The organism is Amycolatopsis umgeniensis (assembly GCF_014205155.1).
Lineage (GTDB): Bacteria > Actinomycetota > Actinomycetes > Mycobacteriales > Pseudonocardiaceae > Amycolatopsis > Amycolatopsis umgeniensis.
Genome location: NZ_JACHMX010000001.1, coordinates 8,017,769 through 8,128,189, shown reverse-complemented (window position 1 = coordinate 8,128,189; position 110,421 = coordinate 8,017,769). Strand labels below are relative to the sequence as shown.

The following is a 110,421-nucleotide window of genomic DNA, read 5'->3' as shown; positions in this document are numbered from 1 at the left end:
GATGACAATGGGACCGGAGCCCTGGCACTGACCGGAACGGCGGGAGCCGGCAAGTCGGTGGTACTCGACTGGATCCACACCTCTTCACAAGGCGACTCACTACCGGCAGTTGCGCCAGCGCCCGCAGTTGCGCCCATCAACTGTATCGACCTGCTGTTGGACGTACGCGGAATGACCGTCGACGTCGTCATCCACAAACTGGCCTCGCACCTGAACACTGGAACACAGTGGGATGACGTACGCGGGCTCCTCGACGCGCTGGAGGCCCGCTCAGCCAAGCTGAACATCTGCTTCGACTCCATCGACGCGAGCGCGGACGAGGCCGCACTCTACGCGGAACTTCTGATGCCGTTGTCGGCGCTCAGCAACATTCGGTTGGTGCTGGCGAGCAGCACCACACCGCCTGGCTTCAACGGGCCGCACGTGGACCTCGACAGTCCTGATTTCTTCGACACTGTCGACATCGCACTTTTCGTAGAGCACGTCCTCCGCAATCGGGAGAACACCCGGTGGTGCAGCGCAGATCCGCAGTGGGTGAACGACATCGCGGTCGCCGCGGCGTCCGCAGCAGGCCACTCTTGGCTGCGCGCCTATCTTTTCGCCGTGTCCATGAGTTCCGAAGACTTCACGACAGCTCACGTCAGGGCGGAACAGACAACAGCCGAGCTCTTCGTGGAGCAGTTGCACAGCCTCGATGACGACCACGAGTGGGGAAGTCTCGGTGTGCCTCAGCGCGGCCTGCGACGATGCTCAGCGCCAAGGGGAATCCACCGCAGCAGGACAGGAGCTCGTCGACAGCGCCGGGTTCGGCGTTCAGCCTGCCAGCACCCAGTCGCGTGGCGAGCATCTCCCGCGCCTCGGAGTCGGAAAAGACGTCCACGGGGATCGGGCGGGCACCGTGGGCGGTGACGAGGCCCGCCAGCCTGTCACGGCTGGTGATCACCACCGTGCAGCCGGGACTGGCGGGCAGCAGCGGGATCACTTGTTTGGTGTCGCGGGCGTTATCCAGCACGATCAACAGCCTCTTGTCCGCCAGGATGCTCCGGTACAACGCGGACTGCGCCTCCAGTTCGGCGGGCACCCTCGCGGGGTCGACGCCGAACGTGTCCAGAAAGCCTTGCACCACGACGCTCGGCGACAGGGGCTGCCCCTCCGGCGCGAACCCTCGAAGGTCGACGAAGAGCTGACCGTCCGGGAAGAGGTCGAGATGCTGGTACGCCCAGTGCAGGGCGAGCCAGGTCTTGCCGACCCCACCGGTGCCGAAGATCGCGGAGATCACGATCGTCCTGGCTTCTTCCGCCGCGTCTTCCAGTACCGAGGTGAGGACGGCCAGCTCGTCCGCGCGGCCGGTGAACGACCGCGGCGCCGCGGGCAACTGCCGCACTTCCGGCTCGGCGCGGCCGCGCGAAGACGCGAGATACGTGAGGTCGGCCGGATACTGATGGTCCGGCAGCCAGATCCAGCCGATCGCCGACGTGTCCTTCACCTGGACACGGGCCGGCCGGAACGTGGCAGGATCGATCTCTTCGCTGTTGCGCACCACTTCGTCGAAGAACCACTTCGACACGATCACCGCGAGCACGCCCTCGGATCGGGCGAGCGCGGTTCTCAGCGAGGCCGCCTCGAGCAAGCGGAACGTGAAATTGACCGATTTCGCAGTCGCACCATGATCGTCATAGACTATTTCTCCGGCGTGCAACGCCATACGCAACCTGATCCGTTGTTCGGCCGGATGCGCGGCGTTGTGCAGCGTCAGTCTCGCCGCCAGCGCATTCGGAAGCAGCTCGATGAATGGCGCCTTCGGAATATGCGCCGGTGCGAGCACGAAAACCCCGTCGCCCCGGTCTTCGTGATGACAGTCCGACCACGGCGCACCCGCCACCTCGAAACCCTGGGACAAGGCGCTGTACAAGGCTTCGCGGACAACGAGTTGATGCGGCGTCGTCCTGCGCGAATCCGTGAACGCCTCGACATCCACTATGACAATCGTCCGATGTACCGCCTGCTGCCGGCGCTCCATCTGTACCTGTCCCCTCACGGCCACTATGCCGATTCCTGGGTCGAAGGTACCACCGTGGGCGCGAAGAGAACGCGCGGGAATTCCGAAACGCAATTCAAGTCAATGGGGAACTGTCGTCATCGGACCACCGAGATGGCGAAAGGCGTGAAACCGGCGGCCCGGATGACATGCGGGACGAACAGGATCGCGGCCTCGGCGGCTCGCGCGGTTTCGATTCCGCCGAGGTCGGTGATCCATTCCGGACGCCAGCCGAGGTCGGCGAGAAGCTGATGGACGGCTTGTTTGGCCTGTGGGTCCTGGCCGGAAAGGAAAGCGGTGGGCGGCTGGGTCAGCGAGGCGGGCGCGGTCATCACCGGATACAGCATCGTGTTGAGACTCTTGACGACGCTGGTGTCGGGAAGCGCGTCTTGAAGGTGCTCCGCGAGACTCGAACCGGGGTAGAGCAAGCCGGCGGGCAGCCCGTCCGGTCCGTCGGCGGTGGCGTTGGAGACATCGACGAGGATCTTGCCCCGCAGTTGCTCCCGCAGGGCGGCCAGCCGCTCGACCGAACCCGCGCCCGGCGTGGCGTTGATGACGATCCGCGCCTGGCGGGCGGCTTCGGCCGCGGCGCCCGGCGAACTGTCCGCCGCGCACACCTCGTGTCCCGCCTTGGTGAGAGCGACGGCGAGATTGCCGCCGACGCGACCTTTTCCGAGTACGGCGATCGTGGTCATGGCTCTTTCTCTCCGGTTCCTTGTCGGGTGTGGACGTTCAGCGGGAGAGCGCGGCGACGGCTTCGGCGTGCACACCGGGCGCGGCGGCCAGGAAACTCCCGCTCGCCGGAGTCCAGGGGCGGCCTTCGACGTCGGAGATCCGGCCGCCGGCCTCGGTCACGAGCAGCGTCCCGGGCAGCAGGTCGGCACGGGCGCCTTCGAACTGCCAGAACGCGTCGACGCGGCCGGCGGCCACGTTCAGCAGGTGCAGCGTCGCGGGCACGGAAGTACGCACCACGAGCGCTTCGCGCAGCATCGCGGTGATCGAGGAGCCGACGCGCCTCACGACGGCTTCGTCCTCGTCCGGTCTGGCCTGGCTGGTGGCCACGAGGCTCAAGCCCAGGTTCGCGGTGTCGGACACCCGAAGAGGCCCGCCGTCGAGCCAGGCTCCGCAACCCGCGAGCGCGGTGTAGGTCTCGCCGGTCAAGGGCAGGTGGACCGCGGTGAGCACCGGCTGGTTCTCGCGCACGAGAGTGGCGGTGACGGCCCATTCCGGCAGGCCGTGCAGGTGGTTGATGTTGCCTTCGGCCGGATCGACGACCCACCACTCGCCGGGAGGCAAGGCCCCGCCGTCGAGTTCCTCTTCCACCCAGCGGGCGTCCGGGCGCAGGCTCGCGAGGCGGGGACGCAGGACTTCGAGGGCGGCGTCGTCGTTGGCGGCGAGCGCGTCCATCAGCTCGTCGCGGGTCCGGTAGCGGACCACTTCCCCGAAACGCTCGAGCAGGACCGCGCCTGGCGCGCGGGTGGCCATCGCCGTCTGGGCGAGGAGATCTGTTTCGGACATGGCGGTTTCCCATCTGGACCAAGGATTTCGGGGCTGTTCAGCCCTCACTCACGAAGTTAGATGCGCATCCAATTAACAGCAAGTGCATGTAAAGCACGGATAAGATGACTCTCATGCACTTGGATCTGAATCTGCTGTCGGCGCTCGACGCCCTGCTCGAAGAAGGCAGCGTGGCCGCGGCCGCCGAGCGCCTGCACGTCACCGCGCCCGCGATGAGCCGGAGCCTCGGCCGGATCCGGCGCACGACCGGGGATCAGATCCTGGTGCGCACCGGGCGCACGATGACTCCGACGCCCTACGCGATCGCGGTCCGGCAGCAGGTGCACGGGCTCCTCCAGGAGGTCCGCGGCGTACTGGCGCCGTGCCGTGAACTCGACCTCACGACGCTGGAACGCACTTTCACCCTCCGCTGGCACGATTCCCTGGTCGCCCTCGCGGGCCCCACCCTGCTCAGGGCGGTACGCGAGCAGGCGCCGGGGGTGCGACTGCGCTTCATCGCGGAATCGAGCATAGACACCCCCGGGCTGCGCCGCGGCGAGGTCGACCTCGAGGCGAACGCCAGCCGCCCGGCCACGCCGGACATCCGCGCGGAGAAGGTGACGGAGGCCCGCCACGTCGTCGTCGCGCGGCCGGGACACCCACTCACCCACGGCGAAACCGTCACCGCGGCGCGGTACGCGGCGGCCGAGCACATCACCGTCTCGCGGCGCGGAAGGCTCGAGAACACGCTCGACGAGGCTCTCGCCCAGCTCGGACTCACCCGGCACGTCGTGGCGTCCGCGCCCACCGAGGCTGCTGCGTTCACTTTCGTGCGTGACGGGGACTTTCTCGCCACGGTGCCCGCATCCGCCGCCCGCTCGGCGGCCGCGGACCTCGGTCTGACCGTGTTCCCGCTCCCCCTCGAACTGCCGCCGGCCGCGGTGTTCCTGTCCTGGCACCAGCGCTACGACACCGACCGCGCGCACCTCTGGCTGCGCGATCTCGCCCGGACCGCGTTGGCCGACGCCGGCTGACGGCACGCCGGCCCCCTGTGTTTCCCATACGTCTCGTGACCGGACCTGTCACGCGGGCCCCTCAGGTCAACTCCGCGCCTCGTGTTCCCGCCAGGCGACCTGGACGAGGTCGCGCAAGGTCTCCAACCGAAACCGTCGATCGGGTTCGATCCCAGCGGATGTTTCCGTCATGCCGACACCACCGACGGAATCACGACGATCCCCAGTCCGCACAGGACACGACCTCGAATCCCCGGCTGGGGAACACCGCGTCGACGAAGAAGTCGTGGATCGCCGTGTCGCCGTCGGCGCATCCATCGCGCAGCACGGTCACGTGGTAGCCGCGGTCCGCCGCGTCGTAGCCCGTCGCGGCCACCATCGCGCTGGTCGCGACTCCGGCGATCACGACGGTGTCGACGCCCCGGGCACGAAGCACGAGATCGAGATCCGTCCCGGCGAACGCGCTGGCCCGGCGTTTCACCACGACGACGTCCTCGTCAGCGACCGGCAGAGCGATCTCGGTTCCGGCAGAGCCCTCATGGAAGGTGTCTCCGGCTTCGTGGAACGACTCGAACAGCGCGTTGCCCGGCGGCAAGTCGGCGCCGTTGCCCCGGAGCGCGAAGTGGACGAACACGACGAGCGCACCGGCCGCGCGGGCGCGGGGCAGCAGGTCCGTGAGCGGCGGCAGTACCTGCTTGGCGAACGGGTAGTTGCCCGTGATGCCTCGCTGGAGGTCCCCGATGATCAGCGCGGTGGTCATGACGGGAAGCTACCCGAACGTCCGTATACAACCGGCCTCGCGGATAGCTAGCCTCCGCGAGTGAGGATCAAGAGTGTGCTGCTCGCCGTGCTGGTGACCTTCGGCATCGTGGTTCCCGCACCGGCCAGTGCCGAAGCGGATCCGTCGGCCTGGGCCGCGCCGCTGAGCACCCGCGGCCGCTACATCGTCGACGCGACGGGCGATCGCTTCAAGCTGAAGGCCGCCAACTGGCACGGCGCGAGCGGTACGTGGACCGGATCCGGCGACGTGAACGATCCTGCCACCCATCACGCCGGTGAGATCGCCTACCAGACTCCGCTCGGGCTGGACAGGGCATCGATCGACGCCGTCATCGACGGGCTGGCCGGGCTGGGCCTGAACAGCGTCCGGCTCCCCTTCTCCAACGCGATGATCCATGACACCGCCCCTGTGCCCGATCTTCCGGCGAATCCGGATCTGCGCGGGCTGACGCCGTTGCAGGTCTACGACCGTGTCGTCGCCCGGCTGACCGCGCGCGGGTTCGCGGTGATCCTCAACAATCACACCACGACCTCGCGCTGGTGCTGCGGTCTCGACGGCAACGAGCGCTGGAACACCGCGCAGTCCGAGCAGCAATGGCAGGACGACTGGCTGTTCATGGCCCGCCGCTACGCCGCGAACAAGCGCGTGGTCGGCGCCGATCTGTACAACGAGGTCCGCCGCAACGTCTTCGACGATCCCAATTGGGGCTGGGGCAACGGCACGGACTGGCAGCGCGCGAGCCAGCAGGCGGCCGATCGCATCCTGACCGAAGCCAATCCCGATCTGCTGCTCATCGTCGAGGGGATCAACTGGACCGGTCTGCCCGTGGACGGCCTCCCCCACGGGCGGCCCACACTCGAACCGGCGCGCACGCTGTCGCATACGCTCGTCGATTCCGGAAAACTGGTCTACGCCGCGCACTTCTACGGCTACACCGGTCCGAACCACTCGGGAGCGACCGGCACCGGTGAGACCCATGATCCGCGCTACCGGGACCTTTCGCCCCAGGAACTACGCGATGTCCTTCACCGGCAAGCCTTCTTCGTCTCGGCGGAGACCGGCAAGCACTACACCGCGCCGCTCTGGATCAGCGAATTCGGCGAGGGCAAGCACACCACCGATCCGGCGAGCCGCGCCTGGTTCGAGAACTTCGTCGGCTATCTCGCCGAGACCGACACCGACTTCGCCTACTGGCCCGCGGTCGGCTTCCACGACGGCGGCGGGGGCAATGGATGGTCGTTGCTCTCGTGGGACGCCGCCGGTCGCCGAGTCGACGTGCTCGACGGCACGGACTGGCGTGGTCCCGCTTGGCGGCGCCTGGTGGATTCGCCGTCCCGATCCGGCCCGATCCCGGCGGCCGAACGCTGGTCGATGCTCACTCTCGATCACGCCGACTTCCAGGCCTCCCGTTCGGTCCGCGCGATGGCGGACTGGAATCCGGGCGCGCGCAAGGGTTCCTGCCCGGACGGTCAGCGGCTCACCGGCCTTTCCCATACCGGCAACCGAGGTCTGTGCACCGGTTCGCTCGCCGTTCCGGCCGGGTACGCCGTGGTCCGCGGGGAGACCTATGTGGACACTGACTGGGCCTCCGGCTACACCAAGGTGCAATGCCCACCGGAGCACGCGGCTGTCGGCTACAGCGTCACCGGCTCGGCGTTCTCGGCGCTGCTGTGCGGCCGCTCCGGCACCCCGCTGGGCCGCACCGGCCGGACGGTCTGGTTCGACCGCGGCGACAACCGGCCGTCCGGAAATCCCGGCGGTGACTTCGCGTCGGGTCATTACAAGGGCCAATGCGCGCCAGGCGAATACGTCGCGGGCGTCGCGTACACCGGCCGGGTCGGCTCGAACCGCACCCCTGACGCGCTGCTTTGCCGCGCCTGAGCCCTCAGGCGACGAAGACGCAGAACGGATGCCCGGCAGGATCGGCGTAGACGCGCAAGGGTTCTTCCGGGTCGTCGCTGCGGTCGAGCAGGAGCCGCCCGCCGAATTCGAGGACGCGGACGTGCTGCGCGTCGAGTTCCTCGATCGAGTGGACGGTCAGATCCAGGTGCAACTGCTGGGGTATCGGCTCGGAGTCCGGCCAGCTCGTCTCGGGCAGCCGATCGACCTGCTGGAAGGCCAGTTGTGTCCCACCGTCGGGGTTCCTCAGCACGAGCCAGTCCTTGCCGTCCTCGTCCTCGTCGCCGGGACGGTAGTTCCACACCAGAAGACGCCGGTAGAACTCCGCCAGCACACGGACATCGGTGCCGTCCAGCACCACCTGACGAAATCTCGGCCCTCGCTCAACCATGCCGATCACCTCCGGATCGCACGGTAGCGCGGTGCGCGAGAACGTCGAGGACCTGGCCGCACCAGCGGAGGTTCTCCTGTTCGAACGCGATGCCGCGAGCGAGTGTCAGATACGGGCCGACACGGGGTGAGGTGGCGAGGAACTCCGCCTCGACGGCCTCCCCGAGAAGCCGGTCACGGAGGCGTTCGAACCGTTTGAGTTTGGTTTCGGCGGTGGCCATCCTGTCCGCGACGGCCCGCCGGATCGCCTCGTCGTCGCCCGCCTCGGCCGCCTGGACCTGCACCAGCAGTTCGTCGCGGATCGCGGTCGGCTTCGGTGCCCGCGTGGTGAAATCGGCGAGTTCGGCCGCGCCGGCGTCGGTCAAGGAGAACAGCCGCTTGTTCGGCCGTCTCTCCTGCTCGACGACCCGAGCCGTGACCAGGCCCCGCGTCTCCATCTTGTCCAGCTCCCGGTAGAGCTGCTGGGGTGTCGCGGTCCAGAAGTTGGCGACCGACGCGTTGAAGCTCTTCGCCAGGTCGTAGCCCGAGGACTCGCCTTCCAAGAGCATCGCGAGGATCGCGTTCCGCAGCGCCATGACGCGATGATAGTCACCAGTGGATTAGTCGCAAAGTTGATTAGACACTTTGATGGACACCCGCGCGATGATCATCTACGCTCGGCGGCATCTACTCAACAAGTTGACTATGAGGAGATCGCATGCCCACGTTCCGCCAGGCCGTCGAAGCGAAGGACGCCGCCGCGATCAAGGCGATGCTCGCCGACAACGTGGTCTTCACCAGCCCGGTGGCGTTCAAGCCCTACCAGGGCAAGGCGATCACCGCGGCGATCCTGCGCGGGGTCCTGCGCGTGTTCGAGGACTTCCGCTACGTCCGCGAGATCCAGGACGGCGCTCACCACGTATACGAGTTCGAGGCGACGGTCGACGGGCTTCAGATCAACGGGTGCGACCTCCTGACCTTCGACGCCGACGGCAAGATCGCCGACTTCAAGGTGATGGTCCGGCCGCTGCGGGCGGCCGAGGCGCTCGCGGGGCGCATGGGTGCCCAGTTCGAAGCCATCAAGGCGGACGCGCTCGGCTGAGCGCGCCTACTTTTCCCGCCGTCGCACCAGCTCGGCGATCCAGACGGGCGCGAACGGCGACGTGCAGTTCGGCGGCGTCGGGTAGTCCTTGAGCACTTCCAGGCGCTCGCCGATGCCGATCGCCCGAGCGCGGTGCTCAGCGTGTTCGATCCCGATCTGCGCCAGGCAGTGGTTCATCGCCCACTGCAGGCGGTCCGGCGCGTCCCGCATCTCCGCTTCGATGACGTCGAGCAGTCGAGTGAGGTCGAGGCCCTCGGGTTTCTTCGCCACGCGTTCGGTGGTCAGCGCCCAGCCGGCACTGGCGACCACGGGATCGGGATCGGCGGACCAGGCGAGGCGCAACTCCTCGGCGTGCGGGTTCTTCTTGACCACGTAGTTCACGAGCCAGTCGTGCACCTTCGGGGTACGCGCCTCGCGCACCATGCGGTCCAGATCCTCGCGTTCGAACGCCTTCGGGCGGCAGACCAAGAGCGCGAGCAGTTTCGCCGCGGTGTCGTCCGTTTCCCAGAGCTCGTTCGCGAGCTCGTGCTGCGTCTTCAGCCGCTTCGCGAGCGCGCGCAGCTTGCCGAGATTCACGCCGTGGTCGTCACCGTGCTTCTCGTTCACCTCGCGTGCCCGCGGATCCTCGAGCGCGGCCAGTTCGGCCATCACGTCGGCCGTCATCGTCCCTGTCACGCCTGCCTCCTGTCCCACGCCCATGGGATACAGCCTAAAGAACCGGGTCTCGCTCATCCGGCAAGCCGGGCCGCGAGGCTGCTACGGTTACCTCGTCGCGGTTCAGACACCAGCCGCCGGGTCCCTTCTCTGGGTCCGGCATGTCCTCTGGGCTCCAGCCGGTCCCCCGTACCGGCAAGGAGTCAACTTGACCGACTACCGCGCACCCGCCTCCGATCCACCCCGGAGATTCGTATCCCCACTCGACATCTCGGTCACCGCGTCCGGTGCCGACACGGTGGTCACCGTATCCGGCGAAATCGACCTCGCGGTCTCCGACAGGTTGCGGCGGGCACTGGAGGAAGAGCTCCGGTTCACACCCGCGGCGTTGGTCGCGGACCTCTCCGCGGTCACCTTCTGTGATTCCTCCGGGTTCACGGCCCTCGTCCAGATTCGCGCCAAGGCCGAAGAGGCGGGCATCCCGTTCATCCTGGTCACCCAGGAGCGGGCGCTGCTGCGTCCGATGTCACTCCTCGGGCTCGACGCTGTCTTCAACGTGCACCCGACACTCGATTCGGCACGGGACGCGCTCACCCGCTGACCAGCTGTCATGATGAGTGGTTGTGACGGGTGACAAAGATCCAGGGTTCCGCATCGGCGGACGTCCGCTGGCGGAACGGCTGACCGAAGTCCTGCCGTCGCTCGCGAGGACGGTGCTCTCCGAGATCGTCTCCCGGATCCCGGAATACGGCTTGCTGCCCGCCGAGGAACTCAGCGGTGACATCACGCAGGTGATCGAACAGAACCTGCGGTCGTTCATCGACACCCTGCGCACCGGGGCCACGCCGACACGGGAAGAACTCGACTTCCTTCGCGAATCGGCCGCCCGGCGCGCGGAAGAGGGTATCCCGATCGACATCGTCCTCACCGCCTATCACATCGGTATCCAGGTGGTCTGGGCGTCGCTGACACCGGACGCGCTCCCGGAGGAGGTCAGCGACGTCCTGGCCGTCAACGCGCTGACCCTGCGCTACCTCGAAGTGGTCACTCCCGCAGTCGGCGCGGGGTACCTCGACGAGCGCCAGACGATGTTCGACGACGAGCGTTCGGCCCGGCACACGGTGCTGTCCGCCCTGCTCGACGGCGAACCCGCGGACGTCGCGGCGGGACAGGCGGGCCTGCGCCTGCCACCGTGCTACATCGTCCTCGCCGCGACGGTCGGGGCGCATCCCGACGAGGAGGCCAACGGCGTCGACCCGATGGTCGCCGGACGCCGGAAGCTTCGGCGACTACGGGTCGAACTGGAGCGGCAGATCCGGGGCACGGTCCTGACCTCGCTCACCCCCGAGGGCGGCATCGCCTTGCTGCCACACGAAACCCCTGCAGAAGAACTGTCCACACGCGACTGGGCACGACTGGAGCGGATCCTCACCGACGTCGCCCGCACGGCGGGCGCGGAAGTCATCGCCGGCGCCGCCGCGGCCGAACCGGCCGGGGTCCCCGCCGCGGCGAAGCTCGCACAGGACGTGCTCGCGGTCGCGACCGGATCCGGGCGACCGCCCCGGCTCTACCGGCTCGACGACGTGTTGCTCGAATACCAGCTTTCGCGCCCCGGCCCGGCCCTCGACAGGCTGGCCACCCGGCTGGAACCGTTGGGCGGCAACGAGGAACTCCTGCAGACGCTGGAGACCTTCCTCCGCCGTGGAGGGCGGCGACAGACCGCTGCGGCACTCCACGTACATCCCAACACCGTCGACTACCGGCTGCGCCGGATCGCCGATCTGACCGGACTGGATCCCACCCGGCTCGAACATATCGCTTTGCTGAACGCTGCTCTCTCGGCCCGCTCCGCCACCGGCAAGAACTAGAAGTGACGTGTCGGTCCGGGGCTCGTGAGTGGTAGCGACGGGCGCGTGTTGCGAAAGCCACTTTCGCAACACTGAAGGTTGCGAAAGTGGCTTTCGCAACACGCGCCCGTCGTGACCTATGCCGGGTCGGGTGGAGCATGAGTGGTGAGTCGTGCTGGACGCCGGCATGGGCGAGCCACGGTCGTGACCTGCACGCCCTTGATCAACGAAGCGCTCCGCGACGATGAAGGAATCTGGACACTCAACGTCCAAATTCCTTCACCGTCGACTTCGAGCAGGCCCGGCATAAATAGGCAAATACAGATCCGCCCTACCGCGACTCACCACTCGCCCCCACACCCGCCCGCACCTCACCGCCACCCGATGTCGCGAAAGCCACTTTCGGGACATCAGATGTCCCGAAAGTGGCTTTCGCGACACCCGAACCGACACACGAGCGAGCAACCCGACCCGCTTGCCTCACCCCTCAAAGAGACCCGTCCTTACCGCTCACGAGCCCGCCGCCCGTGCGATCGCGGCGCCGAACACCGCCATCCCCCGCGCGTTCGGATGCAGCGGGGCCGCGGCGTGCGCCGGGATCAGGCCTTCGAGGTAGCGGTCGCGCGGGGCGGCGCAGATGTCGTGCCCGACGGTGAGCGAGGCGAAGTCGACGAAGGTCGCGCCGCGGGCCTCGGCCTGCTTCCGGGCGGTGGAGCTGATCAGGTCCATGACGCTCTGCAGATAATTCGCGTCCCGCGCCCAGACCGGCTGCACGGGGTAGCAGCCGTTGTGCCGGATGTAGGTGCCGTAGCCGGTGACGAGGATTTTCGCGCGCGGTGCGCGGGCGTGGATCTCGTCGAGCGCGGCGCCGAATTTCGGGGCCCACGCACGGATCGAGTCGCCGAGTGGGTCCTTGCCGCCCGCGGTGAGCCGGTCCGCGCACGAGATCCCGGCCGGTTCGGGCAGGAGGTTGAGGCAGCTGAGCGCCTGTTGGAACAGTCCGGAGTCGTTGGCGCCCATGGTGATCGACACCAGCCCTGTCGACGGCTTGAGCGCGTCGAGTTGCGGCGCGAGGATGCCGAACCGCAGGTTCGTCAAGTCGGCAGTCACCGCTCCGGAACAGGAAACGTCGGTCAACTTCGCCCCGAGCGTCTTCGCGGCGAGAGCCGGGTAGTCGTGATCCGAACGGAGGCACAGCAGGTTGGGATCCTGATTCGGGACGAGCGGTCCGGCCGCGGCCGAGTCGCCGAGGGCGACATACTCCAGTTCGGCCGCCTGCGCCGGTACTGTCACCGCGACCCCCACCGCCAGCGCCAGCGATACCGCCTTGAACCACTTGCCCAGCCTCATGCCGCCTCCAACGTCGCTGTTGTTACCGCGCGGTAATGTGTCAACACATCTTGCGCGCGGTGAGGCGGCGCGGAGGTGGGGAATTCCCCAGACTTGCCGAGACGTCGTTGTGACGCGTCACCAAAGACGCCTACAGGGCGTGAAGGCCCTCGCCGTCGTAGAGGTCGAGCATCCGGCGGGCGCACCGCGATTCACCGGGGAAGACGTAGAGCGCGGTCCCGGTCTCGTCCGCGAGCAGCTGAGCCCGCTGCAGGACACGGATCCCCGTCACGCCGAAGAAATCGACCTCGGACAGGTTGACGATCAATTTCGCGCCGTGGCCGTGAAGCCGCTCGCTGAGCATCTCCCACAGCCGCGGTGCGGTGCCGAGGTCGATGTCCCCGTGTACCTCGACGATGGCCGTCTCCCGGACAGGCCTGCTGACCTGCAGGCGCAGCCGTCCCCTCGGCCGCTCGCGGGCACTCTTCACGCAAGGGGTGCGGGGCGCCGACAATGAGGTCATGGGCATGAAGTACCCAGATCGCGCACCGGGCGAAACGACGCGCGCTTGAGGATCGGCACGAACGGGTATCCACCGCTCGCCGGAGGTGAGGACCGATGTCGCACGCACAACAGGGAAACGGGCCCGTGGTAGCCGGGTTCGACGGCTCGCCGGAGGCCCGTCGAGCCGTCCGCTGGGCGGTCGTCGAGGCGAAGACCCGCGGACGCGGGCTGGTGCTCGCGTATTGCACCAGGGACCGGTTGCCCCCGCCGGGTTCCGACCCCGTCGCGGCCCCGATCGCCGAAGTCGTCCCGGAGCCCGCCGTGGAACCTGCGCGACGCCAGCTGGAATCCATGGCCGAAGCGCTCCAGCGCACCGATCCGGACCTCGAAGTCCGCACCGTCGAGCGCGGGGGAACCCCGGACGAGGTGCTCTTGTCGGTCGCCGACGAGACGGACGCGGCGATGATCGTGCTCGGCGAATCCCACACCGGGGTGTTCACCCGCGCCGTGGCGGGCTCGACCGAAGCCGAAGTCACCCAGCACGCCGGCCGTCCGGTGGTCGTCGTCCGCGGTGAGGAGTCTCCGCTGGACGGACCGGTGATCCTCGGCGCCGACGGTACGGATCAGAGCGCGCAGGCGGCCGGGTTCGCGTTCGACTTCGCGGCGAGGCACGGCCGGGCGGTGCACGCTGTCCACGCGGCGCGGCTTTCGATCTGGGGGCCGACGAGCGAACCCCTGCTCGGCGGCCCGGTGATGGACCCGGTACAGCCGATCCCCCAGGAGATCGCGGACCAGCTCGTCGAACAGCAGCTGCGGCCTTGGCGGGAACGCTATCCGGACGTGCCCGTGGAGATCGTGCACGGCGTCGGGCCGACGGCGCAGGCACTGACGGTGCAGTCCAGCGACGCGGCGTTGCTGGTGCTCGGGCGAAGCGACCACGGCTCGCTTCGTCGACTCTTGCTGGGCTCGGTCAGCGACGACGCGCTCCACCACGCCCACTGCCCGGTGGCGGTGGTGCGCTCGTAGCGCGTCAGGCGGAACCGTCCAGCGGAGCCGTCAATCCGCCGAGAAGCCGTTGCGACGCGCGGAGTTCTTGCGCCATAAGCAATCCGGCGGCCCGCGCGCGGGCGAGTACCGAGCCGACCTCCGCCACGGTGTCCCACGCCTCGGCCGCGGGCCCGGTGCTGGGGAGATTTCCGTCCAGGAGGCTTTCCTCGAGCTGCTCCTGGAGTCCCGGCAGGATGTGGGCGAGGTCGTCGGACAGTCTTCGCAGCGCGCCGAGAGTCCGGTTGAGGTCGGCAGTGGAGTCGAGTTCGTCGTCCTGCACCCGGCGGTACAGATGGTGCACGACGGAAGAGGCCTGCGCGGCCAGCAGATACGGCGGTTCCGCCGATACGGGGTCCATACCGGGTGGATACCCTGAACCGGTATCGGGAAAACAGGTTTGCCGTCGGCCGGCGGTGGTTATCCCGCTTTCGTGACCGACGCCCTCACTTTCGGCATCGAAGAAGAGTTCTTCGTCGTAGACCGCGAAGGACACCTCTCCCAGAGCGGGAACGTCGTAGTCGACTCCGCCGAAGAAGCCCAAGGAGAACTGCAGCACGAACTCACCCGCTCCCAGGTGGAATCCGCGACCGGTATCTGCCGGACGCGCGACGAGGCGCTGGAGCAGCTGAAAGCCCTCCGGGCCGAACTCGCCGAAGCGGCGGCTCAGCGCGGCGCCCGCCTCCTCCCCTGCGGAAGCCCTCCGATGGCCGAAGCCGAACTGCCGTCGATCACCCCGAACCCCCGCTACGAGCGGATGGCCAGGCACTTCGGTGCCACCACACGCACCACGCTGACCTGTGGCTGCCACGTCCACGTCGCGATCCCGGACCGGGAAACGGGTGTCCGGTTGATCAGGCGGATCCGGCCCTGGCTGCCCGCCTTGCTCACGCTCACCGCGAACTCCGCGATCTCGGACGGCATCGACACCGGTTACAGCAGTTGGCGCTACCAGCAATGGACCAGATGGCCCTCGGCGGGCCCGCCGCCCGAGTTCACCTCGCTGGACCACTACGAGGGCATCGTGGACGCCTGGCTGCGCGCGGGCGCGATCCTCGACCGCGCGATGGTCTATTGGGACGTAAGGCTTTCCGAGGGCCAGCCGACGGTCGAGTTCCGGTTCTCCGACGTGGCGTCGACACCGGACGAGGCTGTCCTGCTCGGCGTCCTGATCCGGGGACTGGTCACCACAGTCCTCGACGAGGGTGAGCCTGCCTCACACCTGTCCAACGAGGTACTGCGCGCGCACCTTTGGCGTGCGGCCCGGGAAGGACTTTCCGGTCAGTGCCCGCATCCGGTCACGGGAGACCTCGCCCCGGCGCCCAAGGTCGTCGACGACGTCGTGACCTTCGCCGCGTCCGCGCTGGAATCGACCGGCGATCTGGACTTCGTGCGAGACGGTTGTGCGCGGCTGTTCGAAGGCGGGAACGGCGCGGACCGGCAACGGACGCGATTCGCGGACCGGAAGAGTGCCGAGGACGTCGTGGATCTGTTCGTCGTCTGACCCGGTTGGGTTGCGGTGACCGGCGCGCCGGCGTCCCTGCTCCGCCGGGGCTGCCCGCGCCGGTCCACCTCGCGGCCGGTGGTCGCACAACCACGCTGCACCGGCCGCTGCCCTCCGGTTACCCACTCATCCGGCGCTAAACCTGGTCGCGGGGAATCGTCCGGTGCCAGTTCCGGGAGAACGTCCTTCGCTCGCCTTCGTAGCCGTCGAGCTGTGCGTCGATCACGAATTCCGTGGGCGTGCAGGAGACCCGAGTGCGGGTTTCGGACCTGGCTTCCCAGTCCCCACGGGCGAAGGTCATCGACCACGCCGTTTCCGCCACCGGGGAACAGAAGTCGTCGGCCACCCACGAGTACCGCTCGAACACGTTCCTGGTGACGTCGAGATCGAGGTCGTCGAACCGGACCTTGCCCTCGTTCTTCACGATCTCGAGCGCGGACCGGTAGTCGATCAGGTCACGGGAGACGGTCCAGCGCTGTTCACCGGGTTCGACCTGGGTCGCGGGCACCGGTTCCGCGCCTTCGGGTTCACCGAACGGCCGCGCCGGGACCTCGTCCGCCTCCGCGATCGGGCGCACCGGGAGCGTGAGCGTGCTCTGTCCGGTGTGGACGGTCACCATCGCCGGTTCCGGCGGCGGCCAGGCCAGCGGCCAGTACGACGACGAGATCGACAGCCGGATCCGGTGCCCGGCGGGGAAAGCCTGCGCGACGGCGTTCAGTTCGACGCGCACCCGGTACGGCTTGCCCGGTTCCAGCGGCTGGGGATCGTCGTGCCCGTCCCGGTGGGTCAGGTTCAGCAGGCCGTAGGTCACCCGCGTGGCCCGGCCGTCCGGGGCGACGTCGGACAGCCGGACGGCGACCTGCGCCACCGGCTTGTCCGCGGAGACGTCCAGTTCCACCACGGGCGAACCGAGGATCTCGCACGGTTCGGTGAGCGCGTCGGTGTCGAAGACGAGCGAGCCGCCGTCCTCCTCACGCTGGTCGTAGGGCAGGTCGGGCGGAGCGCTGTAGGAGGCCCACTTGCCGGCGAACTGACCGACCGAAAGCGGCGACTCGACCGACAGTTCCTCCACCGGGACATCCTCGCCGGGGCGGGCGATCCGGTGCCGGGCGAGACGATGCTCGGACGGGTGCACATGCGGCGAGGGCCAGGACGGCTCCCCCACCCAGCGGCCGGGACGATCCTCATAGGACGTCGACGGCGGCACGCTGTCCTGCATCCACGTCTGGAGCATCGGCCCGTCCATGACGCCGTTCTCGACGTCCTTCAGCCAATGGTCCCACCAGCGGACCAGCTCCTGCAGGTACCCGATGGCCGGGCCGGGCTGTCCCAGATGCGGGTACTTGTGCGACCACGGTCCGATCAGCCCGCGCCGCGGCACGTCGAGATGGGCCAGCAGCCGGGAGACGGCGTTGGAGTAACCGTCCGCCCAGCCGCTGGACGCGAGCACGGGCACCTGGACGTCGGTGTAGTTCTCGCAGACCGACGCGTGCCGCCAGTAGTCGTCGCGGCGCTGGTGTGCCAGCCATTCACCGGCCCAGAGGCTGCAGTTCTCCAGCCGCTCGTGCCACAGTTCGCGCCACCGCTCACCCGCCAGCGCCGGATCGGGCGGCAACGTGGCGTAGGCGAACATCGTGGAGGCCTCGGCGACGTTGTCCGAAAGCAGGCAGCCGCCCATGTAGTGCATGTCGTCGGCGTACCGGTCGTCGGTGAACGACGAGATCGCGATCGCGGTCAGGCTCGGCGGTTTCCGCGCGGCCACCTGCAGTGCGGCGAACCCGCCCCAGGAGATGCCCATCATCCCGGTCCTGCCCGAACACCACGGCTGCCCGGCGATCCACTCCAGGACGTCTTCGGCGTCGAGTTGCTCCCGTTCGAGGTACTCGTCGGCGAGCACGCCCTCCGACTCCCCCGAGCCGCGGATGTCCACGCGCACGCAGGCGTAGCCGTGTCCCGCGAGATACGGATGGTGCACGGAATCCCGCACCGAAGTCAGATCACGATGCCGGTACGGGATGTACTCCAGGATCGCCGGGACCGGTTCACCGTCCGAGGCGACCGGCCGCCAGATCCGGGCCGACAGCCGGACGCCGTCGGAGACCGGGATCCAGACGTGGTCCTCCTCGGTGATCTCGTACGGTAGCGAGGCCACCGTCCGCATGGGCTATCCCTCCTCGAAGTCGAACCGCAGCGCTTCGATGCACCGGCGGTACTTGCTTTCCATCTCCCGCTGAGTCTGCGCCGCGACGAAGACGTGCGCGAGTTCGTAGCTGTAGCTGTCCTGCGCGGGCAGGTCCGAGAGCCGGACGCCCTTTTCCGGCACCACTTCGATCTTCACGCCGGGGATCTCCGCCTCCAGGTCGGCGATCTCGCCCCTGGTGGGCACCCGGGTGACCAGCCCGTCACGGAAGCGGCGGTGATACCACTTGCCCGCGATCCGGTAGCCGCCCCGGTTCCGCCGTGCGCCGGGATCCCGGCCGAGGCCCAGCTCGACCATGATCTGATGGTTCGCCACCCCGTCGACGTACTCGAACAGTTCGGCGTGGGACTGCGAGTGCCGCGGATTGATCTCCAGCAGGCAGGCCTGCCCGGATTCGGGGTGGCAGAAGAACTCGATGCTGAACGTGGCGTTGTCGAAACCGATCTGCTCCATCACCCGGACGGAGATCTCCTTCATCCGTTCGACGGCGTCTTCGGGCAGCTGCGACGGGTACTGATGCCTCAGGAAGCAAGCGGAATCGGTGTAGTTGACCGAATCGAGGGCGCCGTACACCGTTACTTGTCCTTTGTAGACATATCCTTCGATCGCGGCCTGCACCCCACTGAGCGCTCCTTCCGCGAGACACGCCGCTCCCCCTGCCTCGGCCACTTCGGCGGGAAGCTCGACCTTCCCGAGGACGCGGTCGAAGGGCATCCCGACCCTGTCGACACCCGCCCGGATCTCGGCGACGGCCTTGTCGAACTCGCTCTCGTCGGCGGCATGGAAGGCCAACTCCGAGGAGAACGACTTCACTGGTTTGAGCCACATGGGGTAGCCGACACCATCGGGCGGGCGAGGCTCGTCCTGGTCCAGATCGACGATGCCGAACGACGGGACCTCGTCGATCACCTTCGCCTGTTCGAGCCTGCTCCAGTACTTGTGCTCGCACTTGAGCACCGCCTCGAGCGAAACGCCGGGGAGGCCGTACTTCTCGCACAGCATCGCCACCATTGTCGAAGACGGGAAATCCCAATAGCTGACTATTGCGTCGATCGGCCCAGTGAAGGCGTCCAAATGCGACACCGCCTTCTCCATGAGCCCGACGATCGGGATCTCGCCGTGCTGGAGTTCTTCGGGCGACAGCAAGGAATGGAAGCGGTACCGCTCGGCACCGGGCATCCGTCTCAGTACGTCCTCGTTGGCGTCGTCGAGACCGATGACGAAAATGTTCTTTTCCTCGGGGGACCTGGAGGATGTGGTCATAGGCGAGTGCTACCCGTTCGAGTGATTCAGAAAACCCGGACCGCGCTGGTTTGCCCGTGTTGTCCCGCGGGAATCCGGGCCGCATGACGGAGTTGCCCGGAACGCGTTCACTGTGGCTCGACACGGCTCCCGCTCCCGATCGCACCGGTACGCCGCTGCCGCCGGAGGTCGACGTCGCCGTACTGGGTGCCGGCATCGCCGGTCTCACCACGGCCTATCGCCTGGCGCGGGCGGGACGTTCGGTGCTCGTGCTGGAAGCGGATCGCCTCGCGGCAGGGGTTTCCGGGCACACGACGGCGAAGATCAGCGCCCAGCACGGGCTGAAGTACGCCATGCTGGCCAAGACCAAGGGCACCGAAGCCGCCGCGACCTACGCGTACACGCAGGCGGCCGCGCTGAGCTGGATCGCGGCGGCCGCGGCCGAACTCGGTATCGACTGCGGCTTCACCCGGGCCGACAGCTTCGTCTACACGACCAGGCCCGAGACCGTGGAAAGCCTTGAACGCGAGGCGGAAGCCGCCGCCGAAGCCGGGCTCCCCGCTGGCTACGTCACCTCCGTCGACCTGGATGTCCCCGCGCTCGGCGCGGTGAAGTTCGCTTCGCAGGCGCATTTCCACCCGCGACGCTGGCTGCTCGGCCTGGCCGACGCGATCGAACGGGCAGGCGGCACGATCGTCGAAGGGGTCCGCGCGGAAGGTGTCGACGAACTCGGTGGCACCAAGGTGCGCACCAGTTCCGGCGACGTCCGGGCAGGCGAGGTCGTGGTGGCGACCCACTATCCCGTGTTCGACCGGGGCCTGTTCTTCGCCCGGCTCGACCCGGTCCGCGACCTGGTGGTCGCCGGGCCCGTCGAAGGGAACCGCCCGCCGGAGGGGATGTATCTCGACGCCGACACCCACCATTCCGTGCGGAGCTACCTCAACGACGGCGTCCCGTACGCGGTCGCGGGCGGCGAGCACTACCGCGTCGGCGACTCCGTCGACGTCGAGAGCCGCTACGAACGGCTGGCGAGCTGGGCGGGCGCGCACGTCGCCGTGCACCGCGTCACCCACCGGTGGTCCGCCCATGACCTGTCCACTTTGGACTCGGTGCCGTACGTCGGGCGCTACCATCCGGCGAGCCGTCACCTGTGGGTCGCCACCGGCTTCGGGCAGTGGGGTATGACGGGTGGCACCGCGGCGGGCCTGCTGCTCGCGGATCTGCTGACCGGACGCGACAACCCGTCGGCGAGCCTGTACGACCCGAACCGCTTCGACCTCCGTTCCGCGATCTCGACCGTCGAGAACAACGCCACGGTGGCGAAATTCCTCGTGGGTGACCATCTCAGCGCGTTGCGCAAACCCGCGTCGCTCGACGAACTCGCGCCCGGTGAGGCCAAGGTGACCCGGGACGGCGGCGAACTCGTCGCCGCCTACCGCGATCCGGGCGGCGAACTGCGAGCCGTCGGCGCCCATTGCACCCACCTCGGCTGCCTGGTGTCGTTCAACAACGCGGAGAAGACCTGGGACTGTCCTTGCCACGGTTCGCGGTTCGGCCTGGACGGGTCGGTGATCCAAGGCCCGGCCGTCCGCGCGCTGCCGAAGAAGCGGGGGCGATGATGACCGGCATCAGCATCGAAGAGGAGTTCCTGCTGGTCGACCCGAGAACCGGGGCGAGCTGCCCGCGTGCCGAGGCAGTGCTCGCCCGGCACCGGATCTGCTGTCCGCTGCCGGAAGGCGCGGCGGTACACCGGGAACCCCGGCCGACGCAGATCGAGGCGGTCACCGGTGTCTGCGAAACGGCCGACGAGCTGTATGGGCATCTGACCGCGGGACGGCGAACGCTGGCCGAAGCTGCGGCCGGCGAGGACTGCGCCGTCATCGCTTCCGGCACTCCCCTGCGTCCTTCGCCCGATCGCGACCACGACGCCGAAGACCGGTTCGGCAAGGTCGAGGCGGACGAGGCCTGCGGCTGTCACGTGCATGTCGGTGTGCCTGATCGGGAGACCGCGGTCGCCGTCGTGAACCATCTGGCGGAATGGCTGCCCACGCTGCTGGCGTTGTCGGGGAACTCGCCGTTCGACGGTGGTCTCGACACCGGGTACGAGAGCTGGCGGACGGTGCGGCAGAGCCGTTTTCCCGGCGCGGGCATCGCCCCGTACTTCGCGGACGCCGCCGGATTCGAGGAACAGGTCGGGAAACTGGTGGACTGCGGGATCCTGGTGGACGAGCACCGGACGTTCTGGCTCGCCAGGCCCTCGTCGCGGTGGCCCGGGGTCGAGGTCCGCGCCGCCGACACCGCCTCCACCGTCGACGAAGCCGTCCTGCAGGGATTGCTGACCCGCGGGCTGGTGCGCACCGCCCTCACCGACCTCGACCGCGGTGTGGAGGCCACCCCGCTGGATCCGCAGATGGCCTCCGCCGCGGTGTGGTCGGCCGCCCGGCACGGCCTTTCCGGTCCGGCCGTCGACCCGGTGGCGGGGAAGCCGGTCCCGGTGGGCGACCGGGTCGCCGCGCTGCTCGCGCACACCGGGCAGGCGCTCGAGGACACCGGCGACCTGGCACTGGTCCGGACGCTGCTCGGCATCCTGGAACGGGAGGGCACCGGTGCCGGCAGGCAACGCCGGGCCGCCGCCGACGGGGAGATCGCGGTGTTGCGCATGCTGACCGAAGAGACGGTTCCGCACGCGTAGAGCGGGTACTCCGTGGCCATGACGAAGATCGACCGCGACGTGGCCGCGAGGTTGCCCGAGATCCGGGGCCCGCTTTCGGCCGCCGTGGTGGACACCCTGGCGGGCGGCCGCCGGGACGAGTTCGACCGCGAGGCGGCGGCGGAGGCCGATCCCTTCGGCGAGGATCTGCAGCTGGCGCTGCACGTCTGCTACGAACTCCACTACCAGGGCTTCGACGGCGTCGATCCCGGTTGGGAGTGGGATCCGCATCTGCTCGGCTTCCGGTCCGGCCTGGAAAACGCGTTCCTCGACGGTATCCGCGCCGCCGTGCCCGGCGGGGACGACGTCGGCGCGCTGCTCGACGCGATGCTGGTCGAGCCCGTCGACGGTGAGGGTGTCTCCCATTTCCTGCGGGACAAGGGCGAGTGGTGGCACGTCGAGGAGTACTTCGCGCATCGGTCGATCTACCACCTCAAAGAGGCGGATCCCCACGCGTGGGTGATCCCGCGGCTGCGTGGCCGGGCCAAGGCGGCGCTGGTCGCCGTCGAGTTCGACGAATTCGGCGGCGGACGGGCCGATCAGGCTCATTCCCGCCTGTTCGCCGATCTGCTGGCGGCCGCGGGTCTCTCCGACGGTTACCTCGCCTACCTCGACCACGTCCCGGCCTGCACGCTCGCGACGGTCAACATGATGTCGCTGTTCGGGTTGCACCGGCGCCTGCGCGGGGCGCTCGTCGGGCATTTCGCCAGTACCGAGATCAGCACCGGGCCGGCCGCGCGGCGGATGGACGAGGCGTTGGGGCGGCTCGGCGCGGCCGGGGAATGCCGCTACTTCTACACCGAGCACATCGAGGCCGACGCGGTGCACGAGCAGGTGCTGCGGCATGACGTCGTCGGGGATCTGCTGGCGCGGGAGCCGGAACTGGCGGCGGACATCGCACTGGGCATCCAGGCCACCGACCTGCTGGAGAACCGGTTGACCGAGCATCTGTTGGGCGCGTGGTCGACCGGTGAGAGCTCACTCCTGAGGCCGTTGCACCCCTTGCCGTGAACGGCGGCGGTGACTGGTGTCGCAGAAGGGAAAGCTCTTGCTGCGACGGCAGGCGCACAACGCGACGAGGAACCGGTCGGACGTCACCGTCTCGCCGTCGGGCGTGGCGATCTCGACCGGCCCCTCCACCAGGATCGGGCCGCCGGATTCGATCCGGACCCGTTTCCTAGGCACGGTTCACCGACGAGTGCGGACTACGGATCACGGTCATGATCCCCGGCTACCCCGGTCGTGCGGCGCCAAACGTCCACAATGGCCCGCGGACGCGGTGTTTCGCGATGCCACCACGGGGTATCCGACGGCTGGCAGAACGGAGTGGGCCGATGAAGATCGCGATGGTCTCCGGACGGGCCAGTCCGCTCGCCGTCTTCGATGATGGACCGATCGAGCGACGGCACGTCCACGTCGCCGAACTGTCCGCCGCGCTGACCCGCGAGGGTCACGACGTCACCGTGTACACCCGCCGCGAGAGCCGCCGGACCCCGGCGACGGTCGGGTCACCGGACGGGTACCGCGTTGTCCACGTGCCCGCCGGTCCCGCCAGGAAACTCCGGGAGGACGAACTCCTGCCGCTGCTGGGGGACTTCACCCGGGTCCTGCGCTCCCGATGGGCCAAGGACCGGCCGGACGTGGTCCACGCGCACTTCTGGTCGTCCGGTCTCGTTTCGCTTCTCGCCGCCAAGGATCTCGGCCTCCCGGTGACGCAGACCTTTCACACCCTCGGGGACGGGCACCACGAGGACCGGATCCGGGTCGAGCGCATGATCGCCAAACAGGCGAGCCGGGTGCTGGCGGCCTCGTCGGACGAGGTCCTCTCGCTGGTCCGGCTGGGGATGCCCCGCCCGCGGGCGTCGGTCGTCTCCGGCGGCGTCGACCCCGCGAAGTTCACCGTGGACGGCGAAACCGCGCGCCGTACCGCGCGGTACCGCATCGTGAGCGTCGGCGGCCCGGGAGCCGACGTCGTGATCACCGCACTGGCGTCGTTGCCGGAGACCGAGCTCGTCCTCGCCGGAAATCTCACGACGGCGGACACCCGACGGCTGCGTGAGCTCGCCGAACGCGCCGGGGTGATCGACCGGATCCGGACGGTGGGCTGGGTCCCCCGGCAGGATCTGCCCGCCCTCCTGCGGTCCGCCGACGTCGTGGTCTGCACGCCCCCGTCCGATCCCTCGGTTCTCGTACCGCTCGAAGCGATGGCTTGCGGGGTGAGCGTGGTGGCGGCTTCGGTCGGCGTGCTGGCCGATACCGTGATCGACGGCGTTACCGGACTGCTGGTGTCACCGGGCAATTCCAAGGAACTCGCCGGAGCACTGAGGCGACTGCTCGCGGACGCGTCGGCGCGGGAGGCCTTCGGGGTGGCCGGGCACGATCGGGTGCGGGCGCGATACTCGTGGGACCGCGTGGCGGCGGACTGCGCGCGAGCCTACGCGCTGGCGTCGCGGGACATGCCGTCTCACGTGTGAGCCCACTTCACCGGATCGGACCGGCTTTGAACGCCTTCACCATGTCCCGGATCAATCCGTTGTCCGTCGGCAACGCCCGCAGCGCGGCCACCGCCCGCCCCTGCACCGACGAACACCAGCGCCACCACGAATCGAGGTTCTCCGTTTGCCCCGCCTCCTCGGCCGGGACGAGCGCAGGCCAGCCGAGCGCGTCGGCCTGCGCCGTCAGCGTGCCGCCGCCGACGACGGGATCCACCGCCAGTACGGGGACACCCGCCCGCAGGCCCATCACCAGCCCGTCCAGCCGGGTCGTGACCACCACATCCATATGCGAAAGGATCGAGGCGAACTGATCCGGTGTCGCGCACCGCGCCCAGTCCGAAGGCGCCAGGCCAGGGTCGAGGGGTACTCGCGCGCAGTCGATCCCGGCGAGCCACCGCGTCACGGAGGACCGGACAGCGGTGTCTTCCGGCGCGAGGATCAGGCCCGCCACCAGCACCTCGTCGGTCGGGGCGTCGATCGAGAGGTCCGGGGTGGCGATCCCCTGATGGTCGCGGGCCAGCACCTGGTCGAACCCGGTGACCGCTTCCTCACCCGGATCGGCCACCGAAACCCCCACCGCGATCCGGTGGCAGTGCGCGAACCGCCGGTGCACCTCGCGCACCTGCCTGCCTTTCACGGGGCCGGAGACGAACACGACATGGCTGTACCTCGCCGGGTCCACCGTGTCGTAATCCGCTTCCCAAGCCAGATCGTGCGGCACCTCCGCCAACGACAGCGCGGCGTCGACCCGCCGCATGCCGAGTACGTCAACCGGAGTCGCCTCGCCGTGGCGCAAGCTCGCCCACCCGATCACCAAAGCACGCATGTATATGGCGTACCCGGCTTCGCCCGATTCACACGGGTTTCCCCGAATCGCCGCCCGGGTAGCCCGTCGGCATGGACAGGAGGACACGATGACCCAGCCGTTGAAGGCCCTCGCACTGGTGTGTTCGCTCAAACCGTCGCCCGCCGCTTCGAGCAGCGCCCTGATCGCCCAGCAGGTGCTCGACAAGATGGCGGAACGCGGTGTCACCGGCGAACTGGTGCGCGTCGTGGACCATGACGTCAAGCCAGGGGTGGAAGCCGACATGGGCGACGGCGACGCGTGGCCCGAAATCCGCCGCAAGATCACCGCGGCCGACATCCTCCTGATCTCGACACCGACCTGGGTCGGCCACATGTCCAGTGTCGCCCAGCGTGTCCTGGAGCGGCTCGACGCCGAACTGTCCGAAACGGACGACGAGGGCAGGCCCGCGATGTTCGCCAAGGTCGGGGTCACCGCCGTCGTCGGCAACGAGGACGGCGCGCACAAGATCACCGCGGATCTGTTCCAGGCCCTCAACGACACCGGGTTCACGGTGCCCGCCCAAGGCGGGACCTACTGGAACGGCGAGGCCATGAAGGGCGGCGACTACAACGACCTCGACGAGACGCCGGAAGCGGTCGAATCGACCAACTCGACACTGGCTCGCAACGCCGTCCACCTGGCGAAGCTGCTGCGGGAGCACCAGTACCCCGCGCCATGATCGACCTTGAGGTGTGAGCGGCCGGACGGCCGGGTATTCGCCGTCCGTGATCGTCAAGGCGCTGGCTTTCGGTGGACAGTGCGAGGCGGTGTTCAGCGTGTATCTGCGCCAGCGCGCTGGGATTCGGGCTGCGCTTCCTGCTCAGCCTCGCCGGGCAGGCGCTTTCCGGTCTCGCCGATTACAACGACGGGCGGATCGGCCACGCCGCTGAACCCGTCGGCCTGTCGGGCAGAAGCGAGAGCTGCTTCACCGAAATGGGCCCGTGCGGGCGGCTAGCGAACCGGGATCTTTTCGATGTCGCTCGGACTGGTGATGCCGGGGGTCTTCCTGCTGTCTTGGCTGGCTCAGTCCGTGGCCGAGATGAGCGCCTACAACGCCGAGCAGCTCACGGATTTCGGCGATCCCGCGTCAGCGCGGCTCCCCGGAATCCAAACCGGTCGGCGCACCGCATCAAGCCACCGACGAATCCGGGTGATTGAACCGCGGACGGCGGGTACCCGCAAGGTGTCGAACTGACGACCACGGACAGGAGTGTCCATGACCACCACCACGAAGCACGACCTCATCTCGGTGATCACCGAGGATCACCGCGCTTTCGAGCGGATCTTCAAGGAGCTCGAGTCCGGCAAGGGCGGCGACCAGCACCGCAAGGATCTCGCGGACCACGTGATCGCCGAACTCGTCCGGCATTCGGTCGCGGAGGAGCAGCACATGTACCCCGCCGCCCGGAAGCACATTCCCGACGGCGACGACGTCGTCGGCCACGAGCTCGAGGAGCACGCCGAAGCCGAGCGGGTGATGAACGACCTCATCGGTCTGGAACCGAAGGACAAGCGATTCGACGAATTGGTCGGCAAGCTGATCGAGGACGTCCGGCACCACATCGAAGAGGAAGAGAGCGACCTGCTGCCGAAGCTGCAGGCCGCCTGCACGCCGGAGGACCTGCGGGAGCTGGGCGAGAAGGTGTTGCGGGCCAAGGAGATCGCGCCGACCAGACCGCATCCCGCCGCCCCCGACCGCCCGCCGGCGAACCGGTTGCTGGCGCCGGGGACGGCGTTCATCGACAAGATCCGGGACGCGCTGGAGAACCGCCAGACCTGACGCTCGTCCGTGAAGGCCTCCTTCCCTACTTTGAGAGTAGGGAAGGAGGCCTTCACGGACCGTCGGGGTTGTCCCGTACCGAGGATTCGGGGAACTCCCCCGTGAGCGCGAAATCCACCCGCCGGGCGACCGAGACGACCTGGTCGGCGAAGCGCTCGTAGAACCGTGCCAGCAGCGCCACCGAAATCGCGGGCGCGACGCCGTCGGTCCACTCAGGACCGGTCACCAGGGTCATCAGCTCCTCGTACAGCGCGTCGACGCGCTGATCGGTCCTGGCCAGCGAGTGGAACACCTCGGCCGTCGGTTCCCCGATGCCCGTGCCGAGGTCCTCCGCCATCGAACAGACCAGTCCGGCCATCTCACGGAAGCGTCCGGTCAAGGCCTCGGGCACGGCGAATTCCGGCTTCCGCGCGGCCTGGTCGGCGATGTGCTGGGCGAGGTCGCCCATCCGCTCCAACCGGTCGGCGCAGTACACCGCCGCGAGCACGGTCCGCAGATCCCCCGCGACCGGCGCCTGCAGGGCGAGCAGCTTCTGCGCGGTCTCCTCGCATTCGGTCCGTGCCGCGTTCAACTTCGTCTCCACCCCGGCCAGCTCGATGACGGCGGCACCGTTCCGGTCGAGAAAGACCGAGTTGGCCAGTCGAAGCTCCTCGCACGCCATGCCGCACATCCTCGACAGGAGGTCGCCGAGGACGCTCAGCTCGCCTTGGAATCGTTCTCTCATGTCAGTGCCTTCGCGGGTTCGAGGACGTAGGTCGCGTACGCGGAGCGGATCACCGGCTGGGCGACGTTGCGTACCGGCACCCCGCCTGGGCTGACTCCTTGCTCGCTGCCGTAGTGGGCGTGCCCGTGCACCGCGAGAGCCACCTGGGCGTCGTCGATCGGCTCGCACAACAGGTACGACCCGAGGAACGGGTGGATCTCCGGGGGTTCACCGTGCAGTGTCCCGGGGATCGGCGCGTAGTGCGTCAGCGCGACGGTCACGTCGGGTTCCTCGTGTTCGAGCCATTCCAGCGCGGTGCGCAGCCGCTTGGCCGCCGCCATGGTGTGCTCGACGAAGTCCTTCATCTCGCGTTCGCCGAACCGGCTCGCGCATTTGCCCGCGAAACCGCCGCCGAACCCCTTCACCCCGGCGACGCCGAGCGTCCCGCCGTCCAGTTCCACCGTGGTGGCCGAACCTTCCAGGACGGTGATCCCGCTTTCCTCCAGGAGTCCGCTGACCGCTTCGGCCTGGTCGGAGTGGTAGTCGTGGTTGCCGAGCACCGACACCACGGGGACATCGAGACCGGCGAACTCGTCGGCGACCACCCTGGCCTCCTCGAGGGTGCCGTGCCGGGTGAGGTCCCCCGCGAGCAGCAGCACGTCGGCGTGTTCGGCGATGCCGTCGAATACCGGCCGCAGCAGGCCCCGGTTGTCCTCTCCGAGGTGGACGTCCCCGACAGCGGCGACCCGGATCACCGGATCTCCTCGGCGCGCGACGGCTCGCGCACGTCGGCCAGCCGGACGTCGTTGTGCACCAGTTCGGCCGCGATGTGTTCGCAGATGACCGTCTCGAGGTCGGCCTTGCGGTTGGCGCAGGCGACCTCGCCGCTGAGCCGGACTTGGTCGCCGCGCACGGTGACGTGCACGCCGAGTTCGGCGGTCCTCGGGTCTTCCGCGAGTGCCTTGGTCAACCGGGCGACCAGGTACTGGGGTGCTTCCGCGGGCATGGGGAGCTCCTTCCCGTCGATGATGGACAGTGCCGCGAGCAGGTTCAGGAATGACCACGCGTAGGGCGAATCCGAGGTCTCCTCGGCCACGCGATGCCAGTCGACCTGCTCGCGGAGGTCACGGGCGATCCGCAGCAGTGGCCCGAAATCGCAGCGATGCGGACTGAGTACGAGAACCTTGTCGACGAGCAGATCCGTCCCGTTGAGCACGGGCGCGGCGGTCGCCCCGATCCGCATCAGCGAGGCGCGGTCGAGCATGTCGTCGGTGACCGGGCGGTGGTTGGGCCGGAAGATCAGGTCGACGAGACAGTCACCGTCGTAGACCTTCGTGAGCCAGTCCTCCGGTGGGTGCTCCCGTCTCAGTCCCGCGGCCTCCAACGCCTCCGCCGCTTCGGGGATGTCCTCCTCCTTGAGGAAGAGATCGACGTCGTGGTCGGACGGCGGACCGCCTCGCGCGTACACGGCGAGACCGCCCGCGACGGCGAACCGCACCGATGTACCGTCCAAAGTGGTCACGACCCTGGTCAGCGTGTGCAGCAATGCTTTCTCGTTCACGGTCGCTCCCCTACCCGGTCGCCAGTTCGTGGACCCGGCCGACGTCCGATCTCAGCGGTTCGGCCGGGAGTCCTTCGTTCTCTCTCAGTCCTTTGAGGAATGCTTCGATCGCGTCCTCCGACGAGTACCGCGGCGTCCAGCCCAGTTCTTCCCTGGCCCGGGTGCAGTCCATCACCGGCAGATGCAGGACGGCGTCGAAAAGCCCTGGTGTGGCCGGGATCAGCGACGGCCGCACCAGCTTGCCCGGTACGAACGGCCCGTCGAAAAGGCGTCGCTGCTCCGACGCCGCGGCTCGCTGGAAGAGGAAACCCGGACGCAACCGGACCACCCTCAGCCGGGGATGACTTCGGTCGAACGCGTCGAGAACCCTTTCCACATAAGCCTTTTCTCGGGTGTACGCGGATTTGGGCGAACCGTGGGTCGGCCAGTCCTCGGTGATCGGATGGTCGTCGTCCCTCGGCGAGTAGGCCCCGATCGACGACGCGTACACCAGCGCCGGCACCCGCATGGCCTGCGCGGTTTCGAACACCCGGATCGAGCCGACCACGTTGGAACGCCAGGTGACCTCGGGCCGATGGGTGGGCTGGAAGAGCCACGCGAGGTGGATCACCACGTCGGCACCGTCGAACACGGCCCGGAGGTCGTCACGGGCGACGTCCGCGGTGACGAACTCGGTCTTCGGGCTCCCCCACTGGCTGGGACGCCTCGCCACGCCGACGATCGATCCCACCTCGGGGTCCGAACCCAGCGCGCGCACGACGGCCGTCCCGACGTTGCCGGTGGCGCCGGTGACCACGATCCGCTTTCCGCTTCCGGTCATGGGTACGGTTACCCACCGTCGCCCCGGCCTAATCGGCGCCGAGCCGCTGGACGAGACGGCGGGCGGGCAACGCCATCGCCCCGAGCCCGATCGACGTCGTGACCTCGTCCGTGGGGGTGACGAGCAGGTGGTCGATCTCTTCGACCAGCTTGCGGCATCGATCGAGCTTGTCCGGATCACCCGAACGGGCCACTTCGGCGAGCGCCTCGAGCAGGTCACCGACCACTCCACGCGCGTACTCGCCAGGATGCCGGAACGGCTGCTCACTCCGGGCGGCCTCGCTCACCGCGTCGATCAACTGGGCGAGCGGCGGCCACAGGGAGACGAGGTTCGCCAGCGGCTCTTCCCGGGTCTCACGCCGTCCGCGGAGGTTGAGGTACCGGCTCTCCTGGGTCCAGCCGATCGCCTCCTCCGCCTCCGCGACCAGACTGCGCACGTCACGCATCCGTTCGTGCAGGAGATCGGCCGCCTCACCGCCGCGGACCAGCGCCGCGGTCTTCTCGAGCACGTCCGCGATCGCCGAGGCCAGCCGGGACGTCGCCGTCCGCAGGCGTTCCCCGTGCAACGGCGGCAGGATCACCGCGTTCAGCACGGCCCCGATCGCCGCGCCCAACGCGGTTTCGAGCAGCCTGTCGGCGAGCAGGACGGGTTCGGTCGCGTTGCCGTAGGAGATCAGCAGCATGCCGGTGATCCCGACCCACACCCCTGACTCGCCGAACCCGCGCCACGAGCCGATCAGCAACCCGGTGAAGACGACCAGTCCGAGCGCCACCGTCACCGACGGGATGAACTGGCCGGCGGCCGCCGCGAGCAGTACCCCCACGGAGACGGCGCCGACCTGCTGCGCCCAGCCACGCAAGGAGCGGTAGACAGTGGCTTGCACCAGGAAGACGGCCGCGTACGGCGCCAGAAAGGGTTGCGGTAACTCGAGGACCGAGGTCGCGACGATCCACGCGATCACCGCCGCGGCCGCGGCCTTGGTGGTCTGGACGAGACTCCGCCGCGCCATCGCGCCTCCTCGAAGCTCTCGCATCGGGCCGCTCAACCGGGCGTCGTCTCTCCGCCGAGCGCCGCGATGACCTCGCCGCTGTAGTACGACGAGAGCCGATTGGAGGCCAAGAAGACGTACGAGGGCGCGAGGTCGTCCGGGTGGGCGGCCCGCTCGAACGGGACCTGGAGGCCGAACTTCTCGACCTTCTCCGGCGGGAACGTCGAGGGGATCAACGGTGTCCACACCGGACCCGGCGCGACACAGTTGATCCGGACGCCGCGATCGGCGAGTGCCTGGGCCATCGCGTACGTCCAAGCGTGGACGGCGCCCTTGGTCGCGGAGTAGTCGATGAGGGACTTGTTGCCGCGAAGACCGTTCACCGAACCGGTGTTGATGATCGCCGCGCCCTTCTTCAGGTGCGGCAGCGCCGCGTCGGTCACCCGGAAGAAGCTGTGGATGTTCACGTCGAAGGTGTGCGTCCACTGCTCGTCGGTGAGCTCCTCGGGGGAGTCGACGGGCCACTGCGTGGCGACGTTGTTGACCAGGATGTCCAGGCCGCCGAGTTCGTTCACGGTCCGATCGACGATCTCACGGCACTGAGCGGCCTCCGCCAGGTCACCCGGCAGAAGGAGACACTCGCGGCCCTCGGCCCGGACACGCTCTTCGGTGTACTTCGCGTCCTCGTGCTCGTTGAGGTAGGCGATCGCGACGTCGGCGCCCTCCTTGGCGAAAGCGATGGCGACCGCCCTGCCGATCCCGGAGTCCCCGCCGGTGATGAGCGCGCGCTTGCCGCGCAGCAGGTCGCGGCCCTCGTAATCCTCCATGGAGTCCCTGGGCGGCGGGTCCATCTTCGACGTCACGCCCGGCGGTTCCTGCTGCTGCGGCGGTCGTAACTTGTCGGCCATCGGGGCTCCTCCGGTACGGGTGCTTTCCGGCGGGTTACCCGACTGCGAGCCGTCCTGAACGTGGCCAGATCTCGTGAGTGCGTCGCGAAAGCCACTTTCGGGACGTCTGATGTCCCGAAAGTGGCTTTCGCGACACCCGAAGCCGACACGCGGGCAACGTCCCGCTGGAGAAGCCACGTTGCCCGCGACGGTGAAGGATTCAGGACATTCAACGTCCCAATTCCTTCATCGTCGACTTCGACGCCCGACCGGCCAGCACGACGGCGAGTTCTCCCCGCTCAGCCGCCACAGAGGGTGTCGCGACCGGTCCGAGACTGGAGTGCCCCCGCGGCGAGGCTCAGTGCACCCGCCGGTCCTCCTCCGTGCCCCGGTACCGGATCGTCCACAGGCTCCGGCGCAGGTAGGTGCGCTGCAGCCACCGGTCACGCCCGTTGTGCCGGGCGAAGAACTGCGACCGCGCGTGCAGTCCCTTCCGGTTGTTGATCAGCAGCGCCGTCCCCGGCTCCAGCTTCACCTGGTGCGCGACCTCGCGGCAGACCCGCTGCAGTTCCTCCAGCGCCTGTTCCGCCTCGACGGTCTCCCCCACCACCCCGTTGGCCGAGACAGCCACCTCCGGCGATTCCGACGGTCCGGAGATGATCGGCACGAGATCGGACAGCACGTCGGACCCCTTGGCGACGTCACGCACGTAACTGCCGGGCGCGTTGAGCCGGAACAGCGGGCGGCGCAGGACGGCGAGCACCTCCGGGTCCAGTGCGGCCGAGATGTCCCGGCCGTCGGCGTAGTAGGTGACAGCCTCCTTGTTCCCGTCCTGCCGCACGCAGTTCAACACCAGGAAGTCCGGATTGGACACGTCGTAGCGGCCCACCTCGTCGTGCACGATGTCGTTGTGGAAGTTCAGGAACACGTGCGAGCTCTGGTTGGTCTGGCTGCGCGCGCCCGCCGAAACGGGGACGACGTCGTGCACGAGCCGTCCGCTCTTCTCGGTGGTGAACCCGACGGGCTCGCCGAGCAGCTGGCTCAGTCCCAAAAGGACGGTCTCGGCGACGAACGTCTTCTTGTCCTTGCTGGGTTCCCCGTCGACAGGTGTCTCCGGGAGTTCCGGGTCCACCGGCAGGTTGCGCACGAGCGCGACTCCGGCGGTGTCGACGTGCCTGCCGAAGTCCAGGATCGTCTGCAACTGGTCGATGGGCAGCTTCGAGAAGGCCACCCGGAGCATCGCCAGCGAACGGTCGATGTCGTCGACGGGGTTCGGGAAGGACCGCAACTCGCTCCCGATGGTGTCCCGGACCTCGTCGGCGAGGACGACCTCGGCGAAAGTGCTGACTAGGGTTTCCTGCTTGCTGGTCATGGTGTCCTATCTACTTTCCGCCGCCGCTGGACCGGCGGTCTTGTCCCAGTCCTTTGCGGACTTCTTCCCGAACCTGGCGATCAGGGTGAGTGCGGGGGCGGTGGCGATCGTCGAGACCAGCGTCATGATCACGAGCATCGCGAACACCGTCGGGCTGATCACCTTCATCTGGAGACCGACGTTGAGCACCACCAGTTCGGTCAGGCCCCGGCAGTTCATCAACGCCCCGAGTGACAACGACTCGCGCCAGCCGACACCGGTCAGCCGGGCCGCCGTGGTGCTGCCGACCCACTTCCCGAACACCGCCACCGCCGTGATCAGCAGGGTCCACAGCCACATCGAGCCGGAGCCGAGCAGGCTGAACTCGGTGTGCAGTCCGGTGTAGGCGAAGAAAAGCGGCAGCAGCAGCGCCAAGGTCACGCTGCCGAGCTTCCCGGCGGCGCGGGCGACCACCGGATCCTTCCTCGGCGCGATGACGCCGAACAGGAAGGCACCGAAGAGCGCGTGGATGCCGATCTCGTTGGTGGCCAGCGCCGAAAGCATGATCCCGCCGAGCAGGATCGCGAGGACGGCGGGCTCCGGCACCCGGGCGAGCAGCTTGATCAGCAACGGCCGGACGACATAGAGCATCACCACCACGAAGAGCAAGGTGAGCCCGACGGTCAGGAACACCTCCGACGGCGTCCCGCCCTGGCTGACGGCGACCACGACGGCCAGCAGGCACCACGCGGCGACGTCGTCGACAGCGGCGCAGGTGAGGGCGAGCGCGCCCAGCGGGGTCTTCGAGATCCCGCGGTCGGTCAGGATCCGCGCCAGCACCGGGAACGCCGTCACACTCATGGAGACCGCGATGAACAGCCCGAACGCGAGGAAACTGACGTCACCGCCGAAGATCGGGTACAGGCCGAGGGCGAGCACGATGCCGGAGACCATCGGCAACGCGATGCTGACCTGGCTGACCGTCACCGCGGTGAACCCGCGCTTCCGCACCGCGTCGACGTCGATCTCGGAGCCGACCAGGTACATGAAGAAGATCAAGCCCAGCTGCGACAGGATGTTGATCGCCGAGACCACCCCGCTGGGGAACAGCCAGCCGAAGGCGCCGGGCCAGATGATCCCGAACAGCGACGGCCCCAGCAGGATCCCCGCGACGATCTCGCCGATCACCGCGGGCTGCCCGAGCCGCCGGGCCAGCGCTCCCGCCAGGTAGCAGGCGCCGAGGATCACCGGCAGCGCGACCAGCAGGCGCGCGTAGGTGTCGGGGCCGCCGCTCGCCGCCTTGGCCGCCGTGCCCGAGACCGGTTCGTAGGCCGAACCCAGTCCGAGCACCACGACGACGACCACCGCCGGTACCGCGATCAGCACCGCCCCGACCAGGATCCGGCGCAGCGTGGTGCGCCCGCCCCGGTCCCGTACCGCTGACTCCATCAAGAACTCCTCACCTGGCACGCAGTTCCAGCGTGCAGCATTTGACGCTGCCACCCGCCTTGAGCAATTCGGACAGGTCGGCGCCGATCGGCTCGAAGCCGTGTTCCCGCAACTGCGCCGTCAGCCCGGTGGCCGCCTGCGGCAGCACGACGTGCTTGCCGTCGGAAACGGCGTTGAGGCCGAAGACGGCGGCGTCGCGTTGCGAGGCCAGGATCGCGTCGGGATACATCTCCTTGAGCACCAGGCGGCTGTCCTCGGAGAACGCCTCCGGGTAGTACATCACCGTGTCGTCGTCGAGGACTGCGAGCGCGGTGTCGAGGTGGTAGTACCGCGGGTCGATCAGGGTCAGCCCGATCACCGGACGGCCGAAGAACTCGCGGGACTCGTTGTGCGCCTCGGGATTCGTGCGGAACCCGGTCCCGGCGAGGATCTTCTGCCCGGCGACGAGGTAGTCGCCCTCCCCCTCGTTGACCCACTGCGCCTGCCGCACGTAGCGGTACCCGTTGGCACGGAACCACTCCAGATACGCGTCGGACTCGCCGGCGCGCTGCATGTGATGGAACCGGGCGACGAGGACCTGACCGTCGACGACGGTGGCGCCGTTGGCCGCGAACACCATGTCCGGCAGGCCTGCCACCGGTTCGAGCAGATCGACGCGGTGCCCCAGATCGGTGTACAGATCGTGCAACCACTCCCACTGGGCGACGGCCAGTTCGGTGTACGTGGGCTTCTTCGGATCCATCCAGGGGTTGATCGAGTACTCGACGTCGAAGTACGTCGGTCTGACCATCAGATAGTGCCGTCGAGTGGCTGTCCGTGACACGTTGTCCTCCACGCGGTTTTGGGCGTCATCCACCGCCGGGCCCTGGGTGAGGGTCCGGAGATGTCGAGCGGAATTCGGTGCTACTTCTGGGTTTCGCTGAGCTTGACCTCGATCTTCCCGGCCAGGTCGTTCGCGTTCCGCATGGCTTCGTCGAAGGAAGAGCCGAGCGCGCCGATACCGCCGAAGATGTTGTTCCCGAGCGGCGGACGCTTGATCAGATCGCCCGGCTTCGCGAAGATCTTGAGGTAGTACAGGGCCGCCGACTCGTTCACCGCGGGCGGGACGTCGATCGACCCGATGACCCCGCCGGGGCAGATCAGGCACATCGCGGCGGTGTGCACACCGGTCGGGCTGAAGTGGCGGACGTCCGGCCGCACACCGCGGGAGACGTCCATGAGTCCCTTGATCGGGTCGTAGCCCGCCGAGAGTCGGGCCATGTGGTCGAGCCCGCCGCCACCGGGGCGGACGGCGATCTCCAGCAGGAACGGCTTTCCCTGGTGGAACCGTACTTCCGCGTGCAGCGCGCCGCGGGTGAGCCCTTGGGCACGCACCCCGGCGGTCACCACGGCGTGCACCTCGGCCACCTGATCCGGGGTGAGCGACGTGGGAGCGTGGTGCACGTCGTCGTCGAAGGTCTCGCCTTCCGACGTGACCCTGTCCACAATGGAACCGAGGTACACCTCGTCGTCCCAGGCGAGCGCCTCGATGAGATGTTCATGACCGTCCAGAAAGGACTCGACGAGCAGGCCGTGCGGGCCGAGATCCAGCCCCTCGGCCTCCATGTTGTACCAGGTCATCTTGTCGATGCCCTCGCGAGCCTGCGCGTAGCGCTCCCGCATCTTCTCTTCGTCGTCGACACGGAAAACGAAGTTGCTGGCCGCGCCGAGCGTCGGCTTCAGGATCACCGGATACCCGAAGTCTTCGGCAGCTCGCAAAGCCGCGTCGAGGTCTTCGACGAAGCGGAAGTCCGGATGCGCGGCACCGCCCTTTTCGTGCGCCTGCCGCATGATCAGCTTGTTCCGGCTCGTCCTCGCCGCGTCGACGCCGATACCGGGGAGCCCGAGCGCCTCGGCCACCGCGGCGACCAGGACCACACCGGACTCCGAGAAAGTGAGCACACCTTCGAAGGACTCCTCCGCGTGCCAGGCCTTCGCGTGCCGGATCAGGTCGTCGATGTGGTTGCTGCCGGCGATCCGGTAGCGCTCCGACGGCCAGAGATCGTCGGTCCCGATCCCGTTGAGCACGTACAGCACCCCGCCGAAGTCCTCGATCTGCTGGTACCGGGGCAGGTAGTAGTAGGAGTTCTGGCTGGCTTCCAGCGCGAGCAGTTTCACGACACACCTCGTAGGGCAGGACGGGTTGGGTGGACGCCGGACGCGCGCACGAGCGGCCGGTCGAGCGGTTCGAGTCCGGTCGGGGCCGGGGCCGCGCCGGTCAGGCGCGCGGCCAGGGACCGGGCGATCAGCGGGGCGAACTTGAAGGACGAGCCGCCGCACGCCGCGTAGGACAGGACGCGGTCGCCGAGAACGGCGAGCATCGGGCCGAGGGTCGAACGCCGGGCCAGATAGTGGCAGTCCCGGGTGTCGATCAGCCAGTCACGGCGGAAGCCCGGGATCAGCGCGGCGAACGTGTCGATCAGATGCTCACGCCACCACGAGGGCGAGACGGCGCCGCCGACCTCGTCGACGACACGGCAGGCACTCGCGGCGCTGAGCTTCAAGGGCGTCCCGGCGACCGGCGGTACCAGCCACGCGCCACCGGCGGTGCCGAGCGAGGTGATCGCCGGTGTCGCCGCCCACGCGGCGGCGTCGGCGGGCGGGACGTCGCAGTAGAGCATCGTCTGCCGGTGCAGCACTAGTTCCCTCGACAGCTCGGGTGCCAGCAGGTCCTGCGACCACGGCCCCGCCGCCAGCAGGACCGCGTCACCGCGGAGGATCTCGCCGTCGGCCAGCCGGACCTCGGCGCGATCGGCGTCGACCCCGACGACCTTGCGATGCGGATGGAGTTCCGCGTGCGCGTGCCAGCGCAGCCAGCCGGCGCAGGCCGCCAGTACCCGGTCCGCGAGCAGGATCCCCGCGTGCGACTCGAAGATCGCCCCCGTGCCCGGGACGAAACCGGCGTGCGGGAATTCGGCGGCGAGTTCGGCCGCGCCGAGCACTTCGGCTTTGGATCCGGCCGCGGTCAACAGCTCCCGCGCGACCGTCGCCTCGTCCGCCGCGATCGCGGTGAGCGCTCCGGTCTGTTCGTAGAACGCCGTGGACAGGAGGTGCTCGAGGTCGATCCAGGCGTGATGCGCGCCGACGGCGGCCGCCGTGGTGGCGAGGTCACCGGGATGCAGCGCGCGCACCACACGGTGGCGATCGAACGAAGTGGCACCGGAGAACGGGATGTCGGCCTGGTCGGCGATGACCACTTCGTGCCCGGCCGAAACGCATTCCACGGCGGTCAGCAGCGCGATGACACCGCCGCCCGCGAGCACGACTCGCATGGCCTTCCCCCTTCGGACGGGAATTCGGATGGGCACCACGAGGTGCCCGGATGCCACGACTGGGTGCGTGGCATCCGGGTCTTGCCCCCGTTGGGCAAGAAATCAGGAGCTGCGCGGGGTCACGAACGTGTCGTTGATGACGTAGCCGTCGAGGCCGTACGTCTCCCCGTACTCGATGAGATCACTGGTGCGGTTGAGGAAACCGCGCCCGTTGTTGTTCAGCGAGGTGTTGCACAGCACGCTGAACCCGGTCTGCTCACGGAACGCCTCGAGCAGATCGGTGATACCGGCGTTGCGTTCCCGCGTCACCGTCTGGGTGCGCGCGGTCCCGTCGACATGCGTGATGGCCTTCAACTCGTCGGAGGTGACGTGGTTGAAGTACAGCATGTACGGGTCCTGCACCGAGCCGACGAACCACTTGGGGGCGTCCGACTCCAATGCGATCGGGGCGATCGGCCGGTATTCTTCGCGGCGCTTGATCTTGTTGAGCCGCACGGTGGTGTCCACGGTGAACGGCGCGGCGAGGATGGACCGGTTGCCCAGCGCGCGCGGGCCCATCTCGTACCGGCCGCGTGCCCAGCCGATGATGTTGCCGTCCTTGATGTACTTCGCGACCTCACTCGCCACGAGCGGCCGCGTTTCGTACTTGACCGGATCCGGGATGACGTCTTCGACGAAGTTCTCGCCCGCGTAGACGTCCCAATCAATGGTCGCCTGTCCGGTGTAGAACCACTGCGCGTCGATGGCCGTGCCCAGCGCCGAACCGCTGTCGTTGGGGCACGGCGGCACGAACACCGAGGAGAACAGTCCGCTCTCCCGCCACAAGCGGTTCCAGTCGCAGTTCAGGCCACATCCCCCGGAGATCAGCAGCGGCAGGCCTTCGGTCAGGTTCTTCTCGGCGTAGTCGTGGAACCGGTTGAAGATCGCCTGCGAATGTTTGGCCGCCGCGTTGCGGTACTCCTGCGACCACACGCCGGCGTTGTACAGATGGGACCAGGACATCTCCTCTTTGGACAGACCGAGGATGATACCGTCGCGGTCCAGGATGAAGTCGATGGTCTTCTGCTCGTCCGGGGTGAGCGGGCCGGGCTCGGCGAAGCCGGTCAGCGCCATCTGCTTACCGGCGTCGTTGAACCGGAATTTCCCCTTGCCGAGCGGGAAACCCGGGTCCGCCAGCGCGAAGAGATACGCGTACTTCGCGCCCGGGTCGGCCAGAACGTGTTTCAGGTGGGTGGCTTCACCGCGCTCGTCGATCCGGTAGAAGTCGCCGATGTTCCCTTCCCACACCAGGGAGTAGTACGCCTGGCCGGGCGCCGCGGGGGCCATCCCGAGGGAGGTGTAGATATGCGAGCGCTCGTGGGTGGAGGAGAAGTAGCGCACGTCCTTGCCGAAGAACCTGCCGGCCTCGTCGGAGATCGCGCCCTCGCCGACACCGAAGTATCCGGTGCGGGACGGGGGTTCCACCGAGAACTCGCCCTTGACCCAGCCCCCGAGCGCGACCACGTCCGGCTGCTTGTCCAGCATGCCGGCCGCTCGCGCCATCAGTTCACCGGTGATCCGGTCGTAGCGCGGGTAGTTGTCCTTTTCCGACTCCAGCGCGAACAGCAGCTTGCCGTCCTCGATCGCCACGATCCCGCCATCGTGGCCCTCTTTCATCGACAGAATCAGCATTGTGTCACCGAATTTCGCTCGCCTTCATTCGTCGACTCATTCAAGCCGCGCGGCCCGTTGACCGGAAGCGCCGCGCGGCTCGAACAATCAACCTTCGGACGAGCCGCCCGGCAGGGTGCGCACGGCCTCGTGGCGCAGCGATTCGAAAGCGTTCTTCCGCGCCCTGCGGCCCGCCATCGGGACGGCGGCGGCGAGCGGGTTCGGCTCCCGTTGCCGCTCGGCGGCGAACGCGCTGACCAACCGGGAAACCGCGTACCGGCCCGCGACGTTGGCGCGCTGGAGCAGCCCGGCGTCCACCACGGACTCGAGGAGCTCGTCGGCCGTCTCGATCATGATGCCCATCGCCGCGGCGACACCGATCGACGTCGTCCAGCCCGCCCCGCTCTGCCCGAAATGGTGGATGGCCTCGCGCCCGGCCGGCGAAAGATGTTCGTACGCGGAGCTGAACCTGTCCCGGACGTTGACGTCACCCACGCTGAGGCTGTCCATGAGCCGTTCGCGATCGGAGAGCTGGCCCGCCGTGTACGCGATCGCCCATTCCGGGCGCGCGGCGATCTTGCGGCCGACGATGTTGATCGCCAGCGGAAGATCCCCGCACAGTTCCGCGATCGTGTCGGTCGCGTCGTGTTCCGCCCGCACCCGGCTCGGTCCGGCTATGCGGCCGATCAATGCCAGTGATTCCTTGCGCGAGAACGCATCCAGCTCCACCCGGTTCGCGTCCTCCAAGCCGAGCAGCCGGGCGCGGCTGGTGACCACGACCTGACTGTGCGGTGCCTGCCCCAACAGCGGCCGCACCTGTCCTTCGTCGCTTACACCCGCGAGGAGAACGAACAACCGGCGTTCCGCCAGCAAGGACCGGTACAGCCCGATCCGCTGCATCGGGTCGTCGGGCACGAGATGCGCCGGCACGCCGAGCGCGCGCAGGAAACCGCGCACGATCCCGTTGGCCGATCGGCCGCCCGTTCCGCTGTTGCTCAGATCGGCGTAGAGCTGCCCGTCCGGGAAGTCCGCCGCCACCTCTTCGGCCAGCCGCAAGGCGAAGGCGGTTTTACCCACACCGATCGGACCACTGACGAGCAACGGCGCTTTGACCGGGCCGGTGGCCCCGATCATCTCGGCGGCGTCGGTCAAATCCCCTCCCCTGCCGACGAACGTCCTCGACCCCATGGGCAACTGGGCCGGACGGGCGAGGTGGATGACCCCGGATGCCAGCACGTGTGCGCCATCCGCCGGAATCTCCGCCGGTGCCGGAGCGGGCGCCCGCTCCTCACGTACCTCGACTCCGCCACCTGTCTGTCCCGCGACGTTCCGCCAACGCCGTTCCCACACCGAACGGTCCCCGCCGCACGCGGAGACGAACGCCAGTGTCACCGCGAGGGTGGGCAGCCGGTGGCCGCTCGCCGCGCTGGACAGTACGGAAGGCGCGAACAGCGCCGTCCTGGCGAGTTCCCGGTAGCTCGGGTTCCCCGCTCGGTTACGTAACACCCGCAGATCATGAGCGAATGCGGCGATCGGACCAGTGGAGCCGTCCAACGGTCGCTCGGGTCTGCCCATGCCTAACTCCTCCCCGGGATGGGGTAACGCGATCGCGCTGCGTGACCACCATCCTTGTGACCTTCCTGGCCACAACCCTAAAGGACCAATGAACCATGCAGCAGATACAAATAGGTGACTCAATGTACAAAGTCCAATAGTTGGACGCGGAAATTCACCCCCTTGGTGGCACCGGATAGGGTTCGCCCATGTCTGGCCCCCTGCCCCCTCTCGCCGAACTCCGGCGCGCCGCCGAAGTGTTCAACGGCTTCGCGAATGCCGACACCTCATGGCTTCGGCTCATCCAGGAAACGCAGTCCGCGATCGACCTGTCACAGGCCGCACATCGCACAATTCTTCTGCGCTGGCTGAACTCGTGGGGGTGCCGGATCCGGTATCCGCGAGAGGGCGAGCCCGCCCCCTTCGACGAGGGGGTCCGGGCCTGGTGGGACACCTGGGGCGCCACCCTGCCGTCCGTCGACATCGTCCACCTGACGGACGCGGGGATCGACACGGCCGCGAAGGCGTACTCGGACCTCTCGGGTGTCGTCGTCTCAGCAGGACGGACGAGGCGTACGCTGGGCCCGACCGCCGCGGCCAAGGCCCTGTATGCGTTGCGGCCCAACACGATCATGCCGTGGGACGCCGCCATCGCGGCGGCCCTCCACGGCGACCGCGACGGCGCCGCGTTCGGCAGGCACCTGCGGCTCGGTCGCGAGTGGGCGGCCGCGGTGATCACCGAGGCGGGCGACGGGATCCCCGCCCTCGTGGGCAGACCCGTGTCACTGGCGAAGATCCTCGACGAATACCTTTACGTCGCCTTCACCATGGGCGCCACGGGTGACTGGGGAACAGACAGCGGAGAATGGTGGAAAAATGGTAACCGGGGATGACGTCAGAAGGATCGCTTCGGAGCTGCCCCGCGCCTATGAGGCGCTGGTCCGGGACCGGGCGAAGTTCCGCGTGGGGCGAATCGTGTTCCTTTCGCTCTCGCCTGACGAAACCGTGCTGGGATTCGGCTATCCCAAAGAAGAGCGGGAAGCACTGGTGGCGGGCGAGCCGGACAAGTTCATGATGCCGATTGCGTCCGATATGCGCTATCAGTGGGTTCGCGTCCGGCTGTCCGCGATCGATTACGAGGAGTTACGAGAGCTGATCGTCGACTCGTGGCGAATGTGCGTGCCGAAGAAGGTCTGGACCGAATACCTGGAAAAGAACCCGCGCTGAACCGCTCCTTTCGACGTGAGCCGTTCAGCCCCCTCGACTGCCCTTTTCGGTCCCGTGAATTACCTAGTGGGCGATCGAAAAGGGCCGATCGAGACAAATCACGTCTCGATCGCGGCGGCGTTGCGGGTCGGCAGCCGTGACTCGCGTGATCAGAGACGTGACTCGCGTGACTGGAGGCAGCACTCGAGTGTGCGGCCTCTGATCACGCGAGTTCCGCCTCCAATCACGCGAGTGCGGCGCCGAAGCACAGATACGTGAAGGCCCCCTTCCCTCGCCTGAGCCGAGGGAAGGGGGCCTTCACGCGCAAAACCGTAGGAACTTACTCGGCGACCTCTTCGATCGCCGAGGTTCCGCGCGAGCCAGGGGTCCCGTACCGTTCCCACACCTCGTTCAGCCGGATCCGCCCGTCCGGCAGGAACTCCGGGGTGTTCGTGCTGTGCCCCGCGATCACCTGGCCGCCGGCCAGCACCATCGTGTAAGCCATGTCGATCGTCCCGTCCTCGCCGCACTTCCCGGTCAGCGAGCCGAGCCGCACGCCGCCGCCGGTCAGCTCGGCCCACACCAGGTCGTCCTTCTGCCGGTACAGCGTGACCGGCGCGTTCGGGTCGGTGCTGACCTTGCGAAAGCGTTTGCCGTCGTAGTTGATCATCCGTCTTGCTCCGTCCTGGTCGGGAACCAGAGGTCGTCCGAGGTGAGATCCGCGAGGTCGTACTTCCCGAGCGCGCTGGTGAGCAGCCGCAGTTCGAGTTCGAGACAGCGCACCAGCCGCACGAGCCCGTCGGTCGCGTCCTCGTCGACGGCGAGCAGTGCGGCACGGCCGAGGCCGACCGCGGAAGCGCCCATGGCCAGGCACTTCAGCGCGCGGGCCCCTTCCCAGATCCGTCCCGACACCAGCAGCGACGCGTCGTGCTTGCCGACCCGCCGCAGGCATTCCACCAGTGGCAACCCGACCTGATCGAGGAACACCGACGGTGCCCAGCCGGTGCCGCCCTCGGCGCCGTCCACGGTGACGGCGTCCGCCCCCGCCGCCCACGCGACCCGCGCCGCCTCGCCGACGTCGCGGCCCGGGTGCAGTTTCACCCACGCGCGGGCCCGCGGGTAGTTGTTGCGCATCAGATGGATCTGCTGGCGCAGGATCTCGCCGGTGAACGTGCCGGGGCTGCTCGAGCGCAGCACCATGGCCGTGTCCGTGCCGAAGGTTTCGTCCACTGTGTACTGTTCGGCGATCTCGCCGGCGGCCGTGCGTGAGAGCACCGTCATCCCGCCGAGCCCCGGTTTGGCGCCCTGGCCGACCTTGAGCTCGAAAGCCAGCCGCCCGGTTTCCAGCAGTTTCGTCGCCGACGGGTCGCTGTAGACGAGGTTCCACACCTCCGCGTCGGCGTCTTCGGTGCTCTGCTGCACCACGACACCGCCCAGCCCGTCCGGTACCGCGTCCGCGTACGCGCGGATCCGGCCGAGCAGCCCGTCTTCGACGCTTTCGCCCATCCGGCCGTAGCCGTGCATCGGCACGACGTTCTCGCCGATCACCATCGGCATCCCGAGTCTGCCGGCCTGCTCGCTCGCGGCGATCCCGAGACCACTGCCCGCCACCTGCGTGGATCCGAACGCGCACAGGAAAACCGGCGACGGCGCCATGAAGCCGCCGAGAACCGTCGAGAGCCCGACATCGCCGTAGACCGGTTCGCGCGCGAGGTCGAACATCTTCTCCAGGCGCCGAGGGACGAACACCGGCGGCACGATCCGCGCGCGGTCGAGTTCGTCGGGAGGACTGTCGACGTCCGCGCCGAACAACGACCGGCCGTATCCCCCGACGTCGGGGAAGATCGCCGCGCTGCCTTCCCGCGCCCGCGCGCGGATCGCGTCTTCCGGGAGCTGCCGTGCGGTGATCACGGCGTCGCGATCCCGGGCAGTTTCGGATACGCGTTGGCCTGCCAGACCGCGTCCAGCCCGGCGATGTAGCGCGTCACCCGCTCCAGCCCCATCCCGAAGCCCGCGCTCGGCGGCAGTCCCTCGCGCGCGAGGTCGAGATACCAGGCGTACTTCGCCGGGTTCTCCCCCGTCTCCCGCATCCGCTCGATGAGCCGCCGGTACTCGTGCGTGCGCTCACCGCCACTGCACAGTTCGCCGAAGCCGTCCGAAGCGATGAGGTCGAAGTTCCGCAGCACACCCGGTTCGGTGCTCGACTCGCCGTCGGTGAACCCGCGCGACCCTTTGGGGTAGTCGACGATGAAGAACGGCCGGTTCGTCTGCTCGGAGATGATCCGCTCGCCCTGCCAGTCGATCTCCGCGTCGGCGCTCTGCCCGTGCAGCAGCCCTTGCAGCCGCGACACCGCCTCGCGGTGCGTCATCCGCTCGAAGTCCTCGTCCAGCAGCGCGGTGAACGCCGCCTGGTCCCGGCCGAGCGTCGCGAGGTCCACTTTGGACTCGCGCAGCGTGTACGTGACCACGTGCCGGAGCAGGCCCTGCGCCAGATCGAGGACGTCCTCGCGGCTCGCCCGCGCGACCTCGACGTCGATCTGGGTGAACTCGACCAGATGGCGTCCGGTGGTCGAGGTCTCCAGCGGCTCCAGCCGCACGTTCGGGGCGACGTAGAAGATCTTGTCGAAAGCGAGCAGCGACGCCTGCTTGTACAGGATGACACTGGTCATCATCTTGTACTTGTGCCCGTAGTAGTCGACGTCCACCTGTTTGGCGCCGCGGCATCCCGGGTCGGTGACCGGCCCGATCAGCGGCGGCTGCAACTCCACGAACCCGTTCATGCCCAGGTACTCACGGGTGCCCGCGGTGATGCTGTTCTGGATGCGCAACGCCGCCTGCGTCACCGGCGACGTCAGATGCTCGCGGGTGCCCGGCGGCAGCGCTGCTTCCGATGTTTCGGTCATGCTCAACTCCCCTGTACTAGTTTCACGGTCTCGATTCCGGGCATCCCGTACTTCTCGTCGAACGTCCGCTCGACGTACCGGAGCGCGTCCAGCAGGTCGCCCGACGTCATCCGCCGGTCCGCGGGCAGCTCGACGAGATCGCCCAGCGGCATCGCGCCGATCCGCTGCCATTCCAGGCGCCCGCTGGAGTCCAGCCGTCCGCGCGCACGGCCGGCGTTGTCCGGATGCAGGCAGAACGGGACGTCCAGCTGGCCCCGCGCGAACGCGGTGACCAGCGCCCTGCCGAGATCGCCGTCGAGCGAAAGAACGTTGTCCACCAATGCTTTCGCCTGCGCGTGGATCCCGGTGTCGCCGAGATGACCGATCCGGGGTACACCCCGCGCGGCTTCCGCCGCGTGTTCGAGGGCGGTCACGTTCTCCACCACGGTCGGCAGCCGGTGCGCTTCGGCGGTGGTCTTGACGATCAGCCTGCTCGCACCGGTGCGGGCGGCCAGCCGCGCGGACTCCGCGATCAGCGCCAGCGCGCCGCCGGGGGTCCTCGGGTAGACGCCCATGTAGCCGTAGACCACCACATGCGTCCGCGCGTGCGGCACGTATTCCCTGATCAGGGCGTGCAGCGCGGCGATCGCCTCCTCGTCCTGCCCGGCGTGGGTCTGTTGCGCGTAGCTGAACGACAGGCACCGGACCCCGTGGCGCCAGAAGAACATTCCCTCGAGCACGCTCAACGCGACCAGCAGCGCGGGCGGGCACAGCTGCCCCATCATGCAGCCACCGAAGGTCTCCAGATGCGGCTCCAGCTCAGGGCTCCGCGCCTCGGCCAGCGTTTCGCAGCTGCGCCGCCAGTTGTCGACGGCCGCCGAGAGCGGCATCCGGCTGTACGGCAGGCAATACGAAACCGGCCCGCCCTCGGTCGCGTGCAGCCCGAAGTCCAGCAGCGTCCGCACGATCCGGCGCGGATCCGCCGAACCGTGCCGGATCTGCACCGGGAACTCCCTGGTCAGCACGCCGTCGAGCAACGCCGTCGTGACCTCCGGGTCGTGGTCGGCGAGCGGATAGCCGTTGAGATCGGCGCCGGCGGCCAGCGCCGCCTGTGCCGCCTCGTGGTCGCCGACCCTGGTGTAGCTGTCGATCGTGATGGTGCCGACGGTCGCGGCTCGCGCCGACCTGGTCGCCAGCAGGCCCCTGGTCATCCGCCCCGGATCGGCGAATCCCATCCGGGGCTGGACGACCAGATCCCCCCTGGCGTGGTGGCGCGCGACCACCTCGCCGAACGAAAGTCCCCGTCGCGGGGCGAGCAGGCTCATCCGGCGCCCAGCGGGGCACCCGTGCGCGCGGACAGGGTGTGCAGGAAGGTGCGGAACGGACTCAACCCGCCCGAGTCCTCGAACACCGCGTCGAATCCGGCCTCCACCAGCCGTGCGGCGTTGCTGCCACCGGTGACGTCGAGCTTCCCGCCGATGACGACCGGCATCGTGACCAGCTCCGCCTGCGCGCGGAAGGTGTCCATCAGCCGGACGCCGTCCTGGCAGCCGTGCCCGTTGAGGCTGCTGATCACCAGCAGATCCGGCCGCCGGACGGTGCATTCGCGCACGATGGTCGCGTCCGGGACGCAGGCGCCGAGATTGGTCACCCGGCAGCCCAGTTCCTCCAGCAACAGCTCCAGGTACACCAGGTTCCAGGTGTGCGCGTCGGACGAGAGCCCGGTGACGATCACCTCGAGACCTGTGTCCGGAAGGGCGGGCTGGACGGCTTCGATGCTCATGGTGCGGCGTTCTCCCTCTCTTCGCCGTCCGGCCGCACGTCGATCTCGATCAGCGCGACAGCCTCTTCGGCCAGGCGCAACGCCTTCGCCGGGCTGTCCGCGGTCACCATCAGATCGCCGACGCGGTCCCACGAACTGCGCAGCCCGCCGAACCGGTCACCGGCCGAGACACCGACGTCGCACAGGAACACGCCTTCGGCCTGCGACGCCTTCTCCACCCCGCGCACGTCCTCGATGAGCCCGGGTTCGATGGACACGAACCGCACCGCCGCACCGCCTTCGGCCTTGCGCGGCAGCACGTCCGCGACCGGCTCGTCCTTCATCACCGAGAAGTAGGCGCGGTTCAGCTCCACCGGATACGCGCGCTGGATCAGCTCGATGATGCCGTCGCCAGCGAACCGGCCGGCGCATTCGACCAGATACGGGACACCGTCCGAGACGATCCATTCACAGTGGACGATCCCGGTGCGGAACCCGGCCGCGTCGGTGAGCCGCCGCGTCTCCTCGTTCAGCAGCGCGGTCAGCTCGTCCGGGATGTCGGCGGGGACGATGTGGGCGAGCTCCACCGGACGCGGACCGGGGAACAACCGCTTGCCGGTGACGTTCGCGAACAGCGGCTCGCCGGCCCGCAGCAGCATCTCGACGCTGTACTCGTCGCCCTCGACGAAGCTCTCGGCCAGCATCTTCAGTTCCATCGCACGGTCCGGGACGAAGATCCCCTCGTCCTGCACGACGCAGTTCGCCCACGCCTGCTCGGCCTCGGCCGCGTCGGTGATCACCTGCGTGCCCACCGACGCCTGCCGGTTCGCGGGCTTCAGCACGATCTTCCCCGGATGCCGCGCCATGAACTCGCGGACCTGTGCCGGGCTTTCGACGCGCGCCGAGCCCGGGTTCGCGATCCCCGCGGCCCGGCTGACCAGGCGCAGCACCCCCTTGTCCCGCAGGATCTGCGCCGCGCCGAACCCCGCTCCCGGCAGGCCGTAGCGTTCCGCGAGCCGGGCCGCGAACGGTGTCGCGTACTCGGTCAGCGGCACCACCGCGGCCGGATCGAGGTCGCGGTGGACGTGGTAGAACTCGTCCGCCTTGCCGGGGAGGTGGAACTCCCATTCGATCAGTTCGCGCACCAGTGCCGAACCGGCCACCGTCTCCCGCGCGTTGCGCTTGCGGATGACGTCGGGCTCTTCGACGAAGATGACCGACCCCTCCGGCTGGAAGTCCTTGATGGACGAACCCAGCGCGGCGGCCACGAAACCGACCAGTACCACGGGCCGCGTCATGAAGACTCCTCGACGTAGTACCAGTTCTCGGGGTTGATCAGGCCGTACGGGTTGATCGGCGAGAACCCGCGCAGGTTGCCCGCGACCTCGAACAGCCGTCGCGGGAACGTCGGCATGAAGATCACCGGTGCCTGGTCGGCGATGTACTCCTGGTACTCGTAGAGCGCTTCGAGACCGTCCGAGGTGACCGTCTTCGCGATCAGCTCGTCCGCCTTGGCGTCGCGGTAGTTGCTGAAGTTGCAGGCGGCGCCGCTCTGGAAGAGGTTCTCGCCGGTCGGGTAGTTGTAGACCCAGCCGCCGCCCCAGCAGGACAGCTCCCACATCCGCGCCTCGCCCGGCCCGTCCTGCGCGACCAGGACCGACCCCATCACCTCTTCGAGGCGGATCTCGATCCCGGCCTTCGCCGCGTCGTCCCGGAACTGCGCCATGAGCCTGGCCAGCGAAGGCCGCCCTTCCCAGTAGCGCAGGGAGAAACTCAGCTCGGTGCCGGCCGGGATGCCTTCGCCCGCTTCACCGGGCCCGGTACCGGGGCGCACGCACACGGCGGGGGAAGCATGGGTGTCCCAGCCGTTGTCCGCGAGCAGCTGCCGTGCCTTCTCCAGATCGAACGGCCAGAAGCCGCCGCGCTCCGAGATCTTCGGCGAGACCAGGTCGCTCTTGGGCAGCACCGGGATGGACCCGGTCTGGCTCCAGCCGTAACCCTGGTACACCTCGCGCGCGCCGTACTCCTGGTCGAAGCAGCTCTGCAGCGCTTGCCGGACGTAGGGCCGCCGGAGCAGGTTCCCGGCGACGGTCGGGTTGCTGAAGTTGACCGCCATGAAGTTGATGTTGAACAGGATCTGCGGTTCCAGCTGGAATCCGTCGCCGAGCGGGTTCGGCCCGCCCTTCGTCGGGTCGCCGTCCGGCTGGACGCCCATCCCCGGCGGCAGGAAGCCGACCTGGACGTCGCCCGACTGCAGCAGCTCGTACTGCTGCTCGTCCGACGTCGTCGAGACCTGGCGCAATTCGTCGAGATGCGCCGGGTTCGGACCGCTGTAATGCTCGTTCGGGACGAAGGTGACGACGCCTTCCTCGGTGTAGCTCTTGAGGCGCCACGGACCGTTGACGACACTCCACACAGGACTGTCGGCCCAACGGGTGCGGTGCGAGTTGTCCTCCTCGACGACGTCACCGTTCTCCGCCATCAGGAACTCGTAGACCGCTTCGGCCTGGGCGATGTCGTGCGTCGCGTCGGCGGGACCGTCCGCGGTGAGGTCCCACGCCTTCGGCATCGGCGTGATCATCGTGAGCTGGTTCAGCAGTACCCAGTTCTTCGAGTACACCTTGTCGAAGGTGAAGCTCACCTTGTCTTCGGCGACCTTCTCGAAGGACACCAGGTTGTCCGGGAAGTAGCCCTCGGAGTAGGCGCCGAACTTCGGGCCCTTCACCTTGAGCATGTTCATCCAGAAGATGACGTTGTCCGCGCAGACGGTCTCGCCGTTGGACCACTTCCACGGCTTGATCCGGACCACGCAGGTGCGGCCGGTCTCGTCCCAGACCGGTTCCTCGCCGACGCTGAGGTCCCAGTCGATCTCCGGCGCGCCGTCGCGGCCCAGCCAGTAGAGGGGCCGGTACATCAGCATCTGGAACTCGTAGAGGCTCCGCACGCCGAAGCGCTCGCCCGGGGTGAAGGGGAAGATCACCGCGGGCGGGAATCCTGGCAGGCAGGCCCAGGTCGCGACGCCGCCCTTGATCGGCTTGTCCGTCATGACTTTCGCTTCCTCCGAATCGGGCCGCGCTCAGGCGGCGGTCGCCTCGAGAACCTCGGCCGGCTGCTTCTTTTCCTGAGCCGACAGCGGTTTCGCCAGACTGAAGTAGGTGCCGATCACGATCGCGCCCTGCAGGATCGCCAGGCCCCAGAACGCGTAGGGCACGGTGGTCGCGTCCGCGAGCGCGGACAAACCGACCGTCGCGCCGACGCCGAGCCCGAGGCCGACGGCCTGCGTGCCACCGAAGATCCGGCCGACCCGGTCCTCCGGGCTGGCCCGCATCAACAGGGTGCGGGCGGCGATCCGGCCTTGGGCGAAGCAGAACCCGGCGAACGGGATGGCCGCCATCAGCGCGATGTAGTGCAGTGGCTGGATCGCGAGGCAGATCAGGTTCCCGAGCGTGCCGAGCACGGCCAGATGGATGCCCTTGAACCGCTTGCTGACCTTGCCGTACGCGGCGGCGCCGACGATGAAGCCGACTCCGGCCAGTGCGTCGACCACGCCGATCATCCACGCGCCCTGGGCGAAGGTCTGCAGGATCAGCGTGGTCAGGATGACGTTGGCGACCATCAGGCCGATGTTCCCGTTGGCGTACAACAGCGCGAGCCGCTTGATCGGCTGGTGCACAGGGGCCTCGACCGGAGCCGACGGGTCCACTGCCGCTTCGGTGACGACCGGCGCCTTGGCAGGTTTGCGGCCGATCGCGTAGACCAGGACGGCCGAGAGGACGAAGGTCAGCGAGTTGAAGATGAACAGCGGCGTGGCGCCGAACCAGATCACCAGGAACCCCGCCAGCGACGACGCCAGCAGCATGCCGGAGTTGCTCGCCATCTCGAAGTGCGAGTTGAACTTCCCGAGCCGGTCGTCGGCGATCCGTTCCTTGATCAGGCCGTTGCTCGCGGGCATGAACAACGCCGCGGTGCAGGCGAGCAGGAAGTTCGCCAGGTAGGAACCCAGGTTCGCCGGGCCGCCGATCCACAGCCACACCGGGAGGGCGAACGCGGTCATCGCGCTGACCAGGTCGGCGGCGACGCACAGCATCCGACGGTCGACCTTGTCGACCAGCTTGCCGAACAGCAGCGCCAGCGCGACCTGCGGGATCGACACCGCGATGAACAGCCAGCCGACCGCCAGGGTGGTCTGTTCGGCGTGGAAGACCAGGATCGCGGCGGCGGTGATCTGGAACGCGTTGCCCGCCGTGGTGACGAAGCCGGCGGGGACCAGCAGACGTTCGGCGAGCCGGGAACTCCGGGCCGCGTCGGCGGAGAGGGTGGTGTCGAGTGACATGGGGTCTCAGACCTCGCTCGTCGGGGGAAATTCCAGTGGTGGCACGGCGAACGCCGTGATGTGCGTGAGGTCGAAGGCGTCCGGCGCGATTCTGAGATCGAACCCGCCCGCTTCGGCGGCACGCGCGGCGAGATCGATCAGGATCGGCGAGGCGCAGCCGATCAGCGCCCGCAGCTCGAGGAAGAGGTCGCCCAGCGCGCCGCGGAGCACCTCCTGGTCGAGGTTGCCCTCCAGCGTGCGTTTCGTCGCCGATCGCAGGCGCTCGACGTGCTGCACCAGCAGATCGGCCGCCCGGCTGAGGCTGAAGTCCTCGAGTTCGTAGTTCAGGACGAACCGGGAGACCATCGCCGCCGCGCGTTCCGTGGCTTCGGTCGTAACCGGGAGCCTGTCGCTCTCCCCGCCGACCTCGGCGGTGAGTTTGGCCAGCGTCTCGGCGAGCTCGTTCCAGGGTGCGACGAGCCGCTCCCCCGCGACCTTCTCCAGCGCCGCGCGGCTGAAGTTGGTCCGGGCGAACTCGGGGGCGGTGAGGTTGAGGTGGAACCGCGCGATGTCGCGGGGCACCTCGGCCGCCAGTTCGCGGGCCCACACCACGTGGCCCTTGCTGGTGGAGAACTTCTCGTTCTCCAGTTCGTAGAACTCGTTGACGAGCAGGGTGTCCGGGAGGACGTAGCGGCCCTCCAGGGCGATCAGTTCGGCGACGTGGACGACGCCCCAGGTGAACAGCGGGTCGAATCCCATGAACACCACGACCCGCGCGTCGTTCTCCGCGAGCCACGCGTCGTCGTCGGCGACCTTCGGCTTTCCGTTGCGCCGCAACGCGTACTCGGTGCAGTACATCGAGGCGGGCATCCCCTCGACCCACGCGTTGAGCCGCTGCCCCGGCGTCTGGAGGAACGGTGCCGGCAGCCCCCATTTCACCGGATACGTGATCGCGAAGTCCGGCAACGGCCCGGCCAGCAGCTCCCGCATCAGCCCGAGCACATGCGGCCGCCACGACGGTCCGCGCTCCTCGTAGTAGGCGAGAAGCTGCTCTCGGTACTCCGAGACGGGGAAGACCATGATCTCCGTCTCGCGGTAGGTCACCTCGTCGGCCGGGTCGAGCACCGAGTACGGCTCGATGAGCGCGTCGAAGTCGATCGGATGCCCGCAGCCCTCGCAGAAACCGCCGCGGCTGTCGGCGAGGCAAGTCGGGCAGCCTCCGCCGACGAAACCCTCGACCAGGAACTCGCCCTTGCTCTCACTGTAGGGCAGCCGCACCTTGCGCAGCCGAAGCTTCCCCTTGTCGTACAAGCGTTTGACGTAGTCGTAGACGAGCGCCTTGTAGCCGTCGTCGGTCGGCGAGAAGCCGTCGACCTCCACGCCCATCGCCTTGAACGTGCGCTGGATGTTCTCGGTCGACTGCTTCACCAGCTCAGGCGGTGTCGACCCGACCCTGGCCGCGCTGGTGACGAGGTAGGTCTGACTGTCGTCGGTGCAGGAGGCGAACACACCCTCGCGGCCCGCCGCGCGCAGATACCGCCGGTGCACGTCGGCGCCGAGGTACGGCCCGGCGATATGCCCGATGTGCAGGTCGCCGTTCGACGTCGGAGGACCGCCGATGATCACCACCGGTCTCGTGTCGGCCATGGTCATACCGACTCCTCGTGCCGGGCGGCGAACTTCACCGTCATGTCGGAGTCCCACCAGATCGCGTACATCTCGAAGTCCTCGGCGCCGTCGTTGAGGATGCGGTGTTCGGTGCCTGGCTTGTGGAACTCGATGTCGCCGGGACGGAAGGCGCGGCGCTCTCCCCCGGACTCCACGACCGCCTCGCCGTTGACGGCGATGAAGATCTCGTACTCGTGATGGGAATGCGCACCCGTCGCGCCGTGCGCCGGCACCGTGACCCAGGCGCCTTCGAACGGCGCGTTCAGCGCCGCCCACGGCAGGAGTCGCTGGCCGTAGGCACCGTTCTCGAAGACCATCTTTTCCCGCTCCAGCGGACGGATCTCCATGACTCTTTCTCTTCCTTCTCGACGATCAGCGGGTGGCGACGATGGGTGCGGTGTCCGACGTCGGCTGCGGCGGCACCTCGGGAATTTCGCCGCGATGGGCGAGGATGTCCTGGAGGATGTCGTGGGCGCGCGGGGCGAGGACGCTCAGCAACGAGTCAGCGATCCCGTGCGTCGCTTCGTTCACGCCCTGGAGGTACACGGCCGCGGTGGCGGGCTGGTCGATCTCCAGCCGGTAGTCGCGGGTCACCTTGATCTCCGAGAGACCGATCGACTTCGCGATCTCCTGGACCATCCTCGGCATCTCCGGCGAGAAGCCGGTGCCGAGCAGGACGAGGTCGGTGCGCAGTTCCTGCGTCTCACCGGTGCGCCGGTCGGTCAGCTCCAGCACGATCTCCTCGCCCTCGTCACGGGCGTCGGTGATGTCGCTCATCGTGATCATCTTCAGGCGGGAGCGGCCGGAAAGGCGGTCCAGGTAGACCGACCGGTAGAGCGCGTCCATCGTGCCCGGCGCCAGCCCGGAGTAGTTCGTGTGGTGCATTTCCTTGAGCATCTGCTCGCGGGCTTCGGGCCGCGAGTCGAAGAACTTGTCCACATGGGACGGGAAGAACAACTCGTTGTTGAACTTGCTGCTCTCGTAGTAGTTCAGGCCGATCGAGCGCATCACCATGGTCGGCTTGCATTCGGGCAGGTCGTTCTGCACCGCGCTGAACAGTTCCGCCGCGCTCTGCCCGGCGCCGATCACCGCGACGCGGTACGGGAGGTCCTTGCGCAGCTTGGCGATCCTCGGCAGGTACTGCGTGCTGTGGATGACGCGGTCCTGGTTCACCGTCCGGAGCCTGTCGGGGATTCGCGCGTCCCGGCCGGCGCCGACCACCAGGTACCGGCTGCGGATGGTCTCGCCGTCGGCGACCCTGGTCTCCCAGCCGGTGAGCGTTCCGTCCGTCCACACGGGAGTGATGTCGAGACATTCCCTGCCGCGCTGCAGATCCACCAGCGACAGCGCTTCGGCCGTCCACTTGAGATAGTCGGCCAGCTCGACCCGGTACGGGACGAAACTGCCCATGTTCACGAACTCGTTGAGCCGGTTGGTGTCGTGCAGGTAGTTGAGGAACGAGAAACGGCTGCGCGGATTGCGCAGGGTCACCAGGTCCTTGAGGAACGAGACCTGCGACAACGCCTCCGGCAGCAGCATTCCCCGCTGCCAGGAGACCTCCTCGTCGCGTTCGATCAGGACCGAATCGCGGGCCAGTCCGGGCGCGAGCTCCTCCAATGCCACTGCGAGTGCCAGGTTGGACGGTCCTGCTCCGATTGCGAGAAGCTCGACATCACGGTTCGCCATTGTTTGCTCCGCCATCGTTGAGAGTGCTGGGAAGGTGTTCTGCGGTACCGGTGCGCGGTCAGCCACCGGCGGCCACCGAGGGCAGCAGGGGGTACGCGGTCAGCCGGACCTGGGCCATGGCCTTGTCCAGCACCACTTCGCAGTCGTCGGGATCACGGCCGGCGCAGATCACGTACGCGTGCCGCGAGATGAACTCCGCCGGCGGCAACCGCAGCCGCGCCCCGGGCTCGACGAGCGCGTCGGCGGTGAGGATCCCGTTGTCCCGCATGGATCCCGGTACGGACACGGACTCGACGACGCAATCCTGTTTCGGGTAGCCGAACCGCACCCCGACCCACCGGGGTTCGGCCTCGTGCGGGATGTGGGGCCGCATGCCGAGCGCGACGTCGACCGCGGCCGCGCCCGGATCGATCCCGGTCGCGAACCGGGCGAGCAACGGGATCAGGTCCCCGCCGAGCCTGCCGTTGATCTCGACGATCACCGGACCGCGTTCGGTGATCTTGAGTTCGGTGTGGGTGATGCCGTACCGGAAGTCGATCGCGCTGTGCGCGCGGGCCAGCGTCGAGCGGAGCGCCGGATCGGCGAGCAGTTCGTCCGCGGAACTGACCAGATGGCCGAGTTCCTCGAAGTACGGATGCATGCCGACCGTCTTGTGCGCCAAGAACATCGGCGTGTACTCACCGTCCACGACGGCACCGTCCACACTGATCTCGGGGCCGGTCAGGTACTCCTCGACCAGCGCCCCGCCCTGGTACGCGGGAGAGCCGCCGAAGCTGGCGTCCTCCGCGGTCCGGAACGCCTGCCGCACCGCCTCGCCGTCTTCCGCGAGGCTGACGCCGATGCTGGCCCCGCCCCCTCGCGGTTTGACGACGACCGGGTACCCGATCCGCTCCGCCACGCGGACCGCCTGGTCTTCGTCGTGCACGAAACCGAAGTCCGGCTGCGCCACCCCGGCCGCGGTGAGCGTCCGCCGGCTGAGCCATTTGTCGCGGCAGCCCTCGATCGCGGAAATCCCCGCGCCCGGCACGCCGAGTTCGTCCGCGACATGCGCCGCGGTGACGATCAGCGCCTCGTCCCACGACACCACGCCGAGCACCGGTGTCTTCGCGTTCACCGCGCGGGCCGCGGCCAGTACGGCGTCGCGGTCCTGCAGGTCCAGCACCGTACCGCCGGTGATGTAGCGCTCCTGCCAGGTCGGTTCGGTCCCGTTGAACAGCCACAAGGGATGCCGGTGCCCGGCCGACGCCAACAGGTACTCCCGGTACGGCCGCATCCCGCAGCCGATCACCAGGACAACACCCTCCGCTGAGCTCATTCCCTCTCCCCACCAGCCCGTCGCTTCGTCGCGGGCTACTACATCCCGGGGATTGGTTGACCGGAACCCTTGATTCGGGCAGAACAATCAACGAGATGCGAGGTGGGATCGCGGGTGTTATGAGGATTGCTCAGTCGTCGGGAGAGAGCAGCCCTCAGAGAGCGCCCTCGTAGGCGGCGGCGAGGCGCTGCAGCACACCGGGCCCGTCCTGCTCCGGCGCCGGCGCGCCGAGGTGGACGACCCGCAGTTCGGCCATGAACTCCGCCCACAGTTCCGGCCCGCCCGCGGCGAGGAGTTCGGCGCGCACCCTCAACCGCTTCGTGGTCGGCCGGTGGCCGAGCCCCCACGAACCGAGCTGGGCGAACACGGGCACCAGCTGGATCGACGCCTCGGTCAGGCTGTACGCGGCCCGCTTGCCGGGTCCGGCGTCCTCGCGGGTCAGCAGACCGGCCTTGACCAGGCGCTTCAGCCTGTCGGCCAGGATGTTGGAGGCGATCCCCTCCTCGGACCCGGCGAGCAGCTCCCGGAAATAGCGCCGCGTGCCGAACATGATGTCCCGCAACACGAGCAGGCTCCAGCTGTCGCCGAACGCCTCGATCGCGGCGTTGATCGGACAGCCCGAACGAGCGGGTTCCGCCATCCCTTCACCTCCGGAAGAAGTGGTTGCAATCTACCATCACTCCGCTTACCGTGGACAAACCGATTGTGAAACGCAACCAGTAGGAGGCGTCATGCTCGACCCACAGACCGCGCGCGGGAAAGTGCTCTGGCACTTCACGATGTCGCTCGACGGGTTCGTCGCGGGACCGGGCCACAGCATGGACTGGATGGCGGGCACCACGTCCCGACCGGCCCTGATCGCCGAATACGCCGCGACCACCGGCGCCGTCCTCGGCGGCCGCGACGGGTGGGACGCCTACCCCGACCCGAGCGGCATCTACGGAGGCGCCTGGAAAGGACCGCTCTTCGTCCTGACTCATCATCCCGAAGACGCGACCCCCGCCGAGGGCGTCACTTTCCTGAACTGCGGCCCGGCCGAAGCCGTCCGGATCGGACTGGAGGCGGCGAACGGGAAGAATCTCGAGGTGTTCTCGCCGAACATCGGCAGGCAGTTGCTCGAACTGGGGTTGATCGACGAGATCGATCTGCACATCGCGCCGGTCCTGCTCGGCGACGGCGTCCGGCTGTACGACAATCCCGGCGGGACCCCGATCCGCTTGCGGGCACTCGGCCAAGCCGATCCCTTCGCGGAAATCGACGTCCGGTTCGAGCCGGTCTAGTTCCGGTTTCCGTAGGATTGCTCGCAGGGATATCCGTCGCGATCGGCGTCCCAGCTCAGCGGGCGCCCCGCGTTCACCCAGGCGTCGAACGCGTACGCGTAGGAGAACCTGTCCGCGGCCAGCCGCTGACAGGAAGTGAGACTCGGGGCGCGCGTGATCGTCACCGGCGGCTCGACCACGACCACCGAAGTGGCGGGCGGCGCGACGACGGCGGTGGTCGTGGAGGGCGGCACGATCTCCCGCACCACGGTGACCGGTGTCCCGGCCGTCGTCGTCCCGCAACCGGCCATTACCGCGGCGGCCCCCGCCGAAACCAGCAGTGCCGCGACCGTCCTGTTCATATCCCCGCCTCCCGATGGAACCGCCGAATCCTCACGTGAGAAGAACGGCGATTCCACCGGCGACATAACGGGTTTCCTGCGATCGGAGCCTCAAGTCCCCGGAAGTCGGGAGCTTCGGCACGGATCGGACGGGGCCGGAATACCCTAGGCCTGAACGACGTTCACCATCCACAAGATGCCGAACTTGTCGGTACACGCACCGAATTCGTCACCCCACATCTGCTTTTCGAAGGGAACCGAAACGGTGCCGCCCGCGGAGAGTTTCTCCCAGTAGCCGCGCAATTCCTCGCCGTCATCGCCACTGAGGCAGACCGACATGTTGGTGCCCGGAGTGTGCTCCATCCCCGGCGGCGTGTCCGACGCCATGATCGTGTAGCCGCTCGGGGAATCGAGCTGACTGTGCATGATCTGATTCTCCTCCGGCGAACCCGCCATACCGGACTCGCCGAACGTATTCAACGTCAGTTCTCCGCCGAACACGGACTTGTAGAATTCCATGGCCTGCCGGGCGTCGCCGGCGAAGCTGATGTAAGGGTTGAGAAGAGAAGCCACTGGACGCTCCTTCGGGTCGAGTCACGAGCATCCTGGCAGACACCACCGCACGCGACAACGGCCGGACTACGGCCGGGTGAATTCCTTCGCGCAACGAAAATTCAACCCCGTTCACCGAATTCGGTGAGCAATTACCCCAATGCGCTCCGACAGCCGACATCGCGTCGACGTCGCTTCACCGTGAGGCATGCCCGCGCGACAGATCCATCCCGCGACGGCCGACGCCTCGACCTGACCGGCGCGAGGACGTGACTCGCGTGATCAGGGACCGCACTCCCGTGATCAAGGACGGAATTCACGTGATCAGGGACGGAACTCGCGTGATCGGAGGCCGCACTCGAGTGTTCCGTCCCTGATCACGCGAGTCACGGGCCCAGTCACGCGAGTGCGGTGCTCAGCCCCGCTCGCTGACTACTCGGTCTTCGATAACTACCGATTGACTTTCGATAGATAACGCGCGAAACTCGATGCATGCTCACCGCACAACGGGCGATCGTGCCGCTCAAAGCCTTCCTCGTGCTGCTGTTCGGGATCCTGGTCCTTTTCCAGACCATGTCGCTCCCCGGCCAGTTCGCGCATATGGCCCGGCAAGACCCGGACATGGCCTATCTGCGCTGGCCCGCGACGGCGGTCTCCGTCTTCTGGGTGCTGTGCGTCCAGGTCGTGGTGGTCGCCACCTGGCAACTGCTCACCCTGGTCAAGAGGGACCGGATCTTCACCGAAGCCTCCCTGAGGTGGGTGGACGCCATCGTGTTGGCGATCCTCGCCGGCTGGGTGGTGCTGGCGGGCGTGTTCCTCTACGTCGGCTTCAACGCCAATGACCCGGGGCTGCCGCTGCTGTTGTTCCTGGCGTTGGTCGGCGTCGCCGTGCTGGGCCTCCTCATGATCGTGATGCGCACACTGCTGCGACAGGCCACCACCCTGCGATCCGACCTGGAACAGGTGATCTGATGCCGATCGTCGTCCGCATCGACGTCGAGCTGGCCAAGCGCAAGATGAGTGTCGGCGAGTTCGCCGAGCTCGTCGGGCTCACCCCGGCGAACGTGGCGGTGCTGAAGAACGGCCGCGCCAAGGCCGTCCGCTTCAGCACCCTGGAAGCCATGTGCCGGGTACTCGAGTGTCAGCCCGGCGATCTGCTCGAATGGGTGGACGAGGAGGCCTAGGCGGCCCCATCTCGGTCCAGCTGGAGCTTCTGGGCCGCGGCCAGTGCCAGCGGCCGTCGTTTGATCACGCCGCCCGCGAGCGTGGGCAGCACGATCTGCACCGCGACACGGGCGGTGTCCTGAACGGAGGCGGTGGCCGGCTCGGTCTTAGTCACCATGGCGGCGGGTTACCCGATGCGACGGGCAGGAAGCCGGTTTGCCCGCCGGCGGGGAGGGGAAACCGGGCTCAATGGTGACCAAGGCACCCGGCGCGGACCCGCCGGAGACCGTCGATCTGGGCAAGCTCCGATCGGCTGCCTCCGGCTGTCGCGGCTGCGACCTCCACCGCGACGCGACCCAAACCGTCTTCGGCGAAGGTCCCCGTCAGGCGGAGATCATGGTGGTCGGCGAACAGCCCGGCGACCAGGAGGATCGGGCGGGCGCCCCGTTCGTCGGACCCGCCGGGCGGCTGCTGGACAAGGCACTCGCGGAAGCGGGCTTCGACCGCGGGAAGATCTACGTCACCAACGCGGTCAAGCACTTCAAATTCAAGCGGGACGAACGCGGCAAGCGGCGCATCCACAAGACGCCGTCGAAGACCGAGATCGTCGCGTGCCGCCCGTGGCTGCACGCGGAATTGGCGGCGGTCCGTCCGCGCCTACTCGTCTTCCTCGGCGCGACGGCGGCGAAGGCGCTCCTCGGCGACGATTTCCGCATCACCCGAAACCGCGGCGAGCGGATCGAGCTCCCCGAGTTCGCCACGACCGCTATCGCCACGGTGCACCCGTCCGCGGTGCTACGCGCGCCGGACCGCGACGAGGCCTATCGAGCCTTCGTCGCGGATCTCGTGGTCGCGCGTGGCAGCCGCTGAATCAGGCCACTTCGGAGCTGCGGCCGCCGTCGTGCAGGCCGAGCATGTCCAGAAGGGTCGCGCAGTCATCGGCGCTCGTCGCCCGTGAAGCCACGGCGAGAGCCGCCCTGCGGCGCATCTCTTCCTGCTCCGGTGAGTCCTGCCCCTCCATTATCAGGTCGGGTACCGGGTGTAGCCCTAGCTCGTTTTTCATCAGATCCCCCTTGGGTGAAGGCCGACGTGCCGTACTGGTACCCACGATCGCGGGCTCGCACACAGGTGTCCCCGTACGGGTGTGCAGAGACAGGCCCGGCTTACTCCGTCCGTGTGAATCAGCCCCGCAGGGCCGGGAGCAGCGTCTCCTCGGCGAACCGCAGGAAGCCCTCCTGCTGGTCTCCGCCGATCTGGATCAGGGCGAGGTCGGTGAATCCGGCCGCTTCGAATTCGCCGGCCTGCTTCACGATCTGATCGACATCCGGTCCGCACGGGATGGCCGCGGCGACGTCCTCGGGTTTGACGAACTGGGTGGCTCCGGCGAACCCCGAGGGTCCCGGCAGTTCGGCGTTGACCTTCCAGCCGCCGCCGAACCAGCGGAACTGCTCGTGCGCCCGCTGGATCGCGGCGTCGCGATCCTCACCCCAGGACACCGGCAGCTGAGCGATCTTCCTGGTCGGCGGGCCGGGTTTGGTGGCGTCCCACGCCCGGCCCAGCGTTTCGTCCGCCTCCACCGCGATCATCGCGTCGGCGATCGGCGCAAACCGGGTGACCGACTGTGACCCGGACACCGCGACGGCGATCGGGACACGCTGCTCCGGGAGATCCCAGAGCTTCGCCGAGTCCACCCGGAAGTGATCACCCGCGTAGTTGAAGTAGCCGCCGTCGAACAGCCCGCCGATGATCTGGATCGCTTCGGCGAGCATGTCGTGGCGGACGTTCGCCGACGGCCAGCCGCGCCCGACGACGTGCTCGTTGAGGTTCTCCCCCGCGCCGAGCCCGAGGGTGAACCGGCCGTCCGAAAGCTCTTGGACGGTCGCCGCCTTCTGTGCCACCACCGCGGGGTGGTAGCGCATGGTCGGACAGGTCACGAAGGTCATCAGCTCGACCCGTTCGGTGCTCTGGGTGACCGCTCCCAGCACGCTCCACGCGTACGGCGAATGGCCCTGCTCGTCCAGCCAAGGCGAGTAGTGGTCGCTCATCACCTCGAAGTCGAATCCCGCCTTCTCGGCCCCGGCGGCGTACCCCACCAGGTCCTTCGGTCCGGCCTGTTCGGTCATGAGCGTGTAGCCGATGCGCATTGAAGCCTCCTTCGCGTCTGACCTCCGCGTACCCGCCCGTTCCGGTGGTCAACCGGAGGTTTATCCGGCGAATCGAACGGGGTACCTGATCCGGGAAGAGAGGAGCCGCGATGCCCGAGCGGAGCTGGAGCGACAAACGAGAACGTCAGTACGAACACATCAAGGACTCGGCGAAGGACCGGGGCGCGAGCACCGACCGGGCCGAAGAGATCGCCGCACGCACGGTGAACAAGAACCGCGCGCAGGCGGGCGAGTCGCGCCAGGCGAGCCGCACGTCCACCGAGGACATGTCACCGCAGCGGCGCGGCGGCAAGCGGTCCGGCAACCGGCAGGGCCCGAACGGCCCGACCAAGGACCAGCTCTACAACGAGGCGAAGAAACGCAACGTCAAGGGCCGGTCGAAGATGTCCAAAAAGGAGCTTCAGCGAGCCCTCGGCCGTTGATCACGCGTCCCGCGGCGGGTCCCCTCCGCGGTTGCCTCACGGCCACGGACAGATAGGTATCGGAATGGACGCACACGGACGGGGCAGCCTGACCCCTCAAACCCGCCCTCACTCGGACGGACTGATCGACCGGGTCGAACTCCGCCTGCCCGCCGAGGCGGAACAGATCCCCCTCGTCCGCACGCTCACCCACGGTGTCGTGGCGCGTGCGGACTTCGGCTTGGACGCCATTTCAGACGCGAAGATGGCCGTCGACGAAGCCTGTTCCCAACTTGTCCAACCCGCTGAACCGGGAGCCGTTCTTTGCTGTGTCTTTCACGAGATACCGGAGGGAATAGCCGTCTCGATCTCGACTCGGACGGCGAAGCCCTATCTGCCGAGCGAGACGACGTTCGGCTGGCACGTCCTGACGACCTTGACGGCTTCCGCGACCGCCCGGTACGAGCCGTTTCCCGGCGAGGCGGGGGGTACGACGACGATCGACCTCATCCTGGCTCCGGGAACGAGCGACGGGTGAGCGGCGAGCGCAAGACACTCACGCGGCAGGCCGACGACTACGCTCATTGCGAACCCCTCTTCGAAGAGTTGTCCTCGCTGCCCGAGGATTCTGCTCGCCGCCAGGAAGTCCGAGCCCGTCTCGTCACCGAACTGCTGCCGCTCGCCGAGCACATCGCCACCCGGTTCTCCGGCCGGGGCGAGCCCCGCGAGGATTTGGTGCAGGTGGCGCGGATCGGCCTGATCAACGCGGTCGACCGCTTCGATCCCGGCCGCGGCCACGACTTCCTCTCCTTCGCCGTCCCCACGGTGATGGGCGAGGTCCGGCGGCACTTCCGGGACACCGGCTGGTCGGTTCGGGTGCCGAGACGGCTCAAGGAACTCCACGTCTCGCTCAGCCAAGGCACCGCCGCGCTGTCCCAGCGGCTCGGCCGCGCGCCGACCCCGACGGAACTCGCCGAGTACCTCGGGCTCGAAGTCAACGAAGTGCGCGAAGGCCTGCTCGCCGGCCAGGCGTATCAGACGCTGTCGGTCGACAAGCCTGTCCACGACGATGCCACCGAGGCCCTTTCCCTCGCCGACACCATCGGCGAAGAGGACCACGAGATGGCCTTGGTGGAGAACCACGAGGCGCTGCAACCACTGCTGCGGGAGCTCCCGAAGCGGGAACGCGCGATTCTGGTGATGCGGTTCTTCGGCGGTTACACGCAGACGCAGATCGCGGAACGCGTCGGCATCTCGCAGATGCACGTCTCGCGGCTTCTTTCGCAGACGTTGGAACAGCTGCGAGGGAAGCTCTCGGAGTAGTAGTACGTGAAGAAGGCCCCCTCCCAGTGCTGGGAGGGGGCCTTCTTCACGTACTCGGGGCGGAAGGGCTTTCTACGGCGTCGTGTACGGCGCCTGATGCTCGATCGACGGGCTCGCGGTCGGGTAGCGGCCTTCCTGCCCGGGCACCGGCGTCACCGTCGTGCCCTGTTGCTCGGGTTCGACACGCTGCCGGGGGCGGTTGATGACCGCCTCGGCCTCCTGCTCGCCACGGATCCGCGAGAGCACGCTGAGCGTGATCGCGTGGGCGATCGCCAGGACCAGCAACAGCACCCCGAGCCTGCCGACCACGCCCGGGAGGTCGCTGCCTCCGATGTCGATGGTCGACAGCAGTGCCAAGACGCCCAGCGTCGCGAGGTGGAACAGCACCGTCACGAGCCACGTCATGGAGGCCCCGGCGGCCGGATCGCCGTAGGAACCTCGCAGGTAGCGCTTACCGCTCTGGTAGATGATCAGGCCGTCGAGCATGACCAGCGCCACCCCGATGACGAGGAAGGCGACGTATGCGTTGGTAGTCATGCCGGGACGCTCCCTTCGTTGTGGACCTCACCCCATGAAATACCCGGGATCTCCCCCTGGAAAACGCCGTCTTCCAGGGGAGATCCCGGGCACAGGGGTCAGCTGCCGGGACGGTCCACGTCGCCGCGCCACGCACCGGACTCATGGCCGCGGCTCTCGATGAACTCCTTGAACCGCTTCATGTCGCCCTTGATCCGGCGGTCGAGCACGCCGAGTTTGTCGGCGACGTTCTCGGCGAAGCCTTCCGGGTCGATGTCCATCTGCGCGGTGACACGGGTCTTGCCGTCGCCCAGGCGATGGAATGTGATGACGCCCGCGTGGTCGGGACCGGAGTCCGACGTCCACGCGACGCGTTCGTCGGGATGCTGTTCGGTGATGGTCGCGTCGAATTCCCGGCTCACACCACCGAACTTGGTCACCCAGTGAGTGTGCGTCGCGTCGATCTGACGGATCTCCTCGACGCCTTCCATGAACTGCGGGAAGGACTCGAACTGCGTCCACTGGTTGTACGCGGTCTTGACCGGTACTTCGACGTCCACCATTTCGGTGATCGTGCTCATGCATCCTCCTGTCGGTTGGGTGCTTTTCGAGCCGGCACTCCCCGGCTACCCGGCCCTCGGAGGGCCGAAACTCTCCGTGATTGATCGCCCGTACTCCCGGGTACCCGGCGGGCAGAACGCTCCGAGGAGGTGCCCCATGATCGAAGAGACCCACCGGAAGCCGCCCGAAGACAGGTCGGTCGGCGAACTGGTTTCCGACCTTGGCGACGAGGTCAAACGCCTGGTGCGCGACGAGATGCGGCTGGCCGTTTTCGAGTTGCAGAGCAAAGGGAAGCGGATGGGCCTCGGCGCCGGTTTGTTCGGCGCGGCCGGTGTTTTCGCGCTGTTCGGCCTGGCGACCTTGATCGCCGCGGTGGTGCTGGCGCTCGCTCTGGTCATGCCCGCCTGGCTGGCGGCCGTGGTGACCGGCGCGGCGCTGCTGCTGATCGGCGGGCTTTCGGCCATCGTCGGCAAGAAGGAGGTCGCGAGCGCGACGCCGCCGGTGCCCGAGGAGGCCATCGAAGGCGTCCGCAAGGACGTCGACACCGTCAAACAGGGAGTACGCTCATGACCGATTTCCCCAAGAACGCCGAACAAGCCCGCACCGATCGCGACGTGACCCGCGAGGAACTCACCGAAACCCTCGACGCGCTGGGCCGGAAACTCGACGTCAAGACCCGCGTCAACGACAACCTCGACGCCAAGGTCGACCAGGCCAGCGCCAAGATCTCCGAGAAGGTCTCCGAGCCCGCGGCGGAGAAGTTCCGTCAGGGCACCGAAGTCGTCCGCGCGAATCCGCTGCCGATCTTCGCCGGTGCTCTCGCGCTGCTCGTCACGATCCGGCTGATCATGCGAAAGAGGTCTTCGTCGTGAACAAGGTTCTCTACAAACCACTGAACATGGTCGTGAGCGCCGCGGGCGGTGTGCTCGCCGGAATCGCGTTCAAGCAGATCTGGAAACGCGTGAGCGGCGAAGAGGACGCGCCGAACGCCACGGACCGGGACTTCACCTGGACTCAGGTGATCGTCGCCGCCGCGGCACAGGGCGCGATCTTCGGCGCGGTGAAGGCGGCCACCGAACGCGCGGGCGCTGTCGGTTACCGCAAGGCGACCGGCGACTGGCCCACCGAGGACTGACGATGCGCGTAGTGATCATCGGCGGCGGATTCGCCGGCTACAACGCCGCCAAAACCCTGCTGAAGTCAGTCGGCGAGGACACGGAAGTCGTCGTGCTGAACCCGACCGACTACTTCCTTTATCTCCCGCTGCTGCCCGAAGTCGCCGCAGGGATCCTCGAACCGCGGCGGATTTCGGTGTCCATCCCCGGCACCCTGCGCGGCGTGCGCCTCGTGCTCGGCACCGCGACCTCGGTCGACTTCGACGGCCGCAGCGTGCGCTACACCGACCCCGAGGATCGCGAGCACGACATCGGCTACGACCGTCTCGTACTCGCCGCGGGCAGCGTCAACAAGCTGCTGCCGATCCCCGGCGTGCCCGAGTACGCCCACGGCTTCCGCGGCCTTCCCGAGGCGCTCTACCTGCGGGATCACGTCACCCGGCAGATAGAACTGGCTGCCTCCGCGAAGGATCCCGCCGAACGCGACGCGCGCTGCACGTTCGTCGTGGTCGGCGCCGGCTACACCGGGACGGAGGTCGCCGCGCAGGGCCCGGCGTTCACCTCCGCGCTCGCCGCCCGGCATCCCGAACTGGACGGCCAGAAGATCCGGTGGCTGCTGCTGGACGTGGCCGAACGTGTCCTGCCGGAACTCGATCGCCGTCTCGGTGTCACCGCGGACGAGGTGTTGCGGGCGCGTGGCGTCGAGGTGCTGATGAAGACCTCGGTCGACAACGCCGACGCGAAGGGCGTGACGCTGACCTCCGGTGAATCCGTGCCGACCCACACCCTCGTCTGGTGTGTCGGCGTCCGGCCGGATCCGCTGGTCGAGGACCTGGGGCTGGAAACGGCCAAGGGCAGGCTCGTCGTCACCGCGCGGCTGAACGTCCCCGGACGGCGCGACGTCTACGCCTGCGGCGACGCGGCCGCCGTCCCGGATCTGACCAGGCCGGGCGAGTACACGCCGATGACGGCCCAGCACGCCGAACGGCAGGGCAGACTCGCCGGGCGGAACGTGGCCGCGTCCCTCGGGTACGGCTCGCACGGCACGTACCGGCACCACGATCTCGGCTTCGTCGTCGACCTCGGTGCCCACCAGGCCGCGGCGAATCCCTTGCACATCCCCCTTTCCGGGCTCGCCGCCAAGGCGGTCACGCGGGGCTACCACCTGCTGGCCATGCCGGGCAACCGGCTGCGCACCGCCACCGACTGGGCGCTGGAAGCGGTGACGAAACGCCAGACCGTCCAATTGGGACTCGTCCGGGGGGCGTCGGTACCGCTCGACACCGATTCGCCGGAAGTGCCCCGCACGAAGCGTTAGATCCTCGAGCACGTTTAGCCGCCGGGAGGCTGCGGTATCCGCCGCCCATGAGCGAAACCGTTGCGGACCATGTTCTGACCCGGCTGCGCGAATGGGACGTGGAGCAGGTCTTCGCCTACCCCGGTGACGGGATCAACGGGCTGGTGACCGCGTTCGGCGCGGCGGGGAACAAGCCTCGCTTCGTGCAGACGCGCCACGAAGAGATGGCGGCGTTCGCGGCCGTCGGCTACGCGAAACTGAGCGGGCGGCCCGGTGTCTGCATGGCGACGTCCGGCCCGGGCGCGATCCACCTGCTCAACGGCCTGTACGACGCCAAACTCGACCACGTGCCGGTGGTCGCGATCGTCGGGCAGACGGCGCGCAGCGCGATGGGCGGCAGTTACCAGCAGGAGGTGGACCTGCAGGCGTTGTTCAAGGACGTCGCGAGCGAATACCTCGTCGAGGTGAACGTCCCCGAACAATTGCCGAACGCGCTCGACCGCGCCCTCCGCACGGCCATCGCGCAGCGGGCGCCCACGGCGCTGATCATCCCGGCGGATCTGCAGGAGGAGACCTATCACCCGCCGAAGCACGAGTTCAAGCACGTGCCGTCCTCGCCGCCCGATCACCCGAGGGCCAGTGTCATCCCGCCCTCGGAAGAGGTCGCTCGTGCCGCGGAGGTGCTGAACGCGGGTGAAAAGGTCGCGATCCTGATCGGTCAGGGCGCGCGCAACGCCGTCACCGAGCTACGCGAAGTCGCCGAACTCACCGGCGCCGGAATAGCGAAAGCGTTGCTGGGCAAGGACGTCCTGCCCGACGATCTGCCGTACGTCACCGGATCCATCGGTCTTCTCGGCACCCGGCCGACGTACGAGATGATGCGAGACTGCGACACGCTCCTCATCGTCGGCTCGAACATGCCGTACGCGCAATTCCTGCCCGAGTTCGGCCAGGCGCGGGCCGTGCAGATCGACATCGATCCCCGTTTCCTCGGGCTGCGTTATCCGACCGAGGTCAATTTGCTCGGCGACGCGAAGGGCGCCTTGCAACAGCTGATCCCGTTGCTGGAACGCAAAACCGAACGCGGCTGGCGGGAGCGGATCGAAAAGCGCGTCGGCGAGTGGCAGGAGACGGTGACCCGCCAGGCGATGCTGGACGCCGAACCGGTCAACCCGATGCGGATCGTGCACGAACTGTCCGAGCGGATCCCCGAAGACGCCATCGTCACCGCCGATTCCGGTTCGGCCACCAACTGGTACGCCAGGAACCTCCGGATGCGCGGCCGGATGCGGGGCACCCTTTCCGGCACGTTGGCGACGATGGGTTCCGGCGTCCCCTACGCGATCGGTGCAAAGTTCGCCCATCCCGACCGTCCGGTGATCGCCCTGGTCGGCGACGGCGCGATGCAGATGAACGGAATGGCGGAACTGCTGACCATCGCCCGGTACCGCGAACTGTGGGCGGATCAGCGCTGCGTCATCTGCGTGTTCCACAACGGCGACCTGAACCAGGTCACGTGGGAGCTGCGCGCCATGGGCGGGGCGCCGAAGTTCGAGCCGTCGCAGAGCCTGCCGGAAGTGTCCTATTCGGACTTCGCGCTCGAGATCGGCCTCGGCGGGATCGCCGTCGACGATCCCGCCCTGCTCGGCGATGCCTGGGAAGTCGCGCTGTCGGCCGACGTGCCGACCGTGCTCGACGTCCGCTGTGACCCCGAAGTTCCGCCGATCCCGCCGCACGCCACCTTCGAACAGCTGAAGTCGATGACCGAAGCCGTTCTCAAGGGCGAGCCCGACGCCTGGCACCTGGTGACACAGGGGATCAAGACGAAGATGCAGGAACTGCTGCCTTCGCGCCGCTGAGACTCAGGCGCTCACGCCGCCGTCCAGGACGATGTCGTGCCCCACGACGTACGCGGACTCGTCGGAGGCCAGCCAGAGCACCGCCGCGGCGATCTCCTCGACCGCGCCGATCCGGCCGAGCGGGATGACCGCGCCGAGCCGTTCGGCGCGGTCGGCCTCGGTCTCACCGGGACGGAAGGACATACCGGTGTCGGTGGCGCCGGGGCTGACCGCGTTGATCCGGATCCCCTCGGCGATGTGATCGCGGGCGGCGGTCCTGGTCAGCGCGTCCACCGCGGCCTTCGACGCGGCATAGGCGGCCATTCCGGGGAGGCGGCTGTGCGAGCCGATGTTGGACGCCATGTTGACGATGACTCCCCCACCGCCCGCCCGCATCTGCGCGATCTCGTGCTTCATCGACAGCCAGGTGCCGGTGAGGTTCGTCCGCACGACGGCCTCGAAGCCGTCCTCGTCGAGATCCGCCGTCGGCGCGGGGCTGCCGAGGACCCCGGCGTTGTTGAACGCGATGTCGAGTTTTCCGTGCCGCCGCACGGTCTCGGTGACGAGGCGCTCGACTTCGGCGCCGACCCCCACGTCGGCGGCCAGCGCGTCGGCCGCGCCTCCCTCGGCTTCGATCTCCTTAACCGTCTGACGCAGTTTCTCGCCGTCCCTGCCGGAAACGACGACCTGGGCGCCTTCGCGCGCGAAGGCCGCCGCCGTGGCGCGGCCGATCCCGGAACCTCCTCCGGTGACCAGGACGACCTTGCCGCTGAATCGCTTCCCCACAGTACCCAACTTTCTGGTCCGATCGTTCTAGTATTTAGTGCTGACGAGCGGCCTCGAGGACCGCGATGGCCTGCTTCGCCGTCGCCCGGGCGCGCGCCGCGGGATCCGGCCCCTTGCTCAGCACCCGCATCCCCTGCAGGACGGTGAGCAGGAAGCAGGCCAACTCCTCCGGATCGGCGGTGGCGGCGAGTTCGCCCTGCGCCTTCGCCCGGCTCAACGCCATCCGCACGGCCAGCTCGAGCGCGTCCCAGCTGCGCTCGACCACCCGCGCGACCTCGGGATCCTTCGGCATCATCTCCATCGCGGCGTTGACCACGAAGCAGCCCTTACGCCCCGGCTCGCCGAGTATTTCCGCGAGATAGCGGCCGATGAGCCGCCGCACCCCGTCGAGTGCGGGCCCCGGTCCGGCGAAGTCCTCGACGAACCGCTCGTTGCCCCGGGCGATGTAGCGGTTCAAGGCTGTCAGGTACAGCTGATGCTTGGTACCGAACGTCGCGTAGAGGCTGGCCTTGCCGATGCCGAGTCCGGCGACGAGGTCACTGACCGAGGTGGCCTCGTACCCCTGTCGCCAGAACAGTTCCAGCGCGGCATCGCAGGCCGCGTCGACGTCGAATTCCTTCACCCGGGACACGAGGGCAAGCGTAGCCGATTCTGGACCGATCGGTCAAATAAGCGGCGGTGAGCTTGCGGGCGTGGCGAACTTTCCAAGCCGCCCTTGCCCCCGCCTGAAGTACATGAAGGCGCGAAGGTCGAGTTTCCTCGGCTGAGCCGCGTGAAGGGGTCCTTCACGCGCAGCCGCAGTGACCGCCGGCGCGCATGGGGCGAACGTGGCGATCCGGCAAGTCCGTGAAGGCCTCCTTGGCGACCCCTGATTTGCTTGCCCACTGGCGTGGCCGGTGGTCGAGCGTGAAGGATTTGGGACATTCAACGTCCCAAATCTTCCCCACTCGGGTTGTCTGCTGCAGGTCCGCGACCGGATGGACCCGCGCAACCACCGTCCTCACGCAAGTCAGACGAGGGTAGTGAAGGCCTCCTTCACTACCCTCAGAGTAGGCAAGGGGCCCTTCACGGACCGCACCCAGAACCCAGCAGACCCCGAAGACACCCTGAACCCGACTCGCCACTCACGAGCTGGAGTCGTAGGCGGACCGAGCCTCCGCGACCTTCGGCAAGTTCTCCGCCGACCAGTCCGCGAGGGTCGCGAACAGCGGCGCCAGGCTCCGCCCCAGGTCGCTGATCTCGTACTCGACCCGCGGCGGAACCTCCGCGTGATAGGTCCGGGTGAGGAGGCCGTCGCGTTCCAGTTGCCGCAGCCGCTGGGTCAGCACCTTCGGCGTGATCGTGCCGATGCGCCGCTCGAGTTCGACGAACCGCTGCCTGCCGAATTCGTTGAGCGCCCACAGGATCGGCGTCGTCCAGCGACTGAAGACGAGGTCGACCACCGGGGCGATCGGACAGGCCTGCTCGGGGGTCGTCGAAGCGTCTGCGCGCATGGGGCCAAGGTACGCGGGTTGCCGAGTTGTCATGATCGAGACACCCCATCACCCCACCTATGCGCGTAACGTTCTGTTATGGACTTGACCACCGAAAGGCTCGTCATCCGAGAGTGGTCCGAGGACGACGCCGAAGCCGCGCTGGCGATCTATGGCACCACTGACGTGACTCGCTGGCTCACCCCGGCGATGGACCGGGTGACCGACGCCGCGGCCATGCGTTCGGTTCTGCAGGCCTGGCAACAGGCGCAGCCCAATCTCGTGCCGCCGCGCGGAAGATGGGCGGTGCAGCGCAAGGAGGACGGCGCGGTCGTCGGCGGACTGGGCATCCATCTGCTGCCACCGTACGAAGAGGACCTGGAGATCAGCTGGCAGTTGCATCCGGACGCCTGGGGCGAGGGCTACGCCTCCGAGGCCGCCCGCGCACTGCTCGACTGGGCTTTCACCCAGGACACGGACGAGCTCTTCGCCGTCGCGCGGCCGAACAACGTGCGCGCCATCGCGACGGCGAAACGGCTCGGGATGGTCTGGGTCGGCGAAACCGAGAAGTACTACGGGCTTCGCCTGCAGGTGTACCGGATCCGGCACACGGACGTCCTCTAGCGGCGATGGTCCACACGGGACGACGCCGCCGGTGAACTGAGCGCGGCGGCCTCCCGACATTGCTCTCCTACTCGGAGCAGGATACTGTCCTCACTCAGATGATGTGAACATCTGCTTTGAACATCCGAACTGGGAGAGCTGCCTTGTCCGACGTTCCCGAGATCCTCCTGACCGACCCCGAGGTCCTGCGCGACCCCTTCACCGCGTACGGCCCGGTCCGCGAGCGCTCCCCGATCGCCAAACTCGTCGCGCCGGGGTTCGAGATGTGGGCGGTCCTGCGCCACGAAGAGGCGCGGAAGATGCTGAGTGACCCACGGTTCGCCTTGAGTCCGGCCAGCTACCAGCGCATGGAGATACCCGAACACTGCCGCCCGTACATGCGGAGCATGCAAGAGGTCGAAGGTCCGGAGCACCTCCGGCTCCGGCGCCTCGTGGCCCCCGCCTTCACCCCGCGCAAGGCCGCCGCGCTCCGCCCGGGGATCGAGCGGCTCGTGGACGACCTCCTCGACGGCCTCGCCGGAGAAGACCGGATCGACCTGGTCACCGCCTTCGCGCGTCCGCTGCCGGTCGACGTGATCTGCGCACTGGTCGGCATCACCGAAGCAGACCGTCCGCGCTGGCGCGAGTACGGAACCATGGTCGCGGCCGGCGACGGCCAAGGGCTCTCGGAAGCGGTCCCCGGGATCGTCGAGGACTCACTGGCCGCCATCGCGAAACGGAAGCTCGAACCCGCCGAGGACGTCGTCTCGCAGCTCCTGCAGATCCAAGCCGAGGACGGCGACAGGCTCAGCGAAACCGAACTGGTCGCCCTGGTCTGGCAGCTGGTCCTGGGCGGTCAGGTGCCCGGCAACCTCATCGCCAACGCCGTCGAGGTCCTGCTGTCCCACCCCGCGCAGCTGGCCGAGCTCCGCGAAGACCCGGCTCTCATGCCCGGTGCGGTCGAGGAGCTGATGCGCTGGTGCAGCCCTCAGCTGCTGACAATCCCCCGGCTCACCACGACGGATGTCCGGATCGGCGACGTCCTGATCCCCGAAGGAGCACCCGTCACCGTCGCGATCGCCGCGGTGAACCGGGATCCGCGGGCGTTTCCCGAACCGGACGTCTTCGACATCCGGCGCGCGGCGGGGCCCGCCTGGCATCTGGCGTTCGCCCACGGTCCGCATTTCTGCCTCGGCGCGTCACTCGCCAGGGTGCAGACCGAGGTCGCGCTCACCGCACTGCTGCGCCGCTTCCCCGGCCTGGCGCTCGCGGACGGCCTCCTGCGGATCCCGGACCCGGGCACCTGGCGGTTGAACGCGCTGCCGGTCAAGCTGCACGCGACGGTTGCAAACTGAAACACGTTCTAATAATGTGACCGGCTGTGAGACACGGGATCGTACTGTTCACCAGTGACCGGGGCATCACGCCGTCGGCCGCCGCGCAAGCGGCCGAGGCCGCGGGCTTCGACGCCTTCCACGTGCCCGAGCACACGCATATCCCGGTCAAACGGGAGGCCCCACATCCGCGCACCGGCGATTCGTCGTTGCCCGACGATCGCTACCTGCGCACGCTGGACCCGTGGGTCGCACTGGCGACGGCGGCCTCGGTGACCAAGCGGATCCGGCTCGCGACGGCGGTCGCCCTCCCTGTCGAGAGCGATCCGATCACGCTGGCGAAGACGATCGCCAGCCTCGATCATCTCTCGGCCGGGCGGGTCACCCTCGGCGTCGGCTTCGGCTGGAACGTCGACGAACTGGCCGATCACGGCGTCCCGGGCGGCAAGCGGCGGACGGTCCTGCGCGAGTACCTGGAAGCGATGCGCGCCCTCTGGACGGACGACGAAGCCTCGTACGCGGGCGAGTTCGTCTCGTTCGGCGCGAGCTGGGCGTGGCCGAAACCGGCTCAGGCGCACATCCCGGTGATCGTCGGCGCGGGCGGCACGGAGAAGACGTTCCGCTGGATCGCGAAATCCGCCGACGGCTGGCTCACCACCCCCGGCGACACGGACATCGAGGACAAGGCCCGGCGGCTGCGCGAGATCTGGCACGAGGAAGGCCGCGCCGGAGAACCGGAGATCTCGGCGCTCGGCGTCCGCCCGGATCCGGAAAACCTGGCCAAGCTGGAAGCGGCCGGGGTCACCGAGACGATCTTCGGCCTCCCGGACCGCTCCCCCGAAGAGGTCGAGGCCTGGCTTCACCGCCTCGCCGGGAAACTCGGCCTCAGCGCTGGGAATCGATGAGGTAGCGCCCGTCCTGCTGCACCATGCCGAAGGTCGCCTTCTCCGTCGTGGTCCCGCCCCCGACCCTCACGTAGGTGAGCGTCGCCGTCACCGTGGTGCCGGATTCGGACACGTTCGAGACGGTCACCGCGCTGTAGGGCTTCCAGAAGTTCGAGTAGCGCTCGAAGCTCTGGTTCTTCGAGCGCTTGAAGTTGTCGGTCAACGTCGCGAACCCGGCCTGGAGATTCCCCGGAATGAGCGCGTAGTACGCCGAAAGCGCCTCGCCGGGCGTCTGCGCCACAGGCGGCGGGGCTGAAGACGACGTGGCCGGGGGCGGTGACGACGACGGGGGCGCCGAAGAGGGCGGCGGCGGTTCGGCGGAGGTCGTCGGCGGCGGGGTGACGGCCTGCGACTGCGAGGCCGGCGGCGGCGCCGCGTCCGTCGGGGTGTCCTCGCCTCGGGTGAGCACCACGACCAGGGCCGCGGCGGCCGCGAGCACGAGGAACGCGGCGATCACGCCGATCAGCATTCCCTTGCGCGCCTTCGGCGGCGGTTCCTCGGCGACGAGCGTCGTCGGCTCCCCCGCCGCCAGCGCCCGCAGTTCGCGCTCGGTCTCGGTCATCGTCGGCCTGCTGTCCGGCCGGACGTCGAGGAGACGGGTCAACAGGGGCGTCAGGATGCCCGATTTGACCGGCGGGGTGATCTCGCCGCTCGACGCGCGGTACAGCAGCGCGATCGGGTTCTCCGCCGTGCCGTAGGGCGTGCCGCCTTCGAGCGCGGTGTACAGCGTCGCGCCGAGGGAGAAGACGTCGGAAGCGGAAGTGGCGTCCTCACCGCGGGCGACCTCGGGCGCCAGGAACGCCGGCGTCCCGGAGATCTCGCCGGTCGCGGTGAGCTGGACGTCGCCCATCGCCCGCGAGATCCCGAAATCGGTGATCTTGACGGTGTCGTCGTCACCGAGCAGGACGTTGCCGGGCTTGATGTCGCGGTGCACGATGCCCGCCCGGTGCGCGGCCGCCAGCGCCGAGCACAACTGGATGGCGAGCCGGATGACGTCGTCGACCTCCATCGGCCCTTCGCGCAGTTTGTCCGCGAGGCTGATCGAGGGGAGGTACTCCATGATGATCCACGGGCGGTCCTGCTCGTCGATCACGCCGAAGACGGTGATGGCGTGCGGATGCACCAGCCGCGCGGCGATCCTGGCCTCGCGCAGCGCGCGGTTCTTGGCCTCGTCGGCCTTCTGCTCCCCTTGCCCGTGCGGCAGAAGGAGTTCCTTGACCGCGACCGTGCGCTCCAGGTTGTCGTCGCGCGCACGCCACACGGTGCCCATGGAGCCACCGCCGACGGGCTCGATGAGATCGAACCGATCGGCGAGGCGGCGGATCTCCTCCATTATCGACGTCCCCCTGGAGCTGTGGTGTTCGCGCGAACCTTGCCAGCATGCCAGGAACGCGCCGGGGCGCAGGACCCGGCACGGTCGTTTCCGGCGCGGCGTCGGTCACGTCGCGGGCTGGGCCGTTCAGCGGAACCCCGCCCCATCGGCTGCCCGAAAGTTCGTATCCCGGACGGCCGGGGGCGCACTTTACTTCTCCGGTGTGGCCTGAACTCGGGAAAGGGCGGCGATGCGAGAACCCCTTGGCGGACGCGGCGTGCTCGAAGGCGCGTTCGCGTTGCTCGAAGCACTCGACGAGCACGGCGGACAGGCCGGGCTGACCCAGCTCGTGCGGACCACCGGGCTCCCGAAGACCACCGTGCACCGGCTCCTCGAGCAACTGGCCGACCTCGGCGCGGTCGAGCGGGCGGACCGCAGCTACCGGATCGGCTCGCGGGTGTTCCGGCTCGGCCGGTTCTGGCAGCCCGAACTGCGGGATCTGGCCAAGGAGTGGCTGCCGGTGCTTTCGGCGCGGATGCGGGTGAGCCTCGTGCTCGTGGTCCCGAGGGAGGGCCGCGCGCTGGTCGCGGCGGGGGCCGTCCTGCCCGCCGACGACGTCCCCGTGTGGCCCGGCAGCCCGCTGCCGCCCGGGACAGCCGCCGGACGGCTCCTCGCCGCCCACCACCCCGCGCTCGCGGAACCGGACGCCGACGCCCTCGAGATCCGCGCGGCCGGGTACGCGGCCGAGTCGGAGACCATCACGGCGGGGCTCGGCTGCGCCGCCGTGGGCATCAGGACCCCGGACGGCCGGGTCGGCGCGGCACTCGCCGCCGTCCTGCCAGCCCGGCGCGACCCGGTTTCGGCGGTCGCCGGTTTGGCGAGCACCGCGCGCTCTTTCAGCGCCGCGCTCGCCGAGTCCTCGCGGCCGAACCGGGCCGGATGATCGAGGAACCCCGAACAAATCCCGATCAATTCGACGGCCAACCCGACGGCCGAATACTGGCGGAATATTTCTGACGAAAACCGTCGAATCGTCTCACGCTGCGTCCGCATCCGGCAGCGCCGAGTGCGAAAACCACGTTTCCCTCTTGCCACAAGGTCGTATGCGTGACCGATCGCCTACCGGTCAACCACCGGGAAAGACAATTCAACCACCCTTTACCCTGCTCCATCCGGTGGTTCCGGACATAACCGGCGCACGTACGGTTCAGGAATTCTTTCGACCAAGGAGGGAATTCCTTGAAAAAGCGTCTCGCGGCCGTGTCCGCATTTCTCGTCATGGTGTTCGTCGCTTCCGCGACCACCGCCGTCCCGGCACAGGCAGCGGCCCATTCCGGACGTCCTGTCGTGGCCGGGATCGACCTGGAACGGGCCACGATCCCGGATCTGCAGCGGGCGATGCGCTCCGGGCGGCTGTCCTCGGTCGAGCTGACGGCCTTCTACCTGCATCGGATCCGCAAACTGAATCCGACGCTGCACGCGGTGCTCACCACGAACCCGGACGCGCTGCGGCTCGCCGCGGCCAGTGACGTGCGACGGCTCCGGCACCAGTCGAAGGGCCTCATGGACGGCATCCCGGTGCTGCTCAAGGACAACATCGACACCGCGGACCGGCAGCCGACCACGGCCGGATCGACGGCGCTGCTGGAATCCCGCCCCTACCGTGACGCCGGCGTGGTCGAAAACCTGCGCGAGGCCGGGGCGATCATCCTCGGCAAGGCCAACCTGTCGGAATGGTCGAGCTACCGTTCCACCAGTTCCTCGAACGGCTGGAGCCCGCTCGCGGGCCAGACCGCCAACCCCTACGTCCTCGACCGCAACCCGTGCGGTTCGTCGTCCGGTCCAGGGGTCGCCGTCGCGGCACATCTGGCGACCGTCGCCGTCGGGACCGAGACGGACGGTTCGATCAGCTGTCCGTCCGGCGCCAACGGCATCGTGGGCGTCAAGCCGAGTCTCGGACTGGTCAGCCGCAGCGGGATCGTGCCGGTGTCGAAGCAGCAGGACACCGCGGGCCCGATGGCGCGCAACGTGGTCGACGCCGCGATCCTGCTCGCGGCCCTCAACGGCGCAGACCGCCGTGATCCGATCACCGTCGACGCCGCCCGGCAGTCACTCGACGACTACACGAAGTTCCTGCGCCCCAACGCCTTGCGCGGCAAGCGAATCGGCATCTGGCGTGAGGTCTACACCCCCGACGACGCGACCAAGGCCGCGTTCGAACAGGCCCTGGGCAAGCTCCGGAAGCTCGGCGCGACCACGGTGGAGATCACGATCCCCTATCTGGACGTCATCGCGGCCAACGAGTTCCCCGCGATCAGGACCGAGTTCAAACACGACATCAACGCCTACCTCGCGTCCACCGGCGGCAAGCACCCCGCCGATCTGGCAGGAATGATCCAGTACAACCTGGACCACGCGGCCGTCGAAATGCCGTACTGGACCCACAACCTGTGGGACCGGTCGCAGGCGACCAGCGGTGACCTCAACGATCCGGCCTACCGCGTGATGCGGGAAGCCGCGACGAGCGCCGCCCGGCGGGGTCTCGACGAGACGCTGCGCGGGAACAAACTGGACGCGATCGTGGCGCCGACCAACAACGCCGCGTGGAAGACGCAACTCGGGGTCGGCGACGGCGCGCTGCTCATCGACTCGTCCGGACCGGCGGCCGTGTCGGGCTACGCCAACATGACCGTCCCGATGGCGTACTCCGGACCGCTGCCGCTGGGGTTGTCGATCATGGGCGGGCGGTTCAGCGAGCCGTCCTTGCTGGCCATCGCCTACGCCTTCGAGCAGGACACGAAGGTCCGGCGGCTGCCGACGTTCATCCCGTCGATCGGCTGAACACCTGGACCCGCGACTGGCGTGACTGCCGGTGCGCGTGGCGATCGGCAAGTCCGTGAAGGCCTCCTTGAGGGACTCTGGGTCCCTCAAGGAGGCCTTCACGGACCGGAACCACTACTCACGACACCCCTGTGCCGTCGCTCAAGAAAGCGAGGCTGCGCTCGGCCTCCGCGACGACGGAACCCCGTTCGACATGGCCATCGATCGCCAGCGTGGACAACCCGTGAAGCAGGCACCACAGCGTGATGGCGAACCCGCCGGGATCGTCCCGCTCCCCCACCCGGTCGGCCAGCACCGCGCAGGTCTCGCGGTGCGCCTCGGCGAGTTCCGGATGCGCGGCGCGGTCACCGATCCCGGCGCCCGCCATCAAGCGGTACAGCGCGGGGTTCTCCAGCGCGAACCCGAGATAGGAATGCCCGAGCGCGGTCACCGTCCCCGCGCCGCAGCCCCGCAAGGAAGCCTGCAGTTCGGCGTGTCCCTCCAGCGCGACAGCCACCAGCAGCGCGTCCTTGTCGCGGAAATGCCGGTACGGCGCCGCGGTGGACGCGCCCACCTTCGCGACCGCGCCGCGCAGGCTCACCCCCTCGGGCCCCCGCTCGACGAGGATCTCGCGTGCGGCCAGGACGAGCGCACGACGAAGATCCCCATGGTGATAGGAACGTTTGACGACCATGGCGGACCCCCCAGCCCTTGATGCCACGCGAACGCCTCACCTTAGCGGAGGGAGCGCTCCGGTGGCGCCGAAGGACGCCATACCCGCATCAGGCGTGCCTGCGCGAGGCGCCACCGTGTGGATTTCGGGACATCTGACGTCCCGAAATCCACACGGTGGGCGCGCAAAGCGGCCAGTCACTCCTAGACTGGAACTATCACGTGTTCGCCAGATTCGAAACCGGCCCCACGCTGCGATCATGGTCTGATGGCCGATGATTCTCACCCTCCGGAGAAGTCTCGAACCTGGCCTCTCACGCCCTCTCGCGGCGAAGACCGCACCCTTTCGAATCGCACCATCACCCTGTGCGCTGGACTCTTGCTCGCTTTCGCCATCGCCACTGGCTGGGTGTTGTTCTTTCTCTACGGGCGGGGAACAGACGTCGACAAAGCACGTCTGGAGGGCGTGCGCACTGTCGGCGCGATCGTGCTCGGAGCTGGTGGCGCCATCGCGTTGCTCTTGGCCGCCCGACGCCAGCAAACCGCAGAACAGGATCTCGCGACCAAACGTCGTGATCTCCTGCTACGAGAGCAGGCCAACGACGACGCACGCCACGATGCCGCGGAACGGCGGATCAGCGATCTCTATCTCAAAGCGGTCGAGCAACTGGGGGCGGACAAAGCGCCCGTCCGGCTCGCCGGACTGTACGCACTCGATCGCCTGGCACAGGACAATCCCCCACAGCGTCAGACCATCGTCAATGTGATCAGCGCCTACCTTCGTATGCCGTACGAGCTGCCCGACAAGCCTCCCGATCCCGGAGCGGAGAAAGAAGTCCACAACGAATACCGAAGTGATATCCAAGAGCGCGAGGTACGAACGACCGCCCAACGTATCTTGACCGACCATCTCGACCCGAACTACCAGGACGGAAGGAGATTCTGGCCCGACATCGATCTGGACCTCAGCGGGGCTCTGCTGATCGATGTCATGTTCCGCGACTGCCGGCTCAACAACGCCCGCTTCTCGAACGCCCGGTTCTGCGGAGACACTCTGCTCATGGGTATCCACTTCGATGGGGAAACCAGGTTCGACGGAGTCACGTTCACCGGCGACTCCTGGTTCTCGGAGGCCCGGTTCACCGGCGACGTCAGGTTCGACCAAGCGACCTTCGAAGCCTCGGCCAGATTCGACGCGGCCACCTTCAAAGGGACCGCCACCTTTCGCTCGGCCTCATTCCTCCGCGAAGCCCGATTCAAGAACACGACGTTCACCGGGAGCGTGGTGTTCAGCAAGGCCACCTTCACCGACAGCGCGACCTTCGATGACGCCACATTCTTCGAAGACGCGTACCTGCCAGGTGTGACCTTCGCGCATCGGTCCTACTTCACCCAAGCCGCGTTCGCGGGCGACGCCTGGTTCAACCAGGTGACCTTCAGCAGCTACACCACGTTCGACGGCGCAACCTTCAGCGGTGACATCAGGTTCACCGACTCGACCTTGGACGGTGTTCCCTTCGTTCCCTCGCAACTGCGACCGCACGAAGGGTTCGAAGACGAATGAACCGGTATCTTTCTTCAGCTCACGGGTGATCGGCGAGGTCGTTCGCCGCGACGTACCCGAACGTCATCGCCGGGCCGATCGTCGAGCCGGCACCCGCGTAGCTGGAGCCCATCACCGCCGCGCTGGCGTTCCCGGCGGCGTACAGGCCGGGGATGACCGAGCCGTCCGCCCGCAGGACCCGCGCCCGCGCGTCGGTGCGCATCCCGCCCTTGGTGCCGAGGTCGCCCGGCACGATCTTGAACGCGTAGAACGGGGGTTCCCAGAGCGCGGCGAGGCAGGAGTTCGGCAGGACGTACGGGTCGGTGTAGTAGTGGTCGTAGGCGCTGGCGCCCCGCCGGAAGTCACTGTCCACACCGGACAGCGCCTGGCCGTTGAACCGGTTCACCGTGGCGCGTAACGCCTGCGGTGGAACACCGATCGCGGTGCCGAGCGCCTCGACGCTCCACGCCTTCTTGACCGCGCCCGACGAGTACCACTCATCGGGAAGCGGCAGCAGCGGTGCGACGTCGCGGAAGAGGTACCGGTTGCGGTAGTGCTGATCGACGACCAGCCACGCCGGGATGGTCGGCGACGTCGGGTTCCGGTCGTACATCGTGTGCACGACGTCGCTGTACGGCGCCGCTTCGTTGACGAACCGTTTGCCCGCCGAGTCCACCATCAGACCGCCGGGCAGGGTCCGCTCGGCGAGGCAGAAATACGGCTCGCCGGGCAGCGGGATCGCCGGGCCCCACCAGGCGTCGTCCATCAGGTCCAGCGCCGCGCCCGCCCGCTTTCCGGCCAGGATCCCGTCGCCGGTGTTCGACCGGGCGCCGACCGTCCACTGTGTACCGATCGGCTGGCGCTGGTACTCCGCCCGCATGGCGGCGTTGTGTTCGAACCCGCCGGAGCCGACGATGACGCCGCGCCGGGCCTTCACCACGCCCGCGGCGACGGTCACGCCGGTGACCTTCCCGTTCTCGATGACGAGGTCGGTCAAAGGCGTGTTCAGCAAGACAGGGACGCCGGCTCGCTGCAGCCCGGCCCGCAGTCCGGCGGCCAGCGATTGGCCCATGGTCAGCGGTTTCTGCCCGGCGAGCGCGGCGGCCGTGCCGCGGGCGAGGCAGGCGGCGGCCACCGCGGCTCCCTTCGGGTTGACCGCGGCCAGCGCGAGCCATTTGTAGTCGGCGCTGAAGACGACCATCCCCGCGGGCGTGGCGAGATAGGCCGGGTTCAGGTTGGCCAGTTCGGCGCCGAGGACGTTCCCGTCGAGTTGATCGGGTTCGATCGAGCGGCCGTCCGGCATCCCGCCGGGCAGTTCCGGGTAGTAGTCGCTGTAGCCCTCCATCCACCGGAACCGCAGCGGGCTGTTGGCCATCACGAACGACAGCATCGCCGGACCGTTGGCGAGGAAAGCTCGCTGCCGCGAGACGGGGATCGACGGGCCGACCACGGCGGCCAGATACCGAGCGGCCTGTTCCGGGGTATCACGGACGCCTGCCGCGGCCAGCACCGAGTTGCACGGGATCCAGATCCCCGCCCCCGACCGGGCCGCCGAACCGCCGAATTTCGCCGCCTTCTCCAGCACGACACAGCTGAGGCCGCGCTTGGCCGCTGTCAGCGCGGCGGTCATCCCGGCCGCACCCGCGCCGACCACGACGACGTCGTACTCGCCGATCACCGCGCCCGCCGCCGAAGCCGTCCCGGCGAACGGCAGGCCCGAAGCGAGCGCGAGCCCGGCGCCGCCGCGCAGAACCTGGCGGCGGGACAAGCGGGGGTCGGGCTTCATGAGTCCTCCTCGCGTGGTGATCGAGCGAGGTCATGTTCTCCGGCCGAGGGCCAAAAGTGAAACAAGTTCTACCCGCTTGGAGCAGGCGGGGACGGTCGCACTCGGCCGGTCACCTCAACCGGCGCGGGCATTCAGCCCAGAGCGCGGACCAGGTCCAGCGCTCGGCCGAGAGTGGTGAGCTTGTCGGCGACGGTCTCACCCGCCGGGTACAGCCGGACGGTGTCGACCCCGGCGTCTCGCCATACGCGCAGCCGCCGCGCGACCATCGGTTCGGTGCCGATCAGCGTCGTGCCGAGCACCATCTCGTCGGTCACCAGCGCGGCGGCGCCTTCCCGGTCGCCCGCTTGCCAGCGCTCCCGCACCGCCGCGGCGACGTCGGCCCAGCCCTGCCTGCTGTAGGCGTTGTTGTAGAAGTTCGTCTTCGCCGAACCCATCCCGCCGAGGCTGAACGCGAGCTCGGCCTTGCGGCCCGCGACCATCCCGCGCAACTCGTCCTCATCCTCGGCGAAGGCGACCTCGGCGCCTTGGCAGACTTCGAGGTCCGACCGCGTCCGGCCCGCCTTCGCGAGGCCGGCGTCGAGATGTGAGAAGTAGGCCTGTGCCCCTTCCGGGACGAAACTGGTGCCCAGCCAGCCGTCCGCGATCTCGCCTGTCAGCTCCAGCAGCTTCGGCGAGAGGGTGGCGAGGTGGATCGGGATATCCGGATTCGGCGTCGTCGACAGCCGCATCGGCTTGGTCTCACCCGGCAGCGGGATCTCGAACTCCTTGCCGGAGAACGAGATCTTCTCCCCCGCGAACGCCCGGCGGATGATCGCGACCGTCTCGCGCATCCGTGTCAGCGGCCGGGCGAACGAAACACCATGAAGGCCTTCGATCACCTGTGGCCCCGAGGCGCCGAGCCCGAGGGCGAACCGGCCGTCGGACAGCATCGAGAGGGTCAGCGCGGCCTGCGCGATCGCGACCGGGCTCCGCGTGCCGAGCTGGATGATCCCGGAGCCGAGCCGGATCCGTTCGGTCCGCGCGGCGAGATAGCCGAGCACCGACGGCGCGTCCGAACCCCACGCTTCGGCGACCCAGCAGTCGTCGAGACCGAGCTTCTCCGCCTCCAGCACGAAATCCAGCGTCTCCCGCCAGCCTCGCGAGGCCTCGACCGTGGTCGCCGTCCGCATCACGCGCGCGCCGCCTCGGCCCGCTCCTTGATCGCGGCCAGAGTCCCGGTCATCGCGTTCTCGAATTCGCGCAGCCGGACGAAGACGATCTTCTCTTCCTTGTCCGGCATCTGGTCGATCGCCAGCGACAGGCCGGACCGTCCCGGTCCCAGCTGCATCCACTGCAGGAGCCTCGTGCCGCCGTTTTCGGGCTCCAGCGTGAAGCGCCACAGCGCTGTCGGCGTCTCGGGATCGTGCACCGCCCAGGTGAAGACGCGCGGCTCCTCGCATTCGACGACGTGCGACGTCGTCTCCCACTCGCCGAGCGCGTCGTGCCTGCTGCGGCCGACGAACCGCCTGCCGACCGCGGCGTCGCCGTGCGCGCCGTCGCACCATTCGGCCGATTGGAGTTCCCGGCTCATCTCCGGCATCAGCCGGACGTCGGAGACGATCGACCAGACCCGCTCCGGGCGGGCGTCGACCCAGGCCTCGACCTCGACCGTCGGTTTGTCGGCGTACTTGGCGCCCGTCCACTCCATCGTGGTCGCCTCCTGTGCTCGTGACCTCGATAGTTGCGTAGATAGACTTACGTTGTCAAACCCTCCTGCGCGGCGAAGCGGCGCACCACGTCAGGGCGGTTCGCGAGCTTCGGCGGATAGCCGGATCCGAGCCGCGCCCGCGTGTTCTCGGCGGTGAGCGGCCCTGAACAGTGCGCGCAGACGACCTCGGCGTGCGTGTCTTGCCCGCAGGTGTCGTGGTGGAGGGTGATCGGCGGCCCGGCCTCCTCGGCGAGCCAGCGGTCGCCCCAGCGCGACATCGCGGCGAGCACGCCGTAGAAATCGGCACCCTTCTCGGTCAGCACGTAGTCGTAACGGACCGGGTCGGCCTGGTAGGCCCGCTTTTCCAGCAGCCCCTCGCCGACCAGGCGGCGCAGCCTGTCGGCCAGGGTGTTCCGCGCGATGCCGAGTTCCTGCTGGAACTCGTCGAACCGGCGGATCCCGTAGAAGGCCTCCCGCAGGACCAGCGGCGTCCACCAGTCGCCGAGCAGGTCCATGGTGCGCGCGATCGAGCACGGCCACTGCGCGAACGAAGTCCGTTTCATACCCGCGAGCCTACGCCCGGTGAAATTGATCCGGTCATTCCTCCACCTATTCTCCGGCGCTCAGGCGCTGGCGCGAAATGTTGCGATCCGGTCAAGGAGATCCCGCGCATTAATATCGCCGACCCGCTTCCGCACGCATTCCGACAGCGGCCGCAAACGATCCCGCGTACGCGCGGAACGGATTCCGTCGGCGATCTCCATCGCGGACAGGCCGACCTCGGCCGCGCGATCGAGGTCGCCTTCCAGGACGTGGTCGACGGCGAGCCAGATCATCGTCAGCGACCGGCTGCGCACCATGTCCGGGCCATAGCCCTCGATGGCCTCGGTGAGCGCGGGGATGGCGTCCCGGCTGTGGCGGACGTCGACGAGCCTGGCGAGTTCGGTGCGCACCGTGCCGATCATCGCGGCCATGTCGGTGGCCGTGAAGAAGGCCGACCACGACGGGACCTCGTCGCCGACGGAACTGGCGAATTGTTCCGGCGCAAGGGAAAGTTTGAACAAAGCCTGGCGGACGTCACCGAGCAGCGCGTAGGCCCAGGCTTCGTTCGCCGAAAGGATCGCCTGCGACAACGGGCTTCCCGCCCGGAGCGCGGCGAGCTGCCCGAGGCCGAAATGCTCGAGCGCCTCCGCCGGAGAGCGATGATGCAGGTACATCCGGCCGAGCCGATAGCGGATGTTGGCGGTGAGATCGTCGTTGCCCGCCTCGGCGGCGAGCTCGAGCGCTCGGCGGAAGTGCTGCTCCGCCCTGACGGGGCGGCCGGAGTCGAATTCCGTCCAGCCCTTCAGGTTGTGCAGATCCGCGACCACACCCGCCAGCCGCCGGGCCACCGTGTCGGACATCATCCCCCGGCGCAGGGCCGCGCCGTATGGCTCCAGCACCCGCAGCAGTTCCCGGCAGGATCCGCCGCCCTCGCGGTAGTCGCGCGCCCGGAGTGCGGCGATGACGCCCTCCAGCCGGTCGATGTCGGCCTGCCCGACACGCAGCGGGAGCCGGTCAATCACGGCGGCGCCCCTGGACGCGCGGCACCGCCGGGTCGGTACCGGACCGGGACGAGGTCGGCACGCGCCGCGGAACCGTTTGCCGCCGCGGCCCGTAAACCGCGTCGCACCGCGCGGAGTCTTCTCTTGGAATGGCGATGGTGATTCGCACGCCCATTGTCGGTCCCCTCCCGATCCGCAACGATCCAGCTCGCCGAGGTCCAGGACGGAGTCACGCCGGTCTCCTGGAAATACTTGAACGACGCAAGATGATGTTAACCGCGAGGAAAAACGATTCAATCCGCCGAATGGTTGGCTATTTTCATTCACCGGAATATGCACGTGCGGAATCTCTTTCTTTTGCACGACTGATCACATTTCCCGCTTGCTCACCGCACGTGCACGGTCGGGACCGTCCGTGAGCGGCTGAGACACAGCTCTCAGCCGAACGTGTGAAAGTTGTCGACTCGGGTCACGAAAAGGCTTCACATTGCGTTATCAATAGCTGAAGATCAACAGCAACCGAACGTAAGGGGCTGAAGCGTTGGACAAGGAAAACGACCTCATCCGGGGGACGATCGTCTTCGGCCTGCGCACTTTCGGTGCGGACCCGCTTCCCGTCAACGCCGATCTCGAGTACGACCCCGAAGACCCCTACGCCGTCGTGGTGGCTTACCACTCGGGCGGCGGCACGGTCCGCTGGATGTTCGGCCGAGACCTGCTGGCGGATGGCCTCCTCACTCCATCGGGTGAGGGCGACGTGATCATCAGCCCGGCCGACGACACCTCGATCGTGATCTTCGCCCTCAGCGCGCCTGACGGCTGCGCGGTCCTCGAAGCCCCGGCGCAAGAACTGGCCGACTTCCTCGACCGCACCTACGACGTGGTGCCCGCCGGCTCGGAGCCGGAGTGGTTCGACTTCGATCAGGAGATCGGCAAGCTCGTCACCGAGTCCTGATGGCCGGGGCTCCCTGCCTTGTCGTCCTCGGTGGCCTGCCCGCGACCGGGAAGTCCACCGTGGCGGCGGAACTGGCCTGCCGGACCGGCTTCACCTACCTCCGGATCGACAGCATCGAGCAGGCCGTCATCCGGTCGACAGCGCTGCGGCAGCCGCTGGGGCCTGTCGGCTACATCGTCGGCTACGACCTCGCGGCCGACCAGCTGCGGCACGGCGTCAGCGTGATCGCCGACTGCGTGAACCCGCTCGGCATCACCCGCGAGGCGTGGCGGACCGTCGCGGTCCGGCACGGCGCGCGGGTGCTCGAGGTCGAAGTGGTGTGCTCGAGCCCGGAAGAACACCGCCGCCGGGCCGAGACCCGCACCGTCGACGTCGTCGGACTCGAACCGCCCGGCTGGCAGTCGATCCTCGACCACGAATACGAGCCGTGGACCCGCGACCGCGTCGTCGTCGACACCGCGCGACAGAGCGCCGCGGAGAGTGCGGAGACGCTGTACGCGATGGTGTGCGGACCGCAACCAGAGGACTGATCGCGGTCCGGCACCGGTCAGCCGAGTTCGCGGAGTCCGGGGACGACCTGCTCGGAGAACGAGCGCAGGAAACGCTCCTGGTCGTGGCCGGGACCGTGGAAGACGAGGTGGTTGAAGCCCGCCTCGACGTACGGCTTGATCTGCTCGACGGCGTCGGCCGGGTCGGAAGTGACGATCCAGCGCTTCGCGACCTGCTCGATCGGCAGCGCGTCCGCGGCCTTCTCCATCTCGGCCGGGTCCTCGATACCCGCCTTCTGCTCCGGCGTCAGCGAGAGCGGCGCCCAGAACCGGGTGTTCTCCAGCGCCTGCGCGGGATCCGGGTCGTAGGACAGCTTGATCTCGATCATCTTGTCGATGTCGCCGGTGCTCCGGCCCACCTGCTCCGCGCCTTCCGCGACCGCGGGCAGCAGCTTCCCGGTGTAGAGGTCCATCCCCTTGCCGCTGGTGCAGATGAAGCCGTCGCCCTGTTTGCCGACGTACTTCGCCATCACCGGGCCACCCGCCGCGATGTAGATCGGCACGCCGCCCTCGGGACGGTCGTACACCGTGGCGTCGGTGGTCTGGAAGTACTCGCCCTCGAACGTGACGCGCTCTTCGGACCACAGCTTGCGCATCAGCTCGATCGCCTCGCGCAGCCGCGCGAACCGCTCCTTGAACGCGGGCCACTCGATACGGGCGACCGCGACCTCGTTGAGCGCCTCACCGCTGCCGACGCCGAGCAGCACCCGGCCGGGGTAGAGACTGCCGAGCGTGCCGAACGCCTGTGCCACCACGGCCGGGTTGTAGCGGAAGGTCGCCGTCAGCACGCTGGTGCCGAGAACCACCCGCTCGGTGCGCTCGCCGACCGCCGCCATCCACGCGAACGAGAACGGCGCGTGCCCGCCCTGATGCCGCCAGGGCTGGAAATGGTCGCTGACCATCACGCTGTCCAGCCCGACCTGCTCGGCGAGCACGGAGTACTCGACGAGGTCGCGCGGGCCGAACTGCTCGGCCGACGCCTTGTAACCGATCTTCAGTGCCATCCGGGGTCACCACCTGGGCTCTTGGGTTGTTCCGCTTTTCACCTTGGCACAGAGTGGATCAGGTCCGCCCATGGATCGGCTTCGCCGCTGTGTCGGGAACGCCACTCGGCCAAGGGGAATGCGTGACCGCCGAACGTGGAAAGGCCCCGTGCCCACCCTCGCCTTCCGGGACCGGCACGTGGTGATGAACTGTGCCGTTTGCGCCGTCACCTGTGCGTCGTGCTGGGCTGAGTTGTGATCGAGGGAGTCGAACCCCCACGCTGCCCGCCACGTACCAGGAGGGAGCCGGAATACCGCCGGCTCTCGGCTTGTGCCCGCTTCCCGGAGGGCTACCTGCTTTCCACGTTTCAGTCCAGGAGGTCGGTCTCCCAGTTGGTGCGCTGGATCTCGACGTCGACCGCCCGGATCTCCCCGGCGACCCTGTCCGCGCGGGACCGCAGTTCCGCCACCGGGAGTGCGGAGAGATACCGGAGTTCCGAACGGAGCTGACGACCGTAGCCGCCTTGACCGCGCCCGGCCGCGGCGTCGGCGGCCGCGGTGAGGACACCGTGCCTGAGCCGGAGGACGTCGCGGTGCGCGATCGCGTCGGTGACCGTGCCTTCCCCGAGCGGGGTGGCGGCGTTGGTCCGGTTGATCCGCTGCATGAGCGATTCCAGTTCGCCCAGCGTCGTCTCGGCGTCGACGAGGAGCGCGGACGCGTTTTCCGCGGGCTCCTCGCCTTCCTGATGCCGCGCGTTGTCGACGATCCGGGAGCGCAGCGCCTCCACCTTCTTCGTCGCGTCGGCGCGCAAGGCGAGCGCTTCGGCCAGTTTGATCCGGGACATGCCGGGAAGTATCACCAAGATCGACGACCGCCGCATCCCGTTTTCAGCCCGCCAGGGAATGCCTCCGGTAAGACGGGTCGGGCTCGGTGTACTCGAGCCCGTTCTCGTCCATCGCGTTGAAGACGGTGAACCTGCCGCGCGGGAACACGAAGCCGACCGCGACCATGCCGCCCGCCATGTCCCGTCCCACCCATTCGAGCAGCTCGACGTCCTGGAGCACCTGACCCTCCAAAGCGGACAGTTCGGGATAGACGTCCTGGCGCCACAGGAGCGGGCTGGGTTCCTCCGGATCGCCCCAGTCCCATCCGGACCTGCCGTACGGGTCGATCGTGTTCCAGGTCAGGGAAAGCTCGTCGAACTTCCAGTGCGTGATCTCCAGCCGTTCGTCACCGAAGTCCACCACGACCGGCGCGTCCTGGAGCCACTCCGCGTACTCGACGAACCAGGTCAGGTGGACGCGCTGGAGCGGCTTGCCCACCAGGGCGCGCAACCGGTCCCCGTGCGCTCTCCGGATCCCTTGGAGTCCTGAGAGCCACACGGGTTCATAACCTTCGATGTCGAAGAAAGCCACCCGGCGAGTATGCCCTGGTACCTCAAGCCGCCGACGGCTCCAGAAGGATCTTGACCGCGCCGTCCTGCTTCTTCTGGAAGATCTCGTAGGCGTGCGGCGCTTCCGACAGCGGCAGCTTGTGCGTCGCGAAACCCTCGACGCCGAGCGGATCGGCGTCGTCGGCGATCAGCGGCATGATGTCGTCGATCCAGCGCCGGACGTTGGCCTGCCCCATCCGCAAGGTGATCTGCTTGTCGAAGAGGTCCATCATCGGCAGCGGGTCGACCATGCCGCCGTAGACGCCGCTCAGCGAGATCGTGCCGCCGCGGCGGACGGCGTCGATGGCCGCGTACACCACGCTGAGCCTGTCGATCGCGGCCTTCTCGGTGATCTTCGCGCCGATGGGGTCGGGCAGCAGGCCGACGAGATTCTGCGCCAGCCGCCCGACCGGGGCGCCGTGCGCCTCCATCCCGACGGCGTCGATCACCGAATCCGCTCCCCTGCCGCCGGTGGCCTCACGGATGAGGTCGCCGATGTACTTGTGCTCGCGCGTGTCGTAGGTGACGACCCCGGCCGCGGCCGCTTTCGCGAGACGTTCCGGGACCAGGTCGATGCCGATCACCTTGCCCGCGCCCCGGTGCTTCGCGATCCGGCAGCAGAACTGCCCGATCGGGCCCAGCCCGAAGACCACGACAGTGCCGCCCTCGGGGATGTTCGCGTAGTCGACGGCCTGCCAGGCGGTGGGCACGACGTCGGACAGGTAGACGAAACGCTCGTCCGGCGGACCTGCCGGCACCTTGATCGGGCCGTAGTGGGCCTGCGGGACGCGCAGGTATTCGGCCTGCCCGCCCGGGACCTGGCCGTAGAGCTTGGTGTAACCGAGCAGCGCCGCGCCCTTGCCGCGGTCGGTGACCTGCGTGGTCTCGCACTGCGACTGCAGGCCGCGATCGCACATGAAGCAGTGGCCGCAGGAGATGTTGAACGGCACCACCACCCGGTCGCCGGGTTTCAGGTTCGTCACACCGGTCCCGATCTCTTCGACGATGCCCATCGGCTCGTGCCCGAGAACGTCGCCTTCGTCGATGAACGCACCGAGGACCTCGTAAAGATGCAGGTCGGAGCCGCAGATGCCGGTCGACGTGATGCGGACGATGGCGTCGGTCGGATCGACGAGTTTCGGATCGGGGACGGTGTCCACCCGGACATCGCGTTTCCCGTGCCAGGTGACGGCCTTCATGCTTGTTCCCTCCGGCGAAGTGGATCTGCTGCCCGACGGATGCCCGTCCGCGCATCCGGCAAACCTCGCCGTTCCGTGCCACCGTGGACGTATGCGAACCCGGATGCTCGCTGTCGCCGTCGACTGCCGTGAGGCCGAAGCACTGGCCGCGTTCTGGAAGGAAGCCCTCGGCTACCCCGAAACCTCCCGGTGGACGGACGGCCACGGGGTGACCTATGTCGAGCTGAAGAGCCCGGGCGTGCCGAGTCTGCTGTTCCAGCCGGTGCCCGAGGAGAAGTCCGGCAAGAACCGGCTGCACCTCGACCTCGCCCCCACCGAACTCGAGCAACGCGAAGAGGTCGCCAGGCTGGTGTCACTCGGCGCCAAGGTCGTCGAAGACCCCGAGTCGGACCACTGGGTGGTCATGGCCGACCCGGAGGGCAACGAGTTCTGCGTGCTGCCGCGGCACTGAAGCGTCGTGCGGGCTCAGGCGGCCACGTCGTCGGACCGTGTCGCGGGCTCGGAGTGCAGCCCCAGCATCTCCAGCAGCATCCGGCAATCCGTCGCGTCGCGGGCGTTCGCGACGACCGCTTCGGTCGCCTTGCGCAACACCACCGCGCGGACGGCCGTCGCCCCGCCGTCGACGAGTTCCTCAACCGGGCGCAGTCCCTCGAACAGGTTCCCCATGACCCACCTCCACCTTCCCTTTCGTTGATACCCGATCCCGGTTGAGATGTCCCCTGTCTTCGTGCGGTCCCGGCGGGGCCTCCCTAGACTGGCGCCACTCGAACGAGCGGACGGAGCGGGAACTGACCACCGAGTTGCACGGGGAGATCGTGATCCTGACCCCGGTCACCGAAGCCCATGTCGCGGATCTGCGGCGGATCCGGGGCGAGGCCGCGGTCAGGGCGCGCTGGGGTTCGGTCGACGACTCCCCCACCTGGCCGTTCGACGATCCGACGACGGCCTGCTTCACCGTCCTGGAGGACGGAGTCGTCCGCGGCTTCGTCCAGTACGGCGAGGAGGAGGACCCGATGTACCGGCACGCGTCGGTCGACCTCTTCCTCGACCCGGCCGCGCACGGACGGGGGCTGGGCACCGACACCGTCCGCGCGATGGCCCGCCATCTCGTGCACGATCGCGGGCATCACCGGCTGGTGATCGATCCCGCCGTGGACAACGAAGCCGCGATCCGCTGCTACAAGGCCGTCGGTTTCCGGGAGGTCGGGGTGATGCGCCGCTACGAACGCGACACCGTGGGCGACGGCTGGCACGACGGGTTGCTGATGGATTTGCTCGCCGAAGACCTCACGTAGCGCGTCAAGGCGACTCCGAGCAGCACCACCGCCATCCCGGCGAGCACCCGCGGGCCGAGTTCCTCGCCGAGCACGATCGCGCCCAGTGCGACCGACACGACAGGCAGCAGATAGCCCACGGTCGCCGCGGAGGTCGCGCCTTCGTCGGCGATGAGCCGGTAGTTGAGGTAGAAGGTGATGCCGGTGCCGAAGATCCCGAGGACGACGACGGCGAGCACGGCGGTCACGTTCAGCGGCCCGGACGGCGCCGCGTCGAACGGCAACGCGAGCGCGCTCAGCCCGGTGGCCGCCAGCAACTGCGCGGCGGAGATCGCGATCGGCCCGCCCTGGCCGACGAGTTTCCGTCCCATGTAAGCGAAAGCGATGGCGTAGCTGATGCCGGCGCCGAGCAGGGCCAGCGTCCCCCAACCGAGCAGGCCGCTCTTCTGCCAGGGCGCGAAGATCAGCACGATGCCGGCGAAACCGAGGACCAGCCCGCCCACCCGGAGCACGGTGATCCGGCGTTCGGTGCCGATCCCGATGCCGATCAGCAACGACCACAGCGGTGTCGTCGCGTTCATCACCCCGGCGATACCGGAATCCACGGTCAGTTCACCGATGCTGAACAACGCGAACGGCAACGCGTTGCAGAAGAAGGCGGCGACGAGGAGCCTGCCCCAGATCCGGCGGTCACGCGGAAGGCGTTGCCCGGCCCAGCGGCTCAGGACGAGAAGGACCGCCGCGCCGAGAGCGCAGCGGATGACGGTGAGCTGAACGGGCGGCAGCCCGGTCAGCGCGAGCTTGATCCACAAGAACCCCGATCCCCACAGCAGGGCGAGAACGCCCATCCGGACCAGGGTTCCTGGCGCGCCGATGCTCACTTCGTTCCTTTCGCCGGGCTGCTCGATACCTCTCCAAGCTGCCTCGGGCGACTCGTCAGGACAAGTGAAAAGATCTACACCGACGTTAAGCGGTCCTACATGTTCCGAAAGGTGACGGTCGTGGCCGCCGGGAAGGACGGCCACGGCCGCTTCCGAGGAGATCAGCACTCGCCCGGTTGTTCGCAAGGCGGAACAGGGCCTGCTCACATTTCGCGGTCGCGCATGATCCACCTCCCTTTCGACTGGCGCACCGGTGGGGAACGGGCGCGTTCTCGCACAGTTTGGGGGCTGTCTTCGCACGTCCGCACACCCGGTGGCCGTGTTGTGACCCATGTAATGGGAAGGTTGTCGCACGCGGAGCCATTCCGCCCAGCGGCGAATCGGCAGATGGCCCTGCCCGCCGTCGCGCCGTTGTGGCACGATCTGCCGCGGAGCAGGGAGAAAGGTGCTTCTGGTGACCGAGAATTCCGGCTCGGCCAGATCCGGGGAAACCGGGAAAGCACGCACGGAACCGAGGCCGGTTTCGGCGGCCGCGCTGGCGTTCGGGCGCGCACTGCGGCAACGGCGGCAGGCCAAAGGACTGGCGCTGCGCGAACTCCAGAAACTCGCCTATGTCGACAAAAGTCTCATCAGCCGGGCCGAACGCGGCCTCACCCCACCGAGTGCGGAATTCGCCGAAGCCTGCGATCGCGCGCTGGAGGCGGGCGGGACGCTGATCGTCCTCGCCGAAGCCGCCCGCGCGGAACCGTATGTCCATCTTCCCGCGCCACCGGGCCATTTCGTCGGCAGGGAAGAACAGTTCGCCCTGCTCGACGAGAAAGTGCTCGGCGGACCGGCCAACGTGGTCTTCGTGGCCGGGCCGCCCGGAGTCGGGAAGACGGCGCTGGTGCTGAAATGGGCGAACCGGCGGCAGGAGGAGTTCGACAGCGTTCTTTGGTCGGATCTGCGCGGCTACGCGGCGGGCTCCCCCGCGCAACCCGCCGACATCCTCGACGACCTCCTCCGGTGCGTGGGTGTCCGCCCCGACCGCGTTCCCGCCGAGGAGCACATGCGACTCGCGCTCCTGCGCGGCCTGCTGCGCGGTCAGCGCACACTCGTCGTACTGGACAACGCCCTCGACTCGCATCAGGTGCGGCCGGTACTGCCCGGCACCCCGGACACCACCGTGCTGATCACCAGCAGGCGACGGCTCTCCGGACTGGTCGTCGGCAGTGGCGCGGTCCAGGTTTCCTTGGAACCACTGGAAGATCTCGAAGCGACGCGGCTCATGGCGGATCTCATCGGCGACGAACGCGCGGCGGGCGATCCCGAAGGCGTCTGCAGGCTCGTCCAGCTGTGCGCGGCGCTGCCGCTGGCGGTGAACATCGCGGCCGAGCGAGTCGCCACGCATCCCCATCAGAGTGTCGGCGACCTCGCCGGCGAACTCGTCGCCGAAGGGCGGCGGCTGGAACTGCTCGCCGTCGACGACGACGCCGTCGGGGTCCGGGCCGCCTTCAGCTGGTCCTACCGTGCGCTCGACGCCGACACCGCCCGCATGTTCCGGCTGCTCGGCCTCCACCCCGGCCCGCGATTCACCTCGGGCGCGGCGGCCGCGCTCTCCGGGCTGCCCGAACACGACGCGCGACGGCTCGTCGACAAACTCGTGCAGGCGTACCTCGTCCAGCAGGTCGGCGCCCGGTACTACCGGTTCCACGACCTGCTCCGCGTCTACGCCGCCGAAGAAGCCGCCACCGAACAATGGCGGGACGAACGGCAGGCGGCGGTTTCCCGGCTGACCCACTGGTACCTCTACGCGGCCAACGCGGCGAGCTGGACGCTGACGCCCGCCCGCGACCACCACATCGACCTCGGTCCGGCGCCCGAAGGCGTCGAGCCGATCCGGTTCGACACCTTCGACGAGGCCTACATCTGGTGCGCGTCGGAGATGCCGAGCATCACCGGTGTCGCGCGGATGGCGCTGGATCACGGGCTGTACGAGATCGGCTGGCGGCTGCCGGTGGAACTGTTCGACTACCACCTGCTCGGCAGGCCGTGGCAGACGTGGATCTCCAGCCATGACGTGGCGATCGAGTCCGCGAAGGCGGGCGGCGACCTCGGCGGGCTGGCGTGGTCGGCGATCAACCTCGCCGAGGCGCACCGGCGTCGCGGCGACCTCGACCGCGCGCACGAGCTGTTCGGACAGGCCGTCGAGATCTCCGAAGAGATCGGCGAGAACCCGAGCCTGGGCTGGGCGCTGGTCGGACTCGGCAACATCGCGCACGAGCGCGAGGAATACGCCGAAGCCGTGCGGCTCGCGGAACAGAGTGTGGAGGTGAACACGCGGATCGGCTATCAGCTCGGCGAAGCGACCGCGCGGGTCCACCTCGGCCGCGCCTACCGCGACCTCGGCGAACGCGATCTGGCCCTCGAACACGGCCTTCGCGCCTTCGATGCCTACGCGAAGGACGCCGACCAGCACGGCATGGGTTTCGCGCTGGTGCCGCTCGCGCGGACCTGCCGCCGGTTCGGCGATCCGGAGCACGCGCTCGAGTACTGCGAGCAGGCACTGACCGCGTACCGGAACTGCGGCGACGTCTGGGGCCAGGCCGACGCGCTCGACGAACGAGGTTGCGCACTGGCCGAGCTGGGTCACCGCGAGGAGGCCATGACAGTGTGGCGCGACGCGCTCCAGCTCGTCATGGATCTCGACGACCGGAAGGCGAGCGTGCTGCGGGGCAGGCTCGAAGGCACGGTCTAGAGAGAGCTGAAGGGAACCTTCACCGCATGCGACGCGGTGAAGGACGCTTTCCCGTCATGCGATGCGGGCATGGTTCCCTTCAGCCACCGGTCTAGAGCTTCACCGGGAGGTTGTGCAGGCCGCGGGTGATCGCGCTCGGCCACCACACGAGCCTGTCTTCCGGCACGGTCAGCGTCATCGACGGCGCGCGGTCGACCAACGTCTCCAAGGCCGCGGACGCCTGCATCCGCGCGAGCGCGGCGCCGATGCAGATATGCGGGCCGACGCCGAAGGCCACGTGCCGCACCGGTCGCTCACCGGGGCGGAAAGCGAGCGGTTCGGGGTGGACTTCGGGGTCGCGATTGGCCGCCAGCAAGGACAACAGGATCGGGTCACCCGCCTCCATCAGCTGCCCGGCGAGCTCCATCGGCTCGGTGACGAAACGCCAGCTGGTGTTCTGCAGCGGGGTGTCGCGGCGCAGGACCTCCTCGATGACGAGCGTCAGATGCGAGCCGTCGGCGCGGGCGCGGGCGGCCTCCTCCGGATGCGTGATGAGGGTCAGCGCGGTGGACGCGATGAGACTGATCGTCGTCTCGTGCCCGGCGATCAGCGACAGGAACGCCGTCGCCGCGACCTCTTCTCCGGTGAGCTTCCCGGCGGCCTCCTGCGCGAGCAGGTCGCTGATCAGATCCGCCCCGGGTTCGACCCGTTTCGCGGCGACCACGCCGGCGAGGAGCCTGTCCAGATCGTCTGTCGCCTCGAGCATCGACGCCATGTCGGTGACGTCACCGGCGGCGACCACCAGCGCGGGCGGACGGACCTCGTCCAGGAGCGTGTCCGGGATGCCGATCAGCTCGCAGATCGAGCGGATTCCCAGCGGGTAGGCGAAATCCTCGACGAGGTCGCCCTCGCCGCGGTCGAGGATCGGGTCGAGCAGTTCGTTCGCCAGCTGATACGTGCGGTCGCGCATGTGCTGCAGCCGCCGGGGGCCGAACGCGCCGGCGCAAGCCTTGCGCAGCCGCGCGTGTTCGTCGCCCTCGACGTTGTTCATATGCCTGATGAGCGTCGGCCGATGGTCGGCTGGCAGGCCGAGGTTGGCCTTGCGCCAGTGGTCCGCGGCCACGGACGGGCATTTGGACAGCCGCGGGTCGGCCATCGCGGAAACGACGTCCGCGTGCCGGGTCAGCAGCCAGGTCCAGGTGTCGCCGGGCAGCGGAAGCCGGAACGCCGGGGCGTTCACCCGAAGCCATTCGTAAGCGGGCGAGGGATCCCTGTCGAAGTCCGGGCCGAACATCACAGGGACCGCGTCGGCATCGTATGCGGCGTCAGGCATACGAGCCACCCTGCCAGCTGGTGGCGGTATCGCGTCGGGCGAACGCAGGCATTGGCCTGTCTCACGCGATCGTCAACGCGGTCCCCCTGTCACCCCCTTGCGGTTACCCAGCAAGATCGAAGCGGGTGCGGTGCGTAACGGATGGAGGTGGCCCCCGTCAGCGAGTTCGGCAAGCACGACCGTGACGTGGTCTCGGAGCGGCCGCCCGGTTCGCTCCGGGGTTTCGCCGACACAGTAGGCCTCGCCGCCGCCCGCGTCTGGCGGTTGCGTGGTCGCGCCTGGAACACCCTGCGGCATCCGGCGGGCTGGGAACTGTGGCGGCTGCCGCCCGCGGCGGTCTTCTGGATGCTCGGCACCGAGATCGCCGTCGCGGCTTGGGCGCTCTACAGCGGCTTCAAGGCCTCCGCCACGACCACGGACCTCGTCCGTTTCGGCGTGATCGCGGGCTGCACCATCTGGTACCTCGTCCAGACACAGCATCCGGAAGAACAACGCCGAGCCGACGACCGGCGCGGCGAGCACATCGACCAGACCGCCGTCTGGCTGGGCAGCGCGGCCGTCCTGCTGCCGCCCACCTACTCGCTCGCGCTGTTGCTGATGGTGCGCGTGCAGCGCTACTCCATCGCGCACAAGGCGATGACGACGTTCCTCTTCACCACCGCCGCGCACGCCGCGTCCATCCTCGGCGTGCACACGATCACCGAACTGACGTCACTGCACACCTGGCTCGAATCGGGCCTGCTCCCCCAGCGGGCGGGCGACATCGTGGTGGCCGCCGTCGCGCTGGTGGGCGCCGCGCTCTGGTACTTCGTGTCGCAGTCGCTCCTGATCAGTATCGCGCGCGGGCTGGCATGGGGCGGCTGGCGACGGCAGAAGCTGATCGGCAGCTGGGCCGACAACGCGGACTTCGTCTACGCGCTGCAGCTCGCCGCGTGCACCACGATCCTCGGCGCCGTCAACATCGCGCTGGTGCCACTGGTGATGATCGGCGTCGCGCTGCGCTCGACCCGGCTCTCGCAGGCCCTGGCGGACACGATCGCGCGCAGCCAGCGCGACCGGAAGACCGGCCTGCTGACCGAGGACTCCTTCCACGCCCCGGCGGCCCTGCGCCTGCTCGAAGACCAGACCGACCGTCGGCCGACGGCGTTCCTGATGCTGGACCTCGACCACTTCAAGCAGTGGAACGACAAGTACGGGCATTCCGGCGGCGACATCGTGCTCGGCTGCGTCAGCGCAGTCCTGCGGCAGAACACGCGGTCGGGCGACGTCGTCGGGCGGTGGGGTGGCGAGGAGTTCTCGGTACTGCTGCCGGACACCACCCGCGAGGAGGCGATGCGGATCGCCGAGCGGATCCGGGAGGCCGTCGCGAAGACCGCGATCACCGGTCTGACGGAACTCGCCAGCGGCCACGCCACCAACGAACCCCGCGCGGTGGGACCGATCCACGGCTGCACCGTGTCGATCGGCGTCGGGCTCTCGCCCGAGCACTCGACGGACTACGGGGAGCTCTTCCGCGCGGCGGACTCGGCCATGTACCAAGCGAAGCGGAGCGGACGGAACCGGGTGATGATGGCGCCCACCCTGGCCGCGGATCCCCCTTCGCCGCGGGCTCCGACGTCACCGTTGAGCCGGGCCGGGGACTCGCGCCGGGAGTGACCTGACCACTCACGACCCACTGGGCTGAAGGGCCCCTTCAGCCCGCCGCACTGGACCCCCGTCAGCGGCGGGTCACGAGGCGGGTCTCGAGCAGGTCGTCGACCACGCGGGTCTCCACGCCGGTCCGCCGTTCGAACGCGGATCCGCGCAGCGGCCACAGCGCGACCAACACGATCCCGACCGCGGCCAGCGCGGCCAGCACCAGCGCGGCGACGAACTGGGCGGCGCCTTCGGTCGCCGTGTTCAGGACCGCGAACCCGATCAGCACGATCCCGGTCGGCAGTACCGTGGCCAGTGCCACCAGGACGGCGGGTGTACGGCGCAGGTCCCGGCGCCGGGTGGTCAGCCAGGCGGCGAGAAGACAGGCGAACGACGCTCCCAGCAGGCAGGCGCCCGCCGTGTCGCTCAGCCGGTGCCAGCCCAGCGCGATGGTCGACGACGCGACCCAGGCGACGGCGACGGCGCCGATCCCGATGATCACCGGACGGAATCGTTGGGGCAGAACGAAAGCGAGGGCCATCAGGATCGCCATGGCGGCGCTGACGTGTCCGCTCGGGAGACTGTTGTGTCCTGGTCCGTAGCCGGCGTCGGGCAGGTCGGGGCGTTCGAGGACGTACAGCTTGAGCAGCTGCGCGGCGATGAGCGGGAGCGCGAGGACGCTCAGGGCGGGGACGAGCAGGCCCGGTTTGCGCCGCAGGAGCGCCAGTCCGATCAGCACGATGGCGGCGGTGCCGATCACGAGCACCATGTCCTGGTTCCGCAGCGGCCCGGCCCAGTCCATTGTGGACCACTGACCGGATTGCGCGCTGCGGACGACGCCGTTCTCCGCGAGCTGGCCCGCCGACGTGTGCACGAAGAGCACGTAGGTCACGATGAACGCGGCGGCCAGTCCCAGTCCGGTGGCGAGCTGGAACACGGCCCTGGACAGGGTGAGCCTGGTCTCGGCATGCCGTCCCGGCAGCGGACGGTGGGCGGGGGTCGGCTTCGCTTCGTGGGTGAGTACGGCCATGTGTCCCACTGTCCCCACGCCGTTTCGCCGTGAGGTCCGGACAATGTCATGGTTCTGCTACAAGATCGAGCCGAGTCGCACACAAGCGGCGACATCCGAATAATGGCGGCGTGGCAAGTGTCCTTTTGATCGAAGACGACGCGTCCGTCCGGGAGGGTCTGGAACTCGCGCTGCGCCGTCAGGCGCACACCGTCCACACCGCCGAGAGCGGTGAGCTCGGACTGGAGAAACTGCGGGTCTACCAGCCCGACATCGTCGTACTGGACCTGATGCTGCCCGGGATCGACGGCTTCGAGACCTGCCGCCGGATCCGCTCGGCGGGTGAGGTGCCGATCATCATGCTCACCGCCCGCAGCGACGACTTCGACATCGTGGCCGGCCTGGAGGCGGGAGCCGACGACTACGTGACCAAACCGATCGAACCCCGGGTGCTCGACGCCCGGATCCGGGCGGTGCTGCGGCGCGCGGTGAGCGAGAAGCCCGCGAGCGAGGAGGACCCGGCCGAGGAACGGCACGGCCGTCTGGTCATCGACAGGGCCGGGCTGGTGGTCACGAAGAACGGCGAGCCGGTCTCGCTCACGCCGACAGAGCTGAAACTGCTGCTGGAGCTTTCGCGCACGCCGGGGCAGGTCTACAGCCGCCAGCAGATCCTCTCCGCCGTCTGGGATCACGACTACCTCGGCGACTCCCGGCTGGTCGACGCCTGCATCCAGCGCTTGCGCGCGAAGATCGAAGACGTGCCCGCGAAACCCGACCACGTCCAGACCGTCCGCGGCTTCGGGTACCGGTTCGGCCGTTCATGAGGCTGCTCTCCGGGCTGCGTCCCCGGCTCATCCTGGCCTTCGCGGCGATGACGATCATCGGGGCGGCGGCCGCGGCGGGGGCCAGCTACGTTTCGGCCCGCAACACGATCCTCGAAGCGGTCCAGGACGCGGCGATGAACCAGCTGAAAGACCGGGTCAGCGCCTACAGCCGCCCTCTGTCCACCCCGCCGACTCAGGAGCAGCTCAACGACTTCGCGGGCAGCCTGCGGTTGACCGCCGTCGCCGTCTACCGGGACCAGCGCTCGGTCAACGGCCCGGATCTGACCACGTTCACACCCGAACTGCGGAAGACCGTCGCGGGCGACACCCGGATCCAGTTCCAGCGGCTGGACCGCGACGCCAAACCCGAGCTCCTGGTCGGCATGCCGGTACTGACGCGGCAGCCGGACGGGTCGATGAGGGCCAGCGGCGTCGAGGTGTACTCGCTCACCTCGCTCGTCCAGCAGCAGCAAGCCATCGAGGAACTCGCGAAAAAAGCCTGGCAGACCGCGGCGCTCGCACTGCCGCTCGCCGCCGCGCTGGCCCTGCTCGCCGCGCGGCAGGTGCTGCGGCCGGTCCGGGCGCTCAACACCGCCGCCGCCCAGCTCGGCGAGGGCAGGCTCGACGTCCGGCTGCCCGCCAAGGGGTCCGACGAACTAGCCGAACTGGTCACGACCTTCAACAACACCGCCGCCGAACTGGAGCGCACCGTCGGTGAGCTGAGGGCCATGGAAGCCGACGCACGCCGGTTCGTGGCGGACGTCTCGCACGAGCTCCGCACGCCGCTGGCGGCGATGAACGCGGTCACCGACGTCCTGGACGAGGACGCCGAAGCACTGCCGCCCGACACCGCGGTCGCGGCGCGGCTGGTCTCGGGTGAGACCCGCAGGCTGACCCGGCTCGTCCGGGACCTGGTCGAGATCTCCCGGTTCGACGCGGGCCGCGCCGAACTCGTCCTCGACGAATGGGATCTCGCGACGGCGATCCGGGACAGCCTCGACGCCCGCGGCTGGCGCGATGGCGAAGACCTGGTCGTCGACCTGCCGGAGGGCGTTCTCGCCCGGGTCGACCGGCGGCGGCTCGACCTGATCGTCGCCAATCTCGTCGGCAACGCGTTCCGGCACGGCGCGGCCCCGGTCGAGGCCCGTCTGCGCGCCGACGAGGAAGGCGTCACACTCGAAGTCGACGATCACGGGCCGGGGATCGACCCCGAGGTCCTGCCGCATGTGTTCGACCGGTTCACCAAGGCCGACACCGCGCGCGCCCGCTCCGAAGGCAGTGGGCTGGGCCTGGCGATCGCCCTGGAGAACGCCCGTCTGCACGGCGGCGACATCACGGCCGCCAACACCGGGCACGGCGCCCGGTTCGTCCTGCGCCTGCCGCATCTGGCCGAGGGAGGTCCGCGATGAGGAAGACGTGGCTTCTTCCCGCCCTCATGGCCCTGACGCTGGCGACGGCCTGCGGTGTCCAGCCGACCGGCGTCGTCCCGGCCGGACCGGGACCGTCGATCCGCGCCACCTCGGGGCCGGCGCTCGTCAACGGGCTGACCTTGTACTTCGTCTCCGAGGGCCGGGTCATTCCGGTGACCAGGCCCAGCGAGGGCTACATCTCCCCGGAAGGCGCGATCACGCTGCTGTTGAAGGGGCCGACGGAACGGGAAGCCGCCCAGGGGATCACCACATTCGTCCCGCCGGAACTGGGCCGGGTCAAGGTCTATCCTGGCGACCCGGCGAGCCTCGCGCTGCCGTTCTCCGTGCGCATATTGTCCGATCAGGCCATCAATCAGCTGGTCTGCACCGTGATCACGGCCTCGACGGCCAACAGCCGGACCCCACACTCCCCGGCGGTGAACGTGATCTCGCCGGGTGAGAACGTGCTCTTCCAATCCTGCAAAGCGGACTGAACTCGTCACTCACAGTGCTCATATAAAAGCACTTCTTGTGTCTGTACGGACGTGAGCCCCTTTTGGTTCAACGATCAAGGTAACTGTGGGCGAGCACACTCGGGCGTGACATTGCCGTGTCCATTTCGTAATGTTGCCCGGAGCTCGCGGCCCCCGACGCGAGCTCCCGTCCCCGAATTGGTGAGTGATCAGAGAAATGGCCGGCAGACATCGCAAGACCAACGCTCCGAAGTGGAAGCTCCCCGCGGGTATCGCGGCAGCGGTCGCCACGGCGCTCCCGGCGTCGATGTGGCTGACCACCGCGGGTTCCCCCGACGTCGAAGCGGCCAGTGCCGCGCTCGCGCTGCAGGCTCCCCCGGTCTCCAGCGTGACTCCCCCGCCGTCGACCAGCAGCACCCCGCCCTCCAGCTCGACGACCCCGCCCCCGTCGACCACCGCGGCTCCCCCGAAGCCGACGACGTCGACGAAGGCCCCCGCACCGGTCAAGAAGACCGTGCCCGCCGCGACGGCGTCGTGTTCGACCAGCCTCGCCGGCACCAAGCCGCACGTCGCCCAGGTCGGCAACCACGTCAAGGCGAAGTTCGGCGTCAAGACCGTCGGCGGCGTCGCCGGCCGCGCGAACGCCAGTGACCACCCCTCCGGCCTCGCGCTGGACTTCATGGTGGACACCGCAACCGGCAACGCGATCGCCGACTACATCCTGGCCAACCAGAAGGACTTCGGCGTCACGTACGTCATCTGGCGCCAGCGCTACAACGACGGCAGCGGCTGGGACACCATGGAGGACCGCGGCGGCGCGACCGCCAACCACATGGACCACGTCCACGTGTCGTTCTCCAAGAGCGCGAAGGTCAGCGTCAGCTGCTAACGACGCCGAGCGGACCGTTCGCCGGGCTGGACCACGGGTCGTCCCATGACCTCTTCCACGCCTTTGACGGCGAGCCGGTCCGCTCGCTCGTTCTCCGGATGCCCGGCGTGGCCCTTGACCCAATGCCATTCGACGTCGTGCCGTGAGGCGGCTTCGTCGAGGCGGCGCCACAGGTCGGCGTTCTTGACCGGTGTCTTGGCCGAGGTCATCCAGCCGTTGTTCTTCCAGTTCCGCACCCAGCTGGTGATGCCGTTCCGGACGTACGTGCTGTCGGTGTAGAGGTTCACCGTGACCCGGCGTTTGAGGCTTTCGAGCGCCTCGATGGGCGCCATCAGCTCCATCCGGTTGTTCGTGGTCGGCCCGGCGTCCCCGCCGTAGATCTCCTTCTCGACGTCGCCGTACCGCAGCACCGCTCCCCAGCCGCCGGGGCCGGGATTCCCGCTGCACGCGCCATCGGTGTAGATCTCGACCGCTGAATCCGCCACCGGGACACCCTAGCGACCGGACTGGGTCAGTCCGGCAGCAGTGGCACCCACGGTTCCTCGACCTGCCCGAGGTGCACCGCCCGCGTGATGGACTTCGAACCGAAGCGGTCCCGGACGGTGTCGAGGGTCGAATCGAGCGCGTCCCTCGGCTTCGCGTCGAACGGCAACGCCAGCTGGATCGCGTCGTCCTTCGACAGGTTCGTGAGCGCGAGGCCGATCAGGGTGAGCCCGCGTTCGTCGATCAGCGGTCTCGCCGTCGCGAGCAGGCCGCGTGCCGCCGCGACTATCGCGCCGGTCTGTTCGGTCGCCTCCAGCAGGGTGTGCGAACGCGTCGCCCTGGTGAAGTCGCCGAACCGCATCCGCAGGACGACCGTCCGGCACACCCGGTGCGCCGAGCGCAGTCGCCGGGCGAGGCGATCGGCCAGTGTCAGCAGCGTCGAGTCGAGTTCGGCGGGCGAGCGCGGCCTGCTCCCGAGCGCGCGCTGCGCCCCGATCGACCGGCGTCGGCGGCCTGTCCGCACCCGCCGCGGGTCGTCGTTGTGGGACAGGGCGTGCAGGTGGGTGCCGACGCCCCGGCCGAGCATCCGGACGAGTTCCTTCTCCCCGAACCCCTCCATCTGCCCGACCGTCGTCACGCCGCGCTCGCGGAGCTTCTGCGCCGTCACCTTGCCCACGCCCCACAGCCGCTCGACAGGCAGCGGATGCAGGAATTCCAGTTCCTTGTCGTGCGGCACGACCAGGAGACCATCGGGTTTCGCGACGCCGCTGGCCACCTTCGCGAGGAACTTGGTCCTGGCCACGCCGACGGTGATCGGCAGGCCGACCTGCTCCAGGACGTCCTTCCGCAGTTTCGCGGCGATCCGGCTCGGCGTGCCCGCGATCTTCAGCAGCCCGCCGACATCGAGGAAGGCCTCGTCGATCGAGATGCCCTCCACCAGCGGCGTCGTGTTGTCGAAGACCTCGAAGACCGCCTTGCTCGCCGCCGAGTACGCGCGCATCCGAGGCGGGACCACGATCGCGTCCGGGCACAGCCGCCGCGCCTGGCCGCCGCCCATCGCCGTGCGGACGCCGTACGCCTTGGCCTCGTAACTGGCCGCCAAGACGACACCGCCGCCGACGATGACCGGCCGCCCGCGCAGGCTCGGGTCGTCACGCTGCTCGACCGACGCGTAGAACGAGTCCAGGTCGGCGTGCAAGATGGGACCCTCGGTCGTCATAGAACATATGTTCACATCAATCGGCCCAACGGCCAAGCGCCCCGGCTCAGTCGAACGGCGGCCCGGAGCGGGAAACCTGGTGTTTGAAGACCTCCCCGCCCTGGATCTCGGCGGAATACGTCGGCGCGGGCGAGACCGCACGCCACGCGTTCAGCACCTCCTCCGACTCCCAGTACTCGAAGATGTTCACCCGGCCGCCTTCGAGCGTGTCGGCCGAGATCACCACGTCGAGACACCCGGGATGCGCCCGCGCCTTCTCCACGATCACCTGGTGGCCTTCGACGTACCGGTCCCGCTCCTCCGGATCGACGTACACCTTCCCCGCCACGATCACCGTCATTTCTTGCTCCCTTCGTCCGGTCGTTTCACCCGACCGACGAACGCGCCCGGCGGAAAACGACAGGCCCGCCCGCGAAACACCAGATCGCGATCACCGGATCGCAGATCGCGCAGCCGAACGAGGAATCGTCCAAGAACGGGATGATCGGCGCACCCTTGAGATGGTGCACGACGTCCCAAGCGGTGTGCAGCAGCCAGCCGATGCCGATGAACGTCCAGGACTCGAGGCCGCGGTAAGCCACGTACGCCATCACCGCGGTGAAGACCAACTCCCAGATCCCGAGTCCGCCTCCGCTCGCATACGCGGCTCCGGCGCCCGCCACCATGATCGCGTTGAAGCGGCGCCGATGCGGCTCGTGGATCAGCGACATCAGGACGACATAGACGAGGCCGACGAGGATCGGCGCGATGATCACCATGGCTCGACGCTAGAACCGCACCGCGTCCGCTCCCAGTGGCGTGAACGACGCCTTCCAACGGGATCTCGCCATCGGCGGGTAGGTTGCGGCCATGCACACCGTCGCCGTGCTCGCGTTGGACCAGGTGATCCCGTTCGACCTGTCGACACCCATCGAGGTCTTCACCAGGACACGGACGGCGGACGGCGGCGCGGGGTACCGGCTGCTCGTCTGCGCCGAACATCCGGACGTCGACGCCGGGCACTTCACCCTGCGCGCGCCGTGGGGGCTCGAGGCACTGCGCGAGGCCGACACGATCATCGTGCCCGGCACCGCCGAACCGGCCCGGCCGTTGCCGGAAGCCGTCCGCGACGCGCTCACCTCGGCCGCCGCGAGGGGCACGCGGATCGCCTCCATCTGCTCCGGCACGTTCGTCCTCGCCGCCGCGGGCCTGCTCGACGGCCTCCGTGCCACCACCCACTGGGTCGCCGCCGGCCTGCTCGCCGAGCTGTATCCGGCGGTGAAGGTCGACCCGGACGTGCTCTACGTCGACAACGGGCGGATCCTGACGTCGGCGGGCGCCGCCGCGGGACTGGATCTGTGCCTGCACCTGATCCGCCGCGATCACGGCTCCGCGATCGCGGCCGACGCGGCCCGCCTCTCGGTGATGGCGCTGGAACGGGAGGGCGGCCAAGCGCAGTTCATCGCGCCGCGGCATCCCCCGGCTCCCCGCGGCACGGCGCTGGAACCCACTTTGCTGTGGATACAGGAAAACCTGGCGCGCGATCTCAGCCTCACCGACATCGCCGCTCGCGCCGGGATGAGCACGCGCACGCTGATCCGGCATTTCCGCGAACAGACCGGGACGACACCGTTGCAGTGGCTGCACCGGGCGCGCGTCCGGCAGGCGCAGCATCTGCTGGAGACCACCCAGGACGCCGTCGAACGGATCAGCGCCGAGGTCGGTTTCGGTTCGCCCACCTCGTTCCGCGACCGGTTCAAGCGGACGACCGGCGTCAGCCCGGTCACCTATCGACGTGCTTTCCGTTGATGCGGCGGGGTATCCGGTTCTGGGTCAGGCGGCGAGCGGCACCGTGAGGTCCGAAGCCCGCACCCGGGCCTGTTCGGCGAACCGCCTTCGAGCGGCGACGACTCTGAGCCATCGTTCGGAGCGTTCCGCGTCCAGATCGGAGGTGGCGCGGGCGAGCACTTCGGCGGCGTGCGCGGCGGAATCGATCTCCGCTGCGGCGCCGAGGTAGTCGCCCACTTCGATCAGTTTGTAGGCGTGGCGCATCTCGGTCTGCGCGGTCGAGTAGATGGCGTAGGCGGCCAGGTTGTTCGCCAGCGGCCCCAGTGAATGCGACATCGGATTCTCCGTTCCGTCTCTTACTGACACGTCGAACGGATACCCCGCGGTTCGACAAGGCAGCGGATATTTTCGAACTTCTTCGGGGGTTGCGCAAAGTGGCCGCTTCACGACAGCCTGAAGCGCATGCCAGCCCGAGCGGCGTCGTTCCGCAGCGTGTTCGCTGTCGCCGAGTTCCGCCGGATCTGGCTCGCGCATCTGCTCTCGGTCGCGGGTGACCAGCTGGCCAGGGTCGCGCTCACGGTGCTGGTGTTCGACCGGACGTCGTCGGCGGGATGGGCTTCGGCGGCGTACGCGCTGACCTTCGTGCCCGATCTCCTCGGTGGTGCGCTCGGTGGCGTCGCGGACCGGTTCTCGCGACGCACCGTGATGGTGGTGACCGACGTCGGCCGCGCGGTCTTGATCGCGCTCATGGCCGTGCCCGGGCTGCCGCTGCCCGCCGCGGCCGCGCTGTTGTTCCTCGTGCAGCTCATGGCCGGGCCGTTCTACGCGGCACGCCAGGCGATGCTGCCGGATCTGCTCGATCCCGACAGGCTGGTCGTCGGTCAGGCCGTCATCTCGTCCACGTACCAAGCCGGGCTCGTGGTGGGTTTCGGCGCGGGCGCCGCCGTCGTCACCGGCCTCGGCGTGCCCGGCGCGCTGCTGATCGACGCGGGGACGTTCGCGCTGTCGGCGGTCATGCTCCGCTTCGGACTTTCGCGGTACCCGCCCTCGGCGCCGCGCCGGCACAAGCGTCCGTCGCTGATCGAGGGCTGCCGTCTCGTCGCCCGCGACCGCAAGCTGCGGTGGCTGCTGCTCATCGCCTGCTGCTGCGGTTTCTATGTGGTGCCCGAGGGCCTCGCCGTCCCTGTCGCCGCCGAACTGGGCGGCGCGGGCGCGCTGCCGTGGCTGCTGGCCGCGAACCCGGTCGGCTCGGTGCTCGGCGGGATCCTGCTGAGCCGGATCCCGCGGGAACGGCAGGTCCGGGTGCTGGGCGGGCTCGCGGTGGCGAGCAGCCTGGTGCTGATCCCGACCGGCTGGGCGCCGGGCCTGGTCACGATCGTCGTGCTGTGGACGATCTCGGGCGCGTTCTCCGCGCACGACATGATCACCCAGACGCAGTACAGCCTCGCCGCGCCGCCGGACCATCGCGGTCAGGTGATCGGGGTCGCGATCGCGGCGTTGCGGACGGCACAGGCGGTGGGGATCGCGGCCGCCGGGCTGCTGGCGCAGATCGTCGCGCCGACGACCGTGATCACCGTCGCGGCTGTCGCGGGCGTGGTGGTCGCCTGCGTCGCCGGGGCGGGCTGGTCACGGGCGGTGTCGTCCCGCCACGGGGATCCGGTCGGCGGGACGACATCCGTCGGTGAACACGGTTCTTGAAGCGATCGGCTCATCACGTCCAGTTGTTGTCGCGGCGGCTCGTCCAGTTGTTGTCACGCATGCTGTTCACCTCCCTCGAAATGGCGATCTATCCGGCAAAAAACTCACCAGTTGTTGTCCTGCATCGGTGCACCTCCCTCGTTTCGGTTGGGCTGTCCGGGGGATTTAGCGGCCGTGCCTCTCATCGTCGGAGACAACGCGGTCGTCGCCGTCCCGGTTCGATTACGGTGTAGATCACCGACGGAAGAGGGTGCGTGGACGGACGACTAGGCGGCGTGCGGCGACGGCTCGGGGCCTGGCACCTGTGGAGCCTGCCGCGACCTGTGCGTTCCTACGTCCTGGTCGTGAATCTCATCGCAGTCCTCTCGACCGCCGCCACGGCCCGGTTGGTCCCGGTCACCGGCACCGACCTGGTGCGGTTCGGCGTGCTGACGCTGTGCGCGGCCATCGCGATCGAGGGCACCCGGCAGATCGAACGCCAACGGGAGTACGACAGGGCCCCGTCGGTCGCCTACGTCGACACCAAGGCGGTCTGGAGCGTCGCCGCCGTCATCGCGCTGCCGCCGGTGCTCGCCGCCGCGATGGTCGTGGTGACCTACACCATCGCATGGCTGCGGATCTGGCCACACCAACGGCCGGTTCTCCCCCATCGGTGGATCTTTTCCGCCGCGACGGTGCTCTGCGGCACGCAAGCCGCCGTCGTCGTCCTCAGCCTCGGCATGCGCCACTACCCCGGCTCGCCCGACTCGGGGTTGCTCGCCGGGCTGGGCGACCTCGCCGTCATCATCGTGGCCGCGGCCCTGCGCTGGGCGATCAACACCGTGCTGGTGATGATCGCGATCGCGCTCTCGTCGCCGCCGAAGTCGATCGGCGAACTGTTCTCCGGCTTCGGCGACCAGATCCTCGAGGCGGGCGCGCTCGGCCTCGGCCTGGTGACGGCCGTCGTCCTCGTCCAGGCCAACCCGCTGGTGCTGGTCGGGGTCGTCATCGCGCTGGTGGCGCTGCACCGAGGGCTGCTGCTGACGCAGTACCGGCGCGACGCCCACACCGACGCCACCACCGGGCTCGTCACGAAACGCCGCTGGCGCCAACTGGCCGAAGAGCATCTGGGCCGGACACGCGCGGGCCGCAAACTCGGCGTGCTGTTCCTCGACCTCGACAACTTCAAGACGATCAACGACACCTACGGCCACCCCAACGGCGACCTCGTCCTGCGCGCCGTCGGAGACGCGCTGCGCGCCGAGATCCGCGAGCAGGACGTCTGCGGGCGGTGGGGCGGCGAGGAGTTCGCGATCGTCATCCCGGACGTCCACAGCGAGGAGACCCTCCGCCAGGTGGCCGAACGCATCCGGCACCAGGTGGCGGTGGTCGCGGTCGCGCTGCCCGATCGCGACACGGTGCTGACCGACCTGACCGTGTCGATCGGCGGCGCGCTGTACCCGGCAGCCAACATCACCAGCGTCGACGACCTCCTCGTCGCCACCGACAGCGCGCTCTACCGCGCGAAGCAAGGTGGCCGCAACAGGGTCGAACTGGCTCCGCCGACGCAGTAAGGTTGCCCCGTCTGGGGAGGCGCCGTGAAGCGATTCGCTTGGGGTCCGGTCGGTCTGGTCGTCGCCGCGCAGGTCTTGGTGCTGACCCTGGTGTCAGGACGCTACGGCTTCCACCGGGACGAGTTGTACTTCCTCGCCGCCGGCAAGCGGCTCGCGTGGGGCTATACCGATCAGCCGCCGCTGACGCCCTTGCTCGCGAGGCTCTCCACCGACCTCTTCGGCGCCACACCCTCCGGTATGCGCGTGGCCGCCACGTTGTGCGCGGCCGCGACCGTGGTCCTGCTGGCACTGGTGGCCCGCGAGTTCGGCGGAGGACGCGGCCCACAGGTCCTCACCGCCGCGATCACCGCGCTGGCGGCGTTCGTCGTGGTGAACGGGCACATGCTGTCGACGACCACCGTCGACGTACTGGTCTGGAGCGCGCTGGGCCTGGTGATCCTGCGCCTGCTCCGCACCGGCGACGGACGATGGTGGCTCGCGACCGGCGCCGTCATCGGGATCGGGATGGAGAACAAGTGGCTCGTCGTGCTGATGGTCGCCTCGATCGGGTTGGCGGTTCTCGCCGTCGGCCCGCGGACGGTGCTCTTCAGCGGCTGGCTCCCCGTCGGGCTCCTGCTCGCGCTGGCGCTGGCCTCACCCGGGCTGGTCTGGCAGATGGCCCACGACCTCCCGATGCTGAGCGTGGCTCACGGGATCAGCGTGGACGACGGCGCGGAGAACCGGATCCTGTTCGTGCCGATGCAACTGCTCTATCTCTCGCCCGTCGTCGTGCCGGTGTGGGTCGCCGGCGCGCTCCGGCTCTGGCGTGATCCCGAGCTACGCTGGGCCCGCTCGGTTGCCGTGGCCTATCCGGTGTTGTGCGTACTTTTGTTGCTACTGGGCGGAAAACCGTACTACTCGGCCCCGTTCCTGCTGCTGCTCGCGGCCGCCGGCGCGGAACCCTGCCTGCGCTGGCTCGACCGGACCTGGCGCCGTGCCATGGCCATCGTGCCGGCTGTCGTGGGCGCGGCCGTGTCACTCCTGGTCGGGCTGCCCCTGCTGCCGGTCTCCGCGCTGGGGCCGGTACTCGCGGTGAACAAGGAGCAAGGCGAGCAGGCGGGCTGGCCCGAGCTGACTTCGACGGTCACTCGGGTCTGGTCGGAAAT

General features: G+C 68.4%; 117 protein-coding genes and 1 pseudogene (1 of these 118 running past the window's edge). 48 read left to right on the top strand and 70 right to left on the bottom strand.

Annotation, left to right across the window (positions count from 1 at the left end; all coding sequences use genetic code 11):
- Positions 1–640 precede the first annotated feature (640 nt).
- The 3 genes from HDA45_RS37580 to HDA45_RS37570 form a co-directional block, all read right to left on the bottom strand.
- Positions 641–1,978 carry an NB-ARC domain-containing protein gene (locus HDA45_RS37580; RefSeq protein ID WP_343072235.1) on the bottom strand — a complete coding sequence of 446 codons (1,338 nt, stop codon included), beginning with the start codon at positions 1,976–1,978 and terminating at the stop codon, positions 641–643.
- A 158-nt stretch (positions 1,979–2,136) separates the two neighbouring features.
- Positions 2,137–2,733, bottom strand: a complete 597-nt coding sequence (locus HDA45_RS37575; RefSeq protein WP_184903560.1) for an NADPH-dependent F420 reductase — start codon at positions 2,731–2,733, stop codon at positions 2,137–2,139.
- 37 nt (positions 2,734–2,770) lie between these two features.
- Positions 2,771–3,556 carry an inositol monophosphatase family protein gene (locus HDA45_RS37570; RefSeq protein WP_184903558.1) on the bottom strand — a complete coding sequence of 262 codons (786 nt, stop codon included), beginning with the start codon at positions 3,554–3,556 and terminating at the stop codon, positions 2,771–2,773.
- 113 nt (positions 3,557–3,669) lie between these two features.
- On the opposite strand from HDA45_RS37570, the gene HDA45_RS37565 reads away from it, so the two are divergent.
- A complete protein-coding gene (locus HDA45_RS37565) occupies positions 3,670–4,569 on the top strand; it encodes a LysR family transcriptional regulator (protein WP_184903556.1) in 900 nt (299 codons plus the stop codon).
- Positions 4,570–4,759: 190 nt separating this feature from the next.
- Here the strand turns inward: HDA45_RS37565 and HDA45_RS37560 are convergent, their stop codons facing one another.
- A complete protein-coding gene (locus HDA45_RS37560; RefSeq protein WP_184903554.1) occupies positions 4,760–5,308 on the bottom strand; it encodes a cysteine hydrolase family protein in 549 nt (182 codons plus the stop codon).
- Between the two features lie 60 nt (positions 5,309–5,368).
- On the opposite strand from HDA45_RS37560, the gene HDA45_RS37555 reads away from it, so the two are divergent.
- The gene (locus HDA45_RS37555; protein ID WP_343072234.1) at positions 5,369–7,210 is read left to right on the top strand and encodes a glycoside hydrolase family 5 protein; all 1,842 of its coding nucleotides are present in this window, start codon (positions 5,369–5,371) and stop codon (positions 7,208–7,210) included.
- A gap of 4 nt (positions 7,211–7,214) precedes the next feature.
- Here the strand turns inward: HDA45_RS37555 and HDA45_RS37550 are convergent, their stop codons facing one another.
- Both HDA45_RS37550 and HDA45_RS37545 read right to left on the bottom strand, forming a co-directional pair.
- Positions 7,215–7,619, bottom strand: coding sequence for a VOC family protein (locus HDA45_RS37550; protein ID WP_184903551.1), 405 nt, complete (start codon positions 7,617–7,619; stop codon positions 7,215–7,217).
- Positions 7,612–8,193, bottom strand: coding sequence for a PadR family transcriptional regulator (locus tag HDA45_RS37545; protein ID WP_184903549.1), 582 nt, complete (start codon positions 8,191–8,193; stop codon positions 7,612–7,614). The genes HDA45_RS37550 and HDA45_RS37545 overlap by 8 nt, the downstream gene beginning before the upstream one ends.
- A 122-nt stretch (positions 8,194–8,315) precedes the next feature.
- On the opposite strand from HDA45_RS37545, the gene HDA45_RS37540 reads away from it, so the two are divergent.
- Positions 8,316–8,699 (top strand): nuclear transport factor 2 family protein, encoded by a 384-nt coding sequence (locus HDA45_RS37540; protein ID WP_184903547.1) that lies wholly within the window; start codon positions 8,316–8,318, stop codon positions 8,697–8,699.
- Positions 8,700–8,705: 6 nt separating this feature from the next.
- Here HDA45_RS37540 and HDA45_RS37535 read toward each other — a convergent pair whose 3' ends face one another.
- On the bottom strand, positions 8,706–9,398 hold the full coding sequence (locus HDA45_RS37535) for a DNA alkylation repair protein (protein ID WP_246480920.1): 693 nt from the start codon (positions 9,396–9,398) through the stop codon (positions 8,706–8,708).
- A 163-nt stretch (positions 9,399–9,561) separates the two neighbouring features.
- Here HDA45_RS37535 and HDA45_RS37530 point away from each other — a divergent pair, with 163 nt between their 5' ends.
- Together HDA45_RS37530 and HDA45_RS37525 are read left to right on the top strand one after the other, a co-directional pair.
- Positions 9,562–9,954, top strand: a complete 393-nt coding sequence (locus HDA45_RS37530; RefSeq protein WP_184903545.1) for an STAS domain-containing protein — start codon at positions 9,562–9,564, stop codon at positions 9,952–9,954.
- Between the two features lie 22 nt (positions 9,955–9,976).
- Positions 9,977–11,221 (top strand): RsbRD N-terminal domain-containing protein, encoded by a 1,245-nt coding sequence (locus HDA45_RS37525; protein WP_184903542.1) that lies wholly within the window; start codon positions 9,977–9,979, stop codon positions 11,219–11,221.
- A gap of 489 nt (positions 11,222–11,710) precedes the next feature.
- On the opposite strand, the gene HDA45_RS37520 is transcribed toward HDA45_RS37525, so the two are convergent.
- Positions 11,711–12,550: an SGNH/GDSL hydrolase family protein gene (locus HDA45_RS37520; RefSeq protein WP_184903540.1), complete on the bottom strand. Its 840-nt coding sequence runs from the start codon at positions 12,548–12,550 to the stop codon at positions 11,711–11,713.
- Between the two features lie 130 nt (positions 12,551–12,680).
- Positions 12,681–13,052, bottom strand: coding sequence for an STAS domain-containing protein (locus HDA45_RS37515; protein WP_184903538.1), 372 nt, complete (start codon positions 13,050–13,052; stop codon positions 12,681–12,683).
- A 95-nt stretch (positions 13,053–13,147) separates the two neighbouring features.
- On the opposite strand from HDA45_RS37515, the gene HDA45_RS37510 reads away from it, so the two are divergent.
- The gene (locus tag HDA45_RS37510; RefSeq protein ID WP_184903536.1) at positions 13,148–14,059 is read left to right on the top strand and encodes a universal stress protein; all 912 of its coding nucleotides are present in this window, start codon (positions 13,148–13,150) and stop codon (positions 14,057–14,059) included.
- 4 nt (positions 14,060–14,063) lie between these two features.
- Here HDA45_RS37510 and HDA45_RS37505 read toward each other — a convergent pair whose 3' ends face one another.
- On the bottom strand, positions 14,064–14,438 hold the full coding sequence (locus HDA45_RS37505) for a hypothetical protein (RefSeq protein ID WP_184903534.1): 375 nt from the start codon (positions 14,436–14,438) through the stop codon (positions 14,064–14,066).
- 72 nt (positions 14,439–14,510) lie between these two features.
- Here HDA45_RS37505 and HDA45_RS37500 point away from each other — a divergent pair, with 72 nt between their 5' ends.
- Complete coding sequence (locus HDA45_RS37500; protein ID WP_184903532.1) at positions 14,511–15,581, top strand: glutamate--cysteine ligase; 1,071 nt, start codon at positions 14,511–14,513, stop codon at positions 15,579–15,581.
- A gap of 136 nt (positions 15,582–15,717) precedes the next feature.
- Here the strand turns inward: HDA45_RS37500 and HDA45_RS37495 are convergent, their stop codons facing one another.
- Both HDA45_RS37495 and HDA45_RS37490 read right to left on the bottom strand, forming a co-directional pair.
- Positions 15,718–17,742 (bottom strand): CocE/NonD family hydrolase, encoded by a 2,025-nt coding sequence (locus tag HDA45_RS37495; protein WP_184903530.1) that lies wholly within the window; start codon positions 17,740–17,742, stop codon positions 15,718–15,720.
- 3 nt (positions 17,743–17,745) lie between these two features.
- Entirely contained in the window at positions 17,746–19,044 is a 1,299-nt protein-coding gene (locus HDA45_RS37490) for an ATP-grasp domain-containing protein (RefSeq protein WP_184903528.1), read from the bottom strand.
- 83 nt (positions 19,045–19,127) lie between these two features.
- On the opposite strand from HDA45_RS37490, the gene HDA45_RS37485 reads away from it, so the two are divergent.
- The 3 genes from HDA45_RS37485 to HDA45_RS37475 are packed head-to-tail and all read left to right on the top strand — an operon-like array spanning position 19,128 to position 22,744.
- A complete protein-coding gene (locus HDA45_RS37485; RefSeq protein ID WP_184903526.1) occupies positions 19,128–20,642 on the top strand; it encodes an FAD-dependent oxidoreductase in 1,515 nt (504 codons plus the stop codon).
- Complete coding sequence (locus tag HDA45_RS37480) at positions 20,642–21,715, top strand: carboxylate-amine ligase (RefSeq protein WP_184903524.1); 1,074 nt, start codon at positions 20,642–20,644, stop codon at positions 21,713–21,715. The genes HDA45_RS37485 and HDA45_RS37480 overlap by 1 nt, the downstream gene beginning before the upstream one ends.
- 18 nt (positions 21,716–21,733) lie before the next feature.
- Positions 21,734–22,744 carry an iron-containing redox enzyme family protein gene (locus HDA45_RS37475; RefSeq protein WP_184903522.1) on the top strand — a complete coding sequence of 337 codons (1,011 nt, stop codon included), beginning with the start codon at positions 21,734–21,736 and terminating at the stop codon, positions 22,742–22,744.
- Here the strand turns inward: HDA45_RS37475 and HDA45_RS37470 are convergent.
- On the bottom strand, positions 22,712–22,918 hold the full coding sequence (locus HDA45_RS37470; protein ID WP_184903520.1) for a CDGSH iron-sulfur domain-containing protein: 207 nt from the start codon (positions 22,916–22,918) through the stop codon (positions 22,712–22,714). The two genes, HDA45_RS37475 and HDA45_RS37470, sit on opposite strands and share 33 nt — an antisense overlap.
- A gap of 149 nt (positions 22,919–23,067) precedes the next feature.
- On the opposite strand from HDA45_RS37470, the gene HDA45_RS37465 reads away from it, so the two are divergent.
- Positions 23,068–24,207, top strand: a complete 1,140-nt coding sequence (locus HDA45_RS37465) for a glycosyltransferase (protein ID WP_184903518.1) — start codon at positions 23,068–23,070, stop codon at positions 24,205–24,207.
- A gap of 7 nt (positions 24,208–24,214) precedes the next feature.
- Here the strand turns inward: HDA45_RS37465 and HDA45_RS37460 are convergent, their stop codons facing one another.
- The gene (locus tag HDA45_RS37460) at positions 24,215–25,054 is read right to left on the bottom strand and encodes a glycosyltransferase family protein (RefSeq protein ID WP_246480918.1); all 840 of its coding nucleotides are present in this window, start codon (positions 25,052–25,054) and stop codon (positions 24,215–24,217) included.
- A gap of 88 nt (positions 25,055–25,142) precedes the next feature.
- Here HDA45_RS37460 and HDA45_RS37455 point away from each other — a divergent pair, with 88 nt between their 5' ends.
- The 3 genes from HDA45_RS37455 to HDA45_RS37445 all read left to right on the top strand — a co-directional run bounded on the left by HDA45_RS37455 (position 25,143) and on the right by HDA45_RS37445 (position 26,855).
- Positions 25,143–25,754 (top strand): flavodoxin family protein, encoded by a 612-nt coding sequence (locus HDA45_RS37455; protein ID WP_184903516.1) that lies wholly within the window; start codon positions 25,143–25,145, stop codon positions 25,752–25,754.
- A 294-nt stretch (positions 25,755–26,048) separates the two neighbouring features.
- The gene (locus HDA45_RS42615; RefSeq protein WP_246480916.1) at positions 26,049–26,270 is read left to right on the top strand and encodes a hypothetical protein; all 222 of its coding nucleotides are present in this window, start codon (positions 26,049–26,051) and stop codon (positions 26,268–26,270) included.
- A gap of 21 nt (positions 26,271–26,291) precedes the next feature.
- Complete coding sequence (locus HDA45_RS37445) at positions 26,292–26,855, top strand: hemerythrin domain-containing protein (RefSeq protein ID WP_184903514.1); 564 nt, start codon at positions 26,292–26,294, stop codon at positions 26,853–26,855.
- Positions 26,856–26,907: 52 nt separating this feature from the next.
- Here HDA45_RS37445 and HDA45_RS37440 read toward each other — a convergent pair whose 3' ends face one another.
- The 13 genes from HDA45_RS37440 to HDA45_RS37380 form a co-directional block, all read right to left on the bottom strand.
- Complete coding sequence (locus tag HDA45_RS37440; RefSeq protein ID WP_184903512.1) at positions 26,908–27,579, bottom strand: phosphate signaling complex PhoU family protein; 672 nt, start codon at positions 27,577–27,579, stop codon at positions 26,908–26,910.
- Positions 27,576–28,313, bottom strand: a complete 738-nt coding sequence (locus tag HDA45_RS37435) for a metallophosphoesterase (protein WP_184903510.1) — start codon at positions 28,311–28,313, stop codon at positions 27,576–27,578. The genes HDA45_RS37440 and HDA45_RS37435 overlap by 4 nt, the downstream gene beginning before the upstream one ends.
- Complete coding sequence (locus HDA45_RS37430; RefSeq protein ID WP_184903508.1) at positions 28,310–29,119, bottom strand: nucleotidyltransferase family protein; 810 nt, start codon at positions 29,117–29,119, stop codon at positions 28,310–28,312. Before HDA45_RS37430 ends, HDA45_RS37435 begins: the two co-directional genes overlap by 4 nt.
- A gap of 10 nt (positions 29,120–29,129) precedes the next feature.
- Positions 29,130–29,939, bottom strand: a complete 810-nt coding sequence (locus tag HDA45_RS37425) for an NAD-dependent epimerase/dehydratase family protein (protein WP_184903506.1) — start codon at positions 29,937–29,939, stop codon at positions 29,130–29,132.
- Positions 29,940–29,967: 28 nt separating this feature from the next.
- Positions 29,968–30,948, bottom strand: coding sequence for an FUSC family protein (locus HDA45_RS37420; RefSeq protein ID WP_246480914.1), 981 nt, complete (start codon positions 30,946–30,948; stop codon positions 29,968–29,970).
- A gap of 32 nt (positions 30,949–30,980) precedes the next feature.
- Entirely contained in the window at positions 30,981–31,835 is an 855-nt protein-coding gene (locus HDA45_RS37415) for an SDR family oxidoreductase (RefSeq protein ID WP_184903504.1), read from the bottom strand.
- A gap of 337 nt (positions 31,836–32,172) precedes the next feature.
- Positions 32,173–33,186 carry a TauD/TfdA family dioxygenase gene (locus HDA45_RS37410; protein ID WP_184903502.1) on the bottom strand — a complete coding sequence of 338 codons (1,014 nt, stop codon included), beginning with the start codon at positions 33,184–33,186 and terminating at the stop codon, positions 32,173–32,175.
- A 6-nt stretch (positions 33,187–33,192) separates the two neighbouring features.
- Entirely contained in the window at positions 33,193–34,614 is a 1,422-nt protein-coding gene (locus tag HDA45_RS37405; RefSeq protein ID WP_184903500.1) for a cation:proton antiporter, read from the bottom strand.
- 10 nt (positions 34,615–34,624) lie between these two features.
- Positions 34,625–35,449, bottom strand: coding sequence for a dimethylargininase (gene ddaH / locus HDA45_RS37400; RefSeq protein WP_343072315.1), 825 nt, complete (start codon positions 35,447–35,449; stop codon positions 34,625–34,627).
- A gap of 68 nt (positions 35,450–35,517) precedes the next feature.
- Positions 35,518–36,771 carry an ATP-grasp domain-containing protein gene (locus HDA45_RS37395; RefSeq protein ID WP_184903496.1) on the bottom strand — a complete coding sequence of 418 codons (1,254 nt, stop codon included), beginning with the start codon at positions 36,769–36,771 and terminating at the stop codon, positions 35,518–35,520.
- Positions 36,768–37,925, bottom strand: a complete 1,158-nt coding sequence (locus tag HDA45_RS37390) for an NAD(P)/FAD-dependent oxidoreductase (protein ID WP_184903494.1) — start codon at positions 37,923–37,925, stop codon at positions 36,768–36,770. The genes HDA45_RS37395 and HDA45_RS37390 overlap by 4 nt, the downstream gene beginning before the upstream one ends.
- 102 nt (positions 37,926–38,027) lie before the next feature.
- On the bottom strand, positions 38,028–39,596 hold the full coding sequence (locus tag HDA45_RS37385; RefSeq protein WP_184903493.1) for a carbamoyltransferase C-terminal domain-containing protein: 1,569 nt from the start codon (positions 39,594–39,596) through the stop codon (positions 38,028–38,030).
- Between the two features lie 87 nt (positions 39,597–39,683).
- Complete coding sequence (locus HDA45_RS37380; protein ID WP_184903492.1) at positions 39,684–41,150, bottom strand: ATP-binding protein; 1,467 nt, start codon at positions 41,148–41,150, stop codon at positions 39,684–39,686.
- 188 nt (positions 41,151–41,338) lie between these two features.
- On the opposite strand from HDA45_RS37380, the gene HDA45_RS37375 reads away from it, so the two are divergent.
- Both HDA45_RS37375 and HDA45_RS37370 read left to right on the top strand, forming a co-directional pair.
- Entirely contained in the window at positions 41,339–42,022 is a 684-nt protein-coding gene (locus HDA45_RS37375; RefSeq protein WP_184903490.1) for a hypothetical protein, read from the top strand.
- The gene (locus HDA45_RS37370) at positions 42,006–42,356 is read left to right on the top strand and encodes an MmcQ/YjbR family DNA-binding protein (protein WP_184903488.1); all 351 of its coding nucleotides are present in this window, start codon (positions 42,006–42,008) and stop codon (positions 42,354–42,356) included. The genes HDA45_RS37375 and HDA45_RS37370 overlap by 17 nt, the downstream gene beginning before the upstream one ends.
- Positions 42,357–42,675: 319 nt before the next feature.
- On the opposite strand, the gene HDA45_RS37365 is transcribed toward HDA45_RS37370, so the two are convergent.
- The 13 genes from HDA45_RS37365 to HDA45_RS37305 form a co-directional block, all read right to left on the bottom strand.
- Positions 42,676–43,005, bottom strand: coding sequence for an avidin-fold protein (locus HDA45_RS37365; RefSeq protein ID WP_184903485.1), 330 nt, complete (start codon positions 43,003–43,005; stop codon positions 42,676–42,678).
- Positions 43,002–44,246 (bottom strand): glutamate synthase-related protein, encoded by a 1,245-nt coding sequence (locus HDA45_RS37360; protein WP_184903483.1) that lies wholly within the window; start codon positions 44,244–44,246, stop codon positions 43,002–43,004. The genes HDA45_RS37365 and HDA45_RS37360 overlap by 4 nt, the downstream gene beginning before the upstream one ends.
- The gene (locus tag HDA45_RS37355; RefSeq protein WP_184903481.1) at positions 44,243–45,238 is read right to left on the bottom strand and encodes an asparagine synthetase A; all 996 of its coding nucleotides are present in this window, start codon (positions 45,236–45,238) and stop codon (positions 44,243–44,245) included. Before HDA45_RS37355 ends, HDA45_RS37360 begins: the two co-directional genes overlap by 4 nt.
- A gap of 2 nt (positions 45,239–45,240) precedes the next feature.
- Positions 45,241–46,542 carry a methylaspartate mutase gene (locus HDA45_RS37350; protein WP_184903479.1) on the bottom strand — a complete coding sequence of 434 codons (1,302 nt, stop codon included), beginning with the start codon at positions 46,540–46,542 and terminating at the stop codon, positions 45,241–45,243.
- Positions 46,539–47,000, bottom strand: a complete 462-nt coding sequence (locus tag HDA45_RS37345) for a cobalamin B12-binding domain-containing protein (RefSeq protein ID WP_184903477.1) — start codon at positions 46,998–47,000, stop codon at positions 46,539–46,541. Before HDA45_RS37345 ends, HDA45_RS37350 begins: the two co-directional genes overlap by 4 nt.
- Positions 46,997–48,277: an ATP-grasp domain-containing protein gene (locus HDA45_RS37340; protein WP_184903475.1), complete on the bottom strand. Its 1,281-nt coding sequence runs from the start codon at positions 48,275–48,277 to the stop codon at positions 46,997–46,999. The genes HDA45_RS37345 and HDA45_RS37340 overlap by 4 nt, the downstream gene beginning before the upstream one ends.
- A complete protein-coding gene (locus tag HDA45_RS37335; RefSeq protein WP_184903473.1) occupies positions 48,274–50,025 on the bottom strand; it encodes an ABC transporter substrate-binding protein in 1,752 nt (583 codons plus the stop codon). Before HDA45_RS37335 ends, HDA45_RS37340 begins: the two co-directional genes overlap by 4 nt.
- A gap of 30 nt (positions 50,026–50,055) precedes the next feature.
- Complete coding sequence (locus HDA45_RS37330) at positions 50,056–51,312, bottom strand: MFS transporter (protein WP_184903471.1); 1,257 nt, start codon at positions 51,310–51,312, stop codon at positions 50,056–50,058.
- Positions 51,313–51,318: 6 nt separating this feature from the next.
- Positions 51,319–52,938 carry a class I tRNA ligase family protein gene (locus tag HDA45_RS37325; RefSeq protein ID WP_246480912.1) on the bottom strand — a complete coding sequence of 540 codons (1,620 nt, stop codon included), beginning with the start codon at positions 52,936–52,938 and terminating at the stop codon, positions 51,319–51,321.
- Between the two features lie 2 nt (positions 52,939–52,940).
- Positions 52,941–53,306: a cupin domain-containing protein gene (locus HDA45_RS37320; protein ID WP_184903467.1), complete on the bottom strand. Its 366-nt coding sequence runs from the start codon at positions 53,304–53,306 to the stop codon at positions 52,941–52,943.
- Positions 53,307–53,331: 25 nt separating this feature from the next.
- Positions 53,332–54,645 carry a lysine N(6)-hydroxylase/L-ornithine N(5)-oxygenase family protein gene (locus tag HDA45_RS37315; protein ID WP_184903466.1) on the bottom strand — a complete coding sequence of 438 codons (1,314 nt, stop codon included), beginning with the start codon at positions 54,643–54,645 and terminating at the stop codon, positions 53,332–53,334.
- Positions 54,646–54,703: 58 nt separating this feature from the next.
- Positions 54,704–55,960, bottom strand: coding sequence for an ATP-grasp domain-containing protein (locus HDA45_RS37310; protein ID WP_184903464.1), 1,257 nt, complete (start codon positions 55,958–55,960; stop codon positions 54,704–54,706).
- Positions 55,961–56,114: 154 nt separating this feature from the next.
- Positions 56,115–56,600 carry a winged helix-turn-helix transcriptional regulator gene (locus tag HDA45_RS37305; protein ID WP_184903462.1) on the bottom strand — a complete coding sequence of 162 codons (486 nt, stop codon included), beginning with the start codon at positions 56,598–56,600 and terminating at the stop codon, positions 56,115–56,117.
- 91 nt (positions 56,601–56,691) lie between these two features.
- Here HDA45_RS37305 and HDA45_RS37300 point away from each other — a divergent pair, with 91 nt between their 5' ends.
- Positions 56,692–57,240 (top strand): dihydrofolate reductase family protein, encoded by a 549-nt coding sequence (locus HDA45_RS37300; RefSeq protein ID WP_184903460.1) that lies wholly within the window; start codon positions 56,692–56,694, stop codon positions 57,238–57,240.
- Here the strand turns inward: HDA45_RS37300 and HDA45_RS37295 are convergent.
- A complete protein-coding gene (locus HDA45_RS37295; RefSeq protein WP_184903459.1) occupies positions 57,237–57,581 on the bottom strand; it encodes a hypothetical protein in 345 nt (114 codons plus the stop codon). The two genes, HDA45_RS37300 and HDA45_RS37295, sit on opposite strands and share 4 nt — an antisense overlap.
- Before the next feature lie 144 nt (positions 57,582–57,725).
- Positions 57,726–58,133, bottom strand: coding sequence for a VOC family protein (locus tag HDA45_RS37290; RefSeq protein WP_184903457.1), 408 nt, complete (start codon positions 58,131–58,133; stop codon positions 57,726–57,728).
- Positions 58,134–58,604: 471 nt separating this feature from the next.
- Between HDA45_RS37290 and HDA45_RS37285 the strand changes: the two genes are divergently transcribed.
- Together HDA45_RS37285 and HDA45_RS37280 are read left to right on the top strand one after the other, a co-directional pair.
- A complete protein-coding gene (locus HDA45_RS37285) occupies positions 58,605–59,084 on the top strand; it encodes a DUF2975 domain-containing protein (protein ID WP_184903455.1) in 480 nt (159 codons plus the stop codon).
- A complete protein-coding gene (locus tag HDA45_RS37280; protein WP_184903453.1) occupies positions 59,084–59,296 on the top strand; it encodes a helix-turn-helix domain-containing protein in 213 nt (70 codons plus the stop codon). The genes HDA45_RS37285 and HDA45_RS37280 overlap by 1 nt, the downstream gene beginning before the upstream one ends.
- On the opposite strand, the gene HDA45_RS37275 is transcribed toward HDA45_RS37280, so the two are convergent.
- Positions 59,293–59,454, bottom strand: coding sequence for a hypothetical protein (locus tag HDA45_RS37275; RefSeq protein ID WP_378317230.1), 162 nt, complete (start codon positions 59,452–59,454; stop codon positions 59,293–59,295). The genes HDA45_RS37280 and HDA45_RS37275 overlap by 4 nt on opposite strands.
- Before the next feature lie 71 nt (positions 59,455–59,525).
- On the opposite strand from HDA45_RS37275, the gene HDA45_RS37270 reads away from it, so the two are divergent.
- Entirely contained in the window at positions 59,526–60,146 is a 621-nt protein-coding gene (locus HDA45_RS37270; protein WP_184903451.1) for a UdgX family uracil-DNA binding protein, read from the top strand.
- A gap of 1 nt (position 60,147) precedes the next feature.
- On the opposite strand, the gene HDA45_RS37265 is transcribed toward HDA45_RS37270, so the two are convergent.
- A complete protein-coding gene (locus HDA45_RS37265) occupies positions 60,148–60,339 on the bottom strand; it encodes a hypothetical protein (RefSeq protein ID WP_184903449.1) in 192 nt (63 codons plus the stop codon).
- Between the two features lie 118 nt (positions 60,340–60,457).
- Positions 60,458–61,420 (bottom strand): TIGR03557 family F420-dependent LLM class oxidoreductase, encoded by a 963-nt coding sequence (locus HDA45_RS37260; protein ID WP_184903447.1) that lies wholly within the window; start codon positions 61,418–61,420, stop codon positions 60,458–60,460.
- Positions 61,421–61,530: 110 nt separating this feature from the next.
- On the opposite strand from HDA45_RS37260, the gene HDA45_RS37255 reads away from it, so the two are divergent.
- From HDA45_RS37255 to HDA45_RS37245, 3 genes are all read left to right on the top strand, one after another.
- On the top strand, positions 61,531–61,863 hold the full coding sequence (locus tag HDA45_RS37255) for a plasmid stabilization protein (protein WP_184903445.1): 333 nt from the start codon (positions 61,531–61,533) through the stop codon (positions 61,861–61,863).
- 64 nt (positions 61,864–61,927) lie between these two features.
- Entirely contained in the window at positions 61,928–62,380 is a 453-nt protein-coding gene (locus HDA45_RS37250; RefSeq protein WP_184903443.1) for an ATP-binding protein, read from the top strand.
- Positions 62,377–63,165: a SigB/SigF/SigG family RNA polymerase sigma factor gene (locus HDA45_RS37245; protein ID WP_184903441.1), complete on the top strand. Its 789-nt coding sequence runs from the start codon at positions 62,377–62,379 to the stop codon at positions 63,163–63,165. The genes HDA45_RS37250 and HDA45_RS37245 overlap by 4 nt, the downstream gene beginning before the upstream one ends.
- A 72-nt stretch (positions 63,166–63,237) precedes the next feature.
- Here the strand turns inward: HDA45_RS37245 and HDA45_RS37240 are convergent, their stop codons facing one another.
- Positions 63,238–63,702, bottom strand: a complete 465-nt coding sequence (locus HDA45_RS37240) for a hypothetical protein (protein WP_184903439.1) — start codon at positions 63,700–63,702, stop codon at positions 63,238–63,240.
- A gap of 98 nt (positions 63,703–63,800) precedes the next feature.
- Positions 63,801–64,262: an SRPBCC family protein gene (locus HDA45_RS37235; RefSeq protein ID WP_184903437.1), complete on the bottom strand. Its 462-nt coding sequence runs from the start codon at positions 64,260–64,262 to the stop codon at positions 63,801–63,803.
- 136 nt (positions 64,263–64,398) lie between these two features.
- On the opposite strand from HDA45_RS37235, the gene HDA45_RS37230 reads away from it, so the two are divergent.
- Genes HDA45_RS37230 through HDA45_RS37210 form a run of 5 tightly spaced genes read left to right on the top strand, consistent with a single transcriptional unit; the run spans position 64,399 to position 68,513 of the window.
- The gene (locus HDA45_RS37230) at positions 64,399–64,812 is read left to right on the top strand and encodes a phage holin family protein (RefSeq protein WP_184903435.1); all 414 of its coding nucleotides are present in this window, start codon (positions 64,399–64,401) and stop codon (positions 64,810–64,812) included.
- On the top strand, positions 64,809–65,114 hold the full coding sequence (locus tag HDA45_RS37225; protein WP_184903433.1) for a DUF3618 domain-containing protein: 306 nt from the start codon (positions 64,809–64,811) through the stop codon (positions 65,112–65,114). Before HDA45_RS37230 ends, HDA45_RS37225 begins: the two co-directional genes overlap by 4 nt.
- The gene (locus tag HDA45_RS37220; RefSeq protein ID WP_007030245.1) at positions 65,111–65,377 is read left to right on the top strand and encodes a DUF4235 domain-containing protein; all 267 of its coding nucleotides are present in this window, start codon (positions 65,111–65,113) and stop codon (positions 65,375–65,377) included. Before HDA45_RS37225 ends, HDA45_RS37220 begins: the two co-directional genes overlap by 4 nt.
- Positions 65,378–65,379: 2 nt before the next feature.
- Entirely contained in the window at positions 65,380–66,675 is a 1,296-nt protein-coding gene (locus tag HDA45_RS37215; RefSeq protein WP_184903431.1) for an NAD(P)/FAD-dependent oxidoreductase, read from the top strand.
- Positions 66,676–66,722: 47 nt separating this feature from the next.
- On the top strand, positions 66,723–68,513 hold the full coding sequence (locus HDA45_RS37210; protein WP_184903429.1) for a thiamine pyrophosphate-requiring protein: 1,791 nt from the start codon (positions 66,723–66,725) through the stop codon (positions 68,511–68,513).
- A 3-nt stretch (positions 68,514–68,516) separates the two neighbouring features.
- Here the strand turns inward: HDA45_RS37210 and HDA45_RS37205 are convergent, their stop codons facing one another.
- The 3 genes from HDA45_RS37205 to HDA45_RS37195 all read right to left on the bottom strand — a co-directional run bounded on the left by HDA45_RS37205 (position 68,517) and on the right by HDA45_RS37195 (position 70,771).
- Positions 68,517–69,278 (bottom strand): glucose 1-dehydrogenase, encoded by a 762-nt coding sequence (locus tag HDA45_RS37205; protein WP_184903427.1) that lies wholly within the window; start codon positions 69,276–69,278, stop codon positions 68,517–68,519.
- Positions 69,279–69,312: 34 nt separating this feature from the next.
- Positions 69,313–69,909, bottom strand: a complete 597-nt coding sequence (locus tag HDA45_RS37200) for a TetR family transcriptional regulator C-terminal domain-containing protein (RefSeq protein WP_184903425.1) — start codon at positions 69,907–69,909, stop codon at positions 69,313–69,315.
- A gap of 493 nt (positions 69,910–70,402) precedes the next feature.
- Positions 70,403–70,771 carry a winged helix-turn-helix transcriptional regulator gene (locus HDA45_RS37195; RefSeq protein ID WP_184903423.1) on the bottom strand — a complete coding sequence of 123 codons (369 nt, stop codon included), beginning with the start codon at positions 70,769–70,771 and terminating at the stop codon, positions 70,403–70,405.
- A gap of 78 nt (positions 70,772–70,849) precedes the next feature.
- Between HDA45_RS37195 and HDA45_RS37190 the strand changes: the two genes are divergently transcribed.
- The 3 genes from HDA45_RS37190 (at position 70,850) to HDA45_RS37180 (ending at position 73,592) form a co-directional block, all read left to right on the top strand.
- Positions 70,850–71,374 carry a GNAT family N-acetyltransferase gene (locus tag HDA45_RS37190; protein ID WP_184903421.1) on the top strand — a complete coding sequence of 175 codons (525 nt, stop codon included), beginning with the start codon at positions 70,850–70,852 and terminating at the stop codon, positions 71,372–71,374.
- Between the two features lie 143 nt (positions 71,375–71,517).
- Positions 71,518–72,708: a cytochrome P450 family protein gene (locus HDA45_RS37185; protein ID WP_184903419.1), complete on the top strand. Its 1,191-nt coding sequence runs from the start codon at positions 71,518–71,520 to the stop codon at positions 72,706–72,708.
- Between the two features lie 26 nt (positions 72,709–72,734).
- Positions 72,735–73,592, top strand: a complete 858-nt coding sequence (locus HDA45_RS37180; protein WP_184903417.1) for a TIGR03619 family F420-dependent LLM class oxidoreductase — start codon at positions 72,735–72,737, stop codon at positions 73,590–73,592.
- Here HDA45_RS37180 and HDA45_RS37175 read toward each other — a convergent pair.
- Complete coding sequence (locus HDA45_RS37175; RefSeq protein ID WP_184903415.1) at positions 73,573–74,964, bottom strand: serine/threonine-protein kinase; 1,392 nt, start codon at positions 74,962–74,964, stop codon at positions 73,573–73,575. The two genes, HDA45_RS37180 and HDA45_RS37175, sit on opposite strands and share 20 nt — an antisense overlap.
- Before the next feature lie 229 nt (positions 74,965–75,193).
- Between HDA45_RS37175 and HDA45_RS37170 the strand changes: the two genes are divergently transcribed.
- Together HDA45_RS37170 and HDA45_RS37165 are read left to right on the top strand one after the other, a co-directional pair.
- On the top strand, positions 75,194–75,886 hold the full coding sequence (locus HDA45_RS37170; RefSeq protein ID WP_184903413.1) for an IclR family transcriptional regulator: 693 nt from the start codon (positions 75,194–75,196) through the stop codon (positions 75,884–75,886).
- A gap of 335 nt (positions 75,887–76,221) precedes the next feature.
- Positions 76,222–77,784, top strand: a complete 1,563-nt coding sequence (locus HDA45_RS37165) for an amidase (RefSeq protein WP_184906438.1) — start codon at positions 76,222–76,224, stop codon at positions 77,782–77,784.
- A gap of 118 nt (positions 77,785–77,902) precedes the next feature.
- On the opposite strand, the gene HDA45_RS37160 is transcribed toward HDA45_RS37165, so the two are convergent.
- Positions 77,903–78,457: a TetR/AcrR family transcriptional regulator gene (locus HDA45_RS37160; RefSeq protein WP_184903411.1), complete on the bottom strand. Its 555-nt coding sequence runs from the start codon at positions 78,455–78,457 to the stop codon at positions 77,903–77,905.
- A gap of 246 nt (positions 78,458–78,703) precedes the next feature.
- Here HDA45_RS37160 and HDA45_RS37155 point away from each other — a divergent pair, with 246 nt between their 5' ends.
- Complete coding sequence (locus HDA45_RS37155; RefSeq protein WP_246480910.1) at positions 78,704–79,999, top strand: pentapeptide repeat-containing protein; 1,296 nt, start codon at positions 78,704–78,706, stop codon at positions 79,997–79,999.
- A gap of 19 nt (positions 80,000–80,018) precedes the next feature.
- On the opposite strand, the gene kstD is transcribed toward HDA45_RS37155, so the two are convergent.
- The 5 genes and pseudogenes from kstD to HDA45_RS37130 form a co-directional block, all read right to left on the bottom strand.
- Positions 80,019–81,764, bottom strand: coding sequence for a 3-oxosteroid 1-dehydrogenase (gene kstD / locus HDA45_RS37150; protein ID WP_184903409.1), 1,746 nt, complete (start codon positions 81,762–81,764; stop codon positions 80,019–80,021).
- 131 nt (positions 81,765–81,895) lie between these two features.
- Positions 81,896–82,933: an LLM class flavin-dependent oxidoreductase gene (locus HDA45_RS37145; protein ID WP_184903407.1), complete on the bottom strand. Its 1,038-nt coding sequence runs from the start codon at positions 82,931–82,933 to the stop codon at positions 81,896–81,898.
- Positions 82,933–83,451 carry an SRPBCC family protein gene (locus HDA45_RS37140; protein WP_184903405.1) on the bottom strand — a complete coding sequence of 173 codons (519 nt, stop codon included), beginning with the start codon at positions 83,449–83,451 and terminating at the stop codon, positions 82,933–82,935. Before HDA45_RS37140 ends, HDA45_RS37145 begins: the two co-directional genes overlap by 1 nt.
- A gap of 47 nt (positions 83,452–83,498) precedes the next feature.
- The gene (locus tag HDA45_RS37135) at positions 83,499–84,014 is read right to left on the bottom strand and encodes a winged helix-turn-helix transcriptional regulator (protein ID WP_184903403.1); all 516 of its coding nucleotides are present in this window, start codon (positions 84,012–84,014) and stop codon (positions 83,499–83,501) included.
- 60 nt (positions 84,015–84,074) lie between these two features.
- A pseudogene (locus HDA45_RS37130) lies at positions 84,075–85,031 on the bottom strand (tetratricopeptide repeat protein); the annotation flags it as partial.
- A gap of 505 nt (positions 85,032–85,536) precedes the next feature.
- Here HDA45_RS37130 and HDA45_RS37125 point away from each other — a divergent pair.
- Together HDA45_RS37125 and HDA45_RS37120 are read left to right on the top strand one after the other, a co-directional pair.
- Positions 85,537–85,950 (top strand): SsgA family sporulation/cell division regulator, encoded by a 414-nt coding sequence (locus HDA45_RS37125; RefSeq protein WP_184903401.1) that lies wholly within the window; start codon positions 85,537–85,539, stop codon positions 85,948–85,950.
- The gene (locus tag HDA45_RS37120; protein ID WP_184903399.1) at positions 85,950–86,480 is read left to right on the top strand and encodes a P-loop nucleotide/nucleoside kinase family protein; all 531 of its coding nucleotides are present in this window, start codon (positions 85,950–85,952) and stop codon (positions 86,478–86,480) included. Before HDA45_RS37125 ends, HDA45_RS37120 begins: the two co-directional genes overlap by 1 nt.
- 17 nt (positions 86,481–86,497) lie before the next feature.
- On the opposite strand, the gene fgd is transcribed toward HDA45_RS37120, so the two are convergent.
- The 4 genes from fgd to HDA45_RS37100 form a co-directional block, all read right to left on the bottom strand.
- A complete protein-coding gene (gene fgd / locus HDA45_RS37115; RefSeq protein ID WP_184903397.1) occupies positions 86,498–87,502 on the bottom strand; it encodes a glucose-6-phosphate dehydrogenase (coenzyme-F420) in 1,005 nt (334 codons plus the stop codon).
- 347 nt (positions 87,503–87,849) lie between these two features.
- The gene (locus tag HDA45_RS37110) at positions 87,850–88,326 is read right to left on the bottom strand and encodes a DIP1984 family protein (protein ID WP_221471341.1); all 477 of its coding nucleotides are present in this window, start codon (positions 88,324–88,326) and stop codon (positions 87,850–87,852) included.
- A 43-nt stretch (positions 88,327–88,369) separates the two neighbouring features.
- Positions 88,370–88,897, bottom strand: coding sequence for a hypothetical protein (locus HDA45_RS37105; protein ID WP_184903395.1), 528 nt, complete (start codon positions 88,895–88,897; stop codon positions 88,370–88,372).
- 22 nt (positions 88,898–88,919) lie between these two features.
- Positions 88,920–90,113, bottom strand: coding sequence for a zinc-dependent alcohol dehydrogenase (locus tag HDA45_RS37100; protein WP_184903393.1), 1,194 nt, complete (start codon positions 90,111–90,113; stop codon positions 88,920–88,922).
- A gap of 91 nt (positions 90,114–90,204) precedes the next feature.
- On the opposite strand from HDA45_RS37100, the gene HDA45_RS37095 reads away from it, so the two are divergent.
- Complete coding sequence (locus HDA45_RS37095) at positions 90,205–90,564, top strand: VOC family protein (RefSeq protein ID WP_184903391.1); 360 nt, start codon at positions 90,205–90,207, stop codon at positions 90,562–90,564.
- A 14-nt stretch (positions 90,565–90,578) separates the two neighbouring features.
- Here HDA45_RS37095 and HDA45_RS37090 read toward each other — a convergent pair whose 3' ends face one another.
- Positions 90,579–90,779, bottom strand: a complete 201-nt coding sequence (locus HDA45_RS37090) for a hypothetical protein (RefSeq protein WP_184903389.1) — start codon at positions 90,777–90,779, stop codon at positions 90,579–90,581.
- Between the two features lie 41 nt (positions 90,780–90,820).
- Between HDA45_RS37090 and HDA45_RS37085 the strand changes: the two genes are divergently transcribed.
- Positions 90,821–91,408 (top strand): GNAT family N-acetyltransferase, encoded by a 588-nt coding sequence (locus HDA45_RS37085; RefSeq protein ID WP_378317219.1) that lies wholly within the window; start codon positions 90,821–90,823, stop codon positions 91,406–91,408.
- Here HDA45_RS37085 and HDA45_RS37080 read toward each other — a convergent pair.
- Positions 91,333–92,268 (bottom strand): EamA family transporter, encoded by a 936-nt coding sequence (locus HDA45_RS37080; RefSeq protein ID WP_184903387.1) that lies wholly within the window; start codon positions 92,266–92,268, stop codon positions 91,333–91,335. The genes HDA45_RS37085 and HDA45_RS37080 overlap by 76 nt on opposite strands.
- Positions 92,269–92,722: 454 nt before the next feature.
- On the opposite strand from HDA45_RS37080, the gene HDA45_RS37075 reads away from it, so the two are divergent.
- Positions 92,723–95,005, top strand: a complete 2,283-nt coding sequence (locus tag HDA45_RS37075; protein WP_343072231.1) for an ATP-binding protein — start codon at positions 92,723–92,725, stop codon at positions 95,003–95,005.
- A 91-nt stretch (positions 95,006–95,096) separates the two neighbouring features.
- Here HDA45_RS37075 and HDA45_RS37070 read toward each other — a convergent pair whose 3' ends face one another.
- Positions 95,097–96,317 carry a cytochrome P450 gene (locus tag HDA45_RS37070; RefSeq protein WP_184903382.1) on the bottom strand — a complete coding sequence of 407 codons (1,221 nt, stop codon included), beginning with the start codon at positions 96,315–96,317 and terminating at the stop codon, positions 95,097–95,099.
- A gap of 141 nt (positions 96,318–96,458) precedes the next feature.
- Between HDA45_RS37070 and HDA45_RS37065 the strand changes: the two genes are divergently transcribed.
- A complete protein-coding gene (locus HDA45_RS37065; RefSeq protein ID WP_184903381.1) occupies positions 96,459–97,973 on the top strand; it encodes a GGDEF domain-containing protein in 1,515 nt (504 codons plus the stop codon).
- A gap of 61 nt (positions 97,974–98,034) precedes the next feature.
- Here the strand turns inward: HDA45_RS37065 and HDA45_RS37060 are convergent, their stop codons facing one another.
- Positions 98,035–98,982 carry a phosphatase PAP2 family protein gene (locus HDA45_RS37060; RefSeq protein WP_184903379.1) on the bottom strand — a complete coding sequence of 316 codons (948 nt, stop codon included), beginning with the start codon at positions 98,980–98,982 and terminating at the stop codon, positions 98,035–98,037.
- A 110-nt stretch (positions 98,983–99,092) separates the two neighbouring features.
- Here HDA45_RS37060 and HDA45_RS37055 point away from each other — a divergent pair, with 110 nt between their 5' ends.
- The 4 genes from HDA45_RS37055 (at position 99,093) to HDA45_RS37040 (ending at position 102,556) form a co-directional block, all read left to right on the top strand.
- Positions 99,093–99,785, top strand: coding sequence for a response regulator (locus HDA45_RS37055; RefSeq protein ID WP_184903377.1), 693 nt, complete (start codon positions 99,093–99,095; stop codon positions 99,783–99,785).
- Positions 99,782–101,194 (top strand): sensor histidine kinase, encoded by a 1,413-nt coding sequence (locus HDA45_RS37050; protein ID WP_184903375.1) that lies wholly within the window; start codon positions 99,782–99,784, stop codon positions 101,192–101,194. Before HDA45_RS37055 ends, HDA45_RS37050 begins: the two co-directional genes overlap by 4 nt.
- Positions 101,191–101,688: a hypothetical protein gene (locus tag HDA45_RS37045; RefSeq protein WP_184903373.1), complete on the top strand. Its 498-nt coding sequence runs from the start codon at positions 101,191–101,193 to the stop codon at positions 101,686–101,688. Before HDA45_RS37050 ends, HDA45_RS37045 begins: the two co-directional genes overlap by 4 nt.
- Positions 101,689–101,884: 196 nt before the next feature.
- A complete protein-coding gene (locus HDA45_RS37040) occupies positions 101,885–102,556 on the top strand; it encodes a VldE C-terminal domain-containing protein (protein WP_184903371.1) in 672 nt (223 codons plus the stop codon).
- Here HDA45_RS37040 and rnhA read toward each other — a convergent pair.
- The 4 genes from rnhA to HDA45_RS37020 are packed head-to-tail and all read right to left on the bottom strand — an operon-like array spanning position 102,553 to position 105,016.
- The gene (gene rnhA / locus HDA45_RS37035) at positions 102,553–103,041 is read right to left on the bottom strand and encodes a ribonuclease HI (protein WP_184903369.1); all 489 of its coding nucleotides are present in this window, start codon (positions 103,039–103,041) and stop codon (positions 102,553–102,555) included. The genes HDA45_RS37040 and rnhA overlap by 4 nt on opposite strands.
- 26 nt (positions 103,042–103,067) lie before the next feature.
- Positions 103,068–104,258 (bottom strand): DNA polymerase IV, encoded by a 1,191-nt coding sequence (gene dinB / locus HDA45_RS37030; protein WP_184903366.1) that lies wholly within the window; start codon positions 104,256–104,258, stop codon positions 103,068–103,070.
- Positions 104,259–104,304: 46 nt separating this feature from the next.
- Entirely contained in the window at positions 104,305–104,598 is a 294-nt protein-coding gene (locus HDA45_RS37025) for a putative quinol monooxygenase (protein ID WP_184903364.1), read from the bottom strand.
- 25 nt (positions 104,599–104,623) lie between these two features.
- Positions 104,624–105,016: a DUF6010 family protein gene (locus HDA45_RS37020; RefSeq protein WP_184903362.1), complete on the bottom strand. Its 393-nt coding sequence runs from the start codon at positions 105,014–105,016 to the stop codon at positions 104,624–104,626.
- Positions 105,017–105,107: 91 nt separating this feature from the next.
- On the opposite strand from HDA45_RS37020, the gene HDA45_RS37015 reads away from it, so the two are divergent.
- Positions 105,108–106,046 carry a GlxA family transcriptional regulator gene (locus tag HDA45_RS37015; protein ID WP_184903360.1) on the top strand — a complete coding sequence of 313 codons (939 nt, stop codon included), beginning with the start codon at positions 105,108–105,110 and terminating at the stop codon, positions 106,044–106,046.
- Positions 106,047–106,070: 24 nt separating this feature from the next.
- Here the strand turns inward: HDA45_RS37015 and HDA45_RS37010 are convergent, their stop codons facing one another.
- Complete coding sequence (locus HDA45_RS37010; protein WP_184903358.1) at positions 106,071–106,361, bottom strand: hypothetical protein; 291 nt, start codon at positions 106,359–106,361, stop codon at positions 106,071–106,073.
- 126 nt (positions 106,362–106,487) lie between these two features.
- Here HDA45_RS37010 and HDA45_RS37005 point away from each other — a divergent pair, with 126 nt between their 5' ends.
- From HDA45_RS37005 to HDA45_RS36995, 3 genes are all read left to right on the top strand, one after another.
- On the top strand, positions 106,488–107,723 hold the full coding sequence (locus HDA45_RS37005) for an MFS transporter (protein WP_184903356.1): 1,236 nt from the start codon (positions 106,488–106,490) through the stop codon (positions 107,721–107,723).
- Positions 107,724–108,046: 323 nt separating this feature from the next.
- On the top strand, positions 108,047–109,276 hold the full coding sequence (locus HDA45_RS37000) for a diguanylate cyclase (RefSeq protein ID WP_184906428.1): 1,230 nt from the start codon (positions 108,047–108,049) through the stop codon (positions 109,274–109,276).
- Between the two features lie 24 nt (positions 109,277–109,300).
- Positions 109,301–110,421, top strand: partial view of a glycosyltransferase family 39 protein gene (locus HDA45_RS36995; protein ID WP_184903354.1) — the 5' portion only. The gene runs 322 nt beyond the window's last position; 1,121 of the gene's 1,443 nt are visible here — the first part of the coding sequence; it begins with the start codon at positions 109,301–109,303; its stop codon lies off the right edge, out of view.

Coding starts and splice junctions, on each gene's coding strand:
- HDA45_RS37465 (WP_184903518.1), top strand. CDS start 23,068: ATGAAGATCGCGATGGTCTCCGGACGGGCCAGTCCGCTCGCCGTCTTC.
- kstD (WP_184903409.1), bottom strand. CDS start 81,764: ATGAAGCCCGACCCCCGCTTGTCCCGCCGCCAGGTTCTGCGCGGCGGC.
- HDA45_RS37310 (WP_184903464.1), bottom strand. CDS start 55,960: ATGAGCTCAGCGGAGGGTGTTGTCCTGGTGATCGGCTGCGGGATGCGG.
- HDA45_RS37420 (WP_246480914.1), bottom strand. CDS start 30,948: ATGGCGCGGCGGAGTCTCGTCCAGACCACCAAGGCCGCGGCCGCGGCG.
- HDA45_RS37415 (WP_184903504.1), bottom strand. CDS start 31,835: ATGGCCGACAAGTTACGACCGCCGCAGCAGCAGGAACCGCCGGGCGTG.
- HDA45_RS37325 (WP_246480912.1), bottom strand. CDS start 52,938: ATGGCCGACACGAGACCGGTGGTGATCATCGGCGGTCCTCCGACGTCG.
- HDA45_RS37410 (WP_184903502.1), bottom strand. CDS start 33,186: ATGACCAGCAAGCAGGAAACCCTAGTCAGCACTTTCGCCGAGGTCGTC.
- HDA45_RS37215 (WP_184903431.1), top strand. CDS start 65,380: ATGCGCGTAGTGATCATCGGCGGCGGATTCGCCGGCTACAACGCCGCC.
- HDA45_RS37005 (WP_184903356.1), top strand. CDS start 106,488: ATGCCAGCCCGAGCGGCGTCGTTCCGCAGCGTGTTCGCTGTCGCCGAG.
- HDA45_RS37045 (WP_184903373.1), top strand. CDS start 101,191: ATGAGGAAGACGTGGCTTCTTCCCGCCCTCATGGCCCTGACGCTGGCG.
- HDA45_RS37380 (WP_184903492.1), bottom strand. CDS start 41,150: ATGGGCAGACCCGAGCGACCGTTGGACGGCTCCACTGGTCCGATCGCC.
- HDA45_RS37280 (WP_184903453.1), top strand. CDS start 59,084: ATGCCGATCGTCGTCCGCATCGACGTCGAGCTGGCCAAGCGCAAGATG.
- HDA45_RS37270 (WP_184903451.1), top strand. CDS start 59,526: ATGGTGACCAAGGCACCCGGCGCGGACCCGCCGGAGACCGTCGATCTG.
- HDA45_RS37235 (WP_184903437.1), bottom strand. CDS start 64,262: ATGAGCACGATCACCGAAATGGTGGACGTCGAAGTACCGGTCAAGACC.
- HDA45_RS37565 (WP_184903556.1), top strand. CDS start 3,670: ATGCACTTGGATCTGAATCTGCTGTCGGCGCTCGACGCCCTGCTCGAA.
- HDA45_RS37070 (WP_184903382.1), bottom strand. CDS start 96,317: ATGCCTGACGCCGCATACGATGCCGACGCGGTCCCTGTGATGTTCGGC.
- HDA45_RS37285 (WP_184903455.1), top strand. CDS start 58,605: ATGCTCACCGCACAACGGGCGATCGTGCCGCTCAAAGCCTTCCTCGTG.
- HDA45_RS37110 (WP_221471341.1), bottom strand. CDS start 88,326: ATGTCCCGGATCAAACTGGCCGAAGCGCTCGCCTTGCGCGCCGACGCG.
- HDA45_RS37120 (WP_184903399.1), top strand. CDS start 85,950: ATGGCCGGGGCTCCCTGCCTTGTCGTCCTCGGTGGCCTGCCCGCGACC.
- HDA45_RS37520 (WP_184903540.1), bottom strand. CDS start 12,550: ATGAGGCTGGGCAAGTGGTTCAAGGCGGTATCGCTGGCGCTGGCGGTG.
- HDA45_RS37240 (WP_184903439.1), bottom strand. CDS start 63,702: ATGACTACCAACGCATACGTCGCCTTCCTCGTCATCGGGGTGGCGCTG.
- HDA45_RS37355 (WP_184903481.1), bottom strand. CDS start 45,238: ATGACCGAAACATCGGAAGCAGCGCTGCCGCCGGGCACCCGCGAGCAT.
- HDA45_RS37170 (WP_184903413.1), top strand. CDS start 75,194: ATGCGAGAACCCCTTGGCGGACGCGGCGTGCTCGAAGGCGCGTTCGCG.
- HDA45_RS37210 (WP_184903429.1), top strand. CDS start 66,723: ATGAGCGAAACCGTTGCGGACCATGTTCTGACCCGGCTGCGCGAATGG.
- HDA45_RS37100 (WP_184903393.1), bottom strand. CDS start 90,113: ATGAAGGCCGTCACCTGGCACGGGAAACGCGATGTCCGGGTGGACACC.
- HDA45_RS37060 (WP_184903379.1), bottom strand. CDS start 98,982: ATGGCCGTACTCACCCACGAAGCGAAGCCGACCCCCGCCCACCGTCCG.
- HDA45_RS37510 (WP_184903536.1), top strand. CDS start 13,148: ATGTCGCACGCACAACAGGGAAACGGGCCCGTGGTAGCCGGGTTCGAC.
- HDA45_RS37165 (WP_184906438.1), top strand. CDS start 76,222: ATGGTGTTCGTCGCTTCCGCGACCACCGCCGTCCCGGCACAGGCAGCG.
- HDA45_RS37540 (WP_184903547.1), top strand. CDS start 8,316: ATGCCCACGTTCCGCCAGGCCGTCGAAGCGAAGGACGCCGCCGCGATC.
- HDA45_RS37275 (WP_378317230.1), bottom strand. CDS start 59,454: ATGGTGACTAAGACCGAGCCGGCCACCGCCTCCGTTCAGGACACCGCC.
- HDA45_RS37455 (WP_184903516.1), top strand. CDS start 25,143: ATGACCCAGCCGTTGAAGGCCCTCGCACTGGTGTGTTCGCTCAAACCG.
- HDA45_RS37090 (WP_184903389.1), bottom strand. CDS start 90,779: ATGGGGAACCTGTTCGAGGGACTGCGCCCGGTTGAGGAACTCGTCGAC.
- HDA45_RS37365 (WP_184903485.1), bottom strand. CDS start 43,005: ATGATCAACTACGACGGCAAACGCTTTCGCAAGGTCAGCACCGACCCG.
- HDA45_RS37145 (WP_184903407.1), bottom strand. CDS start 82,933: ATGCGGACGGCGACCACGGTCGAGGCCTCGCGAGGCTGGCGGGAGACG.
- HDA45_RS37485 (WP_184903526.1), top strand. CDS start 19,128: ATGACGGAGTTGCCCGGAACGCGTTCACTGTGGCTCGACACGGCTCCC.
- HDA45_RS37025 (WP_184903364.1), bottom strand. CDS start 104,598: ATGACGGTGATCGTGGCGGGGAAGGTGTACGTCGATCCGGAGGAGCGG.
- HDA45_RS37095 (WP_184903391.1), top strand. CDS start 90,205: ATGCGAACCCGGATGCTCGCTGTCGCCGTCGACTGCCGTGAGGCCGAA.
- HDA45_RS37445 (WP_184903514.1), top strand. CDS start 26,292: ATGACCACCACCACGAAGCACGACCTCATCTCGGTGATCACCGAGGAT.
- HDA45_RS37250 (WP_184903443.1), top strand. CDS start 61,928: ATGGACGCACACGGACGGGGCAGCCTGACCCCTCAAACCCGCCCTCAC.
- HDA45_RS42615 (WP_246480916.1), top strand. CDS start 26,049: ATGTCGCTCGGACTGGTGATGCCGGGGGTCTTCCTGCTGTCTTGGCTG.
- HDA45_RS37135 (WP_184903403.1), bottom strand. CDS start 84,014: ATGAAACGGACTTCGTTCGCGCAGTGGCCGTGCTCGATCGCGCGCACC.
- HDA45_RS37300 (WP_184903460.1), top strand. CDS start 56,692: ATGCTCGACCCACAGACCGCGCGCGGGAAAGTGCTCTGGCACTTCACG.
- HDA45_RS37315 (WP_184903466.1), bottom strand. CDS start 54,645: ATGGCGAACCGTGATGTCGAGCTTCTCGCAATCGGAGCAGGACCGTCC.
- HDA45_RS37195 (WP_184903423.1), bottom strand. CDS start 70,771: ATGCGCGCAGACGCTTCGACGACCCCCGAGCAGGCCTGTCCGATCGCC.
- HDA45_RS37340 (WP_184903475.1), bottom strand. CDS start 48,277: ATGACGCGGCCCGTGGTACTGGTCGGTTTCGTGGCCGCCGCGCTGGGT.
- HDA45_RS37265 (WP_184903449.1), bottom strand. CDS start 60,339: ATGAAAAACGAGCTAGGGCTACACCCGGTACCCGACCTGATAATGGAG.
- HDA45_RS37350 (WP_184903479.1), bottom strand. CDS start 46,542: ATGAGCCTGCTCGCCCCGCGACGGGGACTTTCGTTCGGCGAGGTGGTC.
- HDA45_RS37405 (WP_184903500.1), bottom strand. CDS start 34,614: ATGGAGTCAGCGGTACGGGACCGGGGCGGGCGCACCACGCTGCGCCGG.
- dinB (WP_184903366.1), bottom strand. CDS start 104,258: ATGACGACCGAGGGTCCCATCTTGCACGCCGACCTGGACTCGTTCTAC.
- HDA45_RS37495 (WP_184903530.1), bottom strand. CDS start 17,742: ATGCGGACGGTGGCCTCGCTACCGTACGAGATCACCGAGGAGGACCAC.
- HDA45_RS37460 (WP_246480918.1), bottom strand. CDS start 25,054: ATGCGTGCTTTGGTGATCGGGTGGGCGAGCTTGCGCCACGGCGAGGCG.
- HDA45_RS37515 (WP_184903538.1), bottom strand. CDS start 13,052: ATGACCTCATTGTCGGCGCCCCGCACCCCTTGCGTGAAGAGTGCCCGC.
- HDA45_RS37345 (WP_184903477.1), bottom strand. CDS start 47,000: ATGAGCATCGAAGCCGTCCAGCCCGCCCTTCCGGACACAGGTCTCGAG.
- HDA45_RS37255 (WP_184903445.1), top strand. CDS start 61,531: ATGCCCGAGCGGAGCTGGAGCGACAAACGAGAACGTCAGTACGAACAC.
- HDA45_RS37040 (WP_184903371.1), top strand. CDS start 101,885: ATGGCCGGCAGACATCGCAAGACCAACGCTCCGAAGTGGAAGCTCCCC.
- HDA45_RS37155 (WP_246480910.1), top strand. CDS start 78,704: ATGGCCGATGATTCTCACCCTCCGGAGAAGTCTCGAACCTGGCCTCTC.
- HDA45_RS37440 (WP_184903512.1), bottom strand. CDS start 27,579: ATGAGAGAACGATTCCAAGGCGAGCTGAGCGTCCTCGGCGACCTCCTG.
- HDA45_RS37545 (WP_184903549.1), bottom strand. CDS start 8,193: ATGGCGCTGCGGAACGCGATCCTCGCGATGCTCTTGGAAGGCGAGTCC.
- HDA45_RS37575 (WP_184903560.1), bottom strand. CDS start 2,733: ATGACCACGATCGCCGTACTCGGAAAAGGTCGCGTCGGCGGCAATCTC.
- HDA45_RS37335 (WP_184903473.1), bottom strand. CDS start 50,025: ATGACGGACAAGCCGATCAAGGGCGGCGTCGCGACCTGGGCCTGCCTG.
- HDA45_RS37065 (WP_184903381.1), top strand. CDS start 96,459: ATGGAGGTGGCCCCCGTCAGCGAGTTCGGCAAGCACGACCGTGACGTG.
- HDA45_RS37295 (WP_184903459.1), bottom strand. CDS start 57,581: ATGAACAGGACGGTCGCGGCACTGCTGGTTTCGGCGGGGGCCGCCGCG.
- HDA45_RS37190 (WP_184903421.1), top strand. CDS start 70,850: ATGGACTTGACCACCGAAAGGCTCGTCATCCGAGAGTGGTCCGAGGAC.
- HDA45_RS37570 (WP_184903558.1), bottom strand. CDS start 3,556: ATGTCCGAAACAGATCTCCTCGCCCAGACGGCGATGGCCACCCGCGCG.
- HDA45_RS37480 (WP_184903524.1), top strand. CDS start 20,642: ATGACCGGCATCAGCATCGAAGAGGAGTTCCTGCTGGTCGACCCGAGA.
- HDA45_RS37475 (WP_184903522.1), top strand. CDS start 21,734: ATGACGAAGATCGACCGCGACGTGGCCGCGAGGTTGCCCGAGATCCGG.
- HDA45_RS37050 (WP_184903375.1), top strand. CDS start 99,782: ATGAGGCTGCTCTCCGGGCTGCGTCCCCGGCTCATCCTGGCCTTCGCG.
- HDA45_RS37020 (WP_184903362.1), bottom strand. CDS start 105,016: ATGGTGATCATCGCGCCGATCCTCGTCGGCCTCGTCTATGTCGTCCTG.
- HDA45_RS37425 (WP_184903506.1), bottom strand. CDS start 29,939: ATGACCGGAAGCGGAAAGCGGATCGTGGTCACCGGCGCCACCGGCAAC.
- HDA45_RS37225 (WP_184903433.1), top strand. CDS start 64,809: ATGACCGATTTCCCCAAGAACGCCGAACAAGCCCGCACCGATCGCGAC.
- HDA45_RS37175 (WP_184903415.1), bottom strand. CDS start 74,964: ATGGAGGAGATCCGCCGCCTCGCCGATCGGTTCGATCTCATCGAGCCC.
- HDA45_RS37010 (WP_184903358.1), bottom strand. CDS start 106,361: ATGTCGCATTCACTGGGGCCGCTGGCGAACAACCTGGCCGCCTACGCC.
- HDA45_RS37560 (WP_184903554.1), bottom strand. CDS start 5,308: ATGACCACCGCGCTGATCATCGGGGACCTCCAGCGAGGCATCACGGGC.
- HDA45_RS37160 (WP_184903411.1), bottom strand. CDS start 78,457: ATGGTCGTCAAACGTTCCTATCACCATGGGGATCTTCGTCGTGCGCTC.
- HDA45_RS37140 (WP_184903405.1), bottom strand. CDS start 83,451: ATGGAGTGGACGGGCGCCAAGTACGCCGACAAACCGACGGTCGAGGTC.
- HDA45_RS37330 (WP_184903471.1), bottom strand. CDS start 51,312: ATGTCACTCGACACCACCCTCTCCGCCGACGCGGCCCGGAGTTCCCGG.
- HDA45_RS37260 (WP_184903447.1), bottom strand. CDS start 61,420: ATGCGCATCGGCTACACGCTCATGACCGAACAGGCCGGACCGAAGGAC.
- fgd (WP_184903397.1), bottom strand. CDS start 87,502: ATGGCACTGAAGATCGGTTACAAGGCGTCGGCCGAGCAGTTCGGCCCG.
- HDA45_RS37015 (WP_184903360.1), top strand. CDS start 105,108: ATGCACACCGTCGCCGTGCTCGCGTTGGACCAGGTGATCCCGTTCGAC.
- HDA45_RS37375 (WP_184903490.1), top strand. CDS start 41,339: ATGTCTGGCCCCCTGCCCCCTCTCGCCGAACTCCGGCGCGCCGCCGAA.
- HDA45_RS37550 (WP_184903551.1), bottom strand. CDS start 7,619: ATGGTTGAGCGAGGGCCGAGATTTCGTCAGGTGGTGCTGGACGGCACC.
- HDA45_RS37505 (WP_184903534.1), bottom strand. CDS start 14,438: ATGGACCCCGTATCGGCGGAACCGCCGTATCTGCTGGCCGCGCAGGCC.
- HDA45_RS37230 (WP_184903435.1), top strand. CDS start 64,399: ATGATCGAAGAGACCCACCGGAAGCCGCCCGAAGACAGGTCGGTCGGC.
- HDA45_RS37535 (WP_246480920.1), bottom strand. CDS start 9,398: ATGGGCGTGGGACAGGAGGCAGGCGTGACAGGGACGATGACGGCCGAC.
- HDA45_RS37490 (WP_184903528.1), bottom strand. CDS start 19,044: ATGACCACATCCTCCAGGTCCCCCGAGGAAAAGAACATTTTCGTCATC.
- HDA45_RS37320 (WP_184903467.1), bottom strand. CDS start 53,306: ATGGAGATCCGTCCGCTGGAGCGGGAAAAGATGGTCTTCGAGAACGGT.
- HDA45_RS37385 (WP_184903493.1), bottom strand. CDS start 39,596: ATGCTGATTCTGTCGATGAAAGAGGGCCACGATGGCGGGATCGTGGCG.
- HDA45_RS37390 (WP_184903494.1), bottom strand. CDS start 37,925: ATGCGAGTCGTGCTCGCGGGCGGCGGTGTCATCGCGCTGCTGACCGCC.
- HDA45_RS37370 (WP_184903488.1), top strand. CDS start 42,006: ATGGTAACCGGGGATGACGTCAGAAGGATCGCTTCGGAGCTGCCCCGC.
- HDA45_RS37305 (WP_184903462.1), bottom strand. CDS start 56,600: ATGGCGGAACCCGCTCGTTCGGGCTGTCCGATCAACGCCGCGATCGAG.